We start from the raw sequence: 109,123 nt of genomic DNA on the forward strand, positions 1-109,123 counted from the left end.
CGCCAAGATCATCGAGTAAGTAATATCGACGATCCGCGGATCCCTTCGGGGTCCGCGATTCCACGGTAAGCCGCGGTGTACCGTAGAAACCGGGTGCCCAGTTCGATCTGGCGCCCGGTTTTTCTTTGTGGTGTGCGAATCGCGCTATTGACAAACGCCCACCGCCGCGAATTTTCGTGTAGAATCGCGGGCTTAGCAATGGAAGTACTGTCCGGAACCTGATGCTTCGCTCCCCGCTGGCGTCATGTTTCACGTTCTTTTAGTGTCCGGCGATGCAACATCGCCTCGCTCTTTTCAAGGAATTGTCATGCAGCAACAGAAAATCCGCATTCGCCTGAAGGCTTTCGACTATCGTCTGATCGATCAATCGGCTGCCGAAATCGTCGATACCGCGAAGCGGACTGGCGCAATCGTCCGTGGCCCGGTGCCGCTGCCGACGCGCATTCAGCGTTTTGACATCCTGCGTTCGCCGCACGTCAACAAGACGTCGCGCGATCAGCTCGAAATCCGCACCCACCAGCGCCTGATGGACATCGTCGACCCGACGGACAAGACCGTTGACGCGCTGATGAAGCTCGACCTGCCGGCTGGCGTCGACGTGGAAATCAAGCTGCAGTAAGGCTTCCAGCGCCGATCGGCATGCCGGGCGGCGCTAAGTCTTTGTATTGCTTGCGGAAATCGAGAAGTCGGGCTATAATGCTTGGCTTTTCGCGTATTCGCGTAAAAAAGTTGGGCCTTGCGTGCCCGGCATTTTGTAAATCAGCCCCGACCAATCGCAGTCGGGAATGGAGAAAATGATGAGCCTTGGACTCGTAGGTCGCAAGGTTGGCATGACCCGTATCTTCACGGCTGAAGGGGATTCGATTCCCGTCACCGTGCTGGACGTGTCGGACAACCGCGTGACGCAGATCAAGACTGTTGAAACCGACGGCTACACGGCCGTGCAGGTTGCATTCGGCTCCCGCCGCGCATCGCGCGTGACGAAGCCGCTGGCAGGTCATCTCGCCAAAGCCGGTGTCGAAGCCGGTGAAATCCTCAAGGAATTCCGCATTGACGCGGCCAAGGCAGCCGAGCTGTCGAATGGCGCCGTGGTCGGTGCAGATCTTTTCGAAGTGGGCCAGAAGGTCGACGTGCAAGGCGTGTCGATCGGTAAGGGCTACGCCGGTACGATCAAGCGTTACAACTTCTCCTCCGGCCGTGCTACGCATGGTAACTCGCGCTCGCACAACGTGCCGGGCTCGATCGGTATGGCGCAGGATCCGGGTCGTGTTTTCCCGGGTAAACGCATGACGGGTCACATGGGTGACGTGACGGTGACGGTGCAGAACCTCGAAATCGCTCGTATCGACGCAGAGCGCAAGCTGCTGCTCGTGAAGGGTGCGATTCCGGGCGCGAAGGGCGGCAAGGTCTTCGTGACGCCGGCCGTCAAGACCAAGGGGGCGAAATAATGGAACTCAAGCTCCTGAACGAAAATGGTCAGGAAGGTGCAGTGGTCAACGCATCGGACGTCGTGTTCGGTCGTGACTACAACGAAGCGCTGATCCACCAGGTCGTCGTCGCTTACCAGGCGAATGCTCGCCAGGGTAACCGCGCACAGAAGGACCGTGAGCAAGTCAAGCACACGACCAAGAAGCCGTGGCGCCAGAAGGGTACGGGCCGCGCTCGTGCCGGTATGTCGTCGAGCCCGCTGTGGCGTGGCGGTGGTCGTATCTTCCCGAATTCGCCGGAAGAAAACTTCTCGCACAAGGTCAACAAGAAGATGCATCGCGCAGGTCTCTGCTCGATCTTCTCGCAGCTGGCCCGTGAAGGCCGTCTGTCGGTCGTCGAGGACATCATCCTCGAAGCGCCGAAGACCAAGCTGCTGGCCGACAAATTCAAGACCATGGGTCTCGACTCCGTTCTGATCATCACGGACACGGTCGACGAGAACCTGTACCTGGCTTCGCGCAACCTGCCGCACGTGGCGATTGTCGAGCCGCGCTACGCTGACCCGCTGTCGCTGATCTACTTCAAGAAAGTGCTGGTCACGAAGGCTGCGGTCGCCCAGATCGAGGAGTTGCTGTCATGAGCGAGATTCGCAAGAACGATCATCGTTTGATGCAGGTCCTGCTCGCACCGGTGATCTCGGAAAAGGCGACGCTGGTTGCCGACAAGAACGAGCAAGTCGTGTTCGAAGTCGCACCGGATGCCACGAAGCAGGAAGTGAAGGCGGCTGTCGAGCTGCTGTTCAAGGTTGAAGTTGATTCGGTCAACGTGCTGGTTCAGAAGGGCAAGCAAAAGCGCTTCGGCCGTTCGATGGGCCGCCGCAAGGACGTGAAGAAGGCGTACGTCTGCCTGAAGCCCGGCCAGGAAATCAACTTTGAAGCGGAGGCCAAGTAATCATGGCAATCGTTAAAGTTAAGCCGACATCGCCGGGTCGCCGCGCGATGGTCAAGGTGGTCAACAAGAACCTGCACCAGGGCAAGCCGTTCGCGGCGCTGCTCGACTCGCAGAGCTCGACCGCCGGCCGTAACAACAACGGTCGTATCACCACGCGTCACAAGGGTGGTGGTCACAAGCAGCACTACCGTATCGTCGATTTCCGTCGCACGAAGGATGGCATCCCGGCAAAGGTCGAACGTCTCGAGTACGACCCGAACCGCAGCGCGAACATCGCGCTGGTGCTCTACGCAGACGGCGAGCGTCGCTACATCATCGCCCCGAAGGGCCTGACCGTCGGCCAACAGCTGATGTCGGGTTCGGAAGCGCCGATCCGCGCAGGCAACACGCTGCCGATCCGCAACATTCCGGTCGGTACGACGATCCACTGCATCGAGATGCTGCCGGGCAAGGGCGCGCAAATGGCGCGTTCGGCTGGCACGTCGGCCATGCTGCTGGCACGTGAAGGCGTCTACGCGCAGGTTCGTCTGCGTTCGGGCGAAATCCGCCGCGTGCACATCGAGTGCCGTGCAACGATTGGTGAAGTCGGTAACGAAGAGCACAGCCTGCGCCAGATCGGCAAGGCCGGCGCGAACCGCTGGCGCGGTATCCGTCCGACGGTGCGTGGCGTTGCGATGAACCCGGTCGATCACCCGCACGGTGGTGGTGAGGGCAAGACGGCTGCAGGTCGCGACCCGGTGAGCCCGTGGGGTACGCCGGCTAAGGGTTACCGCACCCGCAGCAACAAGCGCACGACGACGATGATCGTCCAGCGCCGTCACAAGCGTTAAGGAGTAGGCAATGGCACGTTCTGTTAAAAAAGGTCCGTTCTGCGACGCCCATTTGCTGAAGAAAGTTGAGGCGGCTGCAGCTTCGCGCGACAAAAAGCCGATCAAGACCTGGTCGCGTCGCTCGACGATTCTGCCGGATTTCATCGGCCTGACGATCGCTGTTCACAACGGCCGTCAACACGTTCCGGTGTACATCTCGGAAAACATGGTCGGCCACAAGCTTGGCGAGTTCGCACTGACCCGTACGTTCAAGGGTCACGCAGCCGACAAGAAGGCCAAGAAATAAGGGGCAATCAAGATGGAAGTGAAAGCAATTCATCGCGGTGCCCGCATCTCGGCGCAGAAAACGCGCCTTGTGGCTGACCAGATCCGCGGTTTGCCGGTCGACAAGGCGCTGAACGTTCTGACGTTCTCGCCGAAGAAGGCGGCTGGCATCGTGAAGAAGGTTGTGCTGTCGGCAATCGCGAATGCGGAGCACAACGAAGGCGCTGATATCGACGAGCTCAAGATCAAGAGCATCTACGTCGACAAGGCTGCATCGCTCAAGCGTTTCACCGCGCGCGCCAAGGGCCGCGGTAACCGCATCGAGAAGCAATCCTGTCACATCACTGTGACGGTCGGGAATTAAGGAGCCATACGATGGGACAGAAAATTCATCCGACTGGCTTCCGCCTGGCTGTCAGCCGCAATTGGGCTTCGCGTTGGTACGCGAACAACAACAATTTCGCGGCGATGCTGCAGGAAGACATCGGTGTTCGTGAATACCTGAAGAAGAAGCTGAAGAACGCTTCGGTCGGTCGGGTCGTCATCGAGCGTCCGGCGAAGAACGCGCGCATCACGATTTACAGCTCGCGTCCGGGCGTGGTCATCGGCAAGAAGGGCGAGGATATCGAACAGCTGAAGACGGAACTGCAACGCCGCATGGGCGTGCCGGTTCACGTCAACATCGAAGAAATCCGCAAGCCGGAAACCGATGCTCAGCTGATCGCTGACTCGATCACGCAACAGCTCGAGCGCCGGATCATGTTCCGTCGCGCGATGAAGCGTGCGATGCAGAACGCGATGCGTCTGGGTGCCCAAGGCATCAAGATCATGAGCGCGGGCCGTCTGAACGGTATCGAAATCGCTCGTACGGAGTGGTATCGCGAAGGTCGCGTGCCGCTTCACACGCTGCGTGCTGATATCGACTACGCGACTTCGGAAGCGAAGACGACTTACGGGATCATCGGCGTCAAGGTGTGGGTCTACAAGGGCGATACGCTCGGCCGCAACGACGCACCGGTGGTGGAAGAAGTAGCCGAAGACAAGCGTCCGCGTCGCAATGCGCGTCCGGGCGACCGTCGTCCGCGCCGTGACGGCGAAGGCGGCGCTCCGGGTGCTCGTCGTGGCGCACCGCGCCGCGGCGCCGGCAAGCCCGAAGACGGCAAGACTGGAGAATAACGATGCTGCAACCGAAACGCAGAAAGTATCGTAAAGAGCAGAAGGGTCGTAATACCGGCAAGGCGACGCGCGGCAACGCAGTGTCGTTCGGTGAATTCGGCCTGAAGGCGATCGGTCGCGGTCGTTTGACCGCACGTCAGATTGAAGCGGCGCGTCGTGCAATGACGCGTCACATCAAGCGTGGCGGCCGCATCTGGATCCGGATCTTCCCGGACAAGCCGATTTCGCAGAAGCCGGCCGAAGTGCGTATGGGTAACGGTAAGGGTAACCCGGAGTACTACGTCGCCGAGATTCAGCCGGGCAAGATGCTCTATGAAATGGACGGCGTAACCGAAGAACTGGCACGCGAAGCGTTCCGTCTGGCCGCAGCCAAGCTGCCGCTGAAGACGGCATTCATCGTGCGCCAGCTCGGCGCCTAAGGAGAAAACATGAAGGCTTCCGAACTTCTCCAGAAAGACCAGGCCGCGCTCAACAAGGAGCTGGCGGACCTGCTGAAGGCGCAATTCGGCCTGCGCATGCAACTCGCGACCCAGCAGCTCACGAACACGAGCCAGCTGAAGAAGGTTCGTCGCGACATCGCACGTGTGCGGACCGTCATGACTCAGAAGGCGAACCAGAAATGAACGATAGCGTGAAAACCTCGCTGAAGCGGACGCTGGTCGGTCGGGTCGTCAGCAACAAGATGGACAAGACCGTCACCGTGCTGATCGAGCACCGCGTCAAGCACCCGATCTACGGCAAGTATGTCGTGCGCTCGAAGAAGTACCACGCGCACGATGAAGCGAACACCTACAACGAAGGCGATCTCGTCGAAATCCAGGAAACGCGTCCTGTTTCGAAGACGAAGGCCTGGACGGTGTCGCGCCTCGTCGAAGCTGCTCGCGTCATCTAAGCGGACAGCGCAGTAGGCAGTAACAGGCACTTCTCCACGAAGTGCTTGAAATCGCAAAGTTTTTGCTTGCGGGACCAGGATTATTTGTTATAATCCTGGTCTTCCCTCTTTATGGGAGCCCCGTCGCGGGCGAAGTTGGTGGGGGAAGCGGACTGGCGCCTGCCTGTCCGAAAGATTCACCGAATTGCGATGGCGGGTTTCGTTTGCCGTCGCTGCTGTTCCAACCCAAGCAGCCGATTGGCTGACGGGACCAAGACTGACCGAATGCATCATGGTGGTGCATCCGGATTAAGTTGGGAAAGACAAACCATGATCCAGACCGAATCTCGGCTCGAAGTAGCCGACAACACGGGTGCACGTGAAGTCCTGTGCATCAAGGTGCTCGGCGGCTCGAAGCGTCGTTATGCCGGCATTGGCGACATCATCAAGGTGAGCGTCAAAGAGGCAACGCCGCGCGGGCGCGTGAAGAAAGGCGAAATTTACAACGCCGTGGTGGTTCGCACCGCCAAGGGCGTGCGCCGTCAAGACGGCTCGCTGATCAAGTTCGACGGCAACGCCGCTGTGCTTTTGAATAACAAGCTCGAGCCGATCGGCACCCGTATCTTCGGGCCGGTGACGCGTGAGCTGCGTAGCGAACGATTCATGAAGATCGTTTCGCTGGCGCCGGAAGTGCTGTAAGGAGTCGCGATGAACAAGATTCGCAAAGGTGACGAAGTCATCGTCGTCACTGGCAAGGACAAGGGCAAGCGCGGCGTCGTGCTGGCTGTCGGTGCTGAACATGTGACGGTTGAAGGTATCAACCTCGTCAAGAAGCATGTGAAGCCGAACCCGATGAAGGGTACGACGGGCGGCGTGGAAGCGAAGACGATGCCCCTGCATATTTCGAACGTCGCACTGGTCGACGCGAATGGCAAGGCGTCGCGTGTTGGCATCAAGGTCGAGGAAGGCAAGAAGGTTCGCTTCCTGAAGACGACCGGTGCCGTACTGAGCGCCTGACGCAGCGGAGTAAAAAATGGCTCGTTTTCAAGAGTTTTACAAAGAAAAGGTTGTGCCCGGCCTGATCGAGAAGTTCGGTTACAAGTCGGTCATGGAAGTGCCGCGCATCACCAAGATCACGCTGAACATGGGTCTTGGCGAAGCGATCGCTGACAAGAAGATCATCGAGAACGCCGTTGGCGACCTCACGAAGATCGCCGGCCAGAAGCCGGTCGTCACGAAGGCTCGCAAGGCAATCGCAGGCTTCAAGATCCGCCAGGGTTACCCGATCGGCGCGATGGTGACGCTGCGTGGCCAGGCGATGTACGAATTCCTCGACCGTTTCGTGACGGTTGCCCTGCCCCGCGTGCGTGACTTCCGCGGTGTGTCGGGTCGTGCTTTCGATGGCCGTGGCAACTACAACATCGGTGTGAAAGAGCAGATCATTTTCCCCGAAATCGATTACGACAAGATCGACGCACTGCGTGGGCTGAACATCAGCATCACGACGACTGCGAAGACCGACGACGAAGCAAAGGCTCTGCTCGCCAGCTTCAAGTTCCCGTTCAGAAACTGAGGTTACCGTGGCTAAACTGGCACTGATCGAACGTGAAAAGAAGCGCGCCCGCCTGGTCGCGAAGTTCGCAGCAAAGCGTGAAGCGCTGAAGGCGATCGTCGAAGACCAAAGCAAGTCGGAAGAAGAGCGCTACGAAGCACGCCTGGAGCTGCAGCAACTGCCCCGCAACGCAAACCCGACCCGCCAGCGTAATCGCTGCGCGATCACGGGCCGTCCGCGTGGCACGTTCCGTAAATTCGGCCTCGCGCGTAACAAGATTCGTGAAATCGCATTCCGTGGCGAGATTCCTGGCCTGACCAAGGCGAGCTGGTAATAGGAGAAACGTAAATGAGCATGAGTGATCCTATCGCCGATATGCTGACTCGCATCCGCAACGCGCAGATGGTCGAGAAGGTATCGGTCGCGATGCCCTCGTCGAAGGTCAAGGTTGCAATCGCGCAAGTCCTGAAGGACGAAGGCTATATCGACGATTTCGCCGTGAAGGCGGAAGGTGCGAAGTCCGAACTGAATATCGCGCTGAAGTACTACGCAGGTCGCCCGGTCATCGAACGCCTCGAGCGCGTGTCGAAGCCTGGTCTGCGCGTGTACCGCGGCCGCAACGACATTCCGCAGGTCATGAATGGCCTCGGTGTGGCAATCGTGTCGACGCCGAAGGGCGTGATGACCGACCGCAAGGCGCGCGCTACCGGCGTCGGCGGCGAAGTCATCTGCTACGTCGCTTAAAGCCGAGGAGAGAGAAACATGTCTCGAGTAGGTAAGAGCCCGATCGCGCTGCAAGGCGCGGAAGTCAAGCTGGCCGACGGTGCGATCACCGTCAAGGGCCCGCTGGGCACCATCACGCAAGCGATCAATCCGCTCGTGAACGTGGCGAACAACGACGGCACGCTGAATCTGTCGCCGGTCGACGAAAGCCGCGAAGCAAATGCACTGTCGGGCACGATGCGCGCGATCATCGCGAATGCCGTGCACGGCGTGACCAAGGGTTTCGAGCGCAAGCTGACGCTGGTTGGCGTCGGTTACCGTGCGCAAGCGCAAGGCGACAAGCTGAACCTGTCGCTGGGTTTCTCGCACCCGGTGGTGCACCAGATGCCGGAAGGCGTCAAGGCTGAAACCCCGACGCAAACCGAAATCGTGATCAAGGGGATCAACAAGCAACAAGTCGGTCAAGTGGCTGCGGAAGTCCGCGGTTACCGTCCGCCGGAGCCCTACAAGGGCAAGGGCGTGCGTTATGCCGACGAGGTTGTGATCCTCAAAGAAACGAAGAAGAAGTAAGGGTGCGCAATCATGGATAAGACTCAATCTCGCCTGCGCCGCGCTCGCCAGACGCGTATCAAGATCGCTGAGCTGCAGGTCGCGCGTCTCGCCGTGCATCGCACGAACACGCACATCTACGCTCAAGTGTTCTCGCCCTGCGGCACCAAGGTGCTCGCCAGCGCATCGACGCTCGAGGCAGAAGTGCGCGCAGAACTGGCCGACAAGTCGGGCAAGGGCGGCAACGTCAATGCCGCGACGCTGATCGGCAAGCGTATTGCCGAAAAGGCAAAGGCTGCCGGCATCGAATCCGTCGCCTTCGACCGCTCGGGCTTCCGCTACCACGGCCGCGTCAAGGCGCTGGCTGAGGCAGCTCGCGAAGCTGGGCTCAAGTTCTAAGGAAGGAATTCGTCATGGCAAAGATGCAAGCGAAAGTTCAGGCTGACGAGCGCGACGACGGCCTTCGCGAAAAGATGATTTCGGTCAATCGCGTGACCAAGGTCGTGAAGGGTGGCCGTATTCTCGGCTTCGCCGCACTGACCGTGGTTGGCGACGGTGATGGCCGCATCGGTATGGGCAAGGGCAAGGCGAAGGAAGTGCCGGTCGCTGTCCAGAAGGCAATGGAACAAGCTCGCCGCAACATGTTCAAGGTGCCGCTCAAGAACGGCACGCTGCAGCACGAAGTGCACGGCAAGCACGGCGCATCCGCTGTCCTCCTCGCTCCGGCGAAGGCAGGTACGGGCGTGATCGCCGGCGGCCCGATGCGCGCAGTGTTCGACGTGATGGGCGTTCAGAACGTCGTGGCGAAGAGCCACGGTTCGACGAACCCGTACAACCTCGTTCGCGCCACGCTGGACGGCCTGCGCAAGCAGTCGACCCCGGCAGACATCGCGGCGAAGCGCGGCAAGTCCGTCGAAGATATTTTGGGCTAAGCCCGGGTGGTCACCATGTCTGAAAAAACTGTCAAGGTTCAGCTCGTGAAGAGCCTGATCGGGACCCGCGAATCGCACCGCGCGACCGTGCGTGGCCTGGGCCTGCGCCGACTCAACTCGGTTAGCGAGCTGCAGGACACGCCGGCGGTCCGCGGCATGATCAACAAGGTCTCGTACCTCGTTAAGGTCATCGCGTAAGCGGCCCTACGGATCAAGGAGTTGATATGGAATTGAATAACCTGAAGCCGGCAGCTGGCGCCAAGCACGCCAAGCGTCGCGTCGGTCGTGGCATCGGTTCGGGCCTCGGCAAGACGGCTGGCCGTGGTCACAAGGGTCAGAAATCGCGTTCGGGCGGCTTCCACAAAGTCGGTTTCGAAGGCGGTCAGATGCCGCTGCAACGTCGTCTGCCGAAGCGCGGCTTCACGTCGCTGACGAAGGAATTCGTCGGTGAAGTGCGTCTGGGCGACCTCGAGAAGCTGCCGGTCGACGAGATCGATCTGCTCGCACTGAAGCAAGCCGGCCTGGTCGGCGAGCTGACGAAGAGCGCAAAGATCATCGCGACGGGCGAACTGAAGCGCAAGATCGTCGTGAAGGGTCTCGGTGCCACCAAGGGTGCGCGCGCTGCGATCGAAGCGGCTGGCGGTTCGTTCGCCGAGTGACACGCGTAGCGCGTCGTCACTTGCATTCATCGGAGAAGGTACTTGGCTAACAGCCCGAGTCTTGCAAAACCCGGTCGAAGCACGGCGAAATTCGGCGATCTGCGCCGGCGAGCGATGTTCCTGCTCCTGGCGCTGATCGTCTATCGCATCGGCGCGCACATTCCCGTGCCGGGCATCGATCCGGATCAACTGGCCAAGCTGTTCCAGAGCCAGGCGGGCGGCATCCTGGGCATGTTCAACATGTTCTCGGGTGGCGCACTTTCCCGCTTCACGATCTTTGCGCTGGGGATCATGCCGTACATCTCGGCGTCGATCATCATGCAGTTGCTGGCGATCGTTTCGCCGCAGCTCGAGGCGCTGAAGAAGGAAGGGCAGGCAGGGCAACGGAAGATCACGCAGTACACGCGGTATTTCACCGTGGTGCTCGCGACCTTCCAGGCATTCGGTATCGCGGCCGCGCTGGAAAACCAGCCGGGCCTCGTCACCGATCCCGGCACGCTGTTCCGTCTGACGACGGTCGTGACGCTGGTGACCGGCACGATGTTCCTGATGTGGCTCGGCGAGCAGATTACCGAGCGTGGTCTGGGCAACGGTATCTCGATCATCATCTTCGGCGGGATCGCAGCAGGGTTCCCGAATGCCGTGGGTGGGTTGTTCGAGCTGGTGCGTACGGGTTCGATGAGCATCATTTCGGCGATCATCATCGTCGTTCTGATCGCCGCGGTGACTTACCTGGTCGTGTTCATCGAACGCGGTCAGCGCAAGATCCTCGTGAACTACGCGAAGCGCCAGGTCGGCAACAAGATCTACGGCGGGCAGTCGTCGCATCTGCCGCTGAAGCTGAACATGTCGGGCGTGATTCCGCCGATCTTTGCATCGTCGATCATTCTGTTCCCGGCAACGATTCTCGGCTGGTTCAGTACCGGTCAGCCGACGGGAAGCTGGATTTCCAATACGTTGCATAACGTTGCGGAAGCGCTGAAGCCGGGCCAGCCGGTCTATGTGCTGCTGTACACGCTGGCAATCGTGTTTTTCTGCTTCTTCTACACCGCACTGGTGTTCAACAGCAGGGAGACCGCAGACAACCTGAAGAAGAGCGGGGCGTTTGTTCCGGGCATCCGTCCGGGCGATCAGACCGCACGATATATCGACCGCATCCTCACGCGTCTGACGCTGGCCGGTGCGATCTACATCGTCTTCGTGTGTCTGCTGCCGGAATTCCTGGTGCTGCGCTGGAACGTGCCGTTTTATTTTGGTGGAACGTCGCTGCTGATCATTGTCGTCGTCACGATGGACTTTATGGCGCAGGTGCAGTCGTACGTTATGTCGCAACAGTATGAGTCACTGCTCAAGAAGGCAAACTTCAAGGGCGGCAACATCCCGATGCGTTGAAAGGACTATGGCCAAAGACGATGTAATCCAGATGCAGGGTGAGGTGATTGAAAACCTCCCGAATGCGACCTTCCGTGTGAAGCTGGAAAACGGCCATGTCGTGTTGGGGCATATTTCCGGAAAGATGCGGATGCACTACATCCGCATTCTGCCCGGCGACAAGGTGACGGTTGAGTTGACGCCTTACGATCTGTCTCGTGCGCGGATCGTGTTCCGGGCGAAGTGATTTGAAAAAAGGGTATTATCATGAAAGTGATGGCATCGGTTAAGCGCATTTGCCGCAATTGCAAGATCATCAAGCGCAAAGGCGTCGTTCGCGTGATCTGCAGCTCGGATCCGCGCCACAAGCAGCGCCAAGGCTGACCGCGCGTTTGTTTGCGCTTTTTGTTTGAGGAAAAACAATGGCTCGTATCGCAGGGGTTAACATCCCGAATCACCAGCACACCGAGATCGGCCTGACGGCTATCTTTGGTGTCGGCCGCACCCGTTCGCGCAGCATCTGCGTGGCAGCTGGCGTCGATTTTTCGAAGAAGGTCAAGGATCTGACCGACGCAGACCTGGAAAAGCTGCGTGAAGAAGTGGGCAAGTTTGTCGTCGAAGGCGATCTGCGCCGTGAAGTGACGATGAACATCAAGCGCCTGATGGACCTCGGTTGCTACCGTGGCGTCCGTCATCGCAAGGGCCTGCCGATGCGCGGTCAGCGTACGCGTACGAACGCACGTACCCGCAAGGGTCCGCGTCGTGCAGCGCAAGCGCTGAAGAAGTAAGCGGAACTGACAGTTACAGGAAAACGTAATGGCTAAGGCTTCGAACACCGCGGCGCAACGCGTTCGCAAGAAGGTTAAGAAGAACGTCGCTGAAGGCGTGGTTCACGTTCACGCGTCGTTCAACAACACGATCATCACGATCACCGATCGCCAAGGCAACGCTCTGGCATGGGCGACGTCGGGCGGTCAGGGCTTCAAGGGCTCGCGCAAATCGACGCCGTTCGCTGCTCAGGTCGCAGCCGAGTCGGCTGGCCGCGTCGCGATGGAATACGGCGTGAAGAATCTGGAAGTGCGGATCAAGGGCCCGGGCCCGGGTCGCGAGTCGGCAGTGCGCGCACTGCACGGCCTCGGCATCAAGATCACCGCGATTTCGGACGTCACCCCGATTCCGCACAACGGCTGCCGCCCGCCGAAGCGTCGTCGTATCTAAGGATGTGCTGGCACGTTCGTGCTAGCGCATTGCCTGTCGCCGCTCAGCGTCGACGGGCGTTGCTTTTTTGATTGACTAAGCCCACCGTTCGCCCCAAAGGGAGCGGACTAGCGCGGATTTCGATCCGCGTGACTGATTGATAAAGGAATGCAAAGTGGCACGTTATATCGGCCCCAAAGCCAAGCTGTCCCGCCGTGAAGGCACCGACCTGTTCCTGAAGAGCGCGCGCCGCTCGCTCGCCGACAAGTGCAAGCTCGACAGCAAGCCGGGTCAGCATGGCCGTACCTCGGGCGCACGTACGTCCGACTACGGTACGCAGCTGCGCGAAAAGCAGAAGGTCAAGCGTATCTACGGCGTGCTGGAACGTCAGTTCCGTCGCTACTTCGCTGAAGCCGATCGCCGCAAGGGCAACACGGGTGAAAACCTGCTGCAACTGCTCGAGTCGCGCCTCGACAACGTCGTGTATCGCATGGGCTTCGGCTCGACCCGCGCTGAAGCGCGTCAGCTGGTGAGCCACAAGTCGATCACCGTGAACGGCGTCGTCGCAAACGTCCCGTCGCAGCAAGTGAAGGCGGGTGACGTCGTCGCGATCCGCGAAAAGGCGAAGAAGCAGGCGCGTATCGTCGAAGCGCTGTCGCTGGCCGAGCAAGGCGGTATGCCGAGCTGGGTTGCAGTCGATGCGAAGAAGTTCGAAGGCACGTTCAAGCAAATGCCGGAACGCGCTGAAATCGCAGGCGACATCAACGAAAGCCTGATCGTCGAATTGTATTCGCGTTAATCCGATTGACGGCCGAGGTACCCCGATTGCGTTGCGCAAGGAGGGGCCTCGGCTGTTTATTTTCTGGTTGTTACCGGTCAGCCTTATCGGTGTAACGAGCCGAGGGTATTGAAAAGGAAAGCCCATGCAAACCAGTTTGCTGAAACCCAAGATCATCGCCGTGGAATCGCTGGGCGAGAACCACGCGAGGGTGGTCATGGAACCGTTCGAACGCGGTTACGGCCACACCTTGGGCAATGCGCTTCGCCGCGTGCTGCTGTCGTCGATGGTGGGCTACGCGCCGACCGAAGTCACGATCGCGGGCGTGGTGCACGAGTACTCGACGCTGGATGGCGTGCAGGAAGACGTCGTCAACCTGCTGCTGAACCTGAAGGGCGTGGTGTTCAAGCTGCATAACCGTGACGAAGTGACGGTTACGCTGCGCAAGGAAGGTGAAGGCGTCGTGACGGCCGGCGATATCGAGCTGGCTCACGATTGCGAAGTCATCAACCCGAATCACGTGATTGCGCACCTGTCGAAGGGCGGCAAGCTCGACGTTCAGATCAAGATCGAAAAGGGTCGCGGCTATGTGCCCGGCAACGTCCGTCGCTACGGCGAAGACACGGCCAAGATCATCGGCCGCATCGTCCTCGACGCATCGTTCTCGCCGGTTCGCCGCGTGAGCTATGCGGTTGAAAGCGCACGGGTCGAGCAGCGTACCGACCTCGACAAGCTCGTGATGAACATCGAGACGAGCGGCGTGATCACGCCGGAAGAAGCGATCCGCCAGTCGGCCCGCATCCTGGTCGACCAGCTGTCCGTGTTCGCGGCGCTGGAAGGTACGGAAACGGCAGCCGAGGCACCGTCGCGTGCACCGCAGATCGATCCGATCCTGCTGCGTCCGGTGGACGATCTCGAGCTGACGGTTCGTTCGGCGAACTGCCTGAAGGCCGAGAACATCTACTACATCGGCGATCTGATCCAGCGCACGGAAAACGAGCTGCTGAAGACGCCGAACCTCGGTCGCAAGTCGCTGAACGAGATCAAGGAAGTGCTCGCTTCGCGCGGTCTCACGCTGGGCATGAAGCTCGAGAACTGGCCGCCGGCTGGTCTCGACAAGTAAGCCCGGTCGTAGCCTGGCTATAGCTGTAGTTGGCAAAGATGCGGATTTTCCTTTAAAATCCGCATCTTGCTTTTTTTCGTTACCGGCCCGTGCGCCCGCCGAGGCGCGATAGAAGAGCTGGACCAAAACTTTGAATCAAGGAAACTGAAATGCGCCATCGTCATGGTCTGCGGAAACTGAACCGCACGAGCAGCCACCGTCTGGCTATGCTCCGTAACATGTCCAACTCGCTGATCGAGCACGAAGTCATCAAGACGACGCTGCCGAAGGCGAAGGAACTCCGTAAGGTCGTCGAGCCGCTGATCACGCTCGGCAAGAAGCCGTCGCTGGCAAACCGTCGCCTGGCGTTCAACCGCCTGCGCGATCGTGACTCGGTCGCGAAGCTGTTCGACGTGCTCGGTCCGCGTTTCGCGAACCGTCCGGGCGGCTACCTGCGCGTGCTGAAGTTCGGCTTCCGCGTCGGCGACAACGCACCGATGGCACTGGTCGAACTGCTCGACCGTCCGGAAGTCGACGAAACGGAAAACGTGCAAGAAGCCGAGTAAGCTTCCGGTACGCAGCAGGATCTGAAAGGGGCCGAGCGATTGCTTGGCCCTTTTTGTTTTTGAGATGCGGGCTGCGATCGATTGTCGCAGGCCGGTGCCGACAGCGTCGCGCGGGCTGCGCTACGATACGGGCAACCGGTGCGGTCCCTGAACGGGTAACCGGCGCGGGCAGACCAGCGAGGAGGCGGGATGATAGTGGTGCTGATGCTGACGACGGTCCCCGATGCGGCGACGGCTGCGACGCTCGCCGACGGCGCGCTCGACACGCGGCTGGCCGCGTGCGTGTCGGAGCTCGGCACGATCAAGTCGCGCTATCACTGGCAGGGCAAGGTCGAAACGGCCGACGAGATCCAGTTGCTGTTCAAGACGAGCCCGGTTCGGGCAATCGAACTGGAGCGATTTATTCTCGCGCATCATCCGTACGAGACGCCCGAAATCGTCTCGTGGCAGACGACGGCATCGCCCGCGTATGGCCAATGGGTGATCAACGAAACTCAACGTCTATTTCATGTTTAACGGTATGGCGCCTTCGGTACGCGTGCGCGCGCTGCGGTTTCTTGCGGTCCTGTTATCGTTCGTGCTCGTGCTGGGCGGGCTGTCCGCCGCGCGCGCGGCCGACGATTTCCTCGATCCGTCGGTTGCGTTCAAGTTCAGCGCGAGCGAATCGCCGGGACAGGTGGACGTCCGCTTCAAGATCGCCAACGGCTACTACATGTACCGCGAGCGGTTCGCGTTCGCGGTGAAAAGCGGCCAGGCCACGCTCGGCGAGCCGCAATTCCCGGCCGGCCACGTGAAGTTCGACCAGACGTTCCAGAAGGACGTCGAGACCTACCGCGACGAAGTCGTCGTTCACGTGCCGGTGAAGCAGGCGGCCGGGCCGTTCGAGCTCGCGGTGACGTCGCAAGGATGTGCGGACGAAGGGATCTGTTATCCGCCGGCCGAGCACGTGATGAAGGTCGATGGCGCCGCGCTCGGCGCCGCCTCGCCGCCCGGCGACACGGCTGCCGCGGGCAACTGGCTCGACAAGGTCACGAGCGCCGATTTCGCGCAGTCCCTGCTCGAAGGCCACGGCTTCTTCACGATCGTCGCGCTCTATTTCGTCGCCGGTGTCGTGCTGAGCCTGCTGCCGTGTTCGTACCCGATGATTCCGATCGTGTCCGCGATCATCATCGGCCAGGGCACGCGCGCGACGCATGCACGCGGCTTCGCGTTGTCGCTGACCTACGTGGTCGGCATGGCGCTGGTCTACACGGTACTCGGCATCGCCGCCGCGCTGGTTGGCCAGAGCCTCGGCGCATGGCTGCAGAACCCGTGGGTGCTCGGCGCGTTCGGCGTGCTGCTGACCGCGTTCGCGGTGTCGCTGATTTCGGGCAAGGACATCGCATTGCCGGAGCGCTGGCAGAACGGCGCGGCCGAGGCATCGAGCGCGCGCCAGGGCGGCCACTTCGTCGCGGTCGCGGCGATGGGCGCGTTGTCGGCGCTGGTCGTCGGCGCGTGCATGACGGCGCCGCTGTTCGCGGTGCTCGCTTTCATCGCGCACACCGGCAATGCGTTGCTCGGCGGCGCGGCGCTGTTCGCGATGGGGCTGGGGCTCGGCGTGCCGCTGCTAGTCGTCGGCGTCGGGGCCGGGACGGTGCTGCCGCGTGCTGGCGCGTGGATGGACGGCGTGAAGGTGTTCTTCGGCATCGTGCTGCTCGCGGCCGCGCTGTGGATCGTGTGGCCGGTGCTGGCGGGCGGGCTGAAGATGGTGCTGGCCGCGTTGTGGCTGCTGATCGCCGCCGCGGCGCTCGGGTTGTTCACGCCGAATGCCGGCGCCGCGTCGATCTGGCGCCGCCTGGGCCGCGGCGTGGGCGCCGCGCTCGCGATCTGGGCCGCGACGCTGCTCGTCGGCCTGGCTGCGGGCTCGACCGATCCCGTCAAACCGCTGGCCGTGCTGGCGGCGCGTACGGTGGCGTCCGGCGGCGCGGCGACGGCCGGCACGGCTGCGGCGCAGGACGGCCCCGCGTTCGCGTCGGTGCGTTCCAGCGGCGAACTCGACGCACTGCTGAAGACGTCGGGCCAGCCGGTGATGCTGGACTTCTACGCGGACTGGTGCGTGAGCTGCAAGGAGATGGAGCATCTGACGTTCACCGACGCGCGCGTGCAGGCGCGGCTCGCGCAGCTTCACCTCGTGCGCGCGGACGTCACCGCGAACAACCCGGACGATCAGGCGCTGCTCAAGCGCTTCAACCTGTTCGGGCCGCCGGGCATCATCTTCTTCGATCGCAACGGCCACGAGATCGGCCGCGTAGTCGGCTATCAGGCGGCCGACACGTTCCTGCGCAGCCTCGATCGGGCGGCCGTTCCGACGGTATGACGGCGGCCGGCTGCGGCGAACCGGCGAATGGAAGATCCGGGCCGGCTGACGGTCGAGATCGACGGTAAACAAAAAACGGCGGAACACCGAGGTGTCCCGCCGTTTTTGCTGGCGCCTGCCGGCGCGCGATCAGCGCTGCGCTTTCAGCAGGCGCGCGGCATCGAGCGCGAAGTACGTGAGCACGCCGTCGGCACCCGCGCGCTTGAACGCGAGCAGCGATTCGAGCACGACCTTGTCGTGGTCGAGCCAGCCGTTCATCGCGGCCGCCTTCAGCATCGCGTATTCGCCGCTCACCTGGTACACGTAGGTCGGGAAGCGGAACTCGTCCTTCACGCGGCGCACGATGTCGAGATACGGCATGCCGGGCTTGACCATCACCATGTCTGCCCCTTCGTCGATGTCGAGGCGCACTTCGCGCAGCGCTTCGTCGCTGTTCGCCGGATCCATCTGGTAGGTCATCTTGTTGCCCTTGCCCAGGTTGGAGGCCGAACCGACCGCATCGCGGAACGGGCCGTAGAACGCCGATGCGAACTTCGCCGAATAGGCCATGATCCGCGTATGGATATGGCCGTCGCTTTCCAGCATCTCGCGGATCGCGCCGATGCGGCCGTCCATCATGTCCGACGGCGCGACGATGTCGACGCCGGCTTCCGCCTGCGCCCGCGCCTGGTCGACCAGGATCTCGATCGTTTCGTCGTTGATCACGTAGCCGCTCTCGTCGAGCACGCCGTCCTGACCGTGGCTCGTGTACGGATCGAGCGCGACGTCGGTCAGCACGCCCAGTTCGGGGAAGTGCTTCTTCAGCTCTCGCACCGCGCGCGGGATCAGGCCTTCCGGATTGGCCGCCTCGCGGCCGTCGGGCGTCTTCAGCGACGGCTCGATGGCCGGGAACAGCGACAGCACGGGCACGCCCAGTTCGACGCATTGCTCGGCGACGTGCATCAGCAGATCGACGGACACGCGCTCGACGCCCGGCATCGACGGGATGGGCTGGCGTTGGTTGGTGCCTTCGACGACGAACACCGGGTAAATCAGGTCGTCGGTGGTCAGGCGGTTTTCGCGCATCAGGCGGCGGGAGAAGTCGTCGCGGCGCATCCGGCGCGGACGGTGAAGCGGATGGAAGCTCATGGCGATTTGGCAGAAATCAGGGCAAGAAGGACCTTACGGAACCCTTAGGTCATTTTCGAGATCGTTGGTATATGATAGCGATCGAGCGGCACGCGTTGCGTGCAGCTCCCCGCTTCTCCTCCCTGAGCGGGTGCCTGTCGTTTTTCGATTAGGCTGTTTGACCCGCCGTTCAACGGCGGGTTTTTTTATGAGCCGGCCGAATCCGCAGACGCCGTCAGGTGCGCACGGCCGATCCCAGCCGCGCGTTGCCCGCTCATTGTGCTACAGGCTCGCTTTTTTCGTCGGCGACGGACGGCCGCAGCCAGCTCTCGATCAATTCATGGGCCTCGTCGAGCCCCGTGCGCTTCAGCGCCGAGAACAGCTGGACCGTGAGCTTGCCCTTCACGCCCTGGTCGCGATACGCGTCGAGCCCCTTCTGCGTGTTGCGCAGCGCGTTGATGCTTTCCTGGCGCGTCAATTTGTCGCACTTGGTCAGCAGCGTGTGGATCGGCTTGCCGGTCGGCGCGAACCACTCGATCATGCGCCGATCGAGCTCGGTCAGCGGACGGCGCGAATCCATCATCAGGATCAGGCCGCAGAGCTGCGAGCGCGTCGCGAGATAGGACGACAGCAGCATTTCCCAGTGCGCCTTCGCGGCGCCGGGCACTTCCGCATAGCCGTAGCCGGGCAGGTCGACGAGGTTCGCGACGGGCTCGGCGGCCGGGCCGACGGAGAAGTAGTTGATATGCTGCGTGCGGCCGGGCGTCTTCGACGCGAAGGCCAGCCGCTTCTGGTTGCACAGCACGTTGATCGCCGTCGACTTGCCGGCATTCGAGCGGCCCGCGAACGCGATTTCCGGCTGGACCGTCGGCGGCAGGTCGCGCAGATGGTTGACGGTCGTGTAGAAGCGGGCTTGATGGAGCAGAAAGGCCATGGGAACCGGAAGGACGGGCGGCGCGAGCCGCTTGGTGGAGGCGGGGTAGCCCCGATAGGCGCGGGAGCTTTCAGCACGATATTGTACAATACGGCGGTTTTGCCGAAGGCCACCGGGCGCCTGCCTCGCGCTTTTATGTGGCTTCTGCGGTAGACTGAACGCCGTCGTTTTTTGCAGAACCTCAAATTCCCACAAGACGAAACAGGGTGTGCGAATGAATCGACTGTGCAAGTCTCTGATGGTGCTTCAGGTTGCAGCAGGGTTCGTAGGTTTCGTAGCGGAGGCAAACGCGGCAGATGCGGCCAAGCCGGATCTCGACCGCGGCAAGGCGATTGCCGGGCAGGTCTGCGCGTCGTGTCACGGCGCCGACGGCAACAGCGCGTCGGGCAGTTTCCCGAAGCTCGCCGGCCAGCATCCCGAATATCTGGTCAAGCAGTTGAACGACTTCAAGACGCAGCCGGGCGCGAAGGGGCCGGTGCGTAACAACGCGGTGATGGTCGGATTCGCGAGCGCGTTGAGCGCGGACGACATGCGCAACGTCGCCGCGTACTACGGGTCGCAGACGACGAAGCTCGGTACCGCACGCAATGCGGCGACGGTACCGGTCGGCCAGAAGATCTATCGCGGCGGCATCGCGGAAAAGGGCGTTCCCGCCTGCGCGAGCTGCCACGGGCCGACGGGGCAGGGAATCCCGGTCCAGTACCCGCGTCTGTCGGGGCAATGGGCCGATTACACGGTCGCGCAGTTGACCGCGTTCCAGCAGGGTGCCGGCGCGCGCAACAACAACGAGGCGATGCATCAGATCGCGTCGCGGCTGTCGGATACCGAAATCAAGGCCGTCGCGGATTACATCGCGGGCCTGCGTTGAGCGGTCAGCCGCGAATGGAATGACCGGGCGCCCGAAGGGCGGCCGGAGTCAGAACAAGAAAAGGGTGGGGCGCCGCGCCGTCGCGGTTGCCTCGCCCTTCTTTTTTGTCGGCACTCGCCGGGCCGAGCCGCGATGGCGCGGCTTGCAGGCGATGGGGAGCTGCGCTCCCCGAGCGAACATAGTGAGCGTGGGGGCTGTTTCCCCTTAGTCGGAGTTTGAATGAGCGTTACCACGTCGGGGTTGCAGTCGAAGTCGGGTCAGGGTGCGTCGAAACGTGCGGTCGAGCTGCTCAGCTCGATGCGCTTCGCGATCGCGCTGCTGGTGGTGCTGTCGATCGCGAGCATCATCGGCACGGTCCTGACCCAGGACGATCCGTATCCGAACTACGTGAACCAGTTCGGGCCGTTCTGGGCGGACATCTTCCGCTCGCTCGGCCTGTACAACGTGTACAGCGCATGGTGGTTCATGCTGATCCTGATCTTCCTCGTCGTGTCGATCTCGCTGTGCGTGATCCGCAATGCGCCGAAGATGCTCGCCGATGCGAAGAGCTGGAAGGACAAGGTTCGCGAAGGCAGCCTGCGCGCATTCCACCACAAGGCCGAATACACGGCGTCCGGCACGCGCGCGAGCGTCGCGGCGACGCTCGCCACGTTCGTCACGAAGGCCGGGTACAAGCACGTCGTGCGTGAAACCGACGGCGCGACGCTGATCTCCGCGAAGCGCGGCGCGATGACCAAGTGGGGCTACATCTCCGCACACCTCGCGATCGTCGTGATCTGTATCGGCGGCCTGCTCGACAGCAACCTGCCGATCAAATTCCAGATGCTGATGTTCGGCAAGAGCCCGGTCAACACGAGCGCGACGATCAGCGAGATCTCGCCCGACCATCGCCTGTCCGCGTCGAACCCGACGTTCCGCGGCTATGCGTGGGTGCCGGAAGGCCAGTTCGTGTCGACCGCGATCCTGAACCAGCCGAGCGGCTCGCTGATCCAGGATCTGCCGTTCTCGATCCAGCTCGACAAATTCATCGTCGATTACTACACGACGGGCATGCCGAAGCTGTTCGCGAGCGACATCGTCGTGATCGATCGCGAGACCGGCCGGAAGATCACGGCGCGCGTCGAGGTCAACAAGCCGTTCACCTACAAGGGCGTGTCGATCTACCAGTCGAGCTTCCAGGACGGCGGCTCGCAGATGCAGATGACGGCCTATCCGATGACGGGCAGCCACGCGGCGACCGTCCCGGTGAAGGGTACGATCGGCAGCTCGGCGCCGCTGCAGGTCCCGGGCGCGGACGGCGACACGATCGAATTCTCCGATTTCCGCGCGATCAACGTCGAGAACATGGCCGACGCGAAAGGCAAGCCGGACGTGCGCGGCGTCGCGACCACCAGCTCGCTGAAGGAAGTGTTTGACGAGCGGCTCGGCTCGGGCGCGAAGACGTCGAAGCCGACGCAGCTCCACAACATCGGGCCGTCGGTGCAATACAAGATCCGCGGCAAGGACGGTCAGGCGCGCGAATTCAACAACTACATGCTGCCCGTCGACATGAACGGCGAGCGCGTGTTCCTCGCCGGCGTGCGCGCGAGCCCGAACGACCCGTTCCGCTACATGCGGATCCCGGCCGACAGCCAGGATTCGATCGGCGAATGGATGCGCCTGCGCGCCGCGCTCGAGGATCCGGCCGTGCGCACCGAGGCCGCCGCGCGCTTCGCGCAGCGCTCGCTGCCGGGCGACGCGTCGTTGCGCGGCCGCCTGCAGGACAGTGCGTCGAAGGTGCTGACCCTTTTCGCAGCGAGCGACGACAGCGTCGGACGCGGCGCGGACGGCCAGCCGATTGGCGGCTTCCAGGCGGTGGCGACGTTCATCGACCGCTCGGTGCCGAAGGGCGAGCAGGAGAAGGCCGCGAGCCTGCTGTTGCGGATGCTCGAGGGTTCGATGTGGGAGGTGTGGCAGATCGCGCGCGAGCGTGCCGGCGAGCCGGCCGCGCAGCAGGGCACCGACACGATCCGCTTCGTGCAGAACGCGATCAATGCACTATCCGACAGCTTCTTGTATGGATCGCCGGTCTATTTGCAGCTTGACTCCTTCAAGCAGGTGCAAGCTTCGGTATTTCAGCTGACGCGCGCGCCCGGCAAGAATCTGGTGTATCTTGGCAGCCTGCTGCTGGTCGCCGGCATCTTCTCGATGTTCTATGTGCGCGAGCGGCGGCTCTGGTTCTGGCTGAAGGACGCCGGTTCTGGCGTCGAGGTGGTGATGGCAATGTCCACGGCCCGCAAGACCTTCGATTTCGAGAAAGAATTCGTGCAGACGCGCGATGCGGCCGGCGCCGCCTTGCACGCCGCGCCTCGCGACGCCGCACCGGCCGGTGCGGCTTCGACGGCCCGCCCGCCTGCCGGCGGCGGTTCCGATTCCGAGAATTCCACCCGGTAACATCATGGATCTCACGCAAGTTTCCTCTTCCCGTACGGCGCCGGCATCGTCGCCGCTGTTCGACGACCGTCCGTTCCTCGCGCGCCTGTCGCTGTTCGACTGGCTGTTCGCCCTGGCGTTGGTGGCGGGCGCGGGCTATGCGCTCGTGCACTACAACGCGCACATGGATTACTACGACAAGGCGGTGATGATCGGCACCGTGCCGGCGCTCGTCGCGCTCGGCTGGCGCTGGAAGCCCGCGCGGCTGATGATGGCGTCGATCGCCGTGCTGTCGCTGCTGTCGATCCAGATCTACCAGGGCGATCTCGCGCGCGCCGATTCGGCGTTCTTCCTCAAATACTTCCTGTCGAGCCAGTCGGCGATTCTGTGGATGAGCGCGCTGTTCGTGCTCGCGACGATCTTCTACTGGATCGGCCTGCTCGCGCGCGCCGAAACGGGCGCCGCGATCGGCCAGAAGCTCACGTGGGTCGCCGTGCTGATGGGCTTCACGGGGCTGATGGTGCGCTGGTACGAGTCCTACCTGATCGGTGCGGACGTCGGGCATATCCCTGTGTCGAACCTCTATGAAGTGTTCGTCCTGTTCAGCCTGATCACCGCGCTGCTTTATCTGTATTACGAAGGTCACTACGGCACGCGTTCGCTCGGCGCATTCGTGCTGCTGGTCATCAGCGCGGCGGTGGGCTTCCTGATGTGGTACTCGGTCGCGCGCGATGCGCAGCAGATCCAGCCGCTCGTGCCGGCACTGCAAAGCTGGTGGATGAAGATCCACGTGCCGGCGAACTTCATCGGCTACGGCAGTTTCGCGCTGTCGGCGATGGTGTCGGTCGCATACCTGATGAAGGAGCGCGGGATCCTCGCGGATCGCCTGCCGACGCTCGAAGTGCTCGACGACGTGATGTACAAGTCGATCGCGGTCGGTTTCGCGTTCTTCACGATCGCGACGATCCTCGGCGCGCTGTGGGCGGCCGAAGCGTGGGGCGGCTACTGGAGCTGGGACCCGAAGGAAACCTGGGCGCTGATCGTATGGCTGAACTACGCGGCGTGGCTGCACATGCGGTTGATGAAGGGCCTGCGCGGCGCGGTGGCCGCGTGGTGGGCGCTCACCGGCCTGCTGGTCACGACGTTCGCGTTCCTCGGCGTCAACATGTTCCTGTCCGGGCTGCACAGCTACGGCAAACTGTAAGGTTTCCGCCGCTCGTCCGACTATCGAACCGCCGGTGCACTGCGTGCCCGGCGGTTTTCTTTTGTAACGCGGCGGGCGAACCGGGCGTCGAACGGCGCGTGACGGGCCCGGTCGAACGTTGATGAAGCATGCGCGCCGCGCATGCGGGAGGAACTGCACGATGTGGATCAAACGCCCTTTGCGTGACGTACTGACCGGCGCGGATATCGCGCCGAGCGAGATCACCCCGCGCGCTGTGTTCGAGAACCGGCGGCGCGTCTTGCAGGCGGCCGGCCTCGCGGCCGCGGGCGGCCTGTTCGGCACCAGCGGCGCGGCGCTCGCCGCGTATGCGTCGCCCGACGCGCGGGCGGCGAAGCTCGCGGCAAAAACGAACCCGAAGTTCGTCGCCATCGACAAGGTGACGCCGTTCAAGGACATCACGTCCTACAACAACTTCTACGAATTCGGCACCGACAAGAGCGACCCGGCGCAGAACGCCGGCACGCTGCGGCCGCGCCCGTGGCGGGTGAGCGTCGAAGGTGAGGTGCAGCACCCGAAGGTGTTCGATCTCGACGAGTTGCTGAAGCTCGCGCCGCTCGAGGAGCGCGTGTACCGGCTGCGCTGCGTCGAGGGCTGGTCGATGGTGATCCCGTGGATCGGCGTGCCGCTGTCCGAACTGATCAAGCGTGTCCAGCCGACCGGCAACGCGAAATACGTGCAGTTCGTCACGCTGGCCGATCCGTCGCAGATGCCCGGCCTGTCGAAACCCGTGCTCGACTGGCCGTATTCGGAAGGGCTGCGTATGGACGAGGCGATGAATCCCTTGACGCTGCTGACGATGGGCGTCTACGGGCAGGTGCTGCCGAACCAGAACGGCGCGCCGGTGCGGATCGTCGTGCCGTGGAAGTACGGCTTCAAGAGCGCGAAGTCGCTCGTGAAGATCCGCTTCGTCGACAAGCAGCCGAAGACGAGCTGGAACACGTACGCCGCGAACGAGTACGGCTTTTATTCGAACGTGAACCCGAACGTCGATCATCCGCGCTGGAGCCAGGCGACCGAGCGGCGCATCGGCGAGGACGGCTTCTTCACGCCGAAGCGCAAGACGCTGATGTTCAACGGCTACGGCGATCTGGTCGCATCGATGTATCAGGGGATGGACCTGAAGAAGAATTTCTGAGCGTGACGGTGAGAAACGACATGCGTCCTTCGACGCTCACTTCCGAGCGCGCCGCGGGTGGCCGGTCGGCCGCACGCACCGCGCGCACCGGTGCGATCCGTCCCGCCGCGCCGCGCTGGCTCGCACCGGCCAAGGTGCTGGCGTTCGCGGCCGGCCTCTATCCGCTCGCGCGCCTCGTGCTGTTCGGGCTGACCGACCGGCTGGGCGCGAACCCGATCGAGTTCATCACGCGCTCGACGGGCTTGTGGACGCTCGTCCTGCTGTGCGTCACGCTTGCCGTCACGCCGCTCAGGCGCATCACGGGCTTCGCGCCGCTGCTGCGCTTTCGCCGGATGATCGGGCTGTTCGCGTTCTTTTACGCGACGCTGCACTTCACGACCTACCTGTGGTTCGACAAGTGGTTCGACGTCGTGGCGATCCTGAAGGACGTCGGCAAGCGCCCGTTCATCACGGTCGGCTTCGCGGCGTTCGTGCTGCTGATTCCGCTCGCCGCGACGTCGCCGCGTGCGATGGTGCGCCGGCTGGGGCGCCACTGGGCGACGCTGCACAGCGCGATCTACGCGATCGCGCTGTTCGGCGTGCTGCACTTCTGGTGGATGCGGGCCGGCAAGCACAATCTCGCGCAGCCGAAGCTCTACGCGGCCATCGTCGCCGTGCTGCTCGGCTGGCGGCTGGTGGCGTGGGGATGGCGGCGCGTGCGCGCGTGACGCGGCGGCCCGGAAAAACAAAAGGCGATGACCGGGAAGTCATCGCCTCGTTGCGAGCGCCGCGCGGGCGGCATCGCGTCGTTACTTCGTGGCGGCCGGGCCCGATGCCGGGGCGGGCATGGTCGATGCGCTGCTCGACAGCTCGGGCGACAGCGTGAGCGGCGAGCCGGACGTGTCGGGCGTCTCGTCGGACGACGCGTTTTCGTCGGTCGGTTTCACGTCCGACGGCGGCGTGTTCTGCTGCTGGATCGGCTTGGGCATCGGGGGCACGGTGGGCAGATAGAGCGCGCCGCTTTGACCGCAGCCGGCAAGAATCGCCAAAGCCGCTACAATCGCGCTCATCCGGAAAACGACTCGCATGATCGTCCCTGAACAATTTAACCGATAGAGTTTAGCATGTCCGATACTGAATACCTGGCCCGTGCCGAGGCCGTGCTGGCGGCCGTCGAGCGTACCGTGGACGTCGCGAACGACGGCGATCACGACATCGATCTGGAGCGCAACGGCAGCGTGCTCACGCTGACATTCGAGAACGGCTCGAAGATCATCGTCAATCTGCAGCCGCCGATGAAGGAGGTGTGGATCGCCGCGAAGGCCGGCGGATTCCACTACCGTTTCATCGACGGCGAATGGCGCGATACGCGCACGGGCACCGAGTTCTTCTCGGCGCTCACCGAATACGCGACCCAGCAGGCCGGCCTGCCGATCACGTTCGGCGCGTGACGGCCGGGGCACCGGCCCCCGAACGTCGTGCCCAAAGAAAAAGCGCCCCGCGGGGCGCTTTTTTCATGGTCGGGCCGCGGGTCAGTGGCCCTGGAACAGGTTCATGATGTCCTGCTTTTCCTGCTCGTCGACGTGCGGCACGGCCTCGTCGACGTTCTGCGCGGCCGGCGCCTGCGGCACGCCGACCGTCGACACGAAGCCGTGCCCCGGCGTGAACTCGGTGAAGTACAGCTCGCCGCCGAGCGATTCGACGCCGTCCGGCACCGTCGGCTTGAACTCCGGCACGCCCTTCAGCGCCGCACCCATGTAGTCGATCCAGACCGGCAGCGACAGGCCGCCGCCCGTTTCGCGATCGCCGAGGCTGCGCGGATTGTCATAGCCGATCCACGCGATCGCGGCGAGCGTGTGCTGGTAGCCGGCGAACCAGGCGTCGTGCGAGTCGTTCGTCGTGCCGGTCTTGCCCGCGAGGTCCGTGCGTTTCAGCACGTTGGTCCGCGCGCCCGTGCCGCGCTGCGCGACGCTCTGCAGCAGGCTGTTCATCACGTAGGCGTTGCGCGCGTCGATCGCGCGCGGCGCGTTCTGCTCGGCGACGAGCGGCTGCGCGCGCGCGACGATCGCGCCGTTCGGATCGGTGACTTCGGCGATCAGGTACGGATTGACGCGGTAGCCGCCGTTCGCGAAGACCGAGTACGCGCCGGCCATTTGCAGCGGCGTGACCTGGCCGGCGCCGAGTGCCATCGGCAGGTAGGCCGGATGGCGCTCGGCGTCGAAACCGAAGCGCGTGATGTATTGCTGCGCGTATTTCGTGCCGATGTGGTTCAGGATCCGGATCGACACGAGGTTGCGCGAGCGCTGCAGCGCAGTGCGCATCGACATCGGGCCCTCGAAGCCGCCGCCGTAGTTCTTCGGCTCCCACGGCTGGCCGCCCGTTTCCGCGGCGCTGAAATACAGCGGGCCGTCGTTGATCACGGTGGCCGGCCCGAGGCCCTTGTCGAGCGACGCCGAGTAGATGAACGGCTTGAACGACGAGCCCGGCTGCCGCCACGCCTGCGTGACGTGGTTGAACTTGTTCTTGTTGTAGTCGAAGCCGCCGACGAGCGAGCGGATCGCGCCGTCCTGCGGGACGATCGACAGGAACGCGCCTTCGACCTGCGGCAACTGCGTGATCGACCATTTGCCGGCGTCGTTCTTCACGACGCGGACGATCGCGCCCGGGCGGATGCGGCGGTTCGGCTGCGCGTTGGCGGACAGCGCGCCCGACGCGAAGCGCAGGTTGTCGCCCTCGATCGTCGCGGTGCTGCCGTCGATGAATGCCACCGTGATCTGGCGCGGGCTTGCGGCCGTCACGACCGCGGCGATCAGCTCGCCGTTGTCGGGGTGCTCGAGCAGCGCGTCGTCGATCGCCTGTTCACGGTCGTCGGCGCCGGCCGGCAGCTCGATGAAGCCTTCCGGCCCGCGGTAGCCGTGGCGGCGCTCGTAATCCATGATGCCCTTGCGCAGCGCGGTGTACGCAACCTGCTGGTCCGCGGAATCGATCGTCGTGACGACGTTGAAGCCGCGCGTGTAGGTTTCCTCGCGATACTGCGCGTACATCATCTGTCTGACCATTTCGGCGACGTATTCCGCGTGCACGCTGAAATCGCGCCCCGGACCCTTGACGACGAGCGGCTGAGCGGAAGCTTCGTCGTACTGTTCGCGCGTGATGAAGTTCAGCTCGAGCATCCGCTGCAGGATATATTCCTGGCGCACTTTCGCGCGCTTCGGGTTGACGACCGGGTTGTACGCGGATGGCGCCTTCGGCAGCCCCGCGAGCATCGCGGCTTCCGCGAGCGTGATGTCCTTCAGGTCCTTGCCGAAATAGACCCGCGCGGCGCTCGCGAAGCCGTACGCGCGCTGGCCGAGATAGATCTGATTCATGTAGACCTCGAGAATCTGATCCTTCGTCAGCGCGCGCTCGATCCGGTACGCGAGCAGCATCTCGTAGATCTTGCGCGTGTAGGTCTTCTCGCTCGACAGGAAGAAGTTGCGCGCGACCTGCATCGTGATCGTGCTCGCGCCCTGCGACGCGTGGCCGTTCGTCAGCGCGACGAAGCCGGCGCGGATGATGCCGGTGAGGTCCACGCCGCCGTGATCGTAGAAGCGCGCGTCCTCGATCGCGAGGATCGCCTTCTTCAGCGAGTCGGGCACGTCCTTGAAATGGACGACGTCGCGACGTTCCTCGCCGAATTCGCCGATCAGCACGTGATCGGACGTGTAGATGCGCAGCGGCACCTTCGGCCGGTAGTCGGTCAACGCATCGAGCGACGGCATGTTCGGCCAGGCCACGACGAGCGCGTAGCCGAGCACGAGGCCGCCGGCCACGACGAGGGCCACGCACATCGCGGCGAAGCCGAGCAGGACTTTTTGCCACCAGGGCCGCTTCTTCGGCTCCGGGGCGGGAGGCGGGGACGTAGGAGTCGTGGATTGCATAGGCATACCGGAAAACAGTCCCGCGATTATAGCCGCCCGGTAAGACCGCTCCGGACGCGGGGGCCGCCCGTCGCGAAGCCGCGGGTCGGCGTGCCGTCAGCATAGTCCGTGCACGGCCGCCGTGAGCCAATGCTGGCCGTTTGGCCGACTGTCGGCCGCGCGCGTCGCTTTGCAGAATCAGGTCTCGGAAGCGCGGCGTGGGCCGCGACGATCTCGGGAGGCTGGGATGGCAGGACGATGGGTGGCGCGGTTTGCGCAGGGCAGGCACCGGTCGACGGGAATCGACGTCGGTGCGCACGAAGTGAGGGTGGCCGTGCTGAGCCGGCGCGGCAGGGAAGCGGAGGTGCGCGTCGAGGGGCTCGAGCGGGAACCGGTCGGACTGGCGGGCGGGCCGGAGGACGCGCGTTGGGCGGCGGTCGCGCGGTCGCTGGCGGCGGCCGTGGCGCGGCTGGCGGCGTCCGGCGTGCAGTGCGACGCGCGCGGCGTGATGGCGCTGCACGATGACGAGATGCGCACCGCGACGCTCGATCTGGCCGGGCGCGGCGACATCCCGGATGCCGCGCGGCAGGCCGCCGAGCGCATCTCGGGGCTCGCGCCGGACAGCCTCGCGTTCGACTGGCGGCACTACGGCGGCGCGCGGTCCGGCGAGATCGCGGTGGCGGTGGCGCCGCTGGCGCTGCTCGAGCGGCGGATCGACGTGGCCGCGCAGGCCGGTATCGACCTGACGGTGATCGACGGCGAGTCGGCCGCCGTGCTGCGCGCGCTGCGCTATGCCGCACAGTTCGAACTCGATGCGCAGGGCGCCTATGCCGTGCTCTGGTTCTGCGACGCGGGCGTGCGCGGCTGGCGGATCGAGGGCCCGTCGGCGATTCCGGTGCTCACCCTGTCCGGCACGTTGCCGGAGGCACTTCCCGATGCGCTGCGTCGGCGCGTGCTGGGGGCCGTGGGTTGCGTACTCGTCGCCGGGGACGCGCGATGTATCGCCCGCTTCGATACGTCGATCGCCGAGATCGGCGATGTGCTCGGCACGGCGGTGATCCCGTTCGACTGCACGGGCTGGGACGGCCAGCCGTGCGCGTGCGCCGCCATGCCGGGCGGCCCGGCGTTTGCCGTCGCGTTCGGGCTGGCCTTGCGTGGGGTGCGGGAATGACGGCCGGTCACCTGGCGGCAAACGGGGACGCCGCGGCTGCGGCCCAGCAGGCCGTACAGGCGATACTCGGCGACTTCAACCTGCTGCCGTACCGCGAGCGGCTGGCGCACGCGGTACGGCGTCGGCGGGCCATGCAGTGCGGTGTCGCGATCCTGCTCGGCGTGCTCGGCGCCGGCCTGTGGACAGGCGCTGCCGTGTTGTCGCGGTGGCGGGTGGACGCCGAGCGCGCCGGCGTGGAGGCACGGCTGCGGCAGGTGCAGCCGCAGGTGGCCGTTGCGACGCGCGCGGCCGACGCAGCCGCCGCCGTCGCGCGGCGCGAAGCGCAGGCGACTGCGCTGGCCGCACCTTACCGGCGCGTGGCAGGGTTGCTCGCGACCCTGAAGCAGGTGCGCGCCGATCATATCCGGCTCGACGCGCTGCGCATGACGACGACCGGCGCCGTGCTCGAGGCGCGCGCCGCGAGTTACCGGGCGGCTGCGCGGTGGCTCGCCGCGATGGCGCGCGAGCAGCGCGACTGGCGGATCGATATAGACACGTTGAAGCCGGCGTCGGAGGCGCCGGCTTCGACGGCCGGGATGCCGTTCCGGTTCTCCGTGCAGTTGCGCTGGCACGACGCGACGTCGTCGCGGACGGTGTCGGGAGGTGGCGCATGACGGCGCTCGCGCATCGGCCGGCGCTGTGCGCGGGTGCCGGGACGGGCCGCATGCCGCGCGTGTCGGCGGCCGCCGCGCATGCCGCGGGTTGCGTGCTGGCGTTCGCGGTCGTGCTGGCGAGCGGCATTCATCTGGCGAATGCGGCCGACTGGAGCGGGCTGGCACATAGTCGCGCGTTGCTCGCCGCCGCGCAGGCGCGCGCTGCCGACGCGCAGCGCGTGCTGGCTTCCGCCGGACAACGACGCGACGGCCATCTTGCGTCAATGCGTGACGATCGCTTGCCACCTAAGCCGGAATGGGCCGCGCTGATGCTGGCGCTGGCCGATCTCGCCGCGTCGAGCGGGTTGCGCGGCGTATCGATCGAACCGCAGCGCGCCGATGGCGCGGCACCGGACGGCCGACGCACCGTGCACATCGTCGCGGACGGCGGCTTTCACGCATTGCTGCATATGGTTGGCGGGCTGGCGCGCTTCCCGGTGCTGGCGGTACCGTCGGCGCTGCGTATCGAGCGCGGCATGTCGGCGGCGCGGGTGGACATGTCGGTCGACGTGTTTCCGGCGCTGCCGGCGACAACGGCCGCGGCGGCCAACGTGCCGGTTCGCGCCGCTGCGCCCGCCGCCGATCCGTTCGACGAGGCGGGCCCGGCCGAAGCGCCGGGGCGCGCAGCCCGCCTTGCCGGCACGATTCGCAACGCGCGTACCGGTCTCGCGTTGTTCGACGACGGCGACGGCGTGTTCACGGTCGTCGCACCTGGCGAGGTGCTGGGGGCCGCGCGCGTGGTGCGGGTCGAGCGCGCGGCCGTGACGCTTGCGACGGCGGACGGATCGCAGCGGCTTGTTCTTGACGACGGAGGCCGGCCATGACGACGCACGGCTGTTGGGTACTCGCCATCTGGGCCGGCGTGACGGCGGCCGGCGCAAGCGCGTCGTTGCCGCCGCTGCCGGCGGTCTGGCCGGCCGGAGCCATGGATGTGTCCGTGCCGGGCCCGCCGCAGCCACCGCGTGTGGCCGACAGCGTGGGCAGCGCGGTAGCGGAGGACGCCGGCCCGCCGCCGTTCGATCAGGCGGCGCGCACGGCGCTGCAGACGGAAACCGCCGCACCGCTCCCCGCGCTGGAGGGGCCGCCGATCCCGCTGGCGCCGCCGGCCCGGATGAGCGACGCCGCGGCACGGCAACCCGGCGATGCGGACGACGCGCGGCGGATCTCGCTGAATCTGCAGGGCGTCGGGCTCGCGGCTGCATTCGACGCGATCGCGCGGTTCACGGGGCTCAATATCGTCGTCGGCGAACAGGTGCGCGGCACGGTCACGTTACGTCTGAACAATGTCGGCTGGCGTGACGCGTTCGACACGCTGCTCGATACGCACGGGCTCGCGATGTCCCGGCGCGGCAACGTGATCTGGGTCACACCGGCCGCCGAGCTGGCAGCGCGCGAACGCGAGCGCTTCGACATGCATGCGCGGGCCGCCGATCTGGAGCCGCTCGCGAGCCGTACGTTCTCGCTGCACTATCCGCGCGCGCAGGACGTGCAGCGGCTGCTGGCCGGTGCGACGGGCCAGCGCCTGCTGTCGAAGCGCGGCGCCGCGGCGGCCGATCCGCGCACGAACCTGCTGTTCGTGACCGATCTCGCGCCGCGCATCGTGCAGATCGCGGAACTGATCGACGCGATCGACCGGCCGTCGCGGCAGGTCCGGATCGAGGCTCGCATCGTCGAAGGCGAGCAGGGTTTCTCGCGCAACCTCGGCGCACGCGTCGCGCTGCGTGCGCAGGGGCGGCCGTCATCGGCCGAGGGTGCGTCCTTCACGGCGGATGCGCGTAACGCGCTGGATCTCGCCGCGCGCCCGCTCGGCGGCTTCGACGCGGCGACCGCCGGCTTCACGCTGTTCGCCGCGCCGCTCAGCCGCGTACTCGACATCGAGTTGAGCGCGCTGGAGGCACAGGGCCGGGGCCAGATCGTTTCGCGTCCGCGGGTGGTGACGGCCGACCGCGTGAAGGCCATCGTCGAGCAGGGCTCCGAGCTGCCGTACCAGGCGAAGGTGGGCAACGGCATGAGTGGCGTGCAATTCCGCCGCGCGACGCTGAAGCTGGAGGTCGAGCCGCAGATCACGCCGGACGGGCGCGTGGTGCTCGATCTCGACGTGACGAAGGACAGCGTCGGCGAGCCGACCGCGGCGGGCCCCGCGATCCATACGAAGCACGTGCAGACGCGTGTCGAGGTCGAGAATGGCGGGACGGTCGCGATCGGCGGCATCTATGAACAACTGAACCGGAACGATGTGACGCGGGTGCCGCTCTTGGGCAAAATACCGTTTCTGGGCGCGCTTTTCCGGCACCGCGTGCAGCGCGACCAGCGCAACGAGCTCGTCGTCTTCATCACGCCGACCGTCGTCGATGCGCGTTGCGGCGCACCCGGCGCGGGCGACGCGGATGCCGAGAAAACGGGGCCGGAAGCCGCCGGCGCAGGCTCGACAAGGCAGCCGCTTTGCCAGTAAGCTGCGCCACACACCAGCAAGATTGAAGCAGAGGAAGCCGTTGCAAGCGCGGGACCCACATGCAAACGTATTTTTCGTCGGCCTTATGGGAGCGGGTAAGACCACCGTGGGCCGTGCGGTCGCGCGTCGTCTCGACAGGACGTTCTTCGACTCCGACCACGAAATCGAGGCCCGTACGGGCGCGCGCATTCCGGTGATCTTCGAGCTGGAGGGCGAGGCCGGCTTTCGCGATCGCGAAACGCAGGTAATCGCCGAGCTCGCGCAGCGCGAGAACATCGTGCTCGCGACGGGCGGCGGCGCGGTGCTGCGCCCGGAAAATCGCGACAGCCTGAAAAGCCACGGCATCGTCGTCTACCTGCGCGCCAATCCGCACGATCTGTGGCTGCGCACGCGCAAGGACAAGAACCGCCCGCTGTTGCAGACCGAGGATCCGAAGGGGCGTCTCGAAGCGCTGTACGAAGTGCGTGACCCGCTGTACCGCGAATGCGCGGATTTCGTCATCGAGACCGGCCGTCCGTCGGTCAACGGTCTCGTCAACATGGTGTTGATGCAACTCGAACTGGCCGGCGTCATCGCCAAGCCGCTACAAGCATGATTACTGTCAACGTCGATCTGGGCGACCGCGCCTATCCGATTCATATTGGCGCCGGCCTGATCGGCCGCACCGAGCTGTTCTTGCCCCATATCAAGGGTTCGTCCGTCACGATCGTCACGAACACGACGGTCGATCCGCTCTACGGCGACGCGCTGCGCGCGGCGCTCGCGCCGCTCGGCAAGCGCGTGTCGACGGTCGTGCTGCCGGACGGCGAGGCGTACAAGAACTGGGAAACGCTGAACCTGATCTTCGACGGCCTGCTGACGGATCACGCGGACCGCAAGACGACGCTCGTCGCGCTCGGCGGCGGCGTGGTCGGCGACATGACGGGCTTTGCCGCCGCATGCTACATGCGCGGCGTGCCGTTCATCCAGGTGCCGACGACGCTGCTGTCGCAGGTCGATTCGTCGGTCGGCGGCAAGACGGGCATCAACCACCCGCTCGGCAAGAACATGATCGGCGCGTTCTACCAGCCGCAGGCCGTGATCGCCGACATCGGCGCGTTGACGACGCTGCCCGATCGCGAACTGGCGGCCGGCGTCGCCGAAGTCATCAAGACGGGCGCGATCGCCGATGCGGAGTTTTTCGACTGGATCGAGGCGAACGTCGATGCGCTGAACCGTCGCGAGCCCGCTGCGCTCGCGCACGCGGTGAAGCGTTCGTGCGAGATCAAGGCGAGCGTCGTCGCGGCCGACGAGCGCGAAGGCGGCCTGCGCGCGATCCTGAACTTCGGCCACACGTTCGGCCATGCGATCGAGGCCGGGCTCGGCTACGGCGAATGGCTGCACGGCGAGGCGGTCGGCTGCGGGATGGTGATGGCCGGCGACCTGTCGGTGCGGCTCGGCCTCCTCGACGAAGCGTCGCGGCAGCGTCTCGATGCGGTGATCGCGGCCGCGCATCTGCCGACCCGCGGGCCCGCGCTCGGCGATGCGCGCTACATGGACCTGATGCGTGTCGACAAGAAGGCCGAGGCCGGCGCGATCAAGTTCATCCTGCTGAAGCGATTCGGCGATACGCTGATCACGCAGGCGCCGGACGAAGCGGTATTCGCTACACTGGCGCGGACGACCCGCTAACGGCGGCCCGGATTCGCCGGCGCCCCTGACATGGAGGAGACGTGAGCGAGACATCCAGCAGCACACTGCCCGAAGCCGGCCGCGCGTCCGTCGCGCCGGTGGCCGAGCCGCCGACGCTGGCGGCGCTGGAAGCCCATCTCGCTCCGTATGCCGCGCACGCGTCGCAGTCGCGCGGCCGCCGCCATCCGGAAACCCCGCCGGCGGCGCGCACCGAATTCCAGCGCGATCGCGACCGCATCGTCCATTCGACCGCGTTCCGCCGGCTCGAATACAAGACGCAGGTCTTCGTCAATCACGAAGGCGACCTGTTCCGCACACGCCTCACGCACAGCCTCGAAGTCGCGCAGATCGCGCGCTCGGTCGCGCGCAACCTGCGACTGAACGAGGATCTCGTCGAAGCGATCTCGCTCGCGCACGATCTCGGCCATACGCCGTTCGGCCATGCGGGGCAGGATGCGCTGAACGCGTGCATGCGCGAGCACGGCGGCTTCGAGCACAACCTGCAAAGCCTTGCGGTGGTCGACGAGCTCGAGGAGCACTACGGCGCGTTCAACGGGCTGAACCTGTGCTTCGAGACGCGCGAAGGCATCCTGAAACACTGCTCGCGCGAGAATGCGCGCAAGCTGGGCGCGCTCGGCGAGCGCTTCCTGCAGGGCCGCCAGCCGTCGCTCGAGGCGCAGCTCGCGAACATCGCGGACGAGATCGCCTACAACAACCACGACGTCGACGACGGCCTGCGTTCCGGCCTGATCACGATCGAGCAGCTCGCGGAAGTCGCGCTGTGGCAGCGTCACTACGAAGCGGCGCTCGCCGAATTCCCGCACCTCGAAGGCCGTCGTCTCGTGCACGAGACGGTGCGCCGCATCATCAACACGCTGATCGTCGACCTGATCGACGAGACGACGCGCAATCTCGCCCGCGTCGTGCCCGCGTCGCTCGACGATGTGCGCGCCGCGCCGCCGCTCGTGTCGCACAGCCCCGAGATTGCCGAGCAGGCAGCGGCCCTCAAGCGCTTCCTCTTCAAGAACCTGTATCGCCACTACAAGGTGATGCGCATGGCGAGCAAGGCGCAACGCGTCGTCACCGGATTGTTCGACGCGTTCATCGACGATCCGCGCCTGCTGCCGCCGCCGTACCAGTCCGACGACGCGGCGCAGCAGCCGCGTCTCGTCGCGCACTACATCGCCGGCATGACCGACCGCTTCGCGCTGAAGGAATATCAGCGCCTGTTCGTCATCAACGACAACTGACTGTCACAAACGATCACTAGACTTCGCCGGTTCAATGGCGACGGGAATGTTGCACACGCTGTTGGTAACGTTTTCATAGGAGAGGTCGATGAAGAAGAAGCCTGCGGGGACACTGGTTCGTTCGATCGCGCTCGGCGGCGCGCTGATGTTCGGGGTGCAGCACGTGGCGCTCGCCGCGACGGAAATCCAGTTCTGGCATGCGATGGAGGCCGCGCTCGGCGAGCGGGTCAACGCGATCGCCGACCAGTTCAACGCGTCGCAAAGCGACTACAAGATCGTGCCGGTCTTCAAGGGCACCTACGACCAGGCGCTCGCGGCCGGCATCGCGGCCTATCGCAGCGGCAACGCGCCGGCGATCCTGCAGGTCTATGAAGTCGGCACGGCGACGATGATGCAGGCGAAGAAGGCGGTCGTGCCCGTCTACGACGTGTTCAAGCAGGCCGGCGTGACGCTCGACGAAAAGGCGTTCGTGCCGACCATCGCGAGCTACTACAGCGACGCGAAGACGGGCCACCTGGTGTCGATGCCGTTCAACAGCTCGACGCCGGTGCTGTACTACAACAAGGACGCGTTCAAGAAGGCCGGCCTCGATCCGAACCAGCCGCCGAAGACGTGGGCCGACGTGAAGGCCGATGCCGAGAAGCTGCGCAAGTCGGGCATGGCGTGCGGCTTCACGACCGGCTGGCAGGGCTGGATCCAGCTCGAAAACTACAGCGCGTGGCACGGGCTGCCGTTCGCGAGCCGCAATAACGGCTTCGACGGCACCGACGCCGTGCTCGAGTTCAACAAGCCGCAGCAGATCGAACATATCGCCTTCCTCCAGCAGATGGCGAAGGACGGCACGTTCACGTACGCGGGCCGCAAGGATGAAGCGTCGGCGAAGTTCTACAGCGGCGACTGCGGGATCCTGACGACGTCGTCGGGCGCGCTCGCGAACGTGCAGAAGTTCGCGAAGTTCAGCTACGGCACGGGCATGATGCCGTACGACGCGAACGTGAAGGGCGCGCCGCAGAACGCGATCATCGGCGGCGCGAGCCTGTGGGTGCTGGCCGGCAAGGATCCGGCGACCTACAAGGGCGTCGCGAAATTCCTCTCTTACCTGGCTTCGCCGCCCGTCGCCGCGAAGTGGCACCAGGACACGGGCTACCTGCCGGTCACGACCGCCGCGTACGACCTGACGCGCCAGCAGGGCTTCTACGCGAAGAACCCGAGCGCCGAAACCGCGATCAAGCAGATGCTGAACAAGCCGCCGCTGCCGTACACGAAGGGGCTGCGGCTGGGCAACATGCCGCAGATCCGCACGGTCGTCGACGAGGAGTTCGAACAGGTCTGGGCGCAGAAGAAGTCGCCGAAGGACGCGCTCGATTCGGCCGCGTCGCGCGGCGACGAACTGCTGCGCCGCTTCGAGAAGTCGGGCGGCTGAGCACGCATCGCTCCGTGCCGCCGGCGGCGCCGCGCGTCAGCGCGTGCCGTCCGGCGGCGCGATTTCCCTTCCGTTTCGCCTGACCGGACACCCGCGATGCAATCCCGTTCCCGTTTCGGTACGAGCCCGGTGCCGTACCTGCTGATCGCGCCGCAGCTCGCGATCACCGCCGTGTTCTTCCTGTGGCCGGCCGGCGTCGCGCTGTGGCAGTCCACGCAGATGCAGGACGCGTTCGGCACGTCGAGCGAATTCGTCGGCTTCGCGAATTTCACGCACCTGTTCGCCGATCCGCTGTATCTCGATTCGTTCCGCACGACGCTCGTGTTCAGTTCGCTGGTCACGGTGAGCGGGCTCGTCGTGTCGCTGTTGCTGGCCGCATGCGCCGACCGCGTGATTCGGGGCGCGCGCGTGTACCGCACGCTGCTGATCTGGCCGTACGCGGTCGCGCCGACGATCGCGGCCGTGCTGTGGGCGTTCCTGTTCAACCCGAGCATCGGCCTGATCACGTATGCGCTCGCGAAGGGCGGTATCGTCTGGAATCACGCGCTGAACGGCGGCCAGGCGATGTTCCTCGTCGTGCTGGCGTCGGTGTGGAAGCAGGTGAGCTACAACTTCCTGTTCTTCTACGCGGGGCTGCAGGCGATTCCGCGCTCGCTGATCGAGGCGGCGGCGATCGACGGCGCGGGGCCGGTGCGGCGCTTCTTCAACATCGTGCTGCCGCTGCTGTCGCCGACGAGTTTCTTCCTGCTGGTCGTGAACCTCGTCTACGCGTTCTTCGACACTTTCCCGGTGATCGACGCGGCCACCGGCGGCGGCCCGGCGCAGAGCACCAAGACGCTGATCTACAAGATCTTCGCGGAGGGCTTCCAGGGGCTCGACATCGGCAGCTCGGGCGCGCAGTCGGTCGTGCTGATGATCATCGTCGTGGGGCTCACGGTGATCCAGTTCCGCTTCGTCGAGCGCAGGGTGCAATACGCATGATCGAAAATCGCAAGGGCTTCGACCTGTTCTGCCACGCGGTGCTGATCGCGGGTGTCGTGCTGATCGTGTTTCCCGTCTACGTCGCGTTCTGCGCGGCGACGATGAACGCGCAGGAAGTGTTCACGGTGCCGCTGTCGCTCGTGCCGAGCACGCACCTGTTCGAGAACATCGCGTACATCTGGGGGCACGGCAGCGGCGGCACGACGGCGCCGTTCGGCCGGCTGCTCGTGAACAGCTTCGCGATGGCGCTCGGGATCGCGGTCGGCAAGATCGCGGTGTCGATCCTGTCCGCGTACGCGATCGTCTATTTCCGCTTCCCGTTCCGCAATACGGCGTTCTGGCTGATCTTCGTCACGCTGATGCTGCCGGTGGAAGTGCGGATCTTCCCGACCGTGCAGGTCGTGTCGACGCTGCATCTGACGAACACCTACGCGGGGCTGTCGCTGCCGCTGATCGCATCGGCGACCGCGACGTTCCTGTTCCGCCAGTTCTTCATGACGCTGCCCGACGAGCTGATGGACGCGGCGCGCATCGACGGCGCGGGGCCGCTGCGCTTCTTCTGGGACGTCGTGCTGCCGCTGTCGAAGACGAGCATCGCCGCGCTGTTCGTGATCACGTTCATCTACGGCTGGAACCAGTATCTGTGGCCGATCCTGATCACGACGGAAGCATCGCTGTCGACGGCGGTGGTGGGCATCAAGACGATGATCGCGAGCGGCGACGCCGCGACCGAATGGCAATACGTGATGGCGGCGACGCTGCTGGCGATGATCCCGCCGCTCGTCGTCGTGCTGGCGATGCAGCGCTGGTTCGTGCGCGGCCTCGTCGATTCCGAGAAATGAATGACCGACAGTAACCGGGAGAAGGACCAGGTATGGCTGCGCTGAGCTTGAAGGGCGTCAGGAAATCCTACGACGGCAAGCAGCACGTGCTGCATGGCATCGACGTGGAGATCGCCGACGGCGAATTCATCGTGCTGGTCGGCCCGTCGGGCTGCGGCAAGTCGACGTTGCTGCGGATGATCGCGGGGCTCGAGAGCGTGACGGACGGCGAGATCGCGATCGGCGACCGGGTCGTCAACACGCTGGAGCCGAAGGACCGCGACATCGCGATGGTGTTCCAGAACTATGCGCTGTACCCGCACATGACGGTCGCGCAGAACATGGGCTACGGGCTGAAGATCCGCGGGATCGAGCGCGCGACGATCGATGCGCGGGTGGCCGCGGCCGCGAAGATCCTCGAGCTCGAGCCGCTGCTCGCGCGGCGGCCGCGCGAACTGTCGGGCGGACAGCGGCAGCGCGTCGCGATGGGACGCGCGATCGTGCGCGAGCCGTCGGTGTTCCTCTTCGACGAGCCGTTGTCGAACCTCGACGCGAAGCTGCGCGTGCAGATGCGGCTCGAGATCCAGCGGCTGCATGCGCGGCTCGCGACGACGAGCGTGTACGTGACGCACGACCAGATCGAGGCGATGACGCTCGCGCAGCGGGTGATCGTGATGAATCGCGGTTACGCGGAGCAGATCGGCGCGCCGGTCGACGTGTACGAGAAACCGGCGACGGTGTTCGTCGCGGGCTTCATCGGCTCGCCCGCGATGAACCTGATGCACGGCCGGCTGTCGGAAGACGGCGCGACCTTCACGGTCGCGGGCGGCGGCCCCGCGTTGCCGGTCGCCGGTGCGCCCGGCATCGGCCGCGAGATCGCCGTCGGGCGCGACTGGGTGCTCGGCGTGCGGCCCGAACACATGACGCCGCAGCCGGGCGTCGCGCAGGCGACGCTGCCGGTCGATTCGTGCGAGCTGCTCGGCGCGGACAATCTCGCGCACGGCCGCTGGGGCAATCACGACGTCGCGGTGCGCCTGCCGCACGCGGACCGCCCCGCGCGCGGCACGGCGCTGGCGGCTGCGTTGCCCGCGCACCGACTGCATTTCTTCGATCCCGAAACCGGCAAGCGTGCCGGCTGAAACCGTCCGACTGCCGAGAGACCGACGATGATCACCCCCACCGACTGGCCCTATCCGCGCGTCGTCGCCCATCGCGGCGGCGGCACGCTCGCGCCGGAGAACACGTTGGCCGCGCTCGACGAGGGCGCGCGGCGCGGTCACCGGATGGTCGAGTTCGACGCGAAGCTGTCGGCCGACGACGTGACGTTCCTGCTGCACGACGACACGGTCGACCGGACCTCGAACGGCCACGGCGCGGCGGCGGGCATGCGTTATGCGACGCTGGCCGCGCTCGACGCGGGCGCGTGGCGCGATGCCCGCTTCGCGGGCGAACGGATGCCGACGCTGGAGGCGGCCGCGGCGCGCTGCATCGCGCACGGGCTGGCCGCGAACGTCGAGATCAAGCCGTGCCCGGGGCGCGAGCGCGAAACCGGGCAGCGCGTGGCGGCCGACGCGGCCGCGTACTGGCGCGATGCCGCCGTGGCGCCGCTGCTGTCGTCGTTCTCGTTCGACGCATTGCAGCAGGCGCGGGCGACCGTGCCTGGCCTGCCGCGCGGGATGCTCTACGAAGTCGTGCCGGACGACTGGCATGCGCAGGTGATCGATGCGCTGGACTGCGTATCGTTGCATGCTGACCACAACCGGCTCGACGAACCGCTCGTGCGCGCGATCAAGGCGGCCGGGCTGCGCATCCTGGTTTACACGGTGAACGACCTCGAACGGGCGCGCGAACTCGCGCGCTGGGGCGTCGACGCCGTGTGCACGGATCGCATCGACCTGATCGCGCCCGACGCGCTGGACGACATCGACGCCGTTTGATGGCGCCAGCCACGGTCCCGGCCGCGGCGGCGTCCGGCGAAACCCTTGCTCGGAACGTGCCTGACGCGAAAAAACGACGCCCCGACGGGATTCCCGCCGGGGCGTTTTGCATCGTGGAGACGTTACGCCAGGAAAATTCCGCTACAAATTGCAGCAGGATTAACCATTCCCCAAATATTCGACTACGCTTAGAAGCGATAGCCGACGTTCAGGTACGTGACGATCGGGTTCAGCGAGATCCTCGCCTTCGACGTTTCGGTCAGGGTGCCGACCGGCGTCCGGCGGGCCGTCGTGAAGGTTGCCGTCACCTTGACTGGGACGTACGAGAGCGACAGCCCCGCGAACCAGTGTTTCGTGAAGTTGTACGTGAAGCCGGCGTTGAAGACGGGCGCCCACTGGTTGCTGGTCGTCGCGCTGGTCGGGCCGCCGAGCACGCCGTTCTCGAAGCTGCCGTTCGTGATCTTGGCGCCGGTGAACCAGACGTACGTCGCGCCGACGCCGACATACGGACGGAACTTCGCATTGGCGTCGTTGAAGTGGTAGCGAAGCAACACGGCGGGGCTCCACTGGTACGCACGACCGAGTACGCCGAATCTTTCGAACTGACCCTTGCCGGTAATGTCGAACTTCGGCGGTATCCCCATCACGAGCTCGGTGGAGATATGGTCGGTGATGAAGTAGCCCGTTGCGAGCCCAAGCGTATCGGCGTCGTTGATGCCGGCGCCGGTGTTGGGAATGGATTGGTTGATGGGCGTGCCGCCTACGCGGTAGACGAACAGCGGGTCGCTGCTGTCCTGCGGCGAAAGGTGGAACCACCCGGTGCTGACGTAGAAGTCACCTGCGGATTGTGCATGTGCCGTACCGCCCGCGAATGCGAGCGCTGCAGCCCCCGTAATGGCCAGTTTTCGTTTCATTGTGTCTCCTCCGATCAAAGGCGTGCTCATTATGACGACTGCGTTTAAAACCAAACAAGCTCGTAAGTTAGAGTTTTCTCCCTAGGATTCGCACGACCGTACGCTTACGCGCGCCGCAGGGACAGGCATTCTACGCAGGTGCGCAATTTCGGACCTCCGGGTATTTCCTAACGCGTTCAAACGGACATTCAGCATGGCACGGTTAGCACGACTCTACGTTCCCGACCAGCCGCAGCACGTGATACTGCGCGGCCTGGATCAGCAACCCGCGTTCGTCGACGACCAGGACTACGAACTCTTCATCGATTGCCTGAAGGCCGCCGCACGCGATCACCACCTGTCGGTGCATGCCTACGTGCTGCTGCCGCGCCAGGTGCAACTGCTCGTGACGCCGAGCGACGAGGCCAGCCTGCCCAAGGCGATGCAGGCCGTCGGCCGCCGCTACGTCGCGCATTTCAACCGGCGCTATTCGCGGCGCGGCACCCTGTGGGAAGGCCGCTACCGGGCGACGGTGATCGAAGGCGAGCGCTATTTCCTGCTCGCGAGCCGCGTGGTCGAGATGAGCCCGGTGCGCTCGCAGCTCGTCGCGACGCCCGAAGCCTATCGCTGGTCGAGCTACCGGCATCACGTCGGGCTCACCGTCGACAGCCTGATCACCGACCATCCGCTCTACTGGGCGCTCGGCAACACGCCGTTCGACCGCCAGCGTGCATACAAGGAGCTGTGCGAGCAGCCGCTCGACGAGCGGCAGGCCGACCAGTTGCAGCAGGCGACGTTGAAGGGCTGGGTGCTGGGCGGCGAGAATTACCGCGAATGGGCGGCGCGCACCGCGAACCGGCGCGTCTCGCCGTTGCCGCGCGGACGCCCCAGAAAGGTGCGCGAGAACACGCCGCCGATCCAGCAGTAACGCCGGAAAGGCGGGCCAGAAGCGGCGCTCCGGGCGCCGCTTCTTTTTGCACCAAAACGATACGGCCCCAATAAAATGGCACCACATCAAGGCATTCATTTAATTGGGGTTCGATCAAGCGGTTTTTGTTGCTATTCCCTTGATTCGTCGCGTATATTCCGAATTCCGGTGGCCCGGGCGAAGCTTGCCCAACCACGGTCGGCCGCGCCGTCTCCCGCCGGGAGCGGGATCGATGGCAACAAGAAAACGGTTCAACGGCCTCCAGGCCCCCTTTACGACGGTGTCCCCATGAACGACCACCAGCAGCCGCTCGCCGCGGTGCCCGCCGCACAAGGTCTGTACGACCCGCAAAACGAACACGACGCCTGCGGCGTCGGCTTCGTCGCTCACATCAAGGGCAAGAAGAGTCACGAGATCATTCAGCAGGGTCTGAAGATTCTCGAGAATCTCGACCACCGCGGCGCGGTGGGCGCCGATCCGCTGATGGGCGACGGCGCGGGCATCCTGATCCAGATTCCGGACGCGTTCTATCGCGAGGAAATGGCGAAGCAGGGCGTGGACCTGCCGCCGGCCGGCGAATACGGGGTCGGGATGATCTTCCTGCCGAAGGAGAACGCTTCGCGTCTCGCATGCGAGCAGGAGCTCGAGCGTACGGTGAAGGCCGAAGGCCAGGTCGTGCTCGGCTGGCGCGACGTGCCGGTCGACCATGCGATGCCGATCTCGCCGACGGTCAAGGCGAGCGAGCCGCTGATCCGCCAGATCTTCATCGGCCGCGGCAAGGACATCATGGTGACGGACGCGCTCGAGCGGAAGCTGTACGTGATCCGCAAGACGGCGAGCCACCGCATCCAGGCGCTGAAGCTCAAGCACGGCAAGGAATACTTCGTGCCGTCGATGTCGGCGCGCACGGTCGTCTACAAGGGGCTGCTGCTGGCGGGCCAGGTCGGCGTGTACTACCGCGACCTGCAGGACCCGCGCGTCGTGTCGGCGCTCGCGCTCGTGCACCAGCGCTTCTCGACCAACACGTTCCCGGCATGGGAGCTGGCTCACCCGTACCGGATGATCGCGCACAACGGCGAGATCAACACCGTGAAGGGCAACGTGAACTGGCTGAACGCGCGTACCGGCGCGATCGCGTCGCACGTGCTCGCCGACGACCTGCCGAAGCTGTGGCCGCTGATCTATCCGGGCCAGTCGGATACCGCATCGTTCGACAACTGTCTCGAACTGCTGGTGATGGCCGGCTATCCGCTCGTGCACGCGGTGATGATGATGATCCCGGAAGCGTGGGAACAGCACACGCTGATGGACGAGAACCGCCGCGCGTTCTACGAATACCACGCCGCGATGATGGAGCCGTGGGACGGCCCGGCCGCGATCGCGTTCACCGACGGCCGCCAGATCGGCGCGACGCTCGACCGTAACGGCCTGCGCCCGGCGCGCTACATCGTGACCGACGACGACCTCGTCATCATGGCGTCGGAAGCCGGCACGCTGCCGATCCCCGAATCGAAGATCGTCAAGAAGTGGCGCCTGCAGCCGGGCAAGATGTTCCTGATCGACATGGAGCACGGCCGCATCATCGACGACAAGGAACTGAAGGACAACCTCGCGAACGCGAAGCCGTACAAGAGCTGGATCGACGCGGTGCGCATCAAGCTCGACGAGATCGAGCCGAAGGCCGAGGACGTCGCGGCCGGCCGCACGCAGGGCGCCGCGCTGCTCGACCGCCAGCAGGCGTTCGGCTATACGCAGGAAGACCTGAAGTTCCTGATGGCGCCGATGGCGCAGCAGGGCGAAGAGGCCGTCGGTTCGATGGGCAACGACTCGCCGCTCGCGGTGATGTCGAACAAGAACAAGACGCTCTATCACTACTTCAAGCAGCTGTTCGCGCAGGTCACGAACCCGCCGATCGACCCGATCCGCGAGAACATGGTGATGTCGCTCGTGTCGTTCATCGGCCCGAAGCCGAACCTGCTCGACACGAACAACATCAACCCGCCGATGCGTCTCGAAGTGTCGCAGCCGGTGCTCGACTTCAAGGACATCGCGAAGATCCGCGCGATCGACCAGTACACGGGCGGCAAGTTCAGCGCGTACGAACTGAACATCTGCTATCCGGTCGCCTGGGGCAAGGAAGGCATCGAGGCGCGCCTCGCGTCGCTGTGCGCGGAAGCCGTCGACGCGGTCAAGTCGGGCTACAACATGCTGATCGTGTCGGACCGCAAGACGGACGCCGAGCACGTCGCGATTCCCGCGCTGCTCGCCACGTCGGCGATCCACACGCACCTCGTCCAGCAAGGGCTGCGCACGAGCACGGGCCTCGTCGTCGAGACGGGCTCCGCGCGCGAAACGCACCACTTCGCGCTGCTCGCGGGCTACGGCGCGGAAGCCGTGCACCCGTACCTCGCGATGGAAACGCTCGCGAAGATGGCCGAAGGCCTGCCGGGCGACCTGTCGCCGGAGAAGGCCGTCTACAACTTCACGAAGGCGGTCGGCAAGGGCCTGCAGAAGGTGATGTCGAAGATGGGCATCTCGACGTACATGTCGTACACGGGCGCGCAGATCTTCGAAGCGCTCGGCCTGTCGAGCGACCTCGTCGAGAAGTACTTCAAGGGCACGGCGTCGAAGGTCGGCGGCATCGGCCTGTTCGAAGTCGCGGAAGAGGCGATCCGCCTGCACCGCGATGCGTTCGGCGACAGCCCGGTCCTGCGCGACATGCTCGACGCGGGCGGCGAGTACGCGTACCGCGTGCGCGGCGAAGACCACATGTGGACGCCGGATTCGATCGCGAAGCTGCAGCACGCGACGCGCAGCAACTCGTACCAGACGTACAAGGAATACGCGCACCTGATCAACGACCAGACCAAGCGTCACATGACGTTCCGCGGCCTGTTCGAGTTCAAGGTCGAGCCGACCAAGGCGATCCCGATCGACGACGTCGAGCCGGCGAAGGAGATCGTCAAGCGCTTCGCGACGGGCGCGATGTCGCTCGGTTCGATCAGCACCGAAGCGCACGCGACGCTCGCGGTCGCGATGAACCGGATCGGCGGCAAGTCGAACACCGGTGAAGGCGGCGAGGACCAGAAGCGTTACCGCAACGAACTGCGCGGCATTCCGATCAAGTCGGGCGAGACGCTGAAGTCGGTGATCGGCGACGAGATCGTCAGCGACATTCCGCTGAAGGACGGCGATTCGCTGCGCTCGAAGATCAAGCAGGTCGCGTCGGGCCGCTTCGGCGTCACCGCCGAGTACCTGGCATCGGCCGACCAGATCCAGATCAAGATGGCGCAGGGCGCGAAGCCGGGCGAAGGCGGCCAGCTGCCGGGCCACAAGGTGTCGGAATACATCGGCAAGCTGCGTTACTCGGTGCCGGGCGTCGGCCTGATCTCGCCGCCGCCGCACCACGACATCTACTCGATCGAGGATCTGGCGCAACTGATCCACGACCTGAAGAACGTGAACCCGAGCGCGAGCATCTCCGTGAAGCTCGTGTCGGAAGTGGGCGTGGGCACGGTCGCGGCCGGTGTCGCGAAGGCGAAGGCCGATCACGTGGTGATCGCCGGCCACGACGGCGGCACGGGCGCGTCGCCGCTGTCGTCGGTCAAGCATGCGGGCACGCCGTGGGAGCTCGGCCTCGCCGAAACGCAGCAGACGCTGGTGCTGAACCGCCTGCGCGGCCGCATCCGCGTGCAGGCCGACGGCCAGATGAAGACGGGCCGCGACGTCGTGATCGGCGCGCTGCTCGGCGCGGACGAATTCGGCTTCGCGACGGCGCCGCTCGTCGTCGAAGGCTGCATCATGATGCGCAAGTGCCACCTGAACACGTGCCCGGTCGGCGTCGCGACGCAGGATCCGGTGCTGCGTGCGAAGTTCAAGGGCCAGCCCGAGCACGTCGTGAACTACTTCTTCTTCGTCGCCGAGGAAGTGCGCGAGATCATGGCGCAGCTCGGCATCGCGAAGTTCGACGACCTGATCGGCCGCGCCGATCTGCTCGACACGCGCAAGGGCATCGAGCACTGGAAGGCGAAGGGCCTCGACTTCTCGCGCGTGTTTTACCAGCCGGAAGAGTGCGAGGACGTCGCGCGCCGTCACGTCGACGTGCAGGATCACGGCCTCGAGCGCGCGCTCGACCACGTGCTGATCGAGAAGGCGAAGGCTGCGATCGAGAACGGCGAGCATGTGTCGTTCATCCAGCCGGTGCGCAACGTGAACCGCACCGTCGGCGCGATGCTGTCGGGCGTGATCGCGAAGAAGCACGGCCACGACGGTCTGGCCGACGACGCGGTGCACATCCAGCTGAAGGGCACCGCCGGGCAGAGTTTCGGTGCGTTCCTCGCGAAGGGCGTGACGCTCGACCTCGTCGGCGACGGCAACGACTACGTCGGCAAGGGCCTGTCGGGCGGCCGGATCATCATCCGCCCGACCAACGACTTCCGCGGCAAGTCCGAGGAAAACATCATCTGCGGCAACACGGTGATGTACGGCGCGATCGAAGGCGAAGCCTTCTTCCGCGGCGTGGCCGGCGAGCGTTTCTGCGTGCGCAACTCGGGCGCGACGGCGGTCGTCGAAGGCACGGGCGACCACGGCTGCGAATACATGACGGGCGGCACGGTCGTCGTGCTCGGCGAGACCGGGCGCAACTTCGCGGCCGGCATGTCGGGCGGTCTCGCGTACATCTACGATCCGGAAGGCGCGTTCGCGGCCAAGTGCAACAAGTCGATGGTCGCGCTCGAGCCGGTGCTGCAGCAGGCCGAGCAGGAGCGCACGGTCGACCGCGCGCTCTGGCACGAAGGCACGACGGACGAAGCGCTGCTCAAGGGGCTCGTCGAGCGTCATTTCCAGTTCACGGGTTCGCCGCGCGCGAAGTCGCTGCTGGAAAACTGGGACGCGGCGCGCCGCCAGTTCGTGAAGGTGTTCCCGCACGAATACAAGCGCGCGCTGGGCGAGATCGGTGCGAAGAAGGCGGCGAAGGAAGTGCTGGCCGCCTGAGCGACGAACGACATAGCGAATGCCGCGCGCGCCTGACGGCCGCGCGCGGCTCCCCCACCCGATACACCGAACAGAAGAGCACCTTATGGGCAAGGCAACCGGTTTTCTGGAGTTCGAACGCCGCCACGAGGCGTACGAAGCACCGCTCACGCGCGTGAAGCACTACAAGGAATTCGTCGCGGCGCTGACCGACGCGGACGCGAAGGTCCAGGGCGCGCGCTGCATGGATTGCGGCATCCCGTTCTGTAACAACGGCTGCCCGGTCAACAACATCATCCCGGACTTCAACGATCTCGTTTACCGCCAGGACTGGCAGCAGGCGATCGAAGTCCTGCACTCGACCAACAACTTCCCCGAGTTCACGGGCCGTATCTGCCCGGCGCCGTGCGAGGCGGCGTGCACGCTCGGGATCAACGACGACCCGGTCGGCATCAAGTCGATCGAGCACGCGATCATCGACAAGGCTTGGGGCGAAGGCTGGGTGAAGCCGCTGCCGGCCGAGCACAAGACCGGCAAGAAGGTTGCGGTCGTCGGTTCGGGCCCCGCGGGCCTGGCCGCCGCGCAGCAGCTCGCGCGCGCCGGTCACGACGTGACGGTGTTCGAGAAGAACGATCGCATTGGCGGCCTGCTGCGTTACGGCATTCCCGACTTCAAGCTCGAGAAGTGGCTGATCGACCGCCGCATGCGCCAGATGGAAGCGGAAGGCGTGACGTTCCGCACCAGCGTGTTCATCGGCAAGGATCCGTTGCCCGAGTCGATCGGCAGCCTCGCGAAGGAAACCATTTCGCCGGATACGCTGAAGGAAGAATTCGACGCGGTCGTGATCGCCGGCGGTTCGGAAACGCCGCGCGACCTGCCGGTGCCGGGCCGCGAACTCGCGGGCGTTCACTTCGCGATGGACTTCCTGCCGCAGCAGAACCGCGTGAACGCGGGCGACAAGCTGGCCGACCAGTTGCTCGCGAAGGGCAAGCACGTGATCGTGATCGGCGGCGGCGATACGGGGTCGGACTGCGTCGGCACGTCGAACCGTCACGGCGCGAAGCAGGTCACGCAGTTCGAGCTGCTGCCGCAGCCGCCGGAAGAGGAAAACAAGCCGCTCGTGTGGCCGTACTGGCCGATCAAGCTGCGCACGTCGTCGTCGCACGAGGAAGGCTGCGAGCGTGACTGGGCGGTCGCGACGAAGCGTCTCGAAGGCAAGAACGGCAAGGTCGAGAAGCTGATCGCGGTGCGCGTCGAGTGGAAGGACGGCAAGATGCAGGAAGTGCCGGGTTCCGAGTTCGAGATGAAGGCCGATCTCGTGCTGCTCGCGATGGGCTTCACGCAGCCGGCCGCGCCGGTGCTCGACGCGTTCGGCGTCGCGAAGGATGCGCGCGGCAATGCGCGCGCGGCGACCGAAGGCGATCGTTCGTACTACACGTCGGTCGACAAGGTGTTCGCGGCAGGCGACATGCGCCGCGGCCAGTCGCTCGTGGTGTGGGCGATCCGCGAAGGCCGCCAGTGCGCGCGCTCGGTCGATGCGTACCTGATGGGGCATTCGGAACTGCCGCGCTGAGCCGAATCGCGCGAGCGGGTTTCGATGAACGCCGGGCGTCCGAGAGGGCGCCCGGTTTTTTTATGCCCGGGCGGCTGCGTGCTGGCGCAGCCGCGTCATTTCCGCCAGGCGTCGCCTAATCTGATCACATCAGGGATTCGTTGACAGGGACTCTGGAATGAACGGCGACCGGCTTCGTGCGTTCGTCGCGCTGATGCCCGATGCGGCGTCGCGCGACGCGCTGCACGCGTTGCCCGTCACGCGTGGCGCGCGGCGCACGCTGCCCGCGCAACTGCACATGACGCTCGCGTTCATCGGCGCAATCGAGCGGGAGCGGTGCGACGCACTGGCCGCGCATCTGCCCGCGCTCGCGGCCGCGCATGCGCTGCCGCCGTTGCCGGTCGAGCGGATCGCGTGGTGGCCGAGCCTGCCGCGCGCGCGGCTGATCGTCGCGGAACTCGCGGCCGATGCCGCGTGCGTCGCGCTGAATGCCGGGCTGGTGACGTTGCTGCGCGAACTCGGCGTGCCGACCGACCGGCGGCCGTTCCGGCCGCACGTGACGCTCGCGCGGCTGCCGCGCGATGCGGTCGGCCAGCCCGCGCACGGCGGCGCGCCGGGGCGGCCCGTCGAGGTGCGCGTCGAAGCGCTGACGCTGTTCGAAAGCCGGCTGTCGCAGGCGGGCGTGTCGCATCGGCCGATCGTGTCGGCGCCGATCGCCGCGGCCGAAGGCCGATGGACGCCGCGGTAGCGACACGCGCGGACGGCCGCGCGCCATACCGGTCGCGGCCGCGCATCGATCGCATCGACGGTACTACCCCGCCGGCCGCACTACCGGTCGTAGCGCGCGAGCGTCAGCCCGGACAGATCGATCTCCGGTGCGCGCCCGGCGACGAGATCCGCGACCACCTTTCCCGACCCCATCGACATCGCCCAGCCCGTCGAGCCGTGGCCGACGTTGAGCCAGAGGCCATCGATCCCGCTCGGGCCGAGCAGCGGCGGCCCATCGGGCGTCATCGGCCGCCGGCCGACCCAGAAACGCGCCGACGCGCGGTCGGCCGCATGCGGGAACCAGTCGTCGAGCACCTTCATCAGCGTGTCGAGCGCCTGCTGCCGCAGCGTTGCGTGGCGGTTGCCGAGCTCCGCGGTGCCCGCGACGCGCAGCATCGGGCCGAAGCGCGTGATCGCGGTCTTCAGCGATTCATCCATCAGCGCGGCGCACGGCGCCTTTTCGTCGTCGACGACCGTGAGCGTGGCCGAGTAGCCCTTCACCGGATACAGCGGCACGTCGATGCCGTGCGGTCGCAGCAGGCCGGCGCTGTCGACGCCGAGCGCGACGACGATCGCGTCCGCGGCGAGCAGTGCATCGCGTTGAATGGCCGTGCCTGCTTCGAGCGAGTCGATTCGCACGCCGCGCACCTTGCCGCCTGCGACATCCAGCGCTCGAATCGCGGTGCGGAATCGGAACGTCACGCCGTTCGCTTCGCACAGCGCCCGCAGTTCGCGGGTGAAGCGCGCGCAGTCCCCGGCTTCGTCGTCGGGCAGGTAGATGCCGCCGACGGGGGCCTGCCGTGCCCAGCGCAGGCCCGGCTCGATCGCGGTACAGCCGGCCGCGTCCAGTTCGCGGAACGCGATGCCGGCATCGCGCAGCACCTTCAGCGCGGGCTGCGCCATCTCGACGTCGAACGCGCCGCGCAGCAGTTGCAGGTAACCGCGGCTCGCGCCGTAGTCGAATGGATAGCGCTCGCGAAACGCATGCAGGCACGCGCGGCTGTAATACGCGATGCGCTGCATCCGCTGCTTGTTCACGCGGAACCGCCCGAATTCGCATTCGCGCAGCCAGCGCGCGATCCAGCGCCACTGGGCGGCATCGAGCGTCGGCCGGAAGATCAGCGGCGACGCGGGCTTGAACAGGTACCTGAGGATCTTGCCGGGCATCCCGGGCGCGGCCCACGGCGTCACGTAGCCGGGCGCGATCACGCCCGCGTTGCCGAGGCTCGTCGCTTGCGCGACGTCGGCCTCGCGTTCGATCACGGTGACGTCGCAGCCTGCTTCGCGCAGGTGCCACGCGGTGGTGACGCCGATCACGCCGGCGCCGAGAACGATCACGTGCATGCGGTGTCCGGAATGAAACGGTGGCTCACGACGCGACGGCCGGATCGTCGGCGAGCGACTTGCCGCGCGTTTCCGGCAGCACGAGCGCCGCGACGATCACGAGCAGGTAGCCGCCGCCCGCGACGAGGCCGATCGCTTTCACAAGCGACATCGATTGCGACAGCGCGCCGACGAGGATCGGAAAGAACGAGCCGAGCCCGCGGCCGAGGTTGTAGCAGAAGCCCTGGCCCGAGCCGCGGATCGCGCCCGGATACAGTTCCGACAGATACGCGCCGACGCCCGCGAAGATGCCTTGCACGACGATGCCGAGCGGAAAGCCGAGCAGCAGCATCGCGGTATCGGTGATCGGCAGCATCGTGTACGCCATGCCGAGCGAGAACGAGCCGATCGCGAACAGGATGAACGACGCGCGGCGGCCGAGCCGGTCGGACAGGATCGCGCCGACCACGTAGCCGACGAACGAGCCGACGATCAGCACGACCAGATAGCCGCTCGTGTTGAACACCGACAGGTGGCGCACGGTTTTGAGATAGGTGGGCAGCCACGTCGTGATCGCGTAGTAGCCGCCGAGCATGCCGGTGCACAGCGCGCTGCCGAACAGCGTCGCGCGCAGGTGCGGCGGCGAGAAGATCTCGAGGAAGTGGCCCGACACGCGGCCTTCGTCGCGCGCGCGGCGCGTGGCCGTATAAATATCGGGATCGCTGACGTTGCGGCGGATGTACAGGATCCACAGCGCGGGCACGATGCCGATCCAGAAGCACGCGCGCCACGCGACCTGCTCGGGCAGCAGCGCGAAGAACGCCCAGTAGAGGATCGCGGCCGCGCCCCAGCCGAACGACCAGCTGCTCTGCACGGTGCCGACGGCCTTCGCGCGATGCTCGGGCGAGCGGATCGTCTCGGCCATCATGATCGTCACGACCGACCATTCGCCGCCGAAGCCGAAACCCTGCAGCGTGCGCGTCGCGAGCAACTGCCAGAACGAATGCGTGAAGCCGGACAGGCACGTGAACAGCGCGAACGTCGCGATCGTCCACTGCAGCACGCGCACGCGGCCGTAGCGGTCGGCGAGGATGCCGGCGACCCAGCCGCCGATCGCCGACGAGATCAGCGAACTGGTCGCGATCATCCCGGCCTCGCTCTTCGTCATGCCCCAGGTGGCGATCAGCGTCGGAATCAGGAACGAATAGATCATGAAGTCGAACGCATCGACCGCATAGCCGCCGAAACCGGCGTACAGCGTCCGGCGCTCGCGCGTCGACAATTCGTTGAACCACTGGAATGCCTGCATGCTTGCCGCCCTCTCTCGTCTTGTCTCGTCCGGCGCTGCCGCGTCGCGGTTATTTTACGGGCGCGATTCGGCGCGCCAAAAAGGCGGATGCAGGGTCGTGCGGGAAAGCTGGCGGGCGGAAAGACGCGTCAGAGCGTCAGGCCGCCGTCGACGTGGATGACCTGGCCGGTGATTTGCCGTGCCGCGTCCGACAGCAGGAACGCGATCAGTGCGGCGACGTCGTCGGGTTCGGCGATGCGGCCGAGCGGCGTCGCCTGTTCGGCCTGCGCCCACGCGGCGGCGTTGCCGGCACTCGGCCCGTGGTCCTTGCGCGTGAAGCCCGGCGCGACCGCGTTGACGGTGATGCCGTGCGCGGCGAATTCGGCGGCTGCGGTACGCACCAGCGATTCGAGCGCGGCCTTCGCGGCGGCGGTCGCCGCGAATGGCGCATCGGCGCGGTAGCGGTGCGCGACGAACGAACTGACCGCGACGATTCGTGGTGCTGCCGACGCTTCGAGCAGCGGCCGCGCGCGGCCCGCGAGCGCGGAGAACGCACCGGGCATCGCCGCGAACGCGGATGCGAGTGCATCCACGGAGAGATCGGAAAAGGATTGCCGCGCGGCGAAGCCGGCGTTTGCGACGAGCTGGTCGAGCCCGCCGAAGCGGGCGGCGACGGCATCGACGAGCGCGGCCGCAATACCCGGCTCGCCGAGATCGCCGGTCAGCGTCAGGCATTCCGCGCCGGCCGCCGTGCACGCTTGTGCGACGTCGGCGAGCCGCGCGTGTGCCGCATCGTCCGCGCCGCGCGCATGCAGCGCCAGCGCGACGCCGGGTGCCGCGAGCCGCCGCGCGAGCGCCGCGCCGATCCCCGCACCTGCGCCGGTGATCAGCGCGATGCGCGCGAGGTGCGCGGCGCGTGGGCTCACGCGGCGACCTTGTCGTCGTCGTTTACGCGCTCGACATTGATCGTGCCGACGTGGAACGCGGCCAGCGACTCGCGGTGCGCGATGCTGACGATCGCGGCCTTCGGCAGCCGCTCGGCGAACAGGTGATAGAGGCGCGCTTCGTTGTCGGCGTCGAGCGCGCTGGTCGCTTCGTCGAGGAACAGGAAGTCGGGCTTGTGCAGCAGCACGCGCGCGCCGGCCAGGCGCTGCTGTTCGCCCGGCGACAGCACGCGGGTCCAGTGCGCGGTTTCGTCGAGGCGCTCGACGTAATCCTCGAGGCGGCACGCGCGCAGCGCATCGCGGCACGCTTCGTCGCTGAACGCGTCGGGCGTCGCCGGATAGGTGAGCGCGGCCTTCAGCGTGCCGATCGGCAAGTAGCTGGTTTGCGGCACGAACATCATCCGCGCGCCGACCGGCGCGTCGATCGCGCCGTCGCCGAACGGCCACAGGCCCGCGAGCGCGCGCATGAACGTGCTCTTGCCGGAACCCGACTTGCCGGTCACGAGCCAGCGCGAGCCGGGCTCGATCGTGAGGTCGCCGATGTTCGCGAGCGCGTTGCCGTTCGGCAGCGCGAGCTTCAGCGACGACGTGGACAGCTTCGCGGCGTCGACGTAATGCAGGTTGATGCCGCCGTGCTCGGTCGCGGGCGACAGGCTTTCCTTCAGGTGCGACGTGCCCATCACACGCTTGAATTCGCGCAGACGGTTGACGGTGGCGCGCCATTCGACGAGGGTCGAGTAGCTGTTGATGAACCACGAGAACGAATCGCTGACGGTGCCGAACGCGGACGAGATCTGCATCAGTACGCCGAACGAGAACGCACCGGCAAAGTAGCGCGGCGCGGCCACGACGAGCGGGAAGATGATCGCGATCTGCCCGTAGAAGCTCAGCACGAACGTGAGCCGCTTCGTGTACTTCATCACGCGCCACCAGTTGTCGCGGATGCGCATGAAGAGGGTCTGCGCGTTGCCGGTCTCGGTCTTCTCGCCGTCGTAGAACGCGATCTGCTCGGCGTTCTCGCGCACGCGGATCAGCCCGAAGCGGAAGTCGGCCTCGACGCGCTGCTGCTGGTAGTTGATCGACACGAGCGGATGACCGACCTTCTGGATGATCAGCGAGCCGACTACCGCGTACAGCGCGGCCGCCCACACCATGTAGCCGGGAATCGCGATCGGCGTCGCGCCGAGCGTGAACGTCAGCGCGCCGGCGAGCGACCACAGGATCGTGATGAACGACACGAGCGTGACGACCGTGGACAGCAGGTCGAGCGACAGCGCGAGCGTCGTGGTCGCGAACGACTGGAGGTCGTCGGTGATCCGCTGGTCGGGGTTGTCCGCGAGGCGGTCACGCTCGATCCGGTAGAACGCGCGATCGCCGAGCCACTGGCCGAGGAAGCGGTCGGTGAGCCACTGGCGCCAGCGGAAGCCGAGCATCTGCCGCAGGTAGCGGCCGTACACGGCGAGGATGATGAATGCGAAGGCGAGCGCGGAGAACTGCATCAGCAGGTTCGGGAAGTCGTGGACGTCCTTCGACTGCAGCGCGTTGTAGAACTGCGCGTTCCATTTGTTCAGCCGGACGTTGATCCAGACCACGCAGAGGTTGATCGCGATGATCGTGACCAGCAGGCCCCACGCGATTTTCCATTCGGACGATACCCAGTAGGGCTTGATGAGGCTCCATGCGGATACCGGGCGCTCGTCCTGCGGCGCGTCGGAGGCGGAGCGGACGGGATCGATCGATTGGGTCATGTGCTTCCTGATGATGAGCCGGCGCGCGGGCCGGGCGAAACCGGGCGCGCGCCGCGATACGGCATGCCGGGGCGCGGCGCCGACTGACGGCGGGCGTCCGGATGGTCGCCCGTGCGGCTTAAACGGCACTTAAAGACCGGCGGTGACGCGGCAACCGGCCGCTCGCGCGGCCGGCCTGCGGGCATTGTGCCAGAGCGGCGCGGCGCGCCGGCGAATTTGCCGCAAGGGGGACAGTTTGCGGCGCTTTCCGCTTTTATGGTCTAATGGCCGACGACGAAACAGGGGTGCTTCGTGGCGCGGCCGGCGGATGTTCCGGGCAGCGCGGCGAGGCTGAGAAAGACCCTTCGCACCCGATCCGGGTAATACCGGCGAGGGAAGTTTCTGATCCCGCCGGGCCGCGCTGGCCGCCATCCCACATGGTCAGCGCCCGAGTCCCGCCCGGCCGGCCTTTGCTGCCGGTTTCGTCCTTTTGGGTACGCGCATTGCGCGTTACGGAAGGAATGATGGCCGCACAATCTTCAGTCTTTTGTAGGGTCCCCGGCCCGATGCCGCGTGCGTTCGCATGTGGCGGCGCGTGCGCGTCGGCGTTCGTCGCGCGTGAGCGCGCGGAGGGCGTGCGATGAACGTCCGGGATGCACGGCCCGATTTCGCGGTGCTCGGCGGCGGTCTCGTCGGCCGCCTGATCGCGTGGCGCCTCGCCGGCGACGGGCATCGCGTCGCGCTCCACGAGCGCGGCGGCCCGGACGGCGAGCAGTCGGCCGCGTGGATCGCGGCCGCGATGCTTGCGCCGCTCGCGGAAGCGGCGAGCGCGGAACTGCTGATCACCGAGCTCGGCGCAGCTTCCCTCGCGCGCTGGCCGCAGTGGCTCGCGGAACTGCCCGAACCCGTCTTCTTCCAACAGCACGGCACGCTCGTCGTCTGGCATCACGCGGACCGCGCGGAGGCGCCATTGTTCGAGCGGCGCGTGCGCGCGAACGCGCCGGCCGAGCTGTTCGACGGCGGCTTCGTGACGCTCGCCGGCGCACAGGTCGACGCAGCCGAACCCGCGCTCGCGGGCCGCTTCGCGCGCGGGCTGATGCTGCCGCGCGAAGGGCAGCTCGACAATCGCCAGGCGCTGCGCGCGCTCGCGGCGGGCCTCGCCGAACGCGGCGTCGCGCTGCACTGGCACGCGCCGGTCGACGACGCGAACCTGCCCGCCGCGCATTTCACGATCGATTGCCGCGGGCTTGGCGCGAAACCCGCACTGCCCGCGCTGCGCGGCATCCGCGGCGAAGTCGCGCGCGTGCACGCGCCCGGCATCGGGCTCACCCGGCCCGTGCGGCTGCTGCATCCGCGCTATCCGCTGTACGTCGCGCCGAAGCAGGGCGATCTCTATGTGATCGGCGCGACCGAGGTGGAGGGCGAGGACATGTCGCCCGTCAGCGTGCGCTCCGCGCTCGAACTGCTGAGCGCGGCATTCTCCGTGCATCCGGCGTTCGGCGAGGCGCGCATCCTCGAACTCAACGCGCAGTGCCGGCCGACGCTGCCCGATCATCGCCCGGCGGTGATCTGGGACGGCGCGTCGACGCTCGCCGTCAACGGCCTGTACCGGCACGGCTTCATGATCGCGCCGGAAGTCGCGCACGCGGCCGTCGCGTTCGCGCAGGCCGCGCTCGGCGGCGCGCTCGGCAATCCCGACGCGTTCGCCGCGTGGCGCGACGCCGCCCGTTGGCCGACGCTGCTTCATCACCGCAACGACGCGCGCCAGCCGGCCTGACGCGCGCCGCCGACCGAATCCGACCCAGCCTCATGGATATCCAGATCAATCAACACACCCTGACGTTGCCCGACGGCGCGACGGTGGCCGACGCGCTTGCCGCGTACGGCGCGCGTCCGCCGTACGCGGTGGCGCTGAACGGCAACTTCGTCGCGCGCACGCAGCATGCGGCGCGCGCGCTCGCGGCGGGCGACAGGCTCGACGTCGTGCACCCCGTCGCGGGCGGCTGAGCGCCGCCGGTTCGTCCCCGCTCTTCCAGGAAAACGACATGACGTCCCACCCCTCCGCCGACGCGCTGACGCTGTACGGCGTCACCTTCGCAAGCCGCGTGCTGCTCGGCACGTCGCGCTATCCGTCGCTGCAGTCGCTGTCCGATTCGATCGCCGCGTCGCGTCCCGGGATGGTGACGGTCGCGCTGCGCCGCCAGATGACGGGCGGCACGGCCGAAGCCGGCTTCTTCGACCTGCTCAAGCGCCACGCGGTGCCGCTGCTGCCGAACACGGCCGGCTGCCAGACCGTCGCCGAGGCCGTGACGACCGCGCACATGGCGCGCGAGGTCTTCGATACCGACTGGATCAAGCTCGAACTGATCGGCGACGACTACACGCTGCAGCCCGACCCGGTCGGGCTGATCGAAGCCGCCGCGCAACTGGTCAAGGACGGCTTCAAGGTGCTGCCGTACTGCACCGAGGATCTCGTGATCGGCCGGCGCCTGCTCGACGTCGGCTGCGAGGCGCTGATGCCGTGGGGCGCGCCGATCGGCACCGGCAAGGGCGTCGTGAACCCGTACGGGCTGCGCGTGCTGCGCGAACGGCTGCCGGACGTGCCGCTGATCGTCGACGCGGGGCTCGGCGTGCCGTCGCACGCGTGCCAGGTGATGGAGTGGGGCTTCGACGGCGTGCTGCTGAACACGGCCGTGTCGCAGGCCACGCACCCGGAGATCATGGCGCGCGCATTCGCGCAGGGCGTCGAGGCCGGCCGCGCCGCGTATCTCGCCGGCCCGATGGATGCCCGCGAAACCGCGCACGCGAGCACGCCGGTCGTCGGGATGCCGTTCTGGCACCAGGATGGGGGCGGCGCATGAGCGCGCGCTTCGCCGATGCGTTCTGGCCGCCGGCCGACGAACTGGCCGAAGCGGCCGAGCGAATTCGCGCGCGGCTCGGCGACTGGCCGGACGGTGCGGCGCCGTGGCGGCTCTGCGTGGCGGCGCCCGACGTGCCCGCCGATGGCGACGTGCTGATCGTGTCGGCCGGCGACCGTGCCGCGCAGGCGCGCGCGTCCGCCGTGTCGCGGCCTGCGTCGCCGGCGGTCGCGATCGAATTCGACGAGCAGGGCGCCGTGCTGCATGCGGCCGGCGTGCGCTACGCGCTCGACGCCGCGCATCCGCTCGCGGACGACTGGATCGCGGCGCTCGCCGCGTTCCTCGATTGCGGCTTCGCGCCGCTCGACGCGCTGGTGCTCGCGCTGGCGTGGCGCGACGGCGACGAGACGCGCGCCGCCGACGCGTGGCCGGTCGATGCCGCGCGGTTCCCGCGCGTCGCCGGACTGCCGCCTGCGCCGGAACCGGCGTTCGCGCCGTGCCCCGCGCGGCTCGGCCTCTATCCGGTCGTGCCGAGCGCCGAATGGGTCGAGCGCGTGCTCGACGGCGGCGCGCGAACCGTGCAGCTGCGCGTGAAGGATGCGACCCCGGACGCGCTGCGCCGGGAAATCGCGCGAGCGGTCGAGGCCGGGCGCCGCTACCCCGATGCGCGCGTGTTCATCAACGATCACTGGCAAATCGCCGCAGAAGAAGGGGCGTACGGCGTACATCTCGGCCAGGAGGACCTCGAAACGGCCGATCTGGCCGCGATCGCGCGCGCGGGCCTGCGGCTCGGACTTTCGAGCCACGGTTATTACGAGATGTTGCGGGCGCTGCATGAGCGGCCGAGCTATCTCGCGCTCGGCCCCGTGTACGCGACCGCCACCAAGGCCGTCGCCGCGCCGCCGCAGGGCCTCGCCCGGATTGCCCGCTACGCGCGCTTCGCCGGCGCGAGCGCGCCGCTCGTCGCGATCGGCGGGGTCGCGCTCGACACGCTGCCGGCGGTGCTGGCGACGGGCGTCGGCAGCGTCGCGGTGGTCAGCGCGGTCACGGGCGCGGACGACTATCGGACGGCGCTTGTTGCGCTGCAGCAGTGCTTTGCCCGACAATTTGACAATCATTGACCGCAGGGCCCGGAACGGCGTCACGACATCATTCCAATGCAGGCCCTATAATTCGGCGTTCTGCGTAAAAGGACTGTCAGCTCCGTGAGCCCCACTCCTACCGAGACCCTGCTGGAACTTCGCGACGTCGACTTCGGCTACGGCGACCGCCTCGTCCTGTCCAACCTGAACCTGCGCTTCGGGCGCGGGCAGGTCGTCGCGGTCATGGGCGGCTCGGGTTGCGGCAAGACCACCGTGCTGCGCCTGATCGGCGGCCTCGTGCGCGCGAACCGCGGCCAGGTGCTGTTCGACGGCGCCGACGTCGGCGCGCAAACGCGCGACGGCCTGTATGCGCTGCGCCGCAAGATGGGCATGCTGTTCCAGTTCGGCGCGTTGTTCACCGACATGTCGGTGTTCGAGAACGTCGCGTTCGCGCTGCGCGAGCATACCGACCTGCCCGAAGACCTGATCCGCGACCTCGTGCTGATGAAGCTGAACGCGGTCGGGTTGCGCGGCGCGCGCGACCTGATGCCGTCCGAGGTGTCGGGCGGGATGGCGCGCCGCATCGCGCTCGCCCGCGCGATCGCGCTCGATCCGCAGCTCATCATGTACGACGAGCCGTTCGCCGGCCTCGATCCGATCTCGCTCGGCATCACCGCGAACCTGATCCGCACGCTGAACGAGGCGCTCGGCGCGACGTCGATCCTCGTCACGCACGACGTGCCGGAATCGTTCGCGATCGCCGACTACGTGTATTTTCTGGCCAACGGCGGCGTGCTCGCGCAGGGCACGCCCGACGAGCTGCGCGCGTCGACCGATCCGAGCGTGCGGCAATTCATCGACGGCGCGCCGGACGGCCCGTTCAAATTTCATTACACGAGCCCGCCGCTGGCGGCGGATTTCGGGCTCGGCGGAGGGCGCGCATGATCAGCGCGATCGGACGTTACGTCATCGGCGGCCTCGAGCGCGCGGGCTACGGCACGCGCCTGTTCGTGCGCCTCGTGCTGGAATTCTTCCCGCTGCTGCGCCGGCCGCGGCTGGTCACGAAGCAGATCCACTTCCTCGGCAACTATTCGTTCGTGATCATCGCCGTGTCGGGGCTCTTCGTCGGCTTCGTGCTCGGCCTGCAGGGGTACTACACGCTGAACCGCTACGGTTCCGAGCAGGCGCTCGGCCTGCTGGTCGCGCTGTCGCTCGTTCGCGAGCTCGGGCCGGTCGTCACCGCGCTGCTGTTCGCGGGCCGCGCGGGCACGTCGCTGACGGCCGAGATCGGCTTGATGAAGGCCGGCGAGCAGCTCACCGCGCTCGAGATGATGGCGGTCGACCCGATCAAGAACGTGATCGCGCCGCGCATGTGGGCGGGCATCATCGCGATGCCGCTCCTGGCCGCGATCTTCAATGCGGTCGGCGTGCTCGGCGGTTACTTCGTCGGCGTCGTGCTGATCGGCGTTGATCCGGGCGCGTTCTGGTCGCAGATGCAGGGCGGGGTCCAGGTCTGGGCCGATGTCGGCAACGGCGTGATCAAGAGCATCGTGTTCGGGTTCGCCGTGACCTTCATTGCACTGTTTCAAGGGTATGAAGCGAAGCCCACGCCCGAAGGCGTGTCGCGCGCGACCACCAAGACGGTCGTGTTCGCGTCGCTCGCCGTACTCGGCCTCGATTTCCTGCTGACCGCGCTGATGTTCAGCTAAGCCTCAGCCAAGCCAAATTTTGGGATGACGATGAAAAAGACTGCTCTCGACTTCTGGGTCGGCCTGTTCGTGGTGGTGGGCTTCCTTGCGGTGCTGTTCCTGGCGCTGAAGGTCGGCAACATGAGCTCGCTGTCGTTTCAGCCGACCTACTCGGTGAGAATGAAATTCGACAATATCGGCGGGCTGAAGCCGCGCGCGGCCGTGAAGAGCGCGGGTGTCGTGGTCGGCCGCGTGAAGTCGATCGGCTTCGACACGAACACGTACCAGGCGCTCGTCACGATCGACGTCGACGGCCAATACCCGTTCCCGAAGGATTCGTCGGCGAAGATCCTGACGTCGGGCCTGCTCGGCGAGCAATATATCGGCCTCGAGCCGGGCGGCGACACCGAAATGCTGAAGGCGGGCGATACGATCACGATGACGCAATCGGCGATCGTGCTCGAGAACCTGATCGGCCAGTTCCTGTACAGCAAGGCCGCCGATGCGGGCGGTGCGAAGCCGGCGGCCGGCGCATCGGGCGCGCCCGCCGCGCCCGCACCGGTGGCGGTGCCGGCGTCCGCGGTGTCCGGTTCGGCCGGCCAATAACCACACGAGAGAAAACAAGAGGGAATGACCATGCACACGATCCGCATCAGGCACGCCGCGCTGGCGATGGCGGCAGTCGCCGCGTTGAGCGGCTGCGCGACCGTGCAGACGCCGACCAAGGGCGATCCGCTCGAAGGCTTCAACCGGTCGATGTACAAGTTCAACGACACGGTGGACACGTACGCGCTGAAACCGGTCGCGAAGGGCTACCAGTACGTGGTGCCGCAGCCGGTGCGCGACAGCGTGACGAACTTCTTCTCGAACATCGGTGACGTGTACATCGCGGCGAACAACATCGTGCAGTTGCGGATCGCGGACGGCGTCGGCGACATCATGCGCGTCGTGATCAACACGGTGTTCGGCGTCGGCGGCCTGTTCGACGTCGCGACGATCGCGAAGCTGCCGAAGCACACGGCCGACTTCGGGATCACGATGGGCCGCTACGGGATGCCGTCGGGCCCGTATCTGGTGCTGCCGCTGCTCGGCCCGAGCACGCTGCGCGACACGGCCGGCCTCGGCGTCGACTACGTCGGCAACCCGCTCACCTACGTGAAGCCGGACGGCCTGAGCTGGGGCCTGTTCGGCGTGAACCTGGTCAACACGCGTTCGAACCTGCTCGGCGCGGGCGACGTGCTGGATGCCGCGGCGCTCGACAAGTATTCGTTCGTGCGCAACGCGTACCTGCAGCGTCGCCAGATGCTGATCAGCAACGCGCGCGGCGAGGCCGCCGCGACGTCGAGCAACGATGCGCTGCCGAAGTACGACCTGCCGGAAGACGGCGCGGCACCGGCGGCAGCCGGCGCGGCCGGTACGGCGGGCGCGGCAGCGGTGGGCGGCGCGGCGCCGGCGCCGGCATCGGGCGCGGCGGTTGCTGCGCCGGCCTCGGGCACGGCCGAATCGCCGAACCCGGCCAGCGAGACGAACGTGCCGGCGATGCAGGTGGCGCCGCCGTCGCCGGGCGGGCTCCGGTTCCCGAGCATCCGGCTGCACTGACGGATTTACATTCGTTACAGCCGGAAACGATTCAGTCGGTAGCGTATGCGAACTTGCGCGTAAGCTACCTGCTCCAACCTTGGCATCGACTCATTCATGCAGGCCACTATGATGAAAAAACTGTTCCTGATCCCCGTTTTCGCGGCGCTGTTCTCGTTCGGCAGCGCGGCTCACGCGCAAGTCGACCAGTCGAACCCGCAGGCGCTGATCAAGACGGCGACGCAGCAGGTGCTCGACGAAGTCAAGCAGCAGACGATCAAGCAGGGCGACACCAACCGCATCATCTCGATCGTCAACAAGGACATCCTGCCGTACACCGATTTCCGCCGCACCACGCAGCTCGCGATGGGCCGCAACTGGCGCACGGCGACGGCCGAGCAGCAACAGCAGGTTCAGGAGCAGTTCAAGCTGCTGCTGATCCGCACGTATTCGGGCGCGCTGGCGCAGCTGAAGCCGGACCAGCAGATCCAGTACCCGCCGTTCCGCGCCGATCCGGCCGATACCGACGTCGTGGTCAAGACGGTCGCGATGAACAACGGCCAGCCGGTCCAGATCGATTACCGCCTGTACAAGACGGCGAACGGCTGGAAGGTGTATGACCTGAACGTGCTCGGCGCGTGGCTGATCCAGACGTACCAGCAGCAGTTCAACGAAAAGATCCAGCAAAGCGGCGTGGAAGGGCTGATCCAGTTCCTGACGCAGCGCAACCAGCAACTTGCCGCCGGCAAGCAAGCGTCGTGAGCGGCTTCGAAGCCGGCTCCTCGCTGACCGTCGCGAGCGCGAAGTCCGCGCTCGCGGACGGTCTTGCGCGCATCGGCGCGGGCGCGACCGCCGTCGATTGCGCGGCGCTCACGCAATTCGACTCGTCCGCGCTCGCCGTGCTGCTCGCATGGCAACGTGCCGCCAAGACGCGCGGTGCAGCCCTCGACATCCTCAATCTCCCTCCGAAGCTCGCCAGCCTCGCGCGCGCGTACGGCGTCGACGCGCTCATCGAAGGCACCGGCCGACATTGACCCTGTCCGATCGAAGCCTGCCGCGCCAGCCGGCGCGCGCACGCTTCGGGCCGCGCGCCGCCGGCGCCGGCTCCCCCAGCCGGTTTGCCCTATAATCAAGCGTTTTGCGGGGCAGCCAATCGGCGTCCGGCCCCCATTTTCTTTCGCAGCAAGCACAGAATAGGCGTCGCGGCCCTGGCGTCGCGCACAGTCATGTCAGCCATAGAAATCCGTCACGTCAAGAAGCGCTACAAGTCGCTTCAGGCGCTCAAGGGCGTCAGCCTGTCGGTCGAGGAAGGCGAGTTTTTCGGTCTGCTCGGCCCCAACGGCGCAGGCAAGACCACGCTCATCAGTATCCTCGCCGGGCTCGCCCGGGCCGACGAAGGCAGTATCTCGGTGCGCGGTCACGACGTCGTCCAGGACTTCCGCAACGCCCGCCGCTCGCTCGGCGTCGTGCCGCAGGAACTCGTTTTCGACCCGTTCTTCACCGTCCGCGAGACGCTGCGGATCCAGTCCGGCTATTTCGGGCTGCGCCGCAACGACGACTGGATCGACGAAGTGATGGCCAATCTCGATCTCACCGAGAAAGCCGACGCGAACATGCGCGCGCTGTCGGGCGGGATGAAGCGCCGCGTGCTCGTCGCGCAGGCGCTCGTGCACCGGCCGCCGGTGATCGTGCTCGACGAGCCGACCGCCGGCGTCGACGTCGAATTGCGCCAGACGCTGTGGAAATTCATCTCGCGCCTGAACCGCGAGGGTCACACGATCGTGCTGACCACCCACTACCTCGAGGAAGCCGAGTCGCTGTGCGACCGCATCGCGATGCTGCGCCGCGGCGAAGTCGTCGCGCTCGATCGCACCGACGCGCTGCTGCGCCGCTTCGCGGGCCTGCAGCTGTACCTGCGGTTCGCGACCGGCGCGCTGCCGGCCGAACTGCGCGGGCTGGAAACCGACCCGGCCGCGCGCGCGCCGGGCGAGCACCTGCTGCGCCTCGCGAGCTACGACGAGGTCGAACGCATCCTCGCGCAATGCCGTGCGGCCGGCTGCACGTTCGACGAGATCGAGGTCCGCAAGGCCGACCTCGAGGATGTGTTCGTCCAGGTGATGAACGGGGCCGAGGTGATCGAGGGTCTGGCATGAATCAACACTCCCCACGCGAACTGCGTTCGCTGCCGCTCGAAGGGGCGGCCCGGCGCGTGCCGGGAAGCGGGTTCCGCACGCTGTTCTACAAGGAACTGCTGCGTTTCTGGAAGGTGTCGTTCCAGACGGTGTGCGCGCCGATCGTCACGGCGCTGCTGTACCTGACGATCTTCGGCCACGCGCTGTCGGGCCGCGTCGAAGTGTATCCGGGCGTCGAGTACGTGAGCTTTCTCGTGCCCGGCCTCGTGATGATGAGCGTGCTGCAGAACGCGTTCGCGAACAGCTCGTCGTCGCTGATCCAGTCGAAGATCACCGGCAACCTCGTGTTCATGCTGCTGCCGCCGCTGTCGTACCGCGACATCTTCGGCGCGTACGTGCTCGCGTCCGTCGTGCGCGGGCTCGCGGTCGGCGCCGGCGTGTTCGTCGTGACGATCTGGTTTGTCCCGATGCACTTCGCGGCGCCGTTGTTCATCATGGCGTTCGCGCTGCTCGGCTCCGCGATTCTCGGCACGCTCGGCCTGATCGCCGGGATCTGGGCCGAGAAGTTCGACCAGCTCGCCGCGTTCCAGAACTTCCTGATCATGCCGCTGACGTTCCTGTCCGGCGTGTTCTATTCGACGCACTCGCTGCCGCCCGTGTGGCGCGAAGTGTCGCGTCTCAACCCGTTTTTCTACATGATCGACGGCTTCCGTTTCGGGTTCTTCGGCGCGTCCGACGTCAACCCGTTCGCGAGCCTCGCGATCGTCACCGGTTTCTTCGTGCTGCTCGCGCTGATCGCGATGCGGCTGCTCGCGACCGGCTACAAACTGCGTCATTGATATCGACAGGCCGCGGCCGCCGCAGGGCGGCGCGCGCCGACAGGAGCCTTACACCATGTTGCCGACTCCCGAACAGGTCAAGCAATACATCGCCGGCGGTCTCGCCTGCACGCATCTGGAAGTCGAAGGCGACGGCCAGCATTTCTTCGCGACGATCGTGTCGGCGGCCTTCGAAGGCAAGCGGCCGATCCAGCGGCACCAGCTCGTCTATGCGGCGCTCGGCGATCGCATGAAGCAGGAAATTCACGCGCTCAGCATGAAGACGCTGACGCCCGCCGAATGGCAGAACGCATAAACGGAAATCACTGAGTGCAAGTCACCGTCAACGAGCGCGACGCCGTCCAGAGCGTCGCCACGGCACACCCGGCCGCCAACGGGGAATCGCAGGGACTGGGGATGGACAAGCTCGTGATCGAAGGCGGTCGCCGGCTGTCGGGCGAGATCGTCGTGTCGGGCGCGAAGAACGCCGCGCTGCCGATCCTGTGCGCGGGGCTGCTCAGCGCCGAGCCGGTCGAACTCGACAACGTGCCGAACCTGAAGGACGTGCGCACCACGCTGAAGGTGCTGAACCAGATGGGCGTGAAGAGCGAAACGGACGGCTGCCGCGTGCAGCTCGACGCATCGCGCGTCGACAACCTCGTCGCGCCGTACGAGCTCGTGAAGACGATGCGGGCGTCGATCCTCGTGCTCGGGCCGCTGCTCGCGCGCTTCGGCGAGGCGAAGGTGTCGCTGCCGGGCGGCTGCGCGATCGGCGCGCGGCCGGTCGACCAGCACATCAAGGGCCTGCAGGCGATGGGCGCGGAGATCAGCATCGAGCACGGCTTCATCGAAGCGCGCGCGAAGCGCCTGAAGGGCGCGCGCATCGTGACCGACATGATCACGGTGACGGGAACGGAAAACCTGCTGATGGCCGCGACGCTCGCCGACGGCGAGACGGTGATCGAAAACGCCGCGCGCGAGCCGGAAGTGAGCGATCTCGCACACTTGCTGGTCGCGATGGGCGCGAAAATCGACGGTATCGGCACCGATCGCCTCGTGATCCAGGGCGTCGAGCGGCTGCACGGCGCGCGCCATTCGGTGATCCCAGACCGTATCGAGGCCGGCACGTTCCTGTGCGCGGTCGCGGCGGCCGGCGGCGACGTGATGCTGACGGGCGTGCGCCCGCACATCCTCGACGCGGTGATCGACAAGCTGCGCGAAGCCGGCGTGTCGATCGAGGAAGGGGACAGCTGGCTGCGCGTGAAGATGGAGCGCCGCCCGTCGGCGGTGACGATCCGCACGTCGGAATACCCGGCGTTTCCGACCGACATGCAGGCGCAGTTCATGGCCCTCAATACGGTCGCGACGGGCACCGCGCAAGTCGTCGAAACCATTTTCGAGAACCGCTTCATGCATGTGCAGGAGCTGAACCGGCTCGGCGCGAACATCACGATCGACGGCAACACGGCGCTCGTGACCGGCGTCGACAAGCTGTCCGGCGCGAACGTGATGGCGACCGACCTGCGCGCGTCGGCGAGCCTCGTGATCGCCGGGCTGCGCGCGGACGGCGAAACGCTCGTCGACCGCATCTATCACCTGGACCGCGGCTACGACCGCATGGAAACCAAACTGACCGCCGTCGGCGCGAACGTGCGCCGCCTCTCCGGGAGCCAAGCATGACCGCGCCGCTGACCCTTGCCCTGTCGAAGGGCCGGATCTTCGAGGAAACCCTGCCGCTGCTGGCCGCCGCCGGCGTGCAGGTGGCCGAGGATCCGGAAACGTCGCGCAAGCTGATCCTGCCGACGACCGATCCGAACCTGCGCGTGATCATCGTGCGCGCGAGCGACGTGCCGACCTACGTCGAATACGGCGCGGCCGATTTCGGCGTGGCCGGCAAGGACGTGCTGGTCGAGCACGGCGGCTCGGGCCTGTACCAGCCGATCGATCTGAACATTGCGCGCTGCCGGATGTCGGTGGCCGTGTCCGCCGGTTTCGACTATGCGAACGCGGTGCGCCAGGGCGCGCGCCTGCGGGTCGCGACGAAATACGTCGAAACGGCGCGCGAACACTTTGCCGCGAAGGGCGTGCACGTCGACCTGATCAAGCTGTACGGCTCGATGGAGCTCGCGCCGCTGGTCGGGCTGGCCGACGCGATCGTCGACCTCGTCAGCTCGGGCGGCACGCTGAAGGCGAACAATCTGGTCGAGGTCGAGGAGATCATGGCGATCTCGTCGCGCCTCGTCGTGAACCAGGCCGCGCTCAAGCTGAAGCGCGCGGCGCTCAAGCCGATCCTCGACGCGTTCGAACGCGCGTCGCAGAATGGCGGTTGAGCGCATCACCGTAACGGAACTCCCATGTCCATCACCATCCGCAAGCTCGATTCGACGAACGAAGGCTTCGGCGCCGCGCTGCGCGCCGTGCTCGCGTTCGAGGCGAGCGAAGACGAAGCGATCGAGCAGTCGGTCGCGCAGATCCTCGCCGACGTGAAGTCGCGCGGCGACGCCGCGGTGCTCGAATACACGAACCGCTTCGACCGGCTGAGCGCGGACAGCGTCGCCGCGCTCGAACTGCCGCAGGACGCGCTGCAGACGGCGCTCGACGGCCTCGCGCCGAAGGCGCGCGCGGCGCTGGAAGCGGCCGCGGCGCGGGTGCGCGCGTACCACGAGAAGCAGAAGATCGAGTGCGGCACGCATAGCTGGCAGTACACGGAGAGCGACGGCACGGTGCTCGGCCAGAAAGTCACGCCGCTCGACCGCGTCGGCCTGTACGTGCCGGGCGGCAAGGCCGCGTATCCGTCATCGGTGCTGATGAACGCGATTCCCGCGCGCGTCGCGGGCGTCGGCGAGATCGTGATGGTCGTGCCGACCCCGGACGGCGTGAAGAACGACCTCGTGCTCGCCGCGGCGCTGCTCGGCGGCGTCGATCGCGTGTTCACGATCGGCGGCGCGCAGGCGGTCGGCGCGCTCGCGTACGGCACGGCGACGGTGCCGGCCGTCGACAAGATCTGCGGTCCCGGCAACGCGTACGTCGCGTCGGCGAAGCGCCGCGTGTTCGGGACGGTCGGCATCGACATGATCGCCGGGCCGTCGGAAATCCTCGTGCTGTGCGACGGCACGACCGATCCGAACTGGGTCGCGATGGACCTGTTCTCGCAGGCCGAGCACGACGAACTCGCGCAGTCGATCCTGCTGTGCCCGGACGGCGCGTTCCTCGATCGCGTCGAGAAGGCGATCGACGAGCTGCTGCCGACGATGCCGCGCCAGGACGTGATCCGTGCGTCGCTCGAAGGCCGCGGTGCGCTGATCAAGGTGCGCGACATGGCCGAGGCGTGCCGGATCGCGAACGACATCGCGCCGGAACACCTCGAAATTTCCGCGCTGGAGCCGCAGCAATGGGGCCAGCAGATTCGCCACGCGGGCGCGATCTTCCTCGGCCGCTACACGAGCGAGAGCCTCGGCGACTACTGCGCGGGCCCGAACCACGTGCTGCCGACGTCGCGCACCGCGCGCTTCTCGTCGCCGCTCGGCGTGTACGACTTCATCAAGCGCTCGAGCCTGATCGAGGTCAGCGCGGAGGGCGCGCAGACGCTCGGCGAGATCGCGTCCGAACTCGCCTACGGCGAAGGGCTGCAGGCGCACGCAAGGAGCGCCGAGTTCCGGATGAAGGGCTGACCGCGCCGGGTGCGCGGGCCGGGCGGGCGCCGAGGCGCCGGCACCGGCCGCCCCGGATCGGGGCAGGGGACGAGCGCAGGGCGGCAGCCGCCGCCTTGCCGACCATTTGACGCCGGCGCGATGCACGCCGGCTTGAGACCATGACGACGCCACAAGACATCATCCGCCGCGACGTGCTCGCGATGACGAGCTATCCGGTTCCCGACGCGAGCGGGTTCGTGAAGCTCGACGCGATGGAGAACCCGTATTCGCTGCCGGAGCCGCTCGCCGCGGCGCTCGGCGAGCGGCTCGCGCAGGTCGCGCTGAACCGCTACCCGGCGCCGCGCCCGGCCGCGCTGCTCGACAAGCTGCGCCATGCGATGCGCGTGCCGGCCGGCTGCGACGTGCTGCTCGGCAACGGTTCCGACGAAATCATCAGCATGATCTCGGTCGCGTGCGCGAAGCCGGGTGCGAAGGTGCTCGCGCCGGTGCCGGGCTTCGTGATGTACGAACTCTCGGCGAAGTTCGCGCAGCTCGAGTTCGTCGGCGTGCCGCTGAAGGCGGACCTGACGCTCGATGCCGACGCGCTGCTCGCGGCGATCGCCGAGCACCGGCCGGCGATCGTCTATCTCGCGTATCCGAACAACCCGACCGGCACGCTGTACGACGACGCCGATGTCGAGCGGATCGTCGCGGCCGCGCGGCACAGCCTGATCGTGATCGACGAGGCGTACCAGCCGTTCGCCGAGCGCTCGTGGCTGCCGCGCGCGGGCGAGTTCGACAACGTCGTCGTGATGCGCACGGTGTCGAAGCTCGGCCTCGCGGGCATCCGCCTCGGCTATCTCGTCGGCACGCCCGCGTGGCTGAACGAGTTCGACAAGGTGCGCCCGCCGTACAACATCAACGTGCTGACCCAGGCGACCGCCGATTTCCTGCTCGACCACCTCGACGTGCTCGACGCGCAGGCGGCCGAATTGCGCGCGGAACGCGCGCGCCTCGCGCAGGCGGTGGCCGCGCTGCCGGGCGCGACGGTGTTCCCGAGCGCCGGCAATTTCCTGCTGGTGCGCGTGCCGGACGCCGCGGCCGTGTTCGATGCGCTGCTCACCGAGCGGGTGCTGGTCAAAAACGTGAGTAAAATGCATCCGTTACTGGCCGAATGCGTGCGGCTGACCGTCGGTTCTCCCGACGAAAACGCCCGCCTGCTGGCCGCCTTGAAACTCGCGCTGCCCGGTTGAGCCCAGGGCGCGGCGGCGCGCGACGATCAATCCCCATTTACATCAGACTCAATCAAGGAATTGCCATGCGTGTGGCGGAAGTCGTTCGCAATACCAGCGAAACGCAGATCCGTGTGAAGCTCGATCTCGACGGCACCGGCCGGCAGAAGCTGGCCACCGGCGTGCCGTTTCTCGACCATATGCTCGACCAGATCGCGCGACACGGTCTGGTCGATCTCGAGGTCGAAGCGCATGGCGACACGCATATCGACGATCACCACACGGTCGAGGATGTCGGTATCACGCTCGGTCAGGCCGTCACGAAGGCGATCGGCGACCGCAAGGGCATCCGCCGCTACGGCCATTCGTACGTGCCGCTCGACGAGGCGCTGTCGCGCGTCGTGATCGACTTCTCCGGCCGGCCGGGCCTCGAATTCCACGTGCCGTTCACGCGCGCGCGGATCGGCACGTTCGACGTCGACCTGTCGATCGAGTTCTTCCGCGGGTTCGTGAACCACGCGGGCGTCACGCTGCATATCGACAACCTGCGCGGGATCAACGCGCACCATCAGCTCGAGACGGTGTTCAAGGCCTTCGGACGCGCGCTGCGCGCGGCGGTGGAACTCGACGAGCGCGCGGCGGGGCAGATTCCGTCGACGAAAGGCAGCCTCTAACTTCCGAACGGACGACGCCAAGGACAACCTCACGGCTTCGGCGCGGCGCGCCGGCTTGCGATGGATCTGCTCAAATCGTTCATTTCGCTGCTCGCGCTGATCAACCCGGTCGGCGCGGTGCCGTTCTTCCTGAGCTTGACGGCGCAGCAGACGGACGACGAGCGGCGGCGCACGATCCGGATCGCATCGGTGTCGGTGTTCTGCGTGATGACGGTGACCGCGCTGCTCGGGCAGCAGATCATCAACTTCTTCGGCATTTCGGTCGGGTCGCTCGAAGTGGGCGGCGGGATCATCATGCTGCTGATGGCGATCAACATGCTGAACGCGCAGATCGGCAACACGCGATCGACGCCGGAGGAACGCCACGAAGCCGAGCTGAAGGACAACATCGCGGTCGTGCCGCTGGCGATTCCGCTGCTCACGGGCCCCGGCTCGATCAGCACGGTGATCATCTATGCGGCGAACGCGCATCACTGGTATGAGCGGGCCGGGCTGGTCGCGATCGGCGCGGTCCTGGCTTTTCTGTGTTTCGTCGCGATGCGGCTCGCCGAGCCGATCGCGACCTGGATCGGCCGCACCGGCATCAACATCGCCACGCGGCTGATGGGTCTGATGCTGTCGGCGCTGGCGGTGGAATTCATCGTCGATGGACTGAGGGCGCTACTGCCTGCACTGAGATGAAAACTTCGATTGCGATTGTGGATTATGGGATGGGCAACCTGCGCTCGGTCGCGCAGGCGCTCAAGAAGGCCGAACCGGCCGCCGACGTGGCGATCGTCGACACGCCGGCCGCGATTCGCGCGGCCGACCGCGTCGTGCTGCCCGGCCAGGGCGCGATGCCCGACTGCATGCGCTGCCTAGGCGAATCGGGCTTGCAGGAGGCCGTGATCGACGCATCGCGCACCAAGCCGCTGCTCGGCGTATGCGTCGGCGAGCAGATGCTGTTCGACTGGAGCGCGGAAGGCGACACGAAGGGTCTGGGCCTCCTGCCCGGCAAGGTCGTGCGCTTCGAGCTCGACGGCCGCGTGCAGGACGACGGCTCGCGCTTCAAGGTGCCGCAGATGGGCTGGAACCGCGTGCGCCAGGCGCAGCCGCACCCGCTGTGGGACGGCGTGCCCGACGACGCGTATTTCTACTTCGTGCACAGCTATTACGTGAGCCCGGACAACCCGGCGCACACGGTCGGCGAAACGGCCTACGGCGCGCCGTTCACGTCCGCGGTCGCGCGGGACAACATCTTCGCGACCCAATTCCACCCGGAGAAGAGCGCGGAAGTCGGGTTGCGTCTGTATCGCAACTTCGTACACTGGAAGCCGTAAAACGTGGCGCGCGAGCCACAGTCGACCTGGCCGAACGGCCTGTCGTGCATGGCGCGCGCGCTTAAGCACCGAAAGAGTTGTACTAAACTAGCGAGACGGCGCGGCACCGGTTTGGCCGGTACGCGCCTGATTCTTTTCATTTTCCACGACGACACCCGATTGCTATGTTGCTGATTCCGGCCATCGACCTCAAAGACGGTCAGTGTGTGCGCCTCAAACAGGGCGATATGGACCAGGCCACGATTTTCTCCGAGGACCCGGCGGCGATGGCCCGCAAGTGGGTCGATCTCGGCGCCCGACGGCTCCATCTCGTCGACCTGAACGGCGCATTCGCCGGCAAGCCGAAGAACCTCGAGGCGATCGAAGCGATCCTCGACGAAGTCGGCGACGAAATCCCGGTCCAGCTCGGCGGCGGCATCCGCAGCCTCGAGACGATCGAGAAGTATCTCGACGCCGGCCTGTCCTACGTGATCATCGGCACCGCGGCAGTGAAGAACCCGGGCTTCCTGCAGGACGCGTGCACCGCGTTCTCCGGCAGCATCATCGTCGGGCTGGACGCGAAGGACGGCAAGGTCGCGACCGACGGCTGGAGCAAGCTGACCGGCCACGAAGTGATCGATCTCGCGAAGAAGTTCGAGGACTACGGCGTCGAATCGATCGTCTACACGGACATCGGCCGCGACGGGATGCTGCAAGGCATCAACATCGACGCGACCGTGAAGCTTGCGCAGGCGGTCGGCATCCCGGTGATCGCGTCGGGCGGCCTGTCGAACCTCACGGACATCGAGAGCCTGTGCGAAGTGGAAGAGCACGGCGTCGAAGGCGTGATCTGCGGCCGGGCGATCTACTCCGGCGATCTCGATTTCGCGGCCGCGCAAAAGCGCGCGGACGAACTGAACGGCGAACTCGACAACGCGTAACCGCGATCGTCCCGTTCGCCGGGGCTGCCCGCGGGCGGCCCCGACCGGAAGCCTCGCGCGAGGCTTCCGCAACCGGCCGTCCCAGCGCGGCATTTGGCGCAACATCATGGCTCTAGCTAAACGCATCATCCCCTGCCTGGACGTGACCGCCGGGCGTGTCGTCAAGGGCGTCAATTTCGTCGAGCTGCGCGACGCCGGCGACCCCGTCGAAATCGCCCGCCGCTACGACGACCAGGGTGCCGACGAACTGACCTTCCTCGACATCACCGCGACGTCCGACCAGCGCGACCTGATCCTGCCGATCATCGAAGCCGTCGCGTCGCAGGTCTTCATTCCGCTGACCGTCGGCGGCGGCGTGCGCGCCGTCGAGGACGTGCGGCGCCTGCTGAACGCGGGCGCGGACAAGGTCAGCATGAATTCGTCGGCGGTCGCGAATCCGCAGCTCGTGCGCGACGCGGCCGACAAGTACGGCTCGCAGTGCATCGTCGTCGCGATCGACGCGAAGCGCGTGTCTGCCGACGGCGAGACGCCGCGCTGGGAAGTGTTCACGCACGGCGGCCGCAAGAACACGGGCCTCGACGCGATCGAATGGGCGCGCAGGATGGCCGAGCTCGGCGCGGGCGAGATCCTGCTCACGAGCATGGACCGCGACGGCACGAAGTCGGGCTTCGACCTCGCGCTCACGCGCGGCGTGTCGGACGCGGTGCCGGTGCCGGTGATCGCGTCGGGCGGCGTCGGCTGCCTGCAGGATCTCGCGGACGGCATCAAGGACGGCCGCGCCGACGCGGTGCTGGCCGCGAGCATCTTCCACTACGGCGAGCACACGGTCGGCGAGGCGAAGCGCTTCATGGCCGACCAGGGCATCGCGGTGAGGCTGTGATGAATACCGAAACGAAATCGGTGCCCGCGTGGCTCGACAAGGTCCGCTGGGACGACAACGGCCTCGTGCCGGTGATCGCGCAGGAGGCGTCGACGAACGACGTGCTGATGTTCGCGTGGATGAACCGCGAAGCGCTCGCGAAGACGATCGAGACGCAGCGCGCGGTCTACTATTCGCGTTCGCGCAAGCGCCTGTGGTTCAAGGGCGAGGAGTCGGGCCACGTGCAGCACGTGCACGAGGTGCGGCTCGACTGCGACGAGGACGTCGTGCTGCTGAAGGTCGAGCAGGTGTCGGGCATCGCGTGCCACACCGGCCGGCATTCGTGCTTCTTCCAGAAATTCGAAGGTACGGTGGACAGCGGCGACTGGGTCGCGGTCGAGCCGGTGCTGAAAGACCCCGAACACATCTACAAATGACGCAATCGACCGAAGACACGCTGCTGCGCCTGGCGGCCGTGATCGACAGCCGCAAGGGCGGCGATCCCGATCAATCGTACGTATCGCGCCTGTTCCACAAGGGCGACGACGCCGTGCTGAAGAAGATCGGCGAAGAGGCGACGGAAGTCGTGCTGGCCGCGAAGGACGTGCGCCAGGGCGGCGCGCCGAGCGCGCTGGTCGGCGAGGTGGCCGACCTGTGGTTCCACTGCCTCGTGATGCTGTCGCATTTCGACCTGAGCCCGGCGGACGTGATCGCCGAACTCGAGCGCCGCGAAGGCCTGTCGGGCATCGAGGAAAAAGCGCTGCGCAAGCGCCGCGAGCGCGAGGAAAACGGCGGGTGACGAACAGGGCCCGCCGCGGTGGCAACAGTGCGGTAAGCTGTAAGAATTGTCATCTAACGGGGGTAGCATCATGAACGATACGTCGAACCAGTTTCCGACGCCGGCGGTGCCGGGAGCCGCGGATGCCGAGCGCCTGAACGGGCTGCGCACGCTGACCCACGTGCTGTACGGTCTTTATGCAATTCACTGGCTGACGGGCGGCGTCACGGGCATCATCGCGATCATCATCAACTACGTGAAGCGCGGCGACGTGGCCGGCACGCCGTACGCCGATCACTTCGAGTGGCAGATCCGCACGTTCTGGCGCGCGCTGATCGCTTACGTGATCGGGTTCGCGCTGATGTTCGTCGTGGTCGGATTCGTCGTGATGTTTGTCACGTGGATTTGGACGCTGTACCGTATCATCAAGGGTTGGCTGTACCTGAACGACAACAAGACGCTCGATCCGCAGGCGTGGTTCTGACCGGCCGCACGCGGGCGTTTGCAGGAGCAACATGAGTCACGATCCGAATTGCCTGTTCTGCAAGATCGCGGCAGGCGAGATTCCGAGCACGAAGGTGCACGAGGACGACGAATTCGTCGCGTTCCGCGACATCCGGCCGGCGGCCGATACGCACGTGCTCGTGATTCCGCGCCGGCACCTGCCGACGCTGTCCGCGGCGGTCGACACCGATGCGCCGATGCTCGGCCGGCTGATGCTGCTCGTCGCGCGTCTGGCCGACCAGCTCGGCGTCGCGTATACGGGCGGCGAAACCGGTTTTCGCACGGTGATCAACACGGGCCCGGGCGGCGGGCAGGAGGTCTACCACCTGCACGCGCATATCCTGGCCGGCCCGCGCCCGTGGCAACGGATGGGTTGACGACGCGGGGCGTTTCCCCGCATCCGATAGTCGAAGCCGGCGCGTCGCCGGCAATTTACGCCGCATCGCGGCGTGGTTGAGGAGAGGTTTCATCATGGGTGGATTGAGCATTTGGCACTGGCTGATCGTGCTGCTGATCGTCGCGCTGGTTTTCGGTACGAAGAAGCTGCGCAACATCGGCAACGACCTCGGTAGCGCCGTGAAGGGTTTCAAGGACGGCATGAAGGAAGGCGAAACGCCGGCGGACGCGCAGCAACTGCCGCGTTCGGGCGCGGTCGACGTCAACGCGAAGGAAACGACGCGTTCCGATTCGAACAAGGCGTAACGCCGGCACGCTGAGGCATTCGCGATGCTGGATCTCGGTCTTTCGAAGATGGCGCTGATCGGCGTCGTCGCGCTCGTGGTGCTCGGCCCCGAGCGCCTGCCGCGCGTCGCGCGTACGGCAGGCGCGCTGTTCGGCCGCGCGCAGCGGTACATCAACGACGTGAAGGCCGAGGTCTCGCGCGAAATCGAACTCGACGCGCTGCGGACGATGAAGACCGATTTCGAATCGGCCGCGCGCAATGTCGAGACGACGATTCACGACAACCTGCGCGAGCACGAGAAGGAACTGAACGACACGTGGCATTCCGCGGTCGGCGGTCTCAACGAAGGCTCGGTCGATGCCGGCGTGCACGGTAGCGACACGCCCGCGGCGCCGTCGTGGCGTGGCGGCAGCACGGCCGCGCTTGCGCCGAAGCGTCGCAACTGGCGCATCAAGCAGGCGGCGACGCCTGTCTGGTACAAGCGCGCGACGACCCGCCGCACGCACGTGCAGTCGGGCGCCGCGCGTGTCGCGCGCCACCAGCCGGCCAGCCTGCGCCGGCCGACGCGCTTCTTCTGAGTCGAGCGCATGCTCGCTCGTCAATCCTACCGAGGGCCGGTGTGAGCGACCCCCAGCAGAACCCGGGCGACGCCCCGGAAGAAACCTTCATTTCCCATCTCGTCGAGCTTCGCGATCGCATCATTCGCGCGGGGCTGGCCGTGATCGTCGTGTTCGTCGGGCTCGTGTACTGGGCGCCGGACATCTTCAAGCTGCTCGCGCGGCCGTTGATGGAGAACCTGCCGAAAGACGGCAAGATGATCGTCACCGACGTCACCGGCTCATTCTTCGTGCCGATGAAGGTCACGATGCTCGTCGCGCTCGTGATCGCGCTGCCGATCGTGCTGTACCAGATCTGGGCGTTCGTCGCGCCGGGGCTGTACCAGCACGAGAAGAAGCTCGTCACGCCGCTCGTCGGCAGCAGCTACGTGCTGTTCCTGTGCGGGATGGCGTTCGCGTACTTCCTCGTATTCCCCACGATCTTCCGCGTGATGGCGCATTACAACGCGCCGCTCGGCGCCGAGATGACGACCGACATCGACAACTACCTGAGCTTCGTGCTCGGGATGTTCATCGCGTTCGGGGTCACGTTCGAGGTGCCGATCGTCGTCGTGCTGCTCGTCAGGATGGGCGTGCTGTCCCTGAAGAAGCTGAAGGAGATGCGGCCGTACGTGATCGTCGGCGCATTCGTGGTCGCGGCGGTCGTCACCCCGCCGGACGTGTTCTCGCAACTGATGCTCGCGCTGCCGCTGATCGTGCTGTTCGAGATCGGCCTCTTGGCCGCGCGGTTCTTCGTGCCGAAGAAGCCGGTGGAAGAGGGTGAGGCGGGGAACGGCGAAGCCGCGAGTTGACGGCGGCGCCGCGGCGGCTTTCCGGCCCGGGGCGCCCGGTACCGCGTTGGGCCGCCAGCCGGCGCATCGCAAAGCTACCTTCCGCCAGACGCCGTTTGAAGCAAAGCAAAAAGGCAGCCAACCGGCTGCCTTTTCCCGTTTCCGCGTTGCATCATGACCGGCAGGCGGTGCGCTGCCCGCCGACCGTCATTCGCTATCGCTGTCCTGCTCGTCGAGCGTCTGCTTCGGCGGCGGCGGGCGCTTGCCGATCACGACGTTCACGTCGAACTGTTTGCCCTTGCGTACGACGTGTACCTTGGTCGGCGTGCCCGGCTTGATCTGTGCGACGACGTTCAGCAGCTTCGTCGTGTCGGTGATTTCCTCGCTATTGACGCTCACCAGGATGTCGCCCGGCTTGATGCCGGCCTTGTCGGCCGGGCCACCTTGCAGCACGCCCGCGACGATCGCGCCCGATTTCTGCTGCAACCCGAACGACTCGGCGATTTCCGGCGTGACGTCCTGCGGCTCGACGCCGATCCAGCCGCGCGTGACCGAACCCGTCGTGATGATGCTTTCGAGCACCGTGCGAGCGGTCGAGACCGGAATCGCGAAACCGATGCCGAGCGAGCCGCCCGAGCGCGAGTAGATCGCCGTGTTGATGCCGAGCAGGTTGCCGTTCACGTCGACCAGCGCGCCGCCGGAGTTGCCGGGGTTGATCGGCGCGTCGGTCTGGATGAAGTTCTCGAACGTGTTGATGCCGAGGTGATTGCGGCCGAGCGCGCTGATGATCCCCATCGTGACCGTCTGGCCGACGCCGAACGGGTTGCCGATCGCGAGCACGACGTCGCCGACGCGCGACTGGTCGGAGCGGCCAAGCGTGATCGTCGGCAGGTTCGTCATGTTGATCTTCAGCACCGCGAGATCGGTTTCGGGATCGCTGCCGATCACCTTCGCGGTGCCCGTGCGGCCGTCGGCGAGCGCGACTTCGATCTGGTCGGCGCCGTCGACGACGTGCTGGTTCGTTAGAATGTAACCTTCAGGGCTCACGATAACGCCCGAGCCGAGGTTGGCGGCCGGTTCGTCCTGCTGCTTGCGGGCGTTGCGGTCGCCGAAGAAGTAGCGGAACAGCGGATCCTTCGCGCGCGGGTCGGGCGGCAGCGAGCCGTCCTTGCTGGAGAACACGTTGACGACGGCCGGCATCGCCTTCTGCGCGGCTTCGGCATACGACGTGGTCGCCGGTGCGCCGCCGATGCCCGGCGCGACTTCGCGTAGCGCGACGATCGGCGTGGCGAGCTGCTTGCCGAGCTGTCCTTGCCGTTGCAGCCATTGCGGCTTGAGCGTCACGACGATGAACATCAGCGCGAGCAGTACGGTCACCGCCTGCGCGAAGAACAGCCAGAAGCGTCTAAGCATCTGAATGGATTAGAGGTTTATATGGATCGGATCGAACTCGAATTGTACTTGAACAATACCCTTGAAACCGCGCGCTTCAAGGACTATTGCCCGAACGGCCTCCAGGTCGAAGGGCGCCGCAAGATCGAGAAGATCGCCACCGGCGTGACGGCGTCGGTCGCGCTCCTCGAAGCCGCGCTCGAATGGGGGGCGGATGCCGTGCTCGTCCATCACGGCTATTTCTGGCGCAACGAGGCGCCGCAGATCACCGGCCGCAAGTATCAGCGGCTGAAGCTGCTGCTCGCGAACGACCTGAACCTGTTCGCGTTCCACCTGCCGCTCGACGCGCACCCCCAGTTCGGCAACAACGCGCAGCTCGGCGAAAAACTCGGCCTGATCGGCGAGCAGCGTTTCGGCGAAGGCGATCTCGGCTGGATGGCGACGCTGCCGATGCCCGTCACGCTCGAGCACTTCGTCGCGAAGGTCGAGCGCACGCTCGGCCGCACGCCGCTCGTGCTCGGCGATCCGGACACGCAGCTGCGCCGCATCGCGTGGTGCACGGGCGCCGCGCAGAGCTATTTCGACGCGGCGATCGACGCCGGCGCGGACGTGTTCCTGACCGGCGAGGTGTCCGAGTCGACCACGCATGCGGCCGCAGAGAGCGGCGTCGCGTTCGTTGCGGCGGGGCACCATGCGACCGAGCGCTACGGAATCCAGGCGCTGGGGCGCCACTTGTCCGAGGAATTCGATCTCGAACACCTTTTTATCGATATTCATAATCCGGTCTGAGCAGCCGGATTTGCGGCGGTGCATCGAAATTTCTCTATGTAGCACCTGCTTAAAAGAGAAATGATTTAATCGCTCCGATAGTGGGGGATAACCCTTAACTATCAAACACTTCGAAGGGATTTTCATCTCCGGGCCTTGTAAATGGCGACTCCATTCGCGCAAACTAGCGGCGGAATGGAAAGTCGTGACGGAAAATCCAACTCAGAAGTGGGGCGTGTGATGCGAGACAAGGAAGAGAAACGCGTCGACAGCGGCCGCCGTACCTGGCTGATTGCGACATCCGTAGCAGGTGGCGTAGGAGGCGTCGCCACCGTCATACCTTTCGCGGCGTCGCTTGCGCCGTCCGCGAAAGCGAAAGCGGCCGGTGCACCGGTCGAGGTCGATATCAGCGGCCTGAAGCCCGGCGAAATGGTCACCGTGCCGTGGCGCGGCAAGCCCGTCTGGATCCTGAATCGCACCGATTCGATGCTGGCCGACGTGGTCAAGGCCGACAAGGAAGTGGCCGATCCGACCACGAAATCCCCGTATTCGATGCCGTTGCCCGCGTATTGCGCGAACGAATATCGTGCACGGGCCGATCGCAAGAACATTCTCGTCGTGATGGCCGTGTGTACGCATCTCGGCTGCACGCCTAGCCAACGCTTCACGCCGGGTCCGCAGCCGAACCTGCCGGACGACTGGCCGGGCGGTTTCCTGTGCCCGTGCCACGGTTCGACCTACGACCTCGCCGGCCGCGTGTTCAAGAACAAGCCGGCGCCTCAGAATCTCGACATCCCGCCCTACATGTTCACGTCGGCGACGACCCTCGTGATCGGCAAGGACGAGAAAGGAGAAGCGTGATGGCCGCCGACAACAAGGAAGTCTCCACGACAGGTTTCACCGGCTGGATCGACCAGCGCTTCCCGCTCACGTCCACCTGGAAGAAGCACGTATCCGAGTACTACGCGCCGAAGAACTTCAACTTCTGGTACTTCTTCGGCTCCCTCGCGCTGCTGGTGCTCGTGAACCAGATCGTCACGGGCATCTTCCTGACGATGAACTACAAGCCCGACTCGACGCTCGCGTTCGCGTCGGTCGAGTACATCATGCGCGAGGTGCCGTGGGGCTGGCTGATCCGCTACATGCACTCGACCGGTGCATCGATGTTCTTCGTGGTCGTCTACCTGCACATGTTCCGCGGGCTGCTGTACGGGTCGTACCGCAAGCCGCGCGAACTCGTCTGGATCTTCGGCTGCGCGATCTTCCTCTGCCTGATGGCCGAGGCGTTCTTCGGCTACCTGCTGCCGTGGGGCCAGATGTCGTTCTGGGGCGCGCAGGTGATCGTGAACCTGTTCTCGGCGATCCCGTTCGTCGGCCCGGACCTGTCGCTGTGGATTCGCGGCGACTACGTCGTGTCCGACGTCACGCTGAACCGGTTCTTCGCGTTCCACGTGATCGCGATCCCGCTCGTGCTGGTCGGACTCGTCGTTGCGCACCTCGTTGCGCTGCACGAAGTCGGGTCGAACAACCCGGACGGCATCGAAATCAAGGCGAAGAAGGACGAGAACGGCATTCCGCTCGACGGCATCCCGTTCCACCCGTACTACTCGGTGCACGATTTCCTCGGTGTGTGCGTGTTCCTGATGGTGTTCGCGCTGATCGTGTTCTTCTCGCCGGAGATGGGCGGCTACTTCCTCGAGGCGAACAACTTCGTCCCGGCGAACCCGCTGCAGACGCCGCCCGAGATCGCGCCGGTCTGGTACTTCACCGCGTTCTACGCGATGCTGCGTGCGACCACCGACCCGTTCAAGATCGTGCTGATGGTCGTGATCGCGCTGCTCGGCGTGCTCGCGCTGATCCGCGCGCGCGGCAAGTGGAAGGTCGGGCTGCCGGTGCTGGCCGCCGCGATCGTCGTGTTCATGTACCTGACGGAGTCGAAGTTCTGGGGCGTCGTCGTGATGGGCTCGGCGGTGATCTCGCTGTTCTTCCTGCCGTGGCTCGACCGCAGCCCGGTGAAGTCGATCCGCTACCGGCCGCTGTTCCACAAGGTGTTCCTCGGGATCTTCGTCGCGGCGTTCCTGACCCTCGCGTTCCTCGGCACGCGGCCGCCCTCGCCGGCGGCGACGCTGATCGCGCAGTTCTGCGCGTTGATCTACTTCGCGTTCTTCCTCGGCATGCCCGTCTGGACGCCGCTTGGCACGTTCAAGCAGCCGCCGGAACGGGTGCGCTTCAAGCCCCATTAACGTGAGCGAGGAGAGAACGACATGAAGAAACTGCTTTCGACACTCGCGCTGATCGGGGCGACCGCCTGTGCGCTGCTGGCGGCGCCGGCCGTGCGGGCGGAGGGTAATTTTCCGCTCGACCGGGCGCCCGATAACACGGAAAATCTCGTTTCGCTTCAGCACGGCGCGCAATTGTTTGTAAACTATTGCCTGAACTGCCACAGCGCGAACCTGATGCGCTACAACCGTCTGACGGATCTGGGCATATCCCAGAAGGAGATCGAAACGAATCTCCTGTTCACGACCGACAAGGTCGGAAACACGATGTCCGTGGCGATGCGGCCCGACGACGCGAAGAACTGGCTCGGCACCACGCCGCCCGACCTGTCGGTCGAGGAGCGTGCGCGCGGCCGCGACTGGCTGTACACGTATCTGCGGAGCTTCTACCGTGACGATACGCGGCCGACCGGCTGGAACAACGCGGTGTTCGAGAACGTCGGCATGCCCCATGTGTTGTGGCAGCTGCAGGGGCAGCGCGTTGCCAAATTCGAAGACAAGACGGACGAGGAGACGGGCGAAAAGGCCCACGTGCTCGTCGGCTTCCAGCAGGTCACGCCGGGTACGCTCTCGTCGCCCGACTACGATGCTGCGGTGGCCGACCTGGTGGCCTATATGACGTGGATGTCCGAGCCGGCCCAGCAGACCCGCAAACGCCTCGGCGTGTGGGTGCTGATCTTTCTCGGTGTCCTGACTTTCCTGGCCTGGCGGCTCAATGCCGCGTACTGGAAAGATATCAAGTAAACACGCCTGACCGGCGTGGGGCCGGCGCAAGGCGGAACCCGTGAAAGGGGTTGCGCCGCGTGCCGGCCCTCGGCTTTTTTGAGGAAACGCAAATATGATGGTTCTGTATTCCGGCACAACTTGCCCGTTCTCCCAGCGTTGCCGGCTGGTGCTGTTCGAGAAGGGCATGGACTTCGAAATCCGCGACGTCGACCTGTTCAACAAGCCGGAAGACATTTCGGTGATGAACCCGTACGGCCAGGTGCCGATCCTGGTCGAGCGCGATCTGATCCTGTACGAATCGAACATCATCAACGAGTACATCGACGAGCGCTTCCCGCATCCGCAGCTGATGCCGGCCGACCCGGTGCAGCGCGCCCGCGCGCGCCTGTTCCTGCTCAACTTCGAGAAGGAACTGTTCGTCCACGTCAGCACGCTCGAGAACGAGAAGGGCAAGGCGGCGGAGAAGAATCACGAGAAGGCGCGCCTCGCGATCCGCGATCGCCTGACGCAGCTCGCGCCGATCTTCGTGAAGAACAAGTACATGCTCGGCGAGGAGTTCTCGATGCTCGACGTCGCGATCGCACCGCTGCTGTGGCGCCTGGATCACTACGGCATCGAGCTGTCGAAGAACGCCGCGCCGCTGATGAAGTATGCCGAACGGATCTTCAGCCGCCCGGCCTACATCGAAGCACTGACGCCGTCCGAAAAGGTCATGCGTCGTTAATGTTGCAATGAAGGCATGACGGAGCGGGTGGCGGCGTGCCGCGCGCCCGCTCCGGGTTCGAGGATTGTGATGCAAGAGATTTCAACGAAGCCTTATCTGCTGCGCGCGTTGTACGAGTGGTGCACCGATAACGGTTACACGCCGCATATCGCGGTGAGGGTCGACAACTCGACGCGCGTGCCGCGTCAGTTCGTGCGTGACGGCGAGATCGTGCTCAACATCAGCTTCGAGGCGACGAGCCAGCTGCAGATGGGCAACGAGTGGATCGAGTTCACGGCCCGGTTCTCCGGGAAGGCGCACAAGATCGAGATTCCGGTGGCGAACGTTCTCGCGATCTACGCGCGCGAGAACGGGCAGGGTATGGCGTTCCAGGTCGATGCGGTCGCGGGCGAAGGCGAGGATTCGGGCGCGTTCGACGATGATGTCGTGCAAGCCGATGACGCGCAGCGTGACGAGTCCGTATCGCCGTTGGCGCCGGTCGTCGGCAGCGGCGCGAACGAGGAGCCTTCCGAAGGCGCCGACGAACCGCCGAAAACCGACGGCGACGGCTCGAAAGGCGGCAGCAGACCTCGCCTCAAGATCGTGAAATGAGGTAGAATCTCGCGCTACGCCGGCTTAGCTCATCTGGTAGAGCAGTTGATTTGTAATCATCAGGTGGCGGGTTCGAGTCCTGCAGCCGGCACCAAACACTAGTTTCAAGTAGTACCCTGAAGTCCCAAAACCCGCGTCCAGCCTAGCGCTGACGCGGGTTTTTTGTTTCAGGACGTCCCGTGAGAGGCCGGGGCATCCCCAAAATTTGGGGGTAAGATTCGGGGTATGACTTCCGGGATTTGGGGGTATGCCGTACCCCCGGCGAACAATGAAAACCAAACCTCTTACCGACGCCAAGTGCCGCAACGCTAGATTCGATGAGGCCGGGGGAAACAAACTCTTCGACGGCGGCGGCCTGTATCTCGATCTGCGCTCCAGTGGTTCGAAGAAATGGCGGCTCAAATACCGGTTCAATGGCAAAGAAAACCTGCTGACGTTCGGCGACTATCCCGCGACGTCGCTCGCTGATGCTCGGTCGAGGCGTGACGAAGCGAAGAGGCTGTTAGCGGAAGGGAAGAACCCTGCGTTCGAGCGTGACGTCGAGAAGCAGACTCGCGCCATTGCCGCACAGAACACCTTCGAGGCCGTCGCGCTGGAGTGGTACGAGGCGCAGCAAGCGACATGGAGCGCTTCGCACGCGAACCGAGTCAAGAAACAGCTCGATCGCGAGGTGTTTCCCCTGATCGGCCAGCGTCCGATTTCTTCGATCGGCGCACCGGATTTGCTCGCGGTCATTCGACGAATCGAAGGTCGAGAGGCGTTCGAGACGGCGCGCAAGACGTTGCAGACATGCGGCCAAGTCTTTCGCTATGCCGTTGCAACGAGCCGTGCCGAGCGAGATCCGTCACCGGACCTGCGAGGCGCATTGAAGGCGGTGCCCGTCAAGCATATGGCGCGAGTCGGCGAAAACGAGCTGCCGGAGTTGCTTCGCTCGATCGCTTCCTATGAAGGCGAGCCCGAGACCCGGCTCGCTCTGCGATTCCTGGCATTGACGTTCGTTCGCACCATCGAACTGCGGCAGGCCGAGTGGACGGAGATCGACGTGGAGCGCCGGGAGTGGCGAATTCCGGCCGAGAAGATGAAGATGCGCCGCGTGCATATCGTGCCGCTCGCCGAGCAGACGATCGCGCTACTTTCCGAGCTGCGCGCGCTGACGGGGCACCGTCGCTGGTTGTTCCCGAACACCCGCAGACCGTTGCAGCAGATGAGCGAGAACACGATTCTGTACGCTCTATACCGGATGGGTTATCGCAGCCGTATGACCGGGCACGGGTTCCGTGGTCTCGCTTCAACGATCTTGAACGAGAAGGGATTCAATTCCGACTGGATCGAGCGTCAGCTCGCCCACTCGGAGCAGGACGGGGTGCGGGCGGCATACAACCATGCCGAGTATCTGTCTGAGCGCCATCGAATGATGCAGTGGTGGGCGGACTATCTCGACAAGCAGAGTGGGGCGCAGATCATCCCGATCGCGGCGGCAGGATAGATCCGTGCCGCTGCGAGTATGACCCCCTTCCATGCGTCCCCCACCAGTAAAACGGACACGGCCTAGGCATAGGGTAAGCCGATGATTTGGCCCCTTATTATTATGTGCCCCCCCTATGTTTGCCGTCAGTAGAGAAAAGACGCGGGTGTGAGCCCCCGCGTCTTTGCCCTAGACGCAGGGTCCCCCGCTTTCCACCCGCCCCGACACTTGCGGCCGGCGCAACAATGCCCGATTGGGGCGCATCGCGGACACCCCCCTCAAAAACGCGTTGGCGAAGCACCTCAAATCCCGGAGAGCCGCGCCCCGCCTGGCTTCGCGATCGATACAGGCGATCGACGCCTGTCCGCTCAGTGCAAAACAAGTTGGAGATTTGGAGATAAACGCCTGAATCGGCCGCAAAGCCTTATCGGGTAAGGCTTTGCGTGTCTCCAAACGATTTGGAGAACGCTGGAGATACTGGAGATAAACCGGGCTGGATTGTTACGGATACAGCAAGAGTCACTGCCAACGCCCGCCCGGTTCCATCTGGCGCGTATCGCTCAAAGTAACTTTGACGCACGGGCCAAAAGTGCCGCGCAAAGGGATGCCCGCCACCGCCCTCCCGGACGGCGACGGTGCAGCTTAGATTTCGAGTGAGAAGATGGACGGCAGGATGCGATAGACCATGAGTTTCTTTGTCATGCCGGGGATATGTTCTTGTCGATACGGACGCCCATCGCTACGCAGCATCAGCACACCCCGCTTCATCAAAGCCTTCTCGACGATCCTATGGTCGTAGCCGGCGCATACTTCCTTGCGAAACACGGTTGACTCGATCAGGTATTCCGTCTCGACGCTTTCCGCGTCTTCGGCGCTCATCTTCTCGCCGAACTCAGCGTAATACGCTTGATCCGACTCAATCGCGATGCGGCTCTTGTCGTGTTTTACGAGTCGTTTCCAGCCCGCACGGTGCGGCGCGTTCGGCCGATGGTCGTCCTGCGCCCGGTTCATCCACACAAAACGGTTGTCGCCGTGTGCGACGAGGAAATGCAGCACCTGTCGCACCGCATCCGCTTCGTCCGAATTGCCGGTGCCGCCGCGTAGTTCGAGCCAGCCTTCGAAGCAACGACGCGCTGCCTCGACCGCTTCGCCCTGCGGCCAGCCGGTCAGCCCGTGTGCCGTCGCCAGCTCGCCGGCTACCGCGACGAGGCAGAACCGCTTAGCGACGCGCGCGACCTGCGAATGCGAGCCTTCCGGCACCCATTGCCCGACCAGCTCATCGACGCGCATGCGCAGATGCTCGGCCAGCTCGTCGGCCTGCGACGACGCCCACTCGATGAACGCGGGGCCGGCCGTGCCGTAGTGCATGCCCGCGTGCCGCTCTAGATGCTCGATCAGTGCGGCCGGCGTCGGGAAGCCGTGCAGCTTCTCCACGACGCCCATTTCGCCGACCTCGGCCGGGATCGCGGGCAAGCGCACCTCGATACCGCCTTTCATGGGCTTGTTGCCCTCGGCCATCAGCGCGGACACGCTCTTTTCGCCGTTCGACAGGAACAGCAGCCGCCACGTGAGCACGGGCTTGGCCGAGCCGCTACGCGACGCGCGAGCCTTGCCCGACTCGTTCGCGAGCATGTAAATCACATCGCCGACCAAGCGCGGTTCCACCTGTCCGATTTCGTCGAGGATCAGCAGTGCGTCGCTATGCTGCGTGGCGACGGCTTCGAGCGCGTTGTCGGTCGCCTTCCAGCTCCGCACGTAGTCGGGCGAGCCGAACACGGACGCGGCGATGACACCGCCCGTCGACTTGCCCTTGGACGTCGTGCCGAGCAGGTGGAAGCCGCCCGACTGGAGCCCGGAGAAGTGCAGCAGCGGACCAGCGAAGGCGGTAGCGACGCAGAACAGCAGCCGGCTATTGCCGACGCAGTAGGCCGCGACCTCGCGTTGCCAGTCGTCCAGCGTGCCGCGCTCCTTGAACTGGCTCTGGATCGGCGTGTCGGCCTGATAGATCAACGCCTCTTTGCCCGTGCCGATGACGCGGTCGGGCAGCACGAACGCGCCGTGATGCCAGCCGACGCGCGGCACGCAGCGCACGCGCTCGTCCGGCTGCGCCATCTGGACATAGTTGGCGATCTGCGTGCGGGCGATCTGCGTCACGCCGAGCTTCACGCCCATATCGAGCAGCATGCGGCGCAGCTCCGTGCCGTCGCCGGCAAAGAGGCCGGCCGGCACCGCCCACCGTTTCAGGATGCCGTCGCGATCGGTGAATTCGAGCAGGTAGCCCCACTCGCTGTTCATCTCGTTCCGCGTTTCCGCGATCACGTCGATACGCGTGCTGACCCAATGCGGCGGCAGCGGATCGCCTTGATTGTTGAAGCCGTGAAACCACACGCCCTTGTCGTCGACGACGAACCGCGACTTACCGTCCTGCGCGCGAGCCGTTTTCGGGCGCTTGGCTGGCTTCGCGGCGACTGGAGCAGCCTTGGCCTTGCCGGCGTCCGCCGAGCCGGCCGGCGCAAGCGCAGCGCGCACGGCCGCGGCCACCGCATCCGGGCCGAGGTGCGCAGCCAGGTCGTTGAAGTCGGTGCCGGCCGCAGGACGGTTCGGACCGAAGTCGGGCACCGCAACGATGCCGGCAACAGCCTCGGCCGCCGCTCGGGCCTTCGTCACGCCCGGATTGCCCTTCGTCGTGTGATCGTCATCGGCGCAGACGACGATGCGGGCGTCCGGATACTGGCCGCGCAGCGCCGTTGCGACCGTGTGCAGGTTGCCGGCGTCGAACGCGACGACAGCCGGATAGCCGGTCGCGGCCGCGAGCGTCGCGCACGTGGCGTAACCCTCACCAATCAGCAGCGTGGACGATACCGGCCCGCCGATCAGCGAGAAGCAGCCCGCCTTGCGGCCGTTCGGCAGATAGCGTTTCTGGCCGTCCGTCAGGACGAACTCCAGCGTCCACAGCGTGCCGTCCGCGTCACGGGCCGGGATGACGAGGGCGCCGTCGCATGCGGCCGTGCCGATGCACAAGCCGCCGCGATAGACGCGCAGCGCGTCGACCGGGATGCGCTTGCGAACGAGATAGGGGTGATCGGCCGGCGCTGGCTCGGCCGCCGACCAGATCGACTCAGCGAGCGCCGACGCGGCTTGCTGCTTCTCGGTCAGTTCGGCCAGCTCGGCCGCTTCGCGGGCCGCGCGCTCGGCTTTCTGCCGCTCGCGCTCCGCTGGATCGACCGGCTTCGCCCGATGCGCGCGCGGATCAAAGCCGCCGAGCTTGGCGAGGTGAAACAGCGTGTTGATGGTGATCTTGCCGCCCTTGAACGACTTCCATACATCGCGCGAGTCCTTGCCGTTGTAGTTCTGCGCGCCTTGGCTCCATTCGTTCCAGAGGGCGAAGCCCTCCTCGCCAAACTCGGCCTTGAGCGCCATCCCCACCTGACTCCACGTGTCGCGGTCGTCAGGCAGAACATAGCCGAGCGCGACTCTCGCCCGCTCGAATTCGGACATGGGTGCGTTACTCATAGGTTCCCACTGGACGCGCGTCGGTCGACTACCGATTAGTAGTCCATATCGGGTAAGTAGCTACCCGACGCGCGAAGAATTGAATGATGCGACGATGCCTAGCGGCGGGTCTTAGCCGGCCGCGCGAGGCACCGACAGAACCGCACCGCCGGCCGTGACGTCGTTGCTGTAGACGTAGCGGCCGAGCCGCGACTCGCCAAGGGCGTCGTTGGCCGCCTCCAGCGCCGCGCCGATCGACGGCAGGGACGCGCGGAACAGGCTCAGCACAAGCCAGTAGTCGTCATCGGACATAGCCTTGTCGGCCGCCCAATGCAGGCTGTCCAGCAGCTCCATCGCATCGCTGATCCGCGTGCCGATGCGGGTGGGATCGGGGCGATTCACCTCGGCCACGAAGTACGACGCGAGCGGTTGCACGGCGTTCTTGTTCGTCTTTGCCATGTTCGTCCCCTCAGTGCGTTGTACGCGGTTCACGCGTGACGAGACCGAGCGCCGCGAACAGGTGTTGCTGCACGCGCCCCATCAGGCCGGCCGCGAACGCTTGGCGGCTGATCGTCACGCGATGCGCGTCGACGTCGCCTGCGTCCTGCATGGCAGCTTCCATGCCGCGCGCGAACGCAGCGGCTTGATGGGCCGCGTAGTCGTGCAGCCGCACGTCGCCTTTCAGGTCGAGCCATGCGTCGGCGCAGATCGCGCCCAGGTCGACAGCGAATTGCAGCTCGATCGGAGCGCCGGTATCGAGCGGCGGCGCATTGTCGAATCCATTGATAACCGCGGTTCGGATGCGTTGATCAGTCATGGCACGCCTCCGGTTGCGCCGTGCGGCGCATTTCGGCCGAATACCGGCTCGCAACGCTTTGCCCCATGTCGACGAGCGCGCGCTCGTAGGTGCCCTCCGCAAGATGCGAACGGACAGCATCGAACAGGGCTTCGAGCTGGGCGAGCTGATGGGCCGCGCACATGGCGATCATCGTGACTTCGTTCGGCAGGCGGTATTTAGACATGGCGCACCTCCAGAATCGACGCGAGGAGTTGCCCGACGTCGATCGTGCAATCCAGCTCCGCTTCGCCGCGAATCGGCGTGAGGTTCCAGTCATAGACGGCCGCATGCGTGAAATCGCCAGACCGGCGACCGCAGACGCTTCGCCCCGAGACGGGGCCGCCCAAGATCCGCACGCGCCAATCGTGATCGGGCGTCGGACGAGCCGATGCCACCTCGACCAGCATGCCAATGCGTGCGCGAGCGTCGCACTTCGTGACGATCGCCAGATCGCCAATCTTGCATCGCAGGTCAGCCATGGCGCACCTCCGTACGGACGAGCGCGGCGATGGCCGCCAATGCTGCGCCGGTCGCATCGAGCGCGTCTTGGTACGTGCTGGCGGTTGCTGCGTCGCGCAGTGCTGCGCGGATGATGGATTGAATGAGGTGGGATTGCTGCCCGGTACGGGCGTGCGTGGACTGGCGCATTGGGTGCGACCTCCTTCTGCTGGGTTCGAAACCCGGCCCCCAACGCCAATTGGGGTGGCCGAGCACATGACGGAGTTGGCGTACCGGCGCAAAAGGAAACCGGCGTGCCCGAAGGCACCCCCGCCAAGGCCCGACCATTGAAGGCGCTTAGCGTGCGGACGTAAAAAAACCGCGCTGCGGCGGTTGTCCGCCTTTTGCATGTTCCGGACGCCAATCCGGGTCGCTGTTGTCTCAGCGACCCCCACAGGATACTGCGCACCGCCGCGATGCGCAAATCGAGGACGGGACGGAGCAGAGACGGCGACGGACGAAGCCAGCGTCCCGGGCCACGCATCGCGGCAAAGTGACTTTGGTTGGACATCACGCCGGTGCCCTTGGATCCAGCAAGAAGACTGCAATCTTGATGGCTTCGGTTGCCTTTTTCAGTCGTGACGGAACAGCTTTCCCGTCTCGCTCGAATATGGTTGCCGCCGCGATCATGCCGTCCGCTGCTTCTCGCCGCTCCAAATCATCGCAGCGACGATATGCGATCGCATAGCGGTCGCGCTGATGCGCAATCCGTGCAAGGTAGTGGTCGATCTCCGCAGCCTTCTGCGCGACGCGCGCCGATTCAAGATCGGCTGCGGTTTGCTTGTCCGGAACATGCGCATTCATGCCTCACCTCGCTTCGTCAGCGACGCAAGCCATGTTTCAATATCTGCCTCGCGCCAACCAACTGCACGTGGGCCGAGTGCGATTGGCTTGACGAAGGTGCCAGCGCTAATTCGTCGATAGATCTCGCTGCGACTGAGACCGACTCGTTCCGTCAACGTGCGCATCCGGATAATGCGCGTCGATTGTGCCGATGCGGCTGACAGGGCATCGAGTTTTTCTTGCATACAGGTATCTCCTTTGATTGCCCCCAAAATGGAACGATTTGGGACGGCTAGCAAAGTATTCTTGTGTCCGATACCTGCTACAAGATTCGCGCATGCATGATGCGAACGAGGCGCGCAAAATGCGCGCTGTTCTCGCACAACAAGCAGCTAGCAAGCACAATGGTTAGCCTGCGCGCAAACTAGGTATTTTTTGAGTGTCAGTCTCTGCGTTTTTTCTCCATGCTCGACACCACCCCTCAATGACTGCCGAGCTTTCTAGATGTTCAGATTCATCCAGAACCTTGCGCGCAAATTCGGCGACACTCTTGTATCGAACGGAGCCAGCTTGCCACGCTAACCAGTGCCGAAAGGCAGCTTCCTTTTCCCTCGCTTTGGGACTGCTGTTGTGGCGTGCGATAGCGGCACGACGGCCATTCTCAGAAAGAGCCTCCGCTACGGATACGGAAGACATTGTTCCATTCGGGGCCTCTTTGTGCTGCCGCGATAAATTGAGCGCTTTGACAGCGTTAAGAACGTCGTGCACGGATAAATTGGATGCGTGAGCCGGTCTCAATGTCGACGCTTCGAGGTGGGACACGGCTTCAGCAAGATACATGCGTCGAATCCAATGTCTATGCATAAAACGTGGGATGCCGAACGACAATGCCGGAACGGATAGTTCATCCGTGATTGGGCGTCGTAGCCACGCGTCAGCAATGATGCTGAGGTGATCGCAAAACAACGCCGAAAAGGTGCCGTCGTCATCAAGCACGTCTGGAGCACGCATCGCCAGTTCGGCCGGCATAGGAGTTTGCTCCAGCCGAACGCAGTTCAAGAATTCGATAACCTCTCGCCGGAATTGCGCTGCTTGCTTCAGTAGCGTATCAAGCCCCGGGCCGGGGGCGCATGCACGCTCCGCTTCAAGATGCGCAGCGAGACCAGTCAGATTATCAGGAATCTTGATAGCGATATCTTGGACGTCACTGGGTGGCATGCCAGGATAAAGCCGTGCAAATACTTCGGCGCGATATGCCGCGTCGACCATGAATCGCTTTCCGAAGTGCCGATGCAGTGTCGCGTTCCGATATGCCTCATCGCGTTCGAACCAGAGGCCGCAAAGCGAATACTCAACGGCCCTGATCTCCGCGAACACCTCAATGCATAGACTTCTTATCTCTGCACAGAGCCGAGATCTCGTAAGTCGTGCTCGCATCCGTTGCAAGCCGCGTGGATGGTAGCGGCTTTCGATATGCCTTTCGGTGGGTAGCAAAATTGCACCTATCCGATTGTAGACATAGGCTGTGCGATTAATTAAATCCATTTCTCGACCGCTGAATGACACTTGGCCTCCAATCGAAGCAAACAGTCCCATATTGTCTCAAGATTCCGTGCTTCGAGGCGCTTTCCGGCAGTCGTAGAATCGAAGCTTCACAACATTGCGAGGCTCGCGATGGCAACGAGGCTTTTGGTAGATACGTGTGTCTGGCTAGATCTGGCGAAGGATTACCGAGAGCAGGTCGCCATCGCCGTGTTAGAGGATCTGGTCAACGCCAGCGAGGTCGAACTAATTGTGCCGCAGCAGGTACTAGACGAGTTTGATCGCAACAAGGCGCGCGTCGCCGACGAAGCACGGCGCGGGCTGAAAAGTCACTTTCGACTCGTCCGACAGGCAATTGATCGCTTCGGTGGTGAGGCGCGGAAGGCTGATCTGCTCGCCGGCCTAAACGAAATCGATCACCAAATTGGCGTGGACGGCGACGCGGTCGGTGAATCGATTGAGCGTATCCATAAGCTCCTGCGGAGCACTCCCGCAGTTCCCACAAGTGATGCCGTAAAGCAGCGCGTCACCGAGCGAGCGCTAGCGAACAAGGCGCCTTACCACAGGGCGAGGAACAGTGTCGGGGACGCTATTCTTGTTGAAATATACGCTGACGTTGCATTGGCTGCGACTGCCGACGCTCCGTGCGCATTCATTACGCACAACACGAAGGACTTCAGCAGCACGAACGGTGATTTCCGTCTGCCTCATCCAGACCTAGCACATCTGTTCCATACATCTGAGTCCACCTACTGGATTGCGATTGTTGAGTTTCTGAAGGATCACAGTCCCGCCTTACTTGGCGACTACGACTTTGAGCTCAACTCTTCGCAGGAGGCGCGTCGCCTTTCGGAGATTCTCGAAGCCGAGCAGCTATTGTTCCGTCAGGTCTGGTACAACAGACACTGGAACCTACGGTTGAAAATTGAAAGCGGCGAGCACCACGTCGTTACCGAGCAGGACTACAGTCGCAACCCGTATCGAAGTGATCAGACGCTCGATTCCGTTTGGGAGCGCGCGCTGGCCGCCGCGAGGAAAACCGAAGACGAGGTGGGGATAGAGAATCTCGGCCCTTGGGATGATTTCGAATGGGGCATGCTCAACGGCAAGCTTTCCGCGCTGCGATGGATACTCGGTGATGAATGGGACATGCTCGACACCTAGTTTGATTGTCTCCCGTGCCGCATAGTATTGCGATCCGTCGCGTCATCATCTGCAGCACGGGAACATCCGATCTGCGTGCTCGATTCATTGATCACAAAAAAGCCCGCTTTCCAGCGGGCTTTTGCACAAGTCGTGACGCAAGCACGGCCTAGTCATATTGCTTGGGTGGCAATTCGGTCGAGCCAAGCTCGCCATCGCGCAGCAGAGCAACAACGGCACGAAAACCAAGGTTAGTGCGTCCCATGTCGACCATCGGTAGGCCGCCGTTGGCTGGGTCGAGGTTGATTCGGAACTCGGTCACGCTCACTTCATCGCGGCGCGCGTAGCTTGGGCCGCCGCTGCCGGACGAACTATCACTAGATGCGGCGGGGCGCCGGTCGAGGTGATCGGAACTGAGTGTGAACCGCGAAAATTTCGAGTTCATATTGATTTCTCCTTGCAGAAGTCTTCCAGCGCTGTCACTGATGCGCTCGTGGCTGAGGAACAATCGAACTCCATGAACCAGCCGTTGCCGCAAGACTTCCACCACTCCTTCCCACCAGTTTGTTGTAGCACATCCTGCACGGCGCCGCAATTCGCCAAATTCGGGGGGCGGTGTACAAAGAAGGGCGCGAGAGCGGCATTTTCAGTGCCTGCCATCGGCGTCCCTGCTGGGTCCTCCAGAGGTTGCGACATCGACATATTGAACCCGTACCGGGCCCAAGCGTAGTACCCGGCCCATTCGACCGTGCTTGTTTTTGAGGGCCAAGATCGGCCGCCCGCTGCGAGCAATCGGATATTCGCAGCCCCTTGTCGCAGCGCAAACCGAACCATTTTTGCGACGATCAATGCTCCCATGCCGCTTGGGGCCTTATCGGTAAGATCTACATCCTTGACGTAGATTCCGAGCCGACCGCGATCGTTTACGAGGCCGACTACATTGTGACTGGCAATAAACGTAGGATGTGTAACAGAAAAGTAAAGTCCGGGAGGAGGGCGATCAGCCCCTGTTTTCCCCCACGCGGAGACAAAGCCGATATCAATTTCGCTTCCACTTGGTGCTCCTGCCAGATCTTGGATATCAGCAAGAGAGGCCGTGAACAATTGCGGGTTGGCTCGAAGAAACAGAGTTGCGTTGTTCGTTAGAGTGGGTGAGGCGTCAAAGTAGGTTTGCTCAAACGTAGACTTACCGGCCTGATTTGTAAGTATTACTGGCATGATACGTCGCCCAATCCCCGTAGATGATTAGGACGCGATTTTAATCCACCGCCACGCGCTCCAGCACGCGTATATCGCAATCCCCAATGCGTATGACGCGGGGGGTGGCCACGATGTAGCCGATTGCGTTACGGTCCCGCCCAGATCGGGCCCCACTCCGCTTGCGGGCTGTCCGAAACCGATCCTTTTCGGACATGTCGCGTAGCCATGTCCAAAAATAAGCCTTTCATATTTTCGTACATGCGATATGATTCGGACATCCTTTTTGAACGCATTGGGAGCACGGCATGTCACGGACCTTCGCATACGCGCGCGTCAGCACGGCGGACCAGACGGCAGTCAATCAAATTCGCGAGATCGAGGCAGCCGGCTTTTCCGTCGACAAGCGCAGGGTCGTGACGGAAAGTATCTCCGGTAGCGTCAGCGCGAACCAGCGACCCGGTTTTTTGAAGTTGCTCGACAAGATGGAAGAGGGGGACGTGTTGATCGTCACCAAGCTTGACCGACTTGGGCGGAACGCGATGGACGTGCGCACGACGGTCGAGGATCTTTCGAATCGCGGCGTTCGTATCCACTGCCTTGCACTTGGGGGTGTTGACCTTACGAGCGCGGCCGGCCGCATGACGATGCAAGTCCTAAATGCGGTCGCCGAGTTTGAGCGTGATTTGCTCATTGAACGGACCAACTCAGGGCTTGCGAGGGCGAAGGCGGACGGTAAGCGGATGGGGCGGCCATCGGCTCTGTCTGAGGCGCAGAAATCAGATGCGTTGCGCCGTCTTGGGATGGGCGAGAGTATCGCGGCAATCGCTCGGCAGCTTGGAACGAGCCGCCAGACGATTATGCGTATTCGCGGCACCGCCGAGCAGGCGACTTGATGCCAGGACGCGGGTGCAGCGTGTAGAAACAAGCTGACCGCCGTAAGGCGGTCAGAGTTGAGAGCAGCCGATCCGGAAAGTATGGCCTAAGCGGCTTTCTGATCTTCGTCGGGCGGCGCGTTACGGCGCAACATGACGTCAAATTCAAAGTCGAGCGGGATCTGAATGGGCTCGTCCGTTGCATGCACACGATTCCAGTGATCTGCATCGTCGACCAGAGAGACCGCATCGCCGACCATCTGTTCACGCCGTTGCATTAGCCCCTTGTGTGCCACGTGACGCGGCGCGTCGTCCAGCGTATGCCACAACGTCAATTGGTCCTTCCCGCTACGTTGTGTAACCGCGAAATTGACGCGGTACGGCCTACCCGTTTCATCGTCGACGGCAGTTTCTTCGCGCGCAGCAGCGGAGAGTTTTTCCGCCAACAATGCCTCAGGCGTCTTAGGCGTTGGCGGTGTGACTCCCTTGCTAATAGCGAAACGAGCTACCTCATGCATATCGACTGATTGTTCGCCGGTCTCTTCCCGATACCAACGAATGATGGCTTGATATTGCTGTGCACGCGTCTGCATGTGAATTCCTTTCAAATGCCCACCGGCGCTACGTCTCCCCAACCGTCCACAGCAGCCCCCGGCGTGACCACGGAACGAACCTTCACCAAGTGGTCGCGAAATCTATCGTAACGACCAGTCCGGTGTTGCAACTGCCCGGCGACAAGGCCGGGGTGAATCTTTAAGGCAGCGGCCAAGCTGCGAATATCTCGTTCAGCGAAAAAAGGTGCTTTGCGAGCAATAAACGCTTCCATGGACTTCGCTGGTACGCAGAACTCGGAGGCCGCAAGATTGGCCTGCCTTTCTTGTTCGGGAATGTCTGGCCCAGCGCCTGCCTTGCTTCCCTCCAACTCGGCGTCGATCTCGATTCGATCTTTGCCATGCCCCCTCAGAACATGCTCAAGCTCATGCCGCAGGACAAACCAAAAATTGTCGATTCGGTCGTGCCGGAACGACATGCCGATAACCGGCGACTGATCGTCCAGCCAAAAGCAAACCCCGTCGATCTTCGCGCTCGGCAGCGATTCCACTATGACAAACCGAATTCCTGCCTCGGCGAGAATGCGTGGAACCTTTCGGGTTTCTTCGACCGAAAGCACAAGCTGTTTGAGTCGATCAATTGCACGGCGTACGCCAAAGACCGAGAACTGGCCGACGAGAAGCTCGCTTGCGATTTGACGAACGCGGTACAGCCAAGCAAGTTGGGCCGGAGTCGTATCCCCGCCGACTGCTGTTTTCTTTGCTGCGTGCGGCAAAAATTCAATGTCGTTGACCGTAGGAACGCCAAAGAACTTTGCCAAGGAACTCTCGACCGCCGGGATGTCCTTGACGTCTGTTGCGTCCAGCCAGCGGCGTTTAATCATTTCGGCGACCGGCAAACCACGAAATACCTCCGCGCGTGTTGCTCTTCCGGGGTCCGGGCGTGAGACCAAGCGGGCGCGGGCGAGGTCGTAGTCTTTCTGCAGGGAAAGGAACTGCTCCGCTGGAACCTCAAACACCTCCTCCAATACGATCGCGATCTCGGCAGAGACGGCCTGTTTGCCGGAGATAAGTTTGTTCGTCGTCGACTCGCTAATGTCTAGTACGGCGGCGAGTAGCCGTTGCGTCCATCCACGCTCGGCGAGCAGGGCTTCAATGAGTTGTCCGGGCGTCTTGTAGTCAATCATGGTAGGCCCATTCTAGCGGAATTTCTAAATTTCGCAAGTATACCTGTATATCTATACAGTTTCATTTCGGAAATTATCGGGAGGTATGTGCACGATACGCACAATTTTGTGGGGCGGGAGCCGAAATTCAGCGAGTGGACCGCATCAAGGAGATGTCGGCCGCGCGGGGGGCGGTGGCGCGGCGGGACAGCTTTGCGCGCAGGGCTCCAGATGAGAGCAACGTCCTCTGCTCAGATCACCGGCGAGGCTATCTCCAAGTCTGTCTCCAAGAAATGTGGTCATTTGGAGATACACTTGGAGATAGTCGAAGGCTTACCCAGTAAGGACTTTCCGCGATTTTGGGCGTTTATCTCCAGATCTCCAGCGGTTTTCATTCTTGCGCCGCTTGCCGTCGGTGCCGGGATGTAGAGGTAATTCGGAACGCCTGTAGAGCGTGGGGGTACGTTTGGGGGTGTGCTAGTTGGTCGTGTGATGTTGAGTTAAACAAAATCAATGGTTTGTCGGCTGATTGTTGATCCTGCAGCCGCACCATATCCAGCAAGGGGTTACGCGATGTTTGCGTAGCCCCTTCGCGTTTCCAAAGCACCCGTCACGTTTCCAAAAGACGCTAGACGGCGCCCTAAGACCAGCTCGTCCAATGGGCGAACGCGCACGAATAGACCGTCGTGCGAGGTCAAACTGCCGCCCGGCCGGCGCAGTCCACAACGACAAATCCAACAAAAATCGATCGTGAAGTCTTCCCGAATTCCCGAGCTGGATGTTCTCCGCTTCATCGCCGCCGTTGCCGTTGTGTTCTTTCACTACGCATTTCGAGGCTACGCCGCCGACGACCTGACGACCATGCACTATCCGGCGCTCAAGCCTGTCGCGCAGTACGGGTTCATGGGCGTGCACCTGTTTTTTATGATCAGCGGTTTCGTGATCCTGATGACGGCGGGCGACGGAAGCATCAAGCGTTTCATCGCGTCACGGGCGTCTCGCCTGCTGCCCGCCTTCTGGGTCTGTTGCACGATCACCTTCCTCGTGACGCTCGCGATCGGCGGTGAACGCTTCGTCGCGACGTGGCCGCAATACCTCGTGAACATGGTCACGCTCGGCGGCGGCTTCGGTGCCGATCCAATCGATGGCGCGTACTGGTCGCTCGGCGCGGAGCTGCGGTTCTATCGCCTGGTCGGCATTCTACTCATCGTCGGCCAGATCCATCGCGCCGAGCGCTGGCTGTTCGTGTGGCTCATCTCCACCGTGCTCGTGGACCTATTTCCGTTCATCAAGCTCAAGGGTTTTCTGGTGACGGACTATGCCGGTTTCTTCATTGCCGGCGCTGCGTGTTTCCTCATTCGTGCACGTGGCCTGTCGTGGTCGCGCCTCGTACTCGTTTGCGCAGCCTGGATGCTGTCGCTCCATCACGAATTCCAGCTCCTGTCGTATTCCAGCGACCACTTCGAGAATGCACTGGACCCAGCGGTCGTGGCGGCCGTGATGACCTCTTTCTTCGTGGTTATGCTGGCGCTGGCACTGCGTCGCATGCCGATGCTCGCCAGCCCGCGGTGGGTCTGGTTCGGCGCAGTCAGTTACCCCCTGTACCTGATCCACCAGAATGTCGGTTACATGATTTTCAACACGGTCGGTACGGCTGTGAACCAGGTCGTAGTGTTCTGGTCGGTAATCGTTATGGTGATCGGAGCTGCGCTCCTGGCGCACGTTATAGTCGAGAAGCCGGTTGCGGGCCCGCTGAAGAGCGGCCTGTTACGCGTGCTCGATGCATTGCAGCGTCGCGCACCGAAGCTGCCGGCGTGTCGCCGCCGGCAACAAGGCAATCAACGCGATGGCTTTAGCGGCCGTGCGCCCCGTACGTAGCGCGCCGTCATCCCTGACCCGCTGTGGCCCGCCAGGCGCTACCCTGCTTCGAGCCCTTCGTCGATCGTCTTGTGCGTTACGCCGCGCGCGCGAAGGTCGCGGAACTGAAACTGCGCCTTGTCAATGCCGGCTAACTCGCGCGCCTTAGCAAATCGCGAGCGCAACTTGCCCTTCGTCGGCGGGTAGCCTTCCTCGTCGAGCAGCAGATACGGCGACATGTCGACCTTCGTGCCGCGCCACGCCAGGAGGCGCTCGATCCATGCAGCGAGGTCGTCAGGGATCTGGATGGTGACGAACGCACCGGCCTTACGTGTGCGGAAGATCAGGTTGCCTTTGACGATGTTCGTCTTCAACACGTCGAGAACATCGGATGGCCGTTGCGCGCCTAGATCAGCCAGGTCCATCGCATTGCGAAGGGGTTGATCCGCAACAGCATAGACCGACGCATACAACTCGTCATCGATGGGGATGTTCTGCCGGCCAGTCTCCTTCTTTCCACGTACCCCTTGCGCACGGGTTCGCGATCGTTATCATGTTCCAGAGTCTGCCGCAGTTGAGTACGAGCGACAGCACGGATTTCGTGCGGTTTGCCGTCACGATGCCGCACTTCTCCGACGTCGCTCGCCAGATTTCTGCCACGTCTGTCGGCGTGATCGTGTCGAGCTCACGATCGCCGATAACGGCCGCGAGCCTCGACAGGAACAAGTCGTACATGCGCTGTGTCGCCGGAGGGACGCGTAAATTCAGTTGTGTCGGGACGGGCCACAACGAAAAAGCCCGCGGATTCTCGGTCCGCGGGCTTCAGCACTAGTGGCGTGATCCGACTCGAGCGCTGTGTATGAAGCGAAGGTCGGGGCGGCCTAAGTGAGGCGCGACTTTGATCGTCGTGTTATTCGAGGGTCTTGAGTTTGAACAGCGAGACCAATTTCCATTGCTGGGCGGGCGAGCCGTTGACCGGGTAGAGCCAGATCGGGTTTCCGTCCCGAACGACGCGGTCCTTGTCGTCGAGGCAGAGGTTGGGATCGGCGAAAGGCACGATGTATCCGGGCTTGTCGAAGAAATCCCAAGGTATTGCTTCGGAAGTCGGCTTGAGCTTCAGATACGCTTCCGGTGCGATCCGGTCCGCACCGATTGCCAGCACGTCGCCACTGCCGCTCAGCGCGATGATGCCGTTGTCAAAGTTGATATCCCAAATGCAATGACGCCCCGTCAGCCCCTTCTTGTTTCTGAGTACGACAGCGCTTCCAGAAATTTGATCCGTGACAGCAAGCCGATAATCCGGATCTTGAGCGTACTCGATAATGTATTGGCCCATTTTTCCCTCGATTAATCGTTTGTTAAACTCAGACCCCGTTTTTTGGGGAGGTACCGAGATTGCATTGACTCGGCAGATGAATATTAGGATCTGTGGGGAAGTTTGCGACTGGTATATTTGCTGGGATTAACCTTATTTAACAAGAATCGTGATTTTGGTAAATGAAATATGGTTTGATTTAATTTATGAAATTGCGGCGATATAAGGTGATATAAAGTACTGGTTTGTTCGAGTTTTCGATTTTGTAAAATTAATAAATTGATTATTTAATTTTACTGGACCCCATGGACGAAATATCGGTCGCCATTGGCATGGAATGTCCGTTTGGGAGTGCGAGAGGCAGCCGACCACACGGCCTTGAAATGAAAACCGGCCTGTGCGTCGCCCTACCGCGATAGAAAGTCGAGAACGCAGTCCTCAATGCGGTCGACGTCGGCCAGGCCGAGCAGCTCGCGCACTGGATACTGGACGATCGGCCCGTTGCGCTCGACGCACTTTCGAGGAAGCGCGCGGTGCGCAGCTTCGCGAACATCGGTCGTTGCCGGCTATTTTGTCCATCGCTGTCATTGCAGCGATCAAGAATCCGCCTGTTCCGCAGCATGTACGAGATAGCGGCGCGCCCGGCGCCGACGCCGACCGGTGAGATGCCGCTTGCCCGCTTCGACGAGTCGGCCTGACCGAAAAAGGAAAAGGAAAGAAGGGGAGCGCTGCAACCGCGCGTCACGCCTTCGCCGCCGCGAAAAGCGTGACGCATTGAACGCGCGGCGAACCGCTTACTGCGCGACCGGCACCGTCACGTCGCTGCCGAACCAGTGCGTCGAGATCTTCTTCAGCGTGCCGTCCTTGCGCAGCGAATCGAGCGCGTCGTTGATCGCCTTCTCGAACTTCGGGTTGCCCTTGCGGAACGGGATCGCCATCTCCTGCTTGCCGCCGTTCAGCACCGCACCCGAGCGCAGCGGCAGGTTCGACGTCTTGATCATGTACGGCAGCATCAGGCGGTCGTCGAGCGTCGCTTCGATCCGGCCCGCGGCGAGGTCGCGCAGCTTCTCCGGCGCGCCCGGATACGTCTGCACCTCGATGCCCGGCACGCTGCGCGCCATCTGGTCGTAGTTGGTGCCGAGCGTCACGCCGAGCTTCTTGCCCTTGAAGTCCTCGAGCGACTTGAAGTTGCGCGTGTCGTCCTTGCGCTGGATCAGTTGCGCGGCCGAGTACGTGTACGGTTCGCTGAAGTCGAGCGCCTCCTTGCGCTGCGGCGTGATCGTGACCTGGTTGACGATCACGTCGAACTTGCCGGCCTGCAGCCCCGCGATGATGCCGCTCCATTCGGTCGGGACGAACTGCGTCTTCACGCCGAGCTTGCCGGCGACCGCGTTCGCGACGTCGACGTCGAAGCCCTCGAGCTGGCCCGACGTGCCGCGCGAGTTGAACGGCGGATACGTGCCTTCGAGGCCGACGCGCAGCACGCCGGCTTTCTTCACGGAATCGAGCAGGTCGTCCGCGTGCGCGGCGACGGCCGTGAAGCCGAGGGCCGACGCGAGCAGCAGGCCCGACAGCAGGAACTTCGAACGTTTCATCGCAGATCTCCAGGGTTCAGTGTCGTGGTGTGAGCGCCGGGTATCGGTCGGACCCGGGGCGGCCGGAATGCGGGCACGTAGACACTACTCGCAACCGCGCCGCGCCGGAAGTCGAATTGGCCCTGATTGCAATCGATTTCACCGAAAACCGGTGACGCGTTCGCGCATGCGAATAATCCGACGAAAGCCGTCCGCCGGAGGACGCCGACATCATCGGGCCAGGAGCAGATGGACATGGATTCCGGATTTTTCGCCGACATCGCGACTGACAGGTTCGAGGACGGCATTCACGTCGTCGGCTTCGCGGATCGCGACCCGCCGACGAACTACGTGATCCTGCAGCGTGGAACCGAGGACGACGAACAGGACGAGGCGCTCGGCCTCGACACGTACTATGTGGAAGTGGGCGAGCGCGGCGTGGCCGGTTATGGCGGAGTCGAATCCGTCTCGCTGCGCGGAGAAATGCTGAATATCGAACTGGCGCCGGATGCGCGATGGGCGCAAGGGCTCGGCCTTGTCACGATCGCGTTGCGCGCGACGGACGGGCTGGAACACGTGAGGCAGGGGTTGGCGGCGGTTTTTGCGGGGACCTCGGTCATGCCGCGCATCGACTGACGGGCGTTCGGCGGCGGGCGTGCGCGGAATTGGCATAATCACGGCCTGCCGCGGGTTGCTCGCGGCCGATGCAACGCAATCAATCCGGATACCACCGCAATACCCATGTCGCTCGATTCCACGACCGCAGTGTCGCTGCACCATATTCTCGAACGTCCCGGCGATTTCTCCGGGCGGCTTTACCTGCCGCCGATGCCGTGGACGCTCGACACCGAAGGGGCGTTTTTCGAAGATGCCGATGACGCGGAAGCAGACGCCGCTCCTGTCGTTGCGGTGCAGTCCGGCTGGAAAGTCACGCTCGACAGCGCGACGATCGAGGACATCGTGATCGACGCACACGACCAGATCGACGAGCCGAGCGTCGCACAATTGCTCGACGCGTTCGTCTTCTACGTCGAGAACGACGCGTTTATCCTGTTCTGAGACCGAGCCGGCGGCACGGCGGCGTGTTTTAGTATGGACGGTGCGAAATTGGCATCGGTTTCGAACGAATGGACCACGCGTGATGTCGACGGAGGCACGATGCGCGACCGGAATCTGAAGTCGTTCATCGTCGCGATTCGCGACATGGCGGAGCCGAATGCAGGTATCGATACACGGGTGTGCGGTCATGCGTTACGGGCTGCATGCCGTCGAACCCGAAGACATGGTTGCCATCACGATGTCGACGCTCGGGCGCATGCCTGTCTACGGCACGCGCATCGCGCTGTCAGAAGGCGACAACGTCGGCTGGTTCTTTCATTGCGGCGAATACCCGGACGCCGCCGATTTCTATCAGCCGCTGCACGCCACGCACCTGTCGACCTACCTGCCCTCGGTTCTGCCCTATCTGCGGTTGCCGGCCGGCGCGCGCTTTCATCATCGACGATGTCGGTTATGAAGATGTCTGGACGGCGTGACGTATCGGTACGCGATCGATCTTTGCAGCGATCCAGAGGAGCGGGGCGGAAACGAAAAAGGACCGCCACGCGGTCCTTTTCCATGAAGCGGCATTCGAAAAAACGCGCGCCTCTTACGGCAACGAAATCGTCAAATTCGCCGACTCCGGGCCCACCTTGATCACCTGCGAATAAGGCGCCAACGCCTGCAGCGTCTTGTCCTTGAGATAAGTATTGAGCCCGAGATACCCGAGCAGCGCAACGAGCGCAAACACCGCCCCGATCGCCCAAACCGGCACCTCCCGCTTCAACCGATGCGCGATCTGATCCGGCAGCGGCCAATGCGGAGCAAACGCAGCGCGCTTGCCCTTCATGTGCGCGATCTCGTCGCCGAGCCGCGCGGTGAGATAAGCGAGCTTCTCCGGCCCCTCGAGCAGATACTTGCCCTGGAACCCGAGCAGCAGGCACATATGAAACACCTCGAGCGACTGCAACCGCGCCGCACCCTGCGCGCGACATTCCTCGAGATACTGGAAGAACTTCTCGCCCGCGAGCTGCTCGCCGAACAGCACGAGCTGCAGCGGCCGGCGTTCCCAATCCGCGCGGATCTTGAACTGCGACGACAGCACCATCTCGTCGATCGCCGCGCAGAACGCGAACTTCGCGCCGTACACGTCTTCGGCGGCGATATTCAGCTTCTTCGCGCCGCGCTCGAAATCCGACAGGAATTCCTGGATTCGCGTGCTGAACTCGCTGGCGCTGTCCGGCTCCCGCTTGTTCTTGAGCAGGAACAGCATGAAGAACCCGTCGTACAGCAGATCGAGCAGCGAACGGGCCTGGAACGCGGAGTCCGTCGACGCCGGGCTATGCAGGGGCGGCGGCACGTTGTCGCCGAACAGGGAAGGCGCGTAGCTCATGATGTGACCGCGATCAGTTCGAATTTCAGGTCATTGATGCCAGTCGGCGCATAGATCATCGCGGACTGGGCCTGCAGCATGCGCTCGTACAGCGGGCTGCGCGAATCGAGCGCGAAGTAGCACGCGCCGGGGCGCACCGGAATCGCGGGCGGCACCTGCGGCGTGTACGACAGCCGCACGCCGGGCATCGCCGACAGCACGAGTTTGTCGACGTCGTCGGGCGCGCCGACCTTGAAGCGGGCCGGCACCGCATCGACGAGCTCGACGCTCGGCATGTCCGCGGACACCGCGAGGTAGAACTCGGTCTTGTCGTCGATCTTGCCGGAATCGAGGCGGCCGAGGTGGAACGACGGGCGCACCTCGTCGAGCGTGATCGCGAAATAGCGCGTCGAGATCACCGTGTCGAGCAGTTCGCGCAGCATCAGGTCGAGACGCGCGAAGCTCGGGCCCGGATCGTCGTGGCGATACACGGGCAGGTCGGCGAGCGTATAGCCCTTCGAGAACGTCATCAGCTGGCCCGCGAGGCGCAGCAGTTCCTGGAACAGCCGTTCAGGATGCAGCGCCGCGTGCTGGTGCAGATGCGCGAGCGTCGCGAATGCGGCGTTCGCCGTGTGCAGCAGCCAGAACGACGCGATGTCGCCCGAGCGGAATTCGATGATGTTCTTCGACGGCTCGCGGTGGAAGCCGTACAGCGCGTTCACCTTCGCCTGCAGCGCGTCGACCAGCTGGCGCAGCCGCTGGTGCAGGATCGGCGACGCTTCGATCGCGAGGCACGGCGGCACGAAGCTGTCGTCGATCTCGAAGCCGGACGTCGCGGTGCGGCGCACGCGCACGAGCGGCACCGACAGCAACTGGTCGCGCGGCTCGCTGTGCGCGATCAGCTTGACCTGCGTCTTCAGGAACGTGATGTCGGCTTCGGCGGCGTCGGTGAAATTGTCGGCGACGCTCGTCTGCTCGCTGACGAATCGCGTCATGAAGCCGGCGGCCGGATCGTCGCTGTAGTTGGTGCCGTTCTCGCGCAGCGGATGCAGCGCGAGATAGAACACGAATTCGTTGATGCCGTCGGGCAACGTATCCAGCGCGATGGGCGGCGGCAGATCGTCGGCCTGCGGCGCGGCATACAGCGCGCCGTCCGGGAACACGAGCGCGAGCTCGGCCACGCGCAGCACGTTGCTGCCGAGCGCGTCGCGATCGATGCGCACCGAGCGCACGCCCCAGTTGTACGGCTGGATCGCCTGGATGGACTCGAACAGGCGCGCCTCGTGGTACGCGTCCTGTCGTTGAAAGTGTTGAGGCCGAAGGAACAGTCCTTCCCCCCACAGCACCTTGGCCGAATAACTCATGTCAAATCCGGTTAATGTGGCGTTGCGACGTAATCGATTTGTTCGTGCCCGAATTAAATCGCCAATTGTTAACTCTTGTTAATTGACATTCGTGCGTCATGTTTAACCGCAGGACACCGAAGACAGCATATTCAGCGGTTGCGAAGGCGCACCCTGTTGCGGTGCGATGACCGTCCCGTCGGTGACCGTCATCGCGCAGTTATGCAGGCCGATGATTATGCCGGATTTCTCCGACTTCGCCGGATCGAACGTCAGTTTCCATCGTTGCAGTGCGGGATCGCGGAACAGCGCGACAATACCGAACGCCTGCGCCTCGCGCGACACCTTCTCGGTTGCCGTATAGCGCTGGCCCGGAATCAGCGTGATTTCGCGCACGTTCAGCAGATCGGCGCCGAGTGCGGCTTTTTCCTTGGTCGGATCGGTAAAGGCGTCGAACGGCGCCTGCTGGAACGAAGTCGGGTCCTTCAGCGCATAGAGCCGGACGACGAGCGCGAGCGGCTTGTGGTCGGTCGCGGCATTCAGGTTCTGCGCGGCGGCCAGCGTGAGCCCGATGTTGCGCGGCGGCTTCTGCGCGTCGGGCACCTCGGGCTTGCCGATGCCGGCCGCGGACATCACGGCGCTCGCGGCCGAGCCGAGCAGCGGGGCGGCCGCGCATCCGGCCAGAAGGGTGCACGCAAGCAGCGGCAGCGCGTAGCGAATCATGGACGATCTCATCGTTTTTCCGGCGTGCCGCCTTTATCCCTGTCAAAACTGCCGGGCATTGCCGCGTTCGCTGCGTATCCCCGACGTTGCATCGCTCAACTATTAGGCACGCCTGCGTCGTGGCAAGCGCTCGGAAATTTTTTCCGCCGCCCCGGCGGCGCGTCGCGCGATCAGTAAAACTTGCACTTTCCAGCCCGACGGAAAACCGCTGCGAGCCCGCAACGAGAAGCCATTCGAGGGGGTAGCGCCCGGTTTTAAAAGGAATTACTCTTCACACGACGATTGAATTATGAAAAATTGATCGGTACTATACCCGCGCGCTTCTTGCAAAGCAAAAGAACCAGATTCTCAACGATTTAAAACTCACGCGCCGGTGGATATAACGATGAAAGACCGTCTGTTCGCAAAACTGTCTGGGGTGGTGGTGGCTTGCGGCGTGATCGCCGGCTGTGCGAGCCAGCCTTCCGCGCCGCCGACTGCGGAAGTGTTCAACAAGTCGCTGGCCGATGCAGACGCCGTCGCGAAGGCGGGGGATCAGGACAAGGCGCTGGGCCTGTACCAGCAGCTCGCGAAGTCGGATCCGACGCGCGAGGAGCCGTGGTCGCGCATCGCGCAAATCCAGTTCGCACAAAACCATTACGGGCAGGCGATCGTCGCCGCCCAGGAAGCGCTGCAGCGCGACGCGACCGATCGTCAGGCGAAGAGCGTGCTGGCCGTCGCCGGCCTGCGGATCGCAACGCAGTCGCTCGGCGAGCTGCGCCAGGATGCATCGCTCGCGGGCGACGCGAAGTCCGACGCGCAGGCGCTCGCGAAGCAGCTGCGCGACACGCTCGGCGAGTCGGCGCTGTTCCCGCCGGAGCAGAGGGCGCAGTCGAAGAAGTACACCGGCCGCCGTCCGGTTCATCGTCCGAAGGCGGGGGCCGCGCCGGCCGCGGACACGGCGGCGAGCGCCGCGCCGACCCCGACGCCGCCCGCCGCGCAAAAGGGCAGCGCGGATCCGTTCGGCGCACTGCGCAACTGAACCCGCAACTGACGCGATAACCACAACTAACCTGGGAGCCGTCGAGATGGCCAAGAAAGAAAGCATTCAGAAAAGCTTGCAGAAAATACGGCCGCCGCGCGTCCAGCTGACCTACGAGGTCGAGAAGGGCGATGCGATCGAGGTGAAGGAACTGCCGTTCGTCGTCGGGGTCGTCGGCGATCTGGCGGGCCAGTCCGAAATCGAGCAGCCGAAGCTGCGCGACCGCAAGTTCGTCAATATCGACCGCGACAATTTCGACGACGTGATGAAGGCGATCGAGCCGCGTGCCGCGTTCCAGGTGGAAAACCGCCTGAGCCCGGAAGGCGGCAAGTTCGCGGTCGACCTGAAGTTCCGCTCGCTGTCGGATTTCAGCCCGGACGACGTCGTCGAACAGGTCGAGCCGCTGCGCCGCCTGCTCGAGGCGCGTTCGAAGCTCGCCGACCTGCGCAACAAGCTCGCCGGCAACGACAAGCTCGAGGATCTGCTGTCCGAGGTGCTGAAGAACACGCAGCAGCTGCAGGAGCTCGCGAAGGGCACCGGCGGCGACAAAGACGGCGAATGACGACGGAGTGTTGAGATGAACCAGCAAACGGCTGCGGCCCAAGCGAGCGGCGCGGAATACGCCGCCGGGACTTCGCTGCTCGACGACATCGTCGAGAAGAGCAAGGTCGCGAAATCCGATTCCGAGCATGCGCGTGCGAAGGACCTGATCGGCGAACTCGTGCACCAGGTGCTCGACGGCACGGTGATCGTGTCGGACAACCTGTCGGCCACGATCGACGCGCGCGTCGCGGAACTCGACCGCCTGATTTCCACGCAGCTTTCCGCCGTGATGCATGCGCCGGAATTCCAGCGCCTCGAAAGCACGTGGCGCGGGCTGGATTATCTGGTCAAGGAAAGCAACACGGGCCAGACGATCAAGATCAAGGCGCTGCACGCGCCGAAGCGCGACCTCGTGCGCGACTTCAAGGGTGCGAGCGAGTTCGACCAGAGCGCGCTGTTCAAGAAGGTCTACGAAGAGGAGTTCGGCACGTTCGGCGGCTCGCCGTTC

128 protein-coding genes, 1 tRNA gene, 1 pseudogene and 1 riboswitch (1 of these 131 cut by a window edge) are annotated in these 109,123 nt (G+C 64.7%); of the genes and pseudogenes, 99 read left to right on the top strand and 31 right to left on the bottom strand.

Annotated elements, in window-relative coordinates:
• The first annotated feature begins 307 nt into the window (after positions 1-307).
• The 31 genes from rpsJ (at position 308) to dsbD (ending at position 17,305) form a co-directional block, all read left to right on the top strand.
• Entirely contained in the window at positions 308-619 is a 312-nt protein-coding gene (gene rpsJ / locus A9Z05_RS18450) for a 30S ribosomal protein S10 (protein WP_004199280.1), read from the top strand.
• A 178-nt stretch (positions 620-797) separates the two neighbouring features.
• Positions 798-1,448 carry a 50S ribosomal protein L3 gene (gene rplC / locus A9Z05_RS18455; protein WP_006482922.1) on the top strand — a complete coding sequence of 217 codons (651 nt, stop codon included), beginning with the start codon at positions 798-800 and terminating at the stop codon, positions 1,446-1,448.
• On the top strand, positions 1,448-2,068 hold the full coding sequence (gene rplD, locus A9Z05_RS18460) for a 50S ribosomal protein L4 (protein ID WP_006477192.1): 621 nt from the start codon (positions 1,448-1,450) through the stop codon (positions 2,066-2,068). The genes rplC and rplD overlap by 1 nt, the downstream gene beginning before the upstream one ends.
• On the top strand, positions 2,065-2,379 hold the full coding sequence (gene rplW, locus A9Z05_RS18465; protein ID WP_004199275.1) for a 50S ribosomal protein L23: 315 nt from the start codon (positions 2,065-2,067) through the stop codon (positions 2,377-2,379). The genes rplD and rplW overlap by 4 nt, the downstream gene beginning before the upstream one ends.
• 2 nt (positions 2,380-2,381) lie before the next feature.
• The gene (rplB, locus tag A9Z05_RS18470) at positions 2,382-3,209 is read left to right on the top strand and encodes a 50S ribosomal protein L2 (RefSeq protein WP_006482900.1); all 828 of its coding nucleotides are present in this window, start codon (positions 2,382-2,384) and stop codon (positions 3,207-3,209) included.
• A 10-nt stretch (positions 3,210-3,219) separates the two neighbouring features.
• Positions 3,220-3,495: a 30S ribosomal protein S19 gene (rpsS, locus tag A9Z05_RS18475; RefSeq protein WP_004199273.1), complete on the top strand. Its 276-nt coding sequence runs from the start codon at positions 3,220-3,222 to the stop codon at positions 3,493-3,495.
• 12 nt (positions 3,496-3,507) lie between these two features.
• Entirely contained in the window at positions 3,508-3,837 is a 330-nt protein-coding gene (gene rplV / locus A9Z05_RS18480) for a 50S ribosomal protein L22 (protein ID WP_004199272.1), read from the top strand.
• 11 nt (positions 3,838-3,848) lie between these two features.
• Positions 3,849-4,649, top strand: a complete 801-nt coding sequence (gene rpsC, locus A9Z05_RS18485; RefSeq protein WP_006482899.1) for a 30S ribosomal protein S3 — start codon at positions 3,849-3,851, stop codon at positions 4,647-4,649.
• Between the two features lie 2 nt (positions 4,650-4,651).
• Positions 4,652-5,068, top strand: coding sequence for a 50S ribosomal protein L16 (gene rplP, locus A9Z05_RS18490; RefSeq protein ID WP_006482873.1), 417 nt, complete (start codon positions 4,652-4,654; stop codon positions 5,066-5,068).
• Positions 5,069-5,077: 9 nt separating this feature from the next.
• Positions 5,078-5,272 (top strand): 50S ribosomal protein L29, encoded by a 195-nt coding sequence (gene rpmC / locus A9Z05_RS18495; RefSeq protein ID WP_006400652.1) that lies wholly within the window; start codon positions 5,078-5,080, stop codon positions 5,270-5,272.
• Positions 5,269-5,541: a 30S ribosomal protein S17 gene (gene rpsQ / locus A9Z05_RS18500; protein WP_006477189.1), complete on the top strand. Its 273-nt coding sequence runs from the start codon at positions 5,269-5,271 to the stop codon at positions 5,539-5,541. The genes rpmC and rpsQ overlap by 4 nt, the downstream gene beginning before the upstream one ends.
• 309 nt (positions 5,542-5,850) lie before the next feature.
• Positions 5,851-6,219, top strand: a complete 369-nt coding sequence (rplN, locus tag A9Z05_RS18505; protein WP_006482918.1) for a 50S ribosomal protein L14 — start codon at positions 5,851-5,853, stop codon at positions 6,217-6,219.
• Positions 6,220-6,228: 9 nt separating this feature from the next.
• Positions 6,229-6,537 carry a 50S ribosomal protein L24 gene (gene rplX / locus A9Z05_RS18510; RefSeq protein ID WP_006477187.1) on the top strand — a complete coding sequence of 103 codons (309 nt, stop codon included), beginning with the start codon at positions 6,229-6,231 and terminating at the stop codon, positions 6,535-6,537.
• A gap of 16 nt (positions 6,538-6,553) precedes the next feature.
• Positions 6,554-7,093: a 50S ribosomal protein L5 gene (gene rplE / locus A9Z05_RS18515; protein ID WP_006477186.1), complete on the top strand. Its 540-nt coding sequence runs from the start codon at positions 6,554-6,556 to the stop codon at positions 7,091-7,093.
• Positions 7,094-7,100: 7 nt separating this feature from the next.
• Positions 7,101-7,406 carry a 30S ribosomal protein S14 gene (rpsN, locus tag A9Z05_RS18520; RefSeq protein WP_006482884.1) on the top strand — a complete coding sequence of 102 codons (306 nt, stop codon included), beginning with the start codon at positions 7,101-7,103 and terminating at the stop codon, positions 7,404-7,406.
• Positions 7,407-7,420: 14 nt separating this feature from the next.
• Complete coding sequence (gene rpsH / locus A9Z05_RS18525) at positions 7,421-7,816, top strand: 30S ribosomal protein S8 (protein ID WP_006477185.1); 396 nt, start codon at positions 7,421-7,423, stop codon at positions 7,814-7,816.
• Between the two features lie 18 nt (positions 7,817-7,834).
• Complete coding sequence (gene rplF, locus A9Z05_RS18530) at positions 7,835-8,365, top strand: 50S ribosomal protein L6 (RefSeq protein ID WP_006477184.1); 531 nt, start codon at positions 7,835-7,837, stop codon at positions 8,363-8,365.
• A gap of 12 nt (positions 8,366-8,377) precedes the next feature.
• The gene (rplR, locus tag A9Z05_RS18535; protein WP_006477183.1) at positions 8,378-8,743 is read left to right on the top strand and encodes a 50S ribosomal protein L18; all 366 of its coding nucleotides are present in this window, start codon (positions 8,378-8,380) and stop codon (positions 8,741-8,743) included.
• A gap of 14 nt (positions 8,744-8,757) precedes the next feature.
• Positions 8,758-9,276, top strand: a complete 519-nt coding sequence (gene rpsE / locus A9Z05_RS18540; protein ID WP_006752931.1) for a 30S ribosomal protein S5 — start codon at positions 8,758-8,760, stop codon at positions 9,274-9,276.
• Between the two features lie 15 nt (positions 9,277-9,291).
• Positions 9,292-9,474, top strand: a complete 183-nt coding sequence (rpmD, locus tag A9Z05_RS18545; RefSeq protein WP_006400644.1) for a 50S ribosomal protein L30 — start codon at positions 9,292-9,294, stop codon at positions 9,472-9,474.
• 26 nt (positions 9,475-9,500) lie between these two features.
• Positions 9,501-9,935 carry a 50S ribosomal protein L15 gene (rplO, locus tag A9Z05_RS18550; RefSeq protein ID WP_006482880.1) on the top strand — a complete coding sequence of 145 codons (435 nt, stop codon included), beginning with the start codon at positions 9,501-9,503 and terminating at the stop codon, positions 9,933-9,935.
• A gap of 42 nt (positions 9,936-9,977) precedes the next feature.
• Positions 9,978-11,327 carry a preprotein translocase subunit SecY gene (gene secY, locus A9Z05_RS18555; protein WP_050013167.1) on the top strand — a complete coding sequence of 450 codons (1,350 nt, stop codon included), beginning with the start codon at positions 9,978-9,980 and terminating at the stop codon, positions 11,325-11,327.
• Positions 11,328-11,334: 7 nt separating this feature from the next.
• Positions 11,335-11,553 carry a translation initiation factor IF-1 gene (gene infA, locus A9Z05_RS18560; RefSeq protein WP_004521905.1) on the top strand — a complete coding sequence of 73 codons (219 nt, stop codon included), beginning with the start codon at positions 11,335-11,337 and terminating at the stop codon, positions 11,551-11,553.
• 20 nt (positions 11,554-11,573) lie between these two features.
• Positions 11,574-11,690, top strand: coding sequence for a 50S ribosomal protein L36 (gene rpmJ / locus A9Z05_RS18565; protein ID WP_004199844.1), 117 nt, complete (start codon positions 11,574-11,576; stop codon positions 11,688-11,690).
• A gap of 38 nt (positions 11,691-11,728) precedes the next feature.
• Entirely contained in the window at positions 11,729-12,094 is a 366-nt protein-coding gene (gene rpsM / locus A9Z05_RS18570; protein ID WP_006477178.1) for a 30S ribosomal protein S13, read from the top strand.
• Positions 12,095-12,122: 28 nt separating this feature from the next.
• The gene (rpsK, locus tag A9Z05_RS18575) at positions 12,123-12,524 is read left to right on the top strand and encodes a 30S ribosomal protein S11 (protein WP_004197937.1); all 402 of its coding nucleotides are present in this window, start codon (positions 12,123-12,125) and stop codon (positions 12,522-12,524) included.
• A gap of 154 nt (positions 12,525-12,678) precedes the next feature.
• Complete coding sequence (rpsD, locus tag A9Z05_RS18580; protein WP_006477177.1) at positions 12,679-13,302, top strand: 30S ribosomal protein S4; 624 nt, start codon at positions 12,679-12,681, stop codon at positions 13,300-13,302.
• Positions 13,303-13,426: 124 nt separating this feature from the next.
• The gene (rpoA, locus tag A9Z05_RS18585; RefSeq protein WP_006477176.1) at positions 13,427-14,404 is read left to right on the top strand and encodes a DNA-directed RNA polymerase subunit alpha; all 978 of its coding nucleotides are present in this window, start codon (positions 13,427-13,429) and stop codon (positions 14,402-14,404) included.
• Positions 14,405-14,553: 149 nt separating this feature from the next.
• Complete coding sequence (rplQ, locus tag A9Z05_RS18590) at positions 14,554-14,949, top strand: 50S ribosomal protein L17 (protein WP_006477175.1); 396 nt, start codon at positions 14,554-14,556, stop codon at positions 14,947-14,949.
• A 189-nt stretch (positions 14,950-15,138) separates the two neighbouring features.
• The gene (gene cutA / locus A9Z05_RS18595; RefSeq protein WP_069619399.1) at positions 15,139-15,465 is read left to right on the top strand and encodes a divalent-cation tolerance protein CutA; all 327 of its coding nucleotides are present in this window, start codon (positions 15,139-15,141) and stop codon (positions 15,463-15,465) included.
• Positions 15,458-17,305: a protein-disulfide reductase DsbD gene (gene dsbD, locus A9Z05_RS18600; protein ID WP_069619400.1), complete on the top strand. Its 1,848-nt coding sequence runs from the start codon at positions 15,458-15,460 to the stop codon at positions 17,303-17,305. The genes cutA and dsbD overlap by 8 nt, the downstream gene beginning before the upstream one ends.
• A gap of 129 nt (positions 17,306-17,434) precedes the next feature.
• Here dsbD and hemB read toward each other — a convergent pair whose 3' ends face one another.
• The gene (gene hemB / locus A9Z05_RS18605) at positions 17,435-18,433 is read right to left on the bottom strand and encodes a porphobilinogen synthase (RefSeq protein ID WP_069619401.1); all 999 of its coding nucleotides are present in this window, start codon (positions 18,431-18,433) and stop codon (positions 17,435-17,437) included.
• A gap of 253 nt (positions 18,434-18,686) precedes the next feature.
• Positions 18,687-19,346: a ribosome biogenesis GTP-binding protein YihA/YsxC gene (gene yihA, locus A9Z05_RS18610; RefSeq protein WP_069619402.1), complete on the bottom strand. Its 660-nt coding sequence runs from the start codon at positions 19,344-19,346 to the stop codon at positions 18,687-18,689.
• 214 nt (positions 19,347-19,560) lie between these two features.
• On the opposite strand from yihA, the gene A9Z05_RS18615 reads away from it, so the two are divergent.
• From A9Z05_RS18615 to msrQ, 5 genes are all read left to right on the top strand, one after another.
• A complete protein-coding gene (locus A9Z05_RS18615) occupies positions 19,561-20,214 on the top strand; it encodes a cytochrome c (RefSeq protein WP_012492295.1) in 654 nt (217 codons plus the stop codon).
• Positions 20,215-20,433: 219 nt separating this feature from the next.
• Positions 20,434-22,647 carry a cytochrome c biogenesis protein ResB gene (locus A9Z05_RS18620; RefSeq protein WP_069619403.1) on the top strand — a complete coding sequence of 738 codons (2,214 nt, stop codon included), beginning with the start codon at positions 20,434-20,436 and terminating at the stop codon, positions 22,645-22,647.
• 4 nt (positions 22,648-22,651) lie between these two features.
• The gene (gene ccsB, locus A9Z05_RS18625) at positions 22,652-23,830 is read left to right on the top strand and encodes a c-type cytochrome biogenesis protein CcsB (protein ID WP_069619404.1); all 1,179 of its coding nucleotides are present in this window, start codon (positions 22,652-22,654) and stop codon (positions 23,828-23,830) included.
• Between the two features lie 160 nt (positions 23,831-23,990).
• The gene (msrP, locus tag A9Z05_RS18630) at positions 23,991-24,986 is read left to right on the top strand and encodes a protein-methionine-sulfoxide reductase catalytic subunit MsrP (protein WP_069619405.1); all 996 of its coding nucleotides are present in this window, start codon (positions 23,991-23,993) and stop codon (positions 24,984-24,986) included.
• A gap of 20 nt (positions 24,987-25,006) precedes the next feature.
• Positions 25,007-25,693, top strand: a complete 687-nt coding sequence (gene msrQ / locus A9Z05_RS18635) for a protein-methionine-sulfoxide reductase heme-binding subunit MsrQ (RefSeq protein WP_069619406.1) — start codon at positions 25,007-25,009, stop codon at positions 25,691-25,693.
• Between the two features lie 81 nt (positions 25,694-25,774).
• On the opposite strand, the gene A9Z05_RS34910 is transcribed toward msrQ, so the two are convergent.
• A complete protein-coding gene (locus A9Z05_RS34910) occupies positions 25,775-26,053 on the bottom strand; it encodes a lipoprotein (RefSeq protein ID WP_081066463.1) in 279 nt (92 codons plus the stop codon).
• A gap of 36 nt (positions 26,054-26,089) precedes the next feature.
• Between A9Z05_RS34910 and cyaY the strand changes: the two genes are divergently transcribed.
• Positions 26,090-26,416 carry an iron donor protein CyaY gene (gene cyaY / locus A9Z05_RS18640; protein ID WP_006477165.1) on the top strand — a complete coding sequence of 109 codons (327 nt, stop codon included), beginning with the start codon at positions 26,090-26,092 and terminating at the stop codon, positions 26,414-26,416.
• An 81-nt stretch (positions 26,417-26,497) separates the two neighbouring features.
• On the opposite strand, the gene A9Z05_RS18645 is transcribed toward cyaY, so the two are convergent.
• Positions 26,498-28,891 (bottom strand): penicillin-binding protein 1A, encoded by a 2,394-nt coding sequence (locus A9Z05_RS18645; RefSeq protein ID WP_069619407.1) that lies wholly within the window; start codon positions 28,889-28,891, stop codon positions 26,498-26,500.
• A 220-nt stretch (positions 28,892-29,111) separates the two neighbouring features.
• On the opposite strand from A9Z05_RS18645, the gene A9Z05_RS18650 reads away from it, so the two are divergent.
• From A9Z05_RS18650 to ugpQ, 12 genes are all read left to right on the top strand, one after another.
• Positions 29,112-30,035 (top strand): competence protein ComA, encoded by a 924-nt coding sequence (locus A9Z05_RS18650; protein WP_069619408.1) that lies wholly within the window; start codon positions 29,112-29,114, stop codon positions 30,033-30,035.
• Entirely contained in the window at positions 30,032-30,688 is a 657-nt protein-coding gene (locus A9Z05_RS18655) for a fimbrial protein (RefSeq protein WP_069619409.1), read from the top strand. Before A9Z05_RS18650 ends, A9Z05_RS18655 begins: the two co-directional genes overlap by 4 nt.
• Positions 30,685-31,551 carry a pilus assembly protein gene (locus A9Z05_RS18660; RefSeq protein ID WP_069619410.1) on the top strand — a complete coding sequence of 289 codons (867 nt, stop codon included), beginning with the start codon at positions 30,685-30,687 and terminating at the stop codon, positions 31,549-31,551. The genes A9Z05_RS18655 and A9Z05_RS18660 overlap by 4 nt, the downstream gene beginning before the upstream one ends.
• Complete coding sequence (pilQ, locus tag A9Z05_RS18665; protein WP_069619411.1) at positions 31,548-33,179, top strand: type IV pilus secretin PilQ; 1,632 nt, start codon at positions 31,548-31,550, stop codon at positions 33,177-33,179. Before A9Z05_RS18660 ends, pilQ begins: the two co-directional genes overlap by 4 nt.
• A gap of 40 nt (positions 33,180-33,219) precedes the next feature.
• A complete protein-coding gene (gene aroK / locus A9Z05_RS18670; RefSeq protein WP_069619412.1) occupies positions 33,220-33,774 on the top strand; it encodes a shikimate kinase AroK in 555 nt (184 codons plus the stop codon).
• A complete protein-coding gene (gene aroB / locus A9Z05_RS18675) occupies positions 33,771-34,850 on the top strand; it encodes a 3-dehydroquinate synthase (protein ID WP_069619413.1) in 1,080 nt (359 codons plus the stop codon). The genes aroK and aroB overlap by 4 nt, the downstream gene beginning before the upstream one ends.
• A 41-nt stretch (positions 34,851-34,891) precedes the next feature.
• Entirely contained in the window at positions 34,892-36,100 is a 1,209-nt protein-coding gene (locus A9Z05_RS18680) for a deoxyguanosinetriphosphate triphosphohydrolase (protein ID WP_069619414.1), read from the top strand.
• Between the two features lie 88 nt (positions 36,101-36,188).
• A complete protein-coding gene (gene ugpB / locus A9Z05_RS18685) occupies positions 36,189-37,523 on the top strand; it encodes a sn-glycerol-3-phosphate ABC transporter substrate-binding protein UgpB (protein WP_069619415.1) in 1,335 nt (444 codons plus the stop codon).
• 96 nt (positions 37,524-37,619) lie between these two features.
• Positions 37,620-38,504: a sn-glycerol-3-phosphate ABC transporter permease UgpA gene (gene ugpA, locus A9Z05_RS18690; protein WP_027783324.1), complete on the top strand. Its 885-nt coding sequence runs from the start codon at positions 37,620-37,622 to the stop codon at positions 38,502-38,504.
• A complete protein-coding gene (ugpE, locus tag A9Z05_RS18695) occupies positions 38,501-39,346 on the top strand; it encodes a sn-glycerol-3-phosphate ABC transporter permease UgpE (RefSeq protein WP_069619416.1) in 846 nt (281 codons plus the stop codon). Before ugpA ends, ugpE begins: the two co-directional genes overlap by 4 nt.
• A 32-nt stretch (positions 39,347-39,378) precedes the next feature.
• On the top strand, positions 39,379-40,464 hold the full coding sequence (locus A9Z05_RS18700; RefSeq protein ID WP_069619417.1) for a sn-glycerol-3-phosphate import ATP-binding protein UgpC: 1,086 nt from the start codon (positions 39,379-39,381) through the stop codon (positions 40,462-40,464).
• A 27-nt stretch (positions 40,465-40,491) separates the two neighbouring features.
• The gene (gene ugpQ / locus A9Z05_RS18705; RefSeq protein WP_069619418.1) at positions 40,492-41,262 is read left to right on the top strand and encodes a glycerophosphodiester phosphodiesterase; all 771 of its coding nucleotides are present in this window, start codon (positions 40,492-40,494) and stop codon (positions 41,260-41,262) included.
• A gap of 188 nt (positions 41,263-41,450) precedes the next feature.
• Here the strand turns inward: ugpQ and A9Z05_RS18710 are convergent, their stop codons facing one another.
• Positions 41,451-42,176: an OmpW family protein gene (locus A9Z05_RS18710; protein ID WP_069619419.1), complete on the bottom strand. Its 726-nt coding sequence runs from the start codon at positions 42,174-42,176 to the stop codon at positions 41,451-41,453.
• A 193-nt stretch (positions 42,177-42,369) separates the two neighbouring features.
• On the opposite strand from A9Z05_RS18710, the gene A9Z05_RS18715 reads away from it, so the two are divergent.
• From A9Z05_RS18715 to thpR, 4 genes are all read left to right on the top strand, one after another.
• Positions 42,370-43,083, top strand: coding sequence for a transposase (locus A9Z05_RS18715; RefSeq protein ID WP_027783329.1), 714 nt, complete (start codon positions 42,370-42,372; stop codon positions 43,081-43,083).
• A gap of 288 nt (positions 43,084-43,371) precedes the next feature.
• The gene (locus A9Z05_RS18720; RefSeq protein ID WP_069619420.1) at positions 43,372-48,075 is read left to right on the top strand and encodes a glutamate synthase-related protein; all 4,704 of its coding nucleotides are present in this window, start codon (positions 43,372-43,374) and stop codon (positions 48,073-48,075) included.
• A gap of 85 nt (positions 48,076-48,160) precedes the next feature.
• Positions 48,161-49,627: a glutamate synthase subunit beta gene (locus tag A9Z05_RS18725; protein ID WP_069619421.1), complete on the top strand. Its 1,467-nt coding sequence runs from the start codon at positions 48,161-48,163 to the stop codon at positions 49,625-49,627.
• 157 nt (positions 49,628-49,784) lie between these two features.
• On the top strand, positions 49,785-50,354 hold the full coding sequence (gene thpR / locus A9Z05_RS18730) for an RNA 2',3'-cyclic phosphodiesterase (RefSeq protein WP_069619422.1): 570 nt from the start codon (positions 49,785-49,787) through the stop codon (positions 50,352-50,354).
• Positions 50,355-50,434: 80 nt separating this feature from the next.
• Here the strand turns inward: thpR and A9Z05_RS18735 are convergent, their stop codons facing one another.
• The 4 genes from A9Z05_RS18735 to A9Z05_RS18750 form a co-directional block, all read right to left on the bottom strand.
• Complete coding sequence (locus A9Z05_RS18735) at positions 50,435-51,718, bottom strand: D-amino acid dehydrogenase (protein WP_069619423.1); 1,284 nt, start codon at positions 51,716-51,718, stop codon at positions 50,435-50,437.
• 25 nt (positions 51,719-51,743) lie between these two features.
• On the bottom strand, positions 51,744-53,006 hold the full coding sequence (locus A9Z05_RS18740; protein ID WP_059640189.1) for an MFS transporter: 1,263 nt from the start codon (positions 53,004-53,006) through the stop codon (positions 51,744-51,746).
• Between the two features lie 128 nt (positions 53,007-53,134).
• Positions 53,135-53,911, bottom strand: coding sequence for an SDR family NAD(P)-dependent oxidoreductase (locus tag A9Z05_RS18745; protein ID WP_069619424.1), 777 nt, complete (start codon positions 53,909-53,911; stop codon positions 53,135-53,137).
• Positions 53,908-55,677: an ABC transporter ATP-binding protein/permease gene (locus A9Z05_RS18750; RefSeq protein WP_069619425.1), complete on the bottom strand. Its 1,770-nt coding sequence runs from the start codon at positions 55,675-55,677 to the stop codon at positions 53,908-53,910. The genes A9Z05_RS18745 and A9Z05_RS18750 overlap by 4 nt, the downstream gene beginning before the upstream one ends.
• A gap of 270 nt (positions 55,678-55,947) precedes the next feature.
• Positions 55,948-56,071: riboswitch (TPP riboswitch) on the top strand.
• 225 nt (positions 56,072-56,296) lie between these two features.
• Here A9Z05_RS18750 and A9Z05_RS18755 point away from each other — a divergent pair.
• From A9Z05_RS18755 to tatC, 29 genes are all read left to right on the top strand, one after another.
• Positions 56,297-57,433 carry an FAD-dependent oxidoreductase gene (locus A9Z05_RS18755; protein ID WP_069619426.1) on the top strand — a complete coding sequence of 379 codons (1,137 nt, stop codon included), beginning with the start codon at positions 56,297-56,299 and terminating at the stop codon, positions 57,431-57,433.
• Positions 57,434-57,465: 32 nt separating this feature from the next.
• Positions 57,466-57,663 (top strand): sulfur carrier protein ThiS, encoded by a 198-nt coding sequence (thiS, locus tag A9Z05_RS18760; RefSeq protein ID WP_069619427.1) that lies wholly within the window; start codon positions 57,466-57,468, stop codon positions 57,661-57,663.
• 38 nt (positions 57,664-57,701) lie between these two features.
• Entirely contained in the window at positions 57,702-58,517 is an 816-nt protein-coding gene (locus tag A9Z05_RS18765; RefSeq protein WP_069619428.1) for a thiazole synthase, read from the top strand.
• On the top strand, positions 58,514-59,635 hold the full coding sequence (thiE, locus tag A9Z05_RS34925; RefSeq protein ID WP_084044321.1) for a thiamine phosphate synthase: 1,122 nt from the start codon (positions 58,514-58,516) through the stop codon (positions 59,633-59,635). Before A9Z05_RS18765 ends, thiE begins: the two co-directional genes overlap by 4 nt.
• Before the next feature lie 84 nt (positions 59,636-59,719).
• Positions 59,720-60,541: an ABC transporter ATP-binding protein gene (locus A9Z05_RS18775; protein ID WP_050013134.1), complete on the top strand. Its 822-nt coding sequence runs from the start codon at positions 59,720-59,722 to the stop codon at positions 60,539-60,541.
• Positions 60,538-61,305: a lipid asymmetry maintenance ABC transporter permease subunit MlaE gene (mlaE, locus tag A9Z05_RS18780; protein ID WP_050013133.1), complete on the top strand. Its 768-nt coding sequence runs from the start codon at positions 60,538-60,540 to the stop codon at positions 61,303-61,305. Before A9Z05_RS18775 ends, mlaE begins: the two co-directional genes overlap by 4 nt.
• A 24-nt stretch (positions 61,306-61,329) precedes the next feature.
• Positions 61,330-61,890: an outer membrane lipid asymmetry maintenance protein MlaD gene (mlaD, locus tag A9Z05_RS18785; RefSeq protein WP_069619429.1), complete on the top strand. Its 561-nt coding sequence runs from the start codon at positions 61,330-61,332 to the stop codon at positions 61,888-61,890.
• Between the two features lie 30 nt (positions 61,891-61,920).
• Entirely contained in the window at positions 61,921-62,883 is a 963-nt protein-coding gene (locus tag A9Z05_RS18790; protein WP_069619504.1) for a VacJ family lipoprotein, read from the top strand.
• Between the two features lie 111 nt (positions 62,884-62,994).
• Positions 62,995-63,624, top strand: a complete 630-nt coding sequence (locus A9Z05_RS18795; protein ID WP_012492305.1) for a phospholipid-binding protein MlaC — start codon at positions 62,995-62,997, stop codon at positions 63,622-63,624.
• Positions 63,621-63,896, top strand: coding sequence for a lipid asymmetry maintenance protein MlaB (locus tag A9Z05_RS18800; RefSeq protein WP_050013131.1), 276 nt, complete (start codon positions 63,621-63,623; stop codon positions 63,894-63,896). The genes A9Z05_RS18795 and A9Z05_RS18800 overlap by 4 nt, the downstream gene beginning before the upstream one ends.
• A gap of 192 nt (positions 63,897-64,088) precedes the next feature.
• Positions 64,089-65,015 carry an ABC transporter ATP-binding protein gene (locus A9Z05_RS18805; RefSeq protein ID WP_050013130.1) on the top strand — a complete coding sequence of 309 codons (927 nt, stop codon included), beginning with the start codon at positions 64,089-64,091 and terminating at the stop codon, positions 65,013-65,015.
• Positions 65,012-65,833 carry an ABC transporter permease gene (locus A9Z05_RS18810; protein WP_249190555.1) on the top strand — a complete coding sequence of 274 codons (822 nt, stop codon included), beginning with the start codon at positions 65,012-65,014 and terminating at the stop codon, positions 65,831-65,833. The genes A9Z05_RS18805 and A9Z05_RS18810 overlap by 4 nt, the downstream gene beginning before the upstream one ends.
• Before the next feature lie 55 nt (positions 65,834-65,888).
• Positions 65,889-66,128 carry a BolA family protein gene (locus A9Z05_RS18815; protein WP_006477131.1) on the top strand — a complete coding sequence of 80 codons (240 nt, stop codon included), beginning with the start codon at positions 65,889-65,891 and terminating at the stop codon, positions 66,126-66,128.
• Positions 66,129-66,142: 14 nt separating this feature from the next.
• Positions 66,143-67,492, top strand: a complete 1,350-nt coding sequence (gene murA, locus A9Z05_RS18820) for a UDP-N-acetylglucosamine 1-carboxyvinyltransferase (RefSeq protein ID WP_069619430.1) — start codon at positions 66,143-66,145, stop codon at positions 67,490-67,492.
• Positions 67,489-68,142, top strand: a complete 654-nt coding sequence (gene hisG, locus A9Z05_RS18825) for an ATP phosphoribosyltransferase (protein ID WP_050013128.1) — start codon at positions 67,489-67,491, stop codon at positions 68,140-68,142. The genes murA and hisG overlap by 4 nt, the downstream gene beginning before the upstream one ends.
• 24 nt (positions 68,143-68,166) lie before the next feature.
• A complete protein-coding gene (hisD, locus tag A9Z05_RS18830; protein ID WP_027783351.1) occupies positions 68,167-69,483 on the top strand; it encodes a histidinol dehydrogenase in 1,317 nt (438 codons plus the stop codon).
• Between the two features lie 140 nt (positions 69,484-69,623).
• Positions 69,624-70,697: a histidinol-phosphate transaminase gene (hisC, locus tag A9Z05_RS18835; RefSeq protein WP_069619431.1), complete on the top strand. Its 1,074-nt coding sequence runs from the start codon at positions 69,624-69,626 to the stop codon at positions 70,695-70,697.
• A gap of 65 nt (positions 70,698-70,762) precedes the next feature.
• On the top strand, positions 70,763-71,350 hold the full coding sequence (gene hisB, locus A9Z05_RS18840) for an imidazoleglycerol-phosphate dehydratase HisB (RefSeq protein WP_069619432.1): 588 nt from the start codon (positions 70,763-70,765) through the stop codon (positions 71,348-71,350).
• A 60-nt stretch (positions 71,351-71,410) separates the two neighbouring features.
• Complete coding sequence (locus tag A9Z05_RS18845; protein WP_069619433.1) at positions 71,411-72,031, top strand: YchE family NAAT transporter; 621 nt, start codon at positions 71,411-71,413, stop codon at positions 72,029-72,031.
• Positions 72,028-72,669: an imidazole glycerol phosphate synthase subunit HisH gene (hisH, locus tag A9Z05_RS18850; protein WP_069619434.1), complete on the top strand. Its 642-nt coding sequence runs from the start codon at positions 72,028-72,030 to the stop codon at positions 72,667-72,669. The genes A9Z05_RS18845 and hisH overlap by 4 nt, the downstream gene beginning before the upstream one ends.
• 164 nt (positions 72,670-72,833) lie before the next feature.
• Positions 72,834-73,589: a 1-(5-phosphoribosyl)-5-[(5-phosphoribosylamino)methylideneamino]imidazole-4-carboxamide isomerase gene (hisA, locus tag A9Z05_RS18855; protein ID WP_006477123.1), complete on the top strand. Its 756-nt coding sequence runs from the start codon at positions 72,834-72,836 to the stop codon at positions 73,587-73,589.
• A 106-nt stretch (positions 73,590-73,695) separates the two neighbouring features.
• Positions 73,696-74,469 (top strand): imidazole glycerol phosphate synthase subunit HisF, encoded by a 774-nt coding sequence (hisF, locus tag A9Z05_RS18860; protein WP_069619435.1) that lies wholly within the window; start codon positions 73,696-73,698, stop codon positions 74,467-74,469.
• Positions 74,469-74,885: a phosphoribosyl-AMP cyclohydrolase gene (hisI, locus tag A9Z05_RS18865; protein WP_069619436.1), complete on the top strand. Its 417-nt coding sequence runs from the start codon at positions 74,469-74,471 to the stop codon at positions 74,883-74,885. Before hisF ends, hisI begins: the two co-directional genes overlap by 1 nt.
• The gene (locus A9Z05_RS18870; protein WP_011546603.1) at positions 74,882-75,247 is read left to right on the top strand and encodes a phosphoribosyl-ATP diphosphatase; all 366 of its coding nucleotides are present in this window, start codon (positions 74,882-74,884) and stop codon (positions 75,245-75,247) included. The genes hisI and A9Z05_RS18870 overlap by 4 nt, the downstream gene beginning before the upstream one ends.
• A 70-nt stretch (positions 75,248-75,317) precedes the next feature.
• The gene (locus tag A9Z05_RS18875; RefSeq protein ID WP_069619437.1) at positions 75,318-75,710 is read left to right on the top strand and encodes a hypothetical protein; all 393 of its coding nucleotides are present in this window, start codon (positions 75,318-75,320) and stop codon (positions 75,708-75,710) included.
• 31 nt (positions 75,711-75,741) lie between these two features.
• Entirely contained in the window at positions 75,742-76,107 is a 366-nt protein-coding gene (locus A9Z05_RS18880; RefSeq protein WP_069619438.1) for a histidine triad nucleotide-binding protein, read from the top strand.
• Positions 76,108-76,201: 94 nt separating this feature from the next.
• Positions 76,202-76,432: a Sec-independent protein translocase subunit TatA gene (tatA, locus tag A9Z05_RS18885; RefSeq protein ID WP_006477115.1), complete on the top strand. Its 231-nt coding sequence runs from the start codon at positions 76,202-76,204 to the stop codon at positions 76,430-76,432.
• Positions 76,433-76,456: 24 nt separating this feature from the next.
• Positions 76,457-76,990, top strand: a complete 534-nt coding sequence (tatB, locus tag A9Z05_RS18890; protein ID WP_069619439.1) for a Sec-independent protein translocase protein TatB — start codon at positions 76,457-76,459, stop codon at positions 76,988-76,990.
• A 41-nt stretch (positions 76,991-77,031) separates the two neighbouring features.
• Complete coding sequence (gene tatC / locus A9Z05_RS18895; protein ID WP_050013119.1) at positions 77,032-77,820, top strand: twin-arginine translocase subunit TatC; 789 nt, start codon at positions 77,032-77,034, stop codon at positions 77,818-77,820.
• Positions 77,821-78,006: 186 nt separating this feature from the next.
• Here the strand turns inward: tatC and A9Z05_RS18900 are convergent, their stop codons facing one another.
• On the bottom strand, positions 78,007-79,212 hold the full coding sequence (locus A9Z05_RS18900) for a Do family serine endopeptidase (RefSeq protein WP_069619440.1): 1,206 nt from the start codon (positions 79,210-79,212) through the stop codon (positions 78,007-78,009).
• 21 nt (positions 79,213-79,233) lie between these two features.
• Here A9Z05_RS18900 and A9Z05_RS18905 point away from each other — a divergent pair, with 21 nt between their 5' ends.
• The 8 genes from A9Z05_RS18905 (at position 79,234) to A9Z05_RS18940 (ending at position 85,765) form a co-directional block, all read left to right on the top strand.
• Positions 79,234-79,980 (top strand): Nif3-like dinuclear metal center hexameric protein, encoded by a 747-nt coding sequence (locus A9Z05_RS18905; RefSeq protein WP_069619441.1) that lies wholly within the window; start codon positions 79,234-79,236, stop codon positions 79,978-79,980.
• 219 nt (positions 79,981-80,199) lie between these two features.
• Complete coding sequence (petA, locus tag A9Z05_RS18910; protein WP_034209785.1) at positions 80,200-80,820, top strand: ubiquinol-cytochrome c reductase iron-sulfur subunit; 621 nt, start codon at positions 80,200-80,202, stop codon at positions 80,818-80,820.
• Entirely contained in the window at positions 80,820-82,202 is a 1,383-nt protein-coding gene (locus tag A9Z05_RS18915) for a cytochrome bc complex cytochrome b subunit (RefSeq protein ID WP_069619442.1), read from the top strand. Before petA ends, A9Z05_RS18915 begins: the two co-directional genes overlap by 1 nt.
• Positions 82,203-82,223: 21 nt before the next feature.
• The gene (locus tag A9Z05_RS18920) at positions 82,224-82,982 is read left to right on the top strand and encodes a cytochrome c1 (RefSeq protein ID WP_006477108.1); all 759 of its coding nucleotides are present in this window, start codon (positions 82,224-82,226) and stop codon (positions 82,980-82,982) included.
• 94 nt (positions 82,983-83,076) lie between these two features.
• Entirely contained in the window at positions 83,077-83,688 is a 612-nt protein-coding gene (locus A9Z05_RS18925) for a glutathione S-transferase N-terminal domain-containing protein (protein WP_006400565.1), read from the top strand.
• 69 nt (positions 83,689-83,757) lie between these two features.
• A complete protein-coding gene (locus A9Z05_RS18930; protein WP_069619443.1) occupies positions 83,758-84,279 on the top strand; it encodes a ClpXP protease specificity-enhancing factor in 522 nt (173 codons plus the stop codon).
• A gap of 18 nt (positions 84,280-84,297) precedes the next feature.
• A tRNA-Thr gene (locus A9Z05_RS18935) sits at positions 84,298-84,373 on the top strand.
• A 174-nt stretch (positions 84,374-84,547) separates the two neighbouring features.
• Positions 84,548-85,765: an integrase arm-type DNA-binding domain-containing protein gene (locus A9Z05_RS18940; protein WP_069619444.1), complete on the top strand. Its 1,218-nt coding sequence runs from the start codon at positions 84,548-84,550 to the stop codon at positions 85,763-85,765.
• A gap of 621 nt (positions 85,766-86,386) precedes the next feature.
• On the opposite strand, the gene A9Z05_RS18945 is transcribed toward A9Z05_RS18940, so the two are convergent.
• The 9 genes from A9Z05_RS18945 to A9Z05_RS36255 form a co-directional block, all read right to left on the bottom strand.
• Positions 86,387-89,242, bottom strand: coding sequence for a DUF927 domain-containing protein (locus A9Z05_RS18945; RefSeq protein WP_069619445.1), 2,856 nt, complete (start codon positions 89,240-89,242; stop codon positions 86,387-86,389).
• Between the two features lie 126 nt (positions 89,243-89,368).
• Entirely contained in the window at positions 89,369-89,695 is a 327-nt protein-coding gene (locus tag A9Z05_RS18950) for a hypothetical protein (RefSeq protein ID WP_069619446.1), read from the bottom strand.
• Positions 89,696-89,705: 10 nt separating this feature from the next.
• The gene (locus A9Z05_RS18955; protein WP_014722320.1) at positions 89,706-90,053 is read right to left on the bottom strand and encodes a hypothetical protein; all 348 of its coding nucleotides are present in this window, start codon (positions 90,051-90,053) and stop codon (positions 89,706-89,708) included.
• A complete protein-coding gene (locus A9Z05_RS18960; protein WP_058036685.1) occupies positions 90,046-90,258 on the bottom strand; it encodes a hypothetical protein in 213 nt (70 codons plus the stop codon). The genes A9Z05_RS18955 and A9Z05_RS18960 overlap by 8 nt, the downstream gene beginning before the upstream one ends.
• Positions 90,251-90,553: a hypothetical protein gene (locus tag A9Z05_RS18965; protein WP_069619447.1), complete on the bottom strand. Its 303-nt coding sequence runs from the start codon at positions 90,551-90,553 to the stop codon at positions 90,251-90,253. Before A9Z05_RS18965 ends, A9Z05_RS18960 begins: the two co-directional genes overlap by 8 nt.
• A complete protein-coding gene (locus tag A9Z05_RS36250) occupies positions 90,546-90,722 on the bottom strand; it encodes a hypothetical protein (protein ID WP_141723438.1) in 177 nt (58 codons plus the stop codon). Before A9Z05_RS36250 ends, A9Z05_RS18965 begins: the two co-directional genes overlap by 8 nt.
• 360 nt (positions 90,723-91,082) lie before the next feature.
• The gene (locus tag A9Z05_RS18970) at positions 91,083-91,376 is read right to left on the bottom strand and encodes a hypothetical protein (RefSeq protein ID WP_069619448.1); all 294 of its coding nucleotides are present in this window, start codon (positions 91,374-91,376) and stop codon (positions 91,083-91,085) included.
• On the bottom strand, positions 91,373-91,600 hold the full coding sequence (locus tag A9Z05_RS34945) for an AlpA family transcriptional regulator (protein ID WP_084044322.1): 228 nt from the start codon (positions 91,598-91,600) through the stop codon (positions 91,373-91,375). Before A9Z05_RS34945 ends, A9Z05_RS18970 begins: the two co-directional genes overlap by 4 nt.
• Positions 91,601-91,763: 163 nt before the next feature.
• Positions 91,764-92,624 (bottom strand): hypothetical protein, encoded by an 861-nt coding sequence (locus A9Z05_RS36255; protein ID WP_141723439.1) that lies wholly within the window; start codon positions 92,622-92,624, stop codon positions 91,764-91,766.
• Positions 92,625-93,029: 405 nt separating this feature from the next.
• Between A9Z05_RS36255 and A9Z05_RS18975 the strand changes: the two genes are divergently transcribed.
• On the top strand, positions 93,030-94,061 hold the full coding sequence (locus A9Z05_RS18975; protein WP_069619449.1) for a PIN domain-containing protein: 1,032 nt from the start codon (positions 93,030-93,032) through the stop codon (positions 94,059-94,061).
• A gap of 148 nt (positions 94,062-94,209) precedes the next feature.
• Here A9Z05_RS18975 and A9Z05_RS36260 read toward each other — a convergent pair whose 3' ends face one another.
• Together A9Z05_RS36260 and A9Z05_RS36265 are read right to left on the bottom strand one after the other, a co-directional pair.
• Positions 94,210-94,485 (bottom strand): hypothetical protein, encoded by a 276-nt coding sequence (locus A9Z05_RS36260; protein ID WP_141723440.1) that lies wholly within the window; start codon positions 94,483-94,485, stop codon positions 94,210-94,212.
• Positions 94,482-95,258 carry a hypothetical protein gene (locus tag A9Z05_RS36265; RefSeq protein ID WP_141723441.1) on the bottom strand — a complete coding sequence of 259 codons (777 nt, stop codon included), beginning with the start codon at positions 95,256-95,258 and terminating at the stop codon, positions 94,482-94,484. The genes A9Z05_RS36260 and A9Z05_RS36265 overlap by 4 nt, the downstream gene beginning before the upstream one ends.
• Positions 95,259-95,545: 287 nt before the next feature.
• On the opposite strand from A9Z05_RS36265, the gene A9Z05_RS18980 reads away from it, so the two are divergent.
• Positions 95,546-96,133, top strand: coding sequence for a recombinase family protein (locus A9Z05_RS18980; RefSeq protein ID WP_059956690.1), 588 nt, complete (start codon positions 95,546-95,548; stop codon positions 96,131-96,133).
• A gap of 86 nt (positions 96,134-96,219) precedes the next feature.
• Here A9Z05_RS18980 and A9Z05_RS18985 read toward each other — a convergent pair whose 3' ends face one another.
• The gene (locus A9Z05_RS18985) at positions 96,220-96,705 is read right to left on the bottom strand and encodes a hypothetical protein (RefSeq protein ID WP_011883089.1); all 486 of its coding nucleotides are present in this window, start codon (positions 96,703-96,705) and stop codon (positions 96,220-96,222) included.
• A gap of 11 nt (positions 96,706-96,716) precedes the next feature.
• The gene (locus tag A9Z05_RS18990) at positions 96,717-97,850 is read right to left on the bottom strand and encodes a HigA family addiction module antitoxin (protein ID WP_011883090.1); all 1,134 of its coding nucleotides are present in this window, start codon (positions 97,848-97,850) and stop codon (positions 96,717-96,719) included.
• 729 nt (positions 97,851-98,579) lie between these two features.
• Between A9Z05_RS18990 and A9Z05_RS34950 the strand changes: the two genes are divergently transcribed.
• Complete coding sequence (locus A9Z05_RS34950) at positions 98,580-99,707, top strand: acyltransferase (RefSeq protein WP_256122025.1); 1,128 nt, start codon at positions 98,580-98,582, stop codon at positions 99,705-99,707.
• Between the two features lie 38 nt (positions 99,708-99,745).
• Here A9Z05_RS34950 and A9Z05_RS37850 read toward each other — a convergent pair whose 3' ends face one another.
• The 5 genes and pseudogenes from A9Z05_RS37850 to A9Z05_RS19010 all read right to left on the bottom strand — a co-directional run bounded on the left by A9Z05_RS37850 (position 99,746) and on the right by A9Z05_RS19010 (position 102,596).
• Entirely contained in the window at positions 99,746-100,111 is a 366-nt protein-coding gene (locus tag A9Z05_RS37850; RefSeq protein WP_256122026.1) for a hypothetical protein, read from the bottom strand.
• A 52-nt stretch (positions 100,112-100,163) separates the two neighbouring features.
• Positions 100,164-100,421 (bottom strand): hypothetical protein, encoded by a 258-nt coding sequence (locus A9Z05_RS36270; protein ID WP_141723442.1) that lies wholly within the window; start codon positions 100,419-100,421, stop codon positions 100,164-100,166.
• A 175-nt stretch (positions 100,422-100,596) separates the two neighbouring features.
• A complete protein-coding gene (locus tag A9Z05_RS19005; RefSeq protein WP_069619450.1) occupies positions 100,597-101,022 on the bottom strand; it encodes an RICIN domain-containing protein in 426 nt (141 codons plus the stop codon).
• Positions 101,023-101,408: 386 nt separating this feature from the next.
• Positions 101,409-101,561: pseudogene (locus A9Z05_RS38450) on the bottom strand (phage virion morphogenesis protein); the annotation flags it as partial.
• A gap of 234 nt (positions 101,562-101,795) precedes the next feature.
• Complete coding sequence (locus A9Z05_RS19010; RefSeq protein WP_069619451.1) at positions 101,796-102,596, bottom strand: transporter substrate-binding domain-containing protein; 801 nt, start codon at positions 102,594-102,596, stop codon at positions 101,796-101,798.
• A 228-nt stretch (positions 102,597-102,824) separates the two neighbouring features.
• Here A9Z05_RS19010 and A9Z05_RS19015 point away from each other — a divergent pair, with 228 nt between their 5' ends.
• The 3 genes from A9Z05_RS19015 to A9Z05_RS19025 all read left to right on the top strand — a co-directional run bounded on the left by A9Z05_RS19015 (position 102,825) and on the right by A9Z05_RS19025 (position 104,091).
• Complete coding sequence (locus A9Z05_RS19015) at positions 102,825-103,211, top strand: Imm10 family immunity protein (RefSeq protein ID WP_218077814.1); 387 nt, start codon at positions 102,825-102,827, stop codon at positions 103,209-103,211.
• A 105-nt stretch (positions 103,212-103,316) separates the two neighbouring features.
• Positions 103,317-103,634 carry a hypothetical protein gene (locus A9Z05_RS19020; RefSeq protein WP_069619453.1) on the top strand — a complete coding sequence of 106 codons (318 nt, stop codon included), beginning with the start codon at positions 103,317-103,319 and terminating at the stop codon, positions 103,632-103,634.
• Positions 103,635-103,821: 187 nt separating this feature from the next.
• Positions 103,822-104,091, top strand: a complete 270-nt coding sequence (locus tag A9Z05_RS19025) for a hypothetical protein (protein ID WP_256122027.1) — start codon at positions 103,822-103,824, stop codon at positions 104,089-104,091.
• Between the two features lie 132 nt (positions 104,092-104,223).
• On the opposite strand, the gene icmH is transcribed toward A9Z05_RS19025, so the two are convergent.
• The 3 genes from icmH to tssJ all read right to left on the bottom strand — a co-directional run bounded on the left by icmH (position 104,224) and on the right by tssJ (position 107,051).
• Positions 104,224-105,006 (bottom strand): type IVB secretion system protein IcmH/DotU, encoded by a 783-nt coding sequence (gene icmH / locus A9Z05_RS19030; protein WP_050013105.1) that lies wholly within the window; start codon positions 105,004-105,006, stop codon positions 104,224-104,226.
• Complete coding sequence (gene tssK, locus A9Z05_RS19035; RefSeq protein WP_006477098.1) at positions 105,003-106,349, bottom strand: type VI secretion system baseplate subunit TssK; 1,347 nt, start codon at positions 106,347-106,349, stop codon at positions 105,003-105,005. Before tssK ends, icmH begins: the two co-directional genes overlap by 4 nt.
• Positions 106,350-106,451: 102 nt before the next feature.
• On the bottom strand, positions 106,452-107,051 hold the full coding sequence (gene tssJ / locus A9Z05_RS19040) for a type VI secretion system lipoprotein TssJ (RefSeq protein WP_176730226.1): 600 nt from the start codon (positions 107,049-107,051) through the stop codon (positions 106,452-106,454).
• Between the two features lie 385 nt (positions 107,052-107,436).
• On the opposite strand from tssJ, the gene A9Z05_RS19045 reads away from it, so the two are divergent.
• The 3 genes in view from A9Z05_RS19045 to tssC are tightly spaced (at most 46 nt apart) and all read left to right on the top strand, a layout consistent with a single transcriptional unit that may run on beyond the window.
• The gene (locus tag A9Z05_RS19045; RefSeq protein WP_069619455.1) at positions 107,437-108,072 is read left to right on the top strand and encodes a M48 family metallopeptidase; all 636 of its coding nucleotides are present in this window, start codon (positions 107,437-107,439) and stop codon (positions 108,070-108,072) included.
• 46 nt (positions 108,073-108,118) lie between these two features.
• Positions 108,119-108,634 carry a type VI secretion system contractile sheath small subunit gene (gene tssB, locus A9Z05_RS19050; protein WP_069619456.1) on the top strand — a complete coding sequence of 172 codons (516 nt, stop codon included), beginning with the start codon at positions 108,119-108,121 and terminating at the stop codon, positions 108,632-108,634.
• A gap of 15 nt (positions 108,635-108,649) precedes the next feature.
• Positions 108,650-109,123 carry the 5' end (the start) of a type VI secretion system contractile sheath large subunit gene (gene tssC, locus A9Z05_RS19055; protein WP_006484397.1) on the top strand. The gene runs 1,017 nt beyond the window's last position, so only the first 474 of its 1,491 coding nucleotides appear in the window; it begins with the start codon at positions 108,650-108,652; its stop codon lies off the right edge, out of view.

Source organism: Burkholderia sp. A2, from assembly GCF_001729305.1.
Taxonomy (GTDB): Bacteria; Pseudomonadota; Gammaproteobacteria; order Burkholderiales; family Burkholderiaceae; genus Burkholderia; species Burkholderia sola.

Coding starts and splice junctions, on each gene's coding strand:
- rpsJ (WP_004199280.1), top strand. CDS start 308: ATGCAGCAACAGAAAATCCGCATTCGCCTGAAGGCTTTCGACTATCGT.
- rplC (WP_006482922.1), top strand. CDS start 798: ATGAGCCTTGGACTCGTAGGTCGCAAGGTTGGCATGACCCGTATCTTC.
- rplD (WP_006477192.1), top strand. CDS start 1,448: ATGGAACTCAAGCTCCTGAACGAAAATGGTCAGGAAGGTGCAGTGGTC.
- rplW (WP_004199275.1), top strand. CDS start 2,065: ATGAGCGAGATTCGCAAGAACGATCATCGTTTGATGCAGGTCCTGCTC.
- rplB (WP_006482900.1), top strand. CDS start 2,382: ATGGCAATCGTTAAAGTTAAGCCGACATCGCCGGGTCGCCGCGCGATG.
- rpsS (WP_004199273.1), top strand. CDS start 3,220: ATGGCACGTTCTGTTAAAAAAGGTCCGTTCTGCGACGCCCATTTGCTG.
- rplV (WP_004199272.1), top strand. CDS start 3,508: ATGGAAGTGAAAGCAATTCATCGCGGTGCCCGCATCTCGGCGCAGAAA.
- rpsC (WP_006482899.1), top strand. CDS start 3,849: ATGGGACAGAAAATTCATCCGACTGGCTTCCGCCTGGCTGTCAGCCGC.
- rplP (WP_006482873.1), top strand. CDS start 4,652: ATGCTGCAACCGAAACGCAGAAAGTATCGTAAAGAGCAGAAGGGTCGT.
- rpmC (WP_006400652.1), top strand. CDS start 5,078: ATGAAGGCTTCCGAACTTCTCCAGAAAGACCAGGCCGCGCTCAACAAG.
- rpsQ (WP_006477189.1), top strand. CDS start 5,269: ATGAACGATAGCGTGAAAACCTCGCTGAAGCGGACGCTGGTCGGTCGG.
- rplN (WP_006482918.1), top strand. CDS start 5,851: ATGATCCAGACCGAATCTCGGCTCGAAGTAGCCGACAACACGGGTGCA.
- rplX (WP_006477187.1), top strand. CDS start 6,229: ATGAACAAGATTCGCAAAGGTGACGAAGTCATCGTCGTCACTGGCAAG.
- rplE (WP_006477186.1), top strand. CDS start 6,554: ATGGCTCGTTTTCAAGAGTTTTACAAAGAAAAGGTTGTGCCCGGCCTG.
- rpsH (WP_006477185.1), top strand. CDS start 7,421: ATGAGCATGAGTGATCCTATCGCCGATATGCTGACTCGCATCCGCAAC.
- rplF (WP_006477184.1), top strand. CDS start 7,835: ATGTCTCGAGTAGGTAAGAGCCCGATCGCGCTGCAAGGCGCGGAAGTC.
- rplR (WP_006477183.1), top strand. CDS start 8,378: ATGGATAAGACTCAATCTCGCCTGCGCCGCGCTCGCCAGACGCGTATC.
- rpsE (WP_006752931.1), top strand. CDS start 8,758: ATGGCAAAGATGCAAGCGAAAGTTCAGGCTGACGAGCGCGACGACGGC.
- rpmD (WP_006400644.1), top strand. CDS start 9,292: ATGTCTGAAAAAACTGTCAAGGTTCAGCTCGTGAAGAGCCTGATCGGG.
- rplO (WP_006482880.1), top strand. CDS start 9,501: ATGGAATTGAATAACCTGAAGCCGGCAGCTGGCGCCAAGCACGCCAAG.
- infA (WP_004521905.1), top strand. CDS start 11,335: ATGGCCAAAGACGATGTAATCCAGATGCAGGGTGAGGTGATTGAAAAC.
- rpmJ (WP_004199844.1), top strand. CDS start 11,574: ATGAAAGTGATGGCATCGGTTAAGCGCATTTGCCGCAATTGCAAGATC.
- rpsM (WP_006477178.1), top strand. CDS start 11,729: ATGGCTCGTATCGCAGGGGTTAACATCCCGAATCACCAGCACACCGAG.
- rpsK (WP_004197937.1), top strand. CDS start 12,123: ATGGCTAAGGCTTCGAACACCGCGGCGCAACGCGTTCGCAAGAAGGTT.
- rpoA (WP_006477176.1), top strand. CDS start 13,427: ATGCAAACCAGTTTGCTGAAACCCAAGATCATCGCCGTGGAATCGCTG.
- rplQ (WP_006477175.1), top strand. CDS start 14,554: ATGCGCCATCGTCATGGTCTGCGGAAACTGAACCGCACGAGCAGCCAC.
- cutA (WP_069619399.1), top strand. CDS start 15,139: ATGATAGTGGTGCTGATGCTGACGACGGTCCCCGATGCGGCGACGGCT.
- dsbD (WP_069619400.1), top strand. CDS start 15,458: ATGTTTAACGGTATGGCGCCTTCGGTACGCGTGCGCGCGCTGCGGTTT.
- hemB (WP_069619401.1), bottom strand. CDS start 18,433: ATGAGCTTCCATCCGCTTCACCGTCCGCGCCGGATGCGCCGCGACGAC.
- yihA (WP_069619402.1), bottom strand. CDS start 19,346: ATGGCCTTTCTGCTCCATCAAGCCCGCTTCTACACGACCGTCAACCAT.
- A9Z05_RS18615 (WP_012492295.1), top strand. CDS start 19,561: ATGAATCGACTGTGCAAGTCTCTGATGGTGCTTCAGGTTGCAGCAGGG.
- A9Z05_RS18620 (WP_069619403.1), top strand. CDS start 20,434: ATGAGCGTTACCACGTCGGGGTTGCAGTCGAAGTCGGGTCAGGGTGCG.
- ccsB (WP_069619404.1), top strand. CDS start 22,652: ATGGATCTCACGCAAGTTTCCTCTTCCCGTACGGCGCCGGCATCGTCG.
- msrP (WP_069619405.1), top strand. CDS start 23,991: ATGTGGATCAAACGCCCTTTGCGTGACGTACTGACCGGCGCGGATATC.
- msrQ (WP_069619406.1), top strand. CDS start 25,007: ATGCGTCCTTCGACGCTCACTTCCGAGCGCGCCGCGGGTGGCCGGTCG.
- A9Z05_RS34910 (WP_081066463.1), bottom strand. CDS start 26,053: ATGCGAGTCGTTTTCCGGATGAGCGCGATTGTAGCGGCTTTGGCGATT.
- cyaY (WP_006477165.1), top strand. CDS start 26,090: ATGTCCGATACTGAATACCTGGCCCGTGCCGAGGCCGTGCTGGCGGCC.
- A9Z05_RS18645 (WP_069619407.1), bottom strand. CDS start 28,891: ATGCCTATGCAATCCACGACTCCTACGTCCCCGCCTCCCGCCCCGGAG.
- A9Z05_RS18650 (WP_069619408.1), top strand. CDS start 29,112: ATGGCAGGACGATGGGTGGCGCGGTTTGCGCAGGGCAGGCACCGGTCG.
- A9Z05_RS18655 (WP_069619409.1), top strand. CDS start 30,032: ATGACGGCCGGTCACCTGGCGGCAAACGGGGACGCCGCGGCTGCGGCC.
- A9Z05_RS18660 (WP_069619410.1), top strand. CDS start 30,685: ATGACGGCGCTCGCGCATCGGCCGGCGCTGTGCGCGGGTGCCGGGACG.
- pilQ (WP_069619411.1), top strand. CDS start 31,548: ATGACGACGCACGGCTGTTGGGTACTCGCCATCTGGGCCGGCGTGACG.
- aroB (WP_069619413.1), top strand. CDS start 33,771: ATGATTACTGTCAACGTCGATCTGGGCGACCGCGCCTATCCGATTCAT.
- ugpB (WP_069619415.1), top strand. CDS start 36,189: ATGAAGAAGAAGCCTGCGGGGACACTGGTTCGTTCGATCGCGCTCGGC.
- ugpA (WP_027783324.1), top strand. CDS start 37,620: ATGCAATCCCGTTCCCGTTTCGGTACGAGCCCGGTGCCGTACCTGCTG.
- ugpE (WP_069619416.1), top strand. CDS start 38,501: ATGATCGAAAATCGCAAGGGCTTCGACCTGTTCTGCCACGCGGTGCTG.
- A9Z05_RS18700 (WP_069619417.1), top strand. CDS start 39,379: ATGGCTGCGCTGAGCTTGAAGGGCGTCAGGAAATCCTACGACGGCAAG.
- ugpQ (WP_069619418.1), top strand. CDS start 40,492: ATGATCACCCCCACCGACTGGCCCTATCCGCGCGTCGTCGCCCATCGC.
- A9Z05_RS18710 (WP_069619419.1), bottom strand. CDS start 42,176: ATGAAACGAAAACTGGCCATTACGGGGGCTGCAGCGCTCGCATTCGCG.
- A9Z05_RS18715 (WP_027783329.1), top strand. CDS start 42,370: ATGGCACGGTTAGCACGACTCTACGTTCCCGACCAGCCGCAGCACGTG.
- A9Z05_RS18720 (WP_069619420.1), top strand. CDS start 43,372: ATGAACGACCACCAGCAGCCGCTCGCCGCGGTGCCCGCCGCACAAGGT.
- A9Z05_RS18725 (WP_069619421.1), top strand. CDS start 48,161: ATGGGCAAGGCAACCGGTTTTCTGGAGTTCGAACGCCGCCACGAGGCG.
- thpR (WP_069619422.1), top strand. CDS start 49,785: ATGAACGGCGACCGGCTTCGTGCGTTCGTCGCGCTGATGCCCGATGCG.
- A9Z05_RS18735 (WP_069619423.1), bottom strand. CDS start 51,718: ATGCACGTGATCGTTCTCGGCGCCGGCGTGATCGGCGTCACCACCGCG.
- A9Z05_RS18740 (WP_059640189.1), bottom strand. CDS start 53,006: ATGCAGGCATTCCAGTGGTTCAACGAATTGTCGACGCGCGAGCGCCGG.
- A9Z05_RS18750 (WP_069619425.1), bottom strand. CDS start 55,677: ATGACCCAATCGATCGATCCCGTCCGCTCCGCCTCCGACGCGCCGCAG.
- A9Z05_RS18755 (WP_069619426.1), top strand. CDS start 56,297: ATGAACGTCCGGGATGCACGGCCCGATTTCGCGGTGCTCGGCGGCGGT.
- thiS (WP_069619427.1), top strand. CDS start 57,466: ATGGATATCCAGATCAATCAACACACCCTGACGTTGCCCGACGGCGCG.
- A9Z05_RS18765 (WP_069619428.1), top strand. CDS start 57,702: ATGACGTCCCACCCCTCCGCCGACGCGCTGACGCTGTACGGCGTCACC.
- thiE (WP_084044321.1), top strand. CDS start 58,514: ATGAGCGCGCGCTTCGCCGATGCGTTCTGGCCGCCGGCCGACGAACTG.
- mlaE (WP_050013133.1), top strand. CDS start 60,538: ATGATCAGCGCGATCGGACGTTACGTCATCGGCGGCCTCGAGCGCGCG.
- mlaD (WP_069619429.1), top strand. CDS start 61,330: ATGACGATGAAAAAGACTGCTCTCGACTTCTGGGTCGGCCTGTTCGTG.
- A9Z05_RS18790 (WP_069619504.1), top strand. CDS start 61,921: ATGCACACGATCCGCATCAGGCACGCCGCGCTGGCGATGGCGGCAGTC.
- A9Z05_RS18795 (WP_012492305.1), top strand. CDS start 62,995: ATGAAAAAACTGTTCCTGATCCCCGTTTTCGCGGCGCTGTTCTCGTTC.
- A9Z05_RS18805 (WP_050013130.1), top strand. CDS start 64,089: ATGTCAGCCATAGAAATCCGTCACGTCAAGAAGCGCTACAAGTCGCTT.
- A9Z05_RS18810 (WP_249190555.1), top strand. CDS start 65,012: ATGAATCAACACTCCCCACGCGAACTGCGTTCGCTGCCGCTCGAAGGG.
- A9Z05_RS18815 (WP_006477131.1), top strand. CDS start 65,889: ATGTTGCCGACTCCCGAACAGGTCAAGCAATACATCGCCGGCGGTCTC.
- hisG (WP_050013128.1), top strand. CDS start 67,489: ATGACCGCGCCGCTGACCCTTGCCCTGTCGAAGGGCCGGATCTTCGAG.
- hisD (WP_027783351.1), top strand. CDS start 68,167: ATGTCCATCACCATCCGCAAGCTCGATTCGACGAACGAAGGCTTCGGC.
- hisC (WP_069619431.1), top strand. CDS start 69,624: ATGACGACGCCACAAGACATCATCCGCCGCGACGTGCTCGCGATGACG.
- hisB (WP_069619432.1), top strand. CDS start 70,763: ATGCGTGTGGCGGAAGTCGTTCGCAATACCAGCGAAACGCAGATCCGT.
- A9Z05_RS18845 (WP_069619433.1), top strand. CDS start 71,411: ATGGATCTGCTCAAATCGTTCATTTCGCTGCTCGCGCTGATCAACCCG.
- hisH (WP_069619434.1), top strand. CDS start 72,028: ATGAAAACTTCGATTGCGATTGTGGATTATGGGATGGGCAACCTGCGC.
- hisA (WP_006477123.1), top strand. CDS start 72,834: ATGTTGCTGATTCCGGCCATCGACCTCAAAGACGGTCAGTGTGTGCGC.
- hisF (WP_069619435.1), top strand. CDS start 73,696: ATGGCTCTAGCTAAACGCATCATCCCCTGCCTGGACGTGACCGCCGGG.
- hisI (WP_069619436.1), top strand. CDS start 74,469: ATGAATACCGAAACGAAATCGGTGCCCGCGTGGCTCGACAAGGTCCGC.
- A9Z05_RS18870 (WP_011546603.1), top strand. CDS start 74,882: ATGACGCAATCGACCGAAGACACGCTGCTGCGCCTGGCGGCCGTGATC.
- A9Z05_RS18875 (WP_069619437.1), top strand. CDS start 75,318: ATGAACGATACGTCGAACCAGTTTCCGACGCCGGCGGTGCCGGGAGCC.
- A9Z05_RS18880 (WP_069619438.1), top strand. CDS start 75,742: ATGAGTCACGATCCGAATTGCCTGTTCTGCAAGATCGCGGCAGGCGAG.
- tatA (WP_006477115.1), top strand. CDS start 76,202: ATGGGTGGATTGAGCATTTGGCACTGGCTGATCGTGCTGCTGATCGTC.
- tatB (WP_069619439.1), top strand. CDS start 76,457: ATGCTGGATCTCGGTCTTTCGAAGATGGCGCTGATCGGCGTCGTCGCG.
- A9Z05_RS18900 (WP_069619440.1), bottom strand. CDS start 79,212: ATGCTTAGACGCTTCTGGCTGTTCTTCGCGCAGGCGGTGACCGTACTG.
- A9Z05_RS18905 (WP_069619441.1), top strand. CDS start 79,234: ATGGATCGGATCGAACTCGAATTGTACTTGAACAATACCCTTGAAACC.
- petA (WP_034209785.1), top strand. CDS start 80,200: ATGCGAGACAAGGAAGAGAAACGCGTCGACAGCGGCCGCCGTACCTGG.
- A9Z05_RS18915 (WP_069619442.1), top strand. CDS start 80,820: ATGGCCGCCGACAACAAGGAAGTCTCCACGACAGGTTTCACCGGCTGG.
- A9Z05_RS18920 (WP_006477108.1), top strand. CDS start 82,224: ATGAAGAAACTGCTTTCGACACTCGCGCTGATCGGGGCGACCGCCTGT.
- A9Z05_RS18925 (WP_006400565.1), top strand. CDS start 83,077: ATGATGGTTCTGTATTCCGGCACAACTTGCCCGTTCTCCCAGCGTTGC.
- A9Z05_RS18930 (WP_069619443.1), top strand. CDS start 83,758: ATGCAAGAGATTTCAACGAAGCCTTATCTGCTGCGCGCGTTGTACGAG.
- A9Z05_RS18940 (WP_069619444.1), top strand. CDS start 84,548: ATGAAAACCAAACCTCTTACCGACGCCAAGTGCCGCAACGCTAGATTC.
- A9Z05_RS18945 (WP_069619445.1), bottom strand. CDS start 89,242: ATGTCCGAATTCGAGCGGGCGAGAGTCGCGCTCGGCTATGTTCTGCCT.
- A9Z05_RS18950 (WP_069619446.1), bottom strand. CDS start 89,695: ATGGCAAAGACGAACAAGAACGCCGTGCAACCGCTCGCGTCGTACTTC.
- A9Z05_RS18955 (WP_014722320.1), bottom strand. CDS start 90,053: ATGACTGATCAACGCATCCGAACCGCGGTTATCAATGGATTCGACAAT.
- A9Z05_RS18960 (WP_058036685.1), bottom strand. CDS start 90,258: ATGTCTAAATACCGCCTGCCGAACGAAGTCACGATGATCGCCATGTGC.
- A9Z05_RS18965 (WP_069619447.1), bottom strand. CDS start 90,553: ATGGCTGACCTGCGATGCAAGATTGGCGATCTGGCGATCGTCACGAAG.
- A9Z05_RS36250 (WP_141723438.1), bottom strand. CDS start 90,722: ATGCGCCAGTCCACGCACGCCCGTACCGGGCAGCAATCCCACCTCATT.
- A9Z05_RS18970 (WP_069619448.1), bottom strand. CDS start 91,376: ATGAATGCGCATGTTCCGGACAAGCAAACCGCAGCCGATCTTGAATCG.
- A9Z05_RS34945 (WP_084044322.1), bottom strand. CDS start 91,600: ATGCAAGAAAAACTCGATGCCCTGTCAGCCGCATCGGCACAATCGACG.
- A9Z05_RS36255 (WP_141723439.1), bottom strand. CDS start 92,624: ATGGTCGACGCGGCATATCGCGCCGAAGTATTTGCACGGCTTTATCCT.
- A9Z05_RS18975 (WP_069619449.1), top strand. CDS start 93,030: ATGGCAACGAGGCTTTTGGTAGATACGTGTGTCTGGCTAGATCTGGCG.
- A9Z05_RS36260 (WP_141723440.1), bottom strand. CDS start 94,485: ATGAACTCGAAATTTTCGCGGTTCACACTCAGTTCCGATCACCTCGAC.
- A9Z05_RS36265 (WP_141723441.1), bottom strand. CDS start 95,258: ATGCCAGTAATACTTACAAATCAGGCCGGTAAGTCTACGTTTGAGCAA.
- A9Z05_RS18980 (WP_059956690.1), top strand. CDS start 95,546: ATGTCACGGACCTTCGCATACGCGCGCGTCAGCACGGCGGACCAGACG.
- A9Z05_RS18985 (WP_011883089.1), bottom strand. CDS start 96,705: ATGCAGACGCGTGCACAGCAATATCAAGCCATCATTCGTTGGTATCGG.
- A9Z05_RS18990 (WP_011883090.1), bottom strand. CDS start 97,850: ATGATTGACTACAAGACGCCCGGACAACTCATTGAAGCCCTGCTCGCC.
- A9Z05_RS37850 (WP_256122026.1), bottom strand. CDS start 100,111: ATGGACCTGGCTGATCTAGGCGCGCAACGGCCATCCGATGTTCTCGAC.
- A9Z05_RS36270 (WP_141723442.1), bottom strand. CDS start 100,421: ATGTACGACTTGTTCCTGTCGAGGCTCGCGGCCGTTATCGGCGATCGT.
- A9Z05_RS19005 (WP_069619450.1), bottom strand. CDS start 101,022: ATGGGCCAATACATTATCGAGTACGCTCAAGATCCGGATTATCGGCTT.
- A9Z05_RS19010 (WP_069619451.1), bottom strand. CDS start 102,596: ATGAAACGTTCGAAGTTCCTGCTGTCGGGCCTGCTGCTCGCGTCGGCC.
- A9Z05_RS19015 (WP_218077814.1), top strand. CDS start 102,825: ATGGACATGGATTCCGGATTTTTCGCCGACATCGCGACTGACAGGTTC.
- A9Z05_RS19020 (WP_069619453.1), top strand. CDS start 103,317: ATGTCGCTCGATTCCACGACCGCAGTGTCGCTGCACCATATTCTCGAA.
- A9Z05_RS19025 (WP_256122027.1), top strand. CDS start 103,822: ATGCGTTACGGGCTGCATGCCGTCGAACCCGAAGACATGGTTGCCATC.
- icmH (WP_050013105.1), bottom strand. CDS start 105,006: ATGAGCTACGCGCCTTCCCTGTTCGGCGACAACGTGCCGCCGCCCCTG.
- tssK (WP_006477098.1), bottom strand. CDS start 106,349: ATGAGTTATTCGGCCAAGGTGCTGTGGGGGGAAGGACTGTTCCTTCGG.
- tssJ (WP_176730226.1), bottom strand. CDS start 107,051: ATGATTCGCTACGCGCTGCCGCTGCTTGCGTGCACCCTTCTGGCCGGA.
- A9Z05_RS19045 (WP_069619455.1), top strand. CDS start 107,437: ATGAAAGACCGTCTGTTCGCAAAACTGTCTGGGGTGGTGGTGGCTTGC.
- tssB (WP_069619456.1), top strand. CDS start 108,119: ATGGCCAAGAAAGAAAGCATTCAGAAAAGCTTGCAGAAAATACGGCCG.